We start from the raw sequence: 115,343 nt of genomic DNA on the forward strand, positions 1-115,343 counted from the left end.
ATGTGTTCGCGAGTCTGCGGCATCGGACCGTCTGCCGCGGAAACGACTAAGATCGCGCCGTCCATCTGGGCTGCGCCGGTGATCATGTTTTTGACGTAGTCGGCGTGCCCGGGGCAGTCAACATGGGCATAATGACGGGTCGGCGTTTCGTATTCAACGTGGGCGGTGGAGATGGTGATCCCGCGTTCTCTTTCTTCCGGTGCTTTATCGATGTTTTCGAACGCGACTTCTTCACCGGAACCGTACCGCCCGTGAAGCACTTTCGTGATCGCCGCTGTTAATGTGGTTTTTCCATGGTCGACATGCCCGATGGTCCCGATGTTTACATGCGGCTTCGATCTTTCAAATTTTTCTTTTGCCATTTTAAAATCTCCTTATTTTATGGTTTACAATCTTATGCCATTATATTAAATTCGGGCGTTTCTTTCAAGCCCTTTCTGAAAAATCGCCGGTTCCCGGCGTTTTTTTGCCTTTCCCTTAATCGGGCACACTCAAGGGGTTTAATAGGCTCTGGCGAAATAAGCCATCTTGTTGGCATGCTTGCCGCAGCATACACAGGTGCCGTCGCCAATGACCTCCTGTTCGCCGTCAAAGGGAATACAGCGCAGGGTTGCGCCGGTTTCGCCGTGAATTTTGTCTTCACAGGCCGGATCGCCGCACCAGTTAGCTTTGATAAAGCCGGGATTTTCCCTGAGACGTTCGGCAAATTCCTGCATATCCTTTGCCGTGGATGTCTTGGCTTCCCGAGCCCTTAAAGCTTTATCGTAAAGGTTTTGCTGGATCGCCACCAAAAGATCGGCCACATGGGCTTCAATATCGTCCAGCGAGACGGCCGTTTTTTTTCCGGTGTCCCGGCGCGCCAGCACACATTCGCCCCTCTCGAGATCCCTCGGTCCGATTTCAAGGCGAATCGGCACCCCTTTCATTTCCCACTGGTTGAACTTCCATCCGGGCGAATTGTCCGAATCGTCAAGTTCCACTCTAAAAGCCTTGTCCAATTGACCTGTCAGCTTCTCGGCAGCCTCCGCCACACCGGGCTTATGCGCTGCGACGGGAATGATCACCACCTGAATCGGCGCGATCTTCGGTGGCAGCACCAGTCCATTGTCGTCACCGTGCACCATGATCAGCCCGCCGATCAGCCGGGTGGACACCCCCCAGGAAGTATGGTAGGGATTTTCCTGTTGATTTTCGCGGCTCAGATAACTGATGTCAAAAGCTTTGGTGAAATGTTGACCCAGATAATGGGAGGTCCCGGACTGCAGCGCCTGGCCATCGTGCATCAAAGCTTCAATCGTATAGGTGGCTTCGGCGCCGGCGAACTTTTCCTTCTCGCTCTTTTGGCCCACCACCATGGGAATGGCCATGAAGTCCTCCGTCACCTCGCGATAAATATTTAGCATCTGCATGGTTTCCGCCTTGGCTTCTTCCTGCGTTTCGTGAAGGGTGTGCCCTTCCTGCCAGAGGAATTCCGACGTTCTTAAAAAAGGCCTCGTCGTTTTTTCCCAGCGGACCACATTGCACCACTGATTGTATTTAAAAGGCAGCTGCCGATAAGAATTGAGCCATTTGCTGTACATCGAGCAGATGACGGTTTCCGATGTCGGGCGGATAGCCAGCCGTTCGCCCAGCTCCTTGCCGCCGCCCTGGGTCACCCAGGCCACTTCCGGGGCAAAGCCCTCCACGTGCTCGGCCTCGGTCTGGAGCATGCTTTCCGGAATGAGCAGCGGGAAGTACATATTCTTGTGGCCCGTTTCTTTAAAGCGGTGGTCAAAGGCTTCCTTGATGTTTTCCCAAATGGCGTAGCCGTAGGGCCGGATAACCATGAATCCCTTGACCGGGGCATAATCGACCATTTCCGTCTTGGAAATCACATCCGTGTACCACCTTGCGAAGTCCACATCTCTGGGCGTGATGGCCTCGACCTGCTTCCCTTTATTTTTCCCCATTAATCTTTCGATCCTTTCAAACTTTGTTTATTTTTTGCCGTTTTATTATATCACACTCCGGCTATTGTTCAATCCTATTATTCCCCGGGAATTTGGGCATCGAGCCAGGCGAGCACCCGCATAAAAGAGCGCGGGATTCGGGTGACCGCCGTCGCCAGAATGCTGCCGCGAAGCGCGTTTTTAGATTTTTTGAGCTGTTCCAGCTGGCGCGGCCTAAGCCGGCGCATCCGTCTTCGCCCTTCGGCTGGTGTCAGGGTTTCGCACCTCTGATGAAAGGGAAAAGCGTCGATCTTCTGCAGCGTCTTCGCGCACCGGCAATAGTCTTCCCACTCGAAATGATCGTACACGTCGGCTTCAAAATCATCGCCGTCGGTAAAGAAGACATCTTTTTCGTCGCGGTAGGCCGGCCGCTTATCCCGATCGATAATGGCGACCGTCTGAATATCAAAGGCCTGATACAGCCGCATGCACCGGCGCAGACTGTCCGCCCCGTCAAGCTTTACCAGGCCGATCCCGCGGGCATCCAGATCCAGCCCGTAGCGCTCGGCGAAAACAGAGAAGGCCCCGAACTCCGTGTCTCCCTCCACAAAGACAATGCAGTGGCTGAACATCGCCTCTTTCAGATAAATAAAATTGTGGAGCATGTGTTTATAGAGGCGGTAATCCATTTTGAGCGCCGCCCCGCAGATCACAGCGATCTGCTGCGAACGACACGGCTGGTGGATGCGGATAAACTGATGGTAATCTCCCAGCAAAATGCTGGGCGAATGGGTCGCGATAAAAATCTGCCCCTTCAGCGCGCCGATGCCCGTCGCCGATTGAAAGCGATCGCGGAAGGCCGCATCGCTGCCGGCAACCATGGCCTCCAGCGTTTTGATCAATCGGCGCTGCCGATAGGGATGCAGGTGAATCTCCGGCTCGTCCAAAATCATCGCCAGCGGCAGATAACGCTGTCCTGTTTCGTCTGTGCGCGCCGCCGCAGCTTGTTTTTGCGCCACTGCCACAATGCGCCGCTCCAGATGGGCCGCATACCAAAGCGTTCCTGCTTCCGGCCCGTCCGTATCGCTGCGGGCATTGGTCAGCCGCGCCGCCGCATCGTAAATCACCGGGATTTTCGGCTTTTTGGCCTGGAAGGCGCCATCGCATTCCCAGGTGCAACTCGCCGCTGCCGCCGCATGGGCCTGCTGCACCGTCATTCGGCACACCGTTTCGCCGATGGCCAGCTCCGCCTGCACGCGCAGGGGCTTTTCGGGATCTTCAAAATCTTTGGCCTCAAAAGGCGCCCCCGCCAGCAGATGGTGCAGAAGCTCCAGCACGTTGGTTTTGCCGATATTGTTTTCACCGATTAAAAAGTTGACCGCCGGATCAAAGGTGAGCGCTTGATGCGAAAGGTTACGGTAATTCTCAATCAAGTTGATGGCGCGGATAAACACGAAAAAACTCCTTTCATTTGCTTTCAGGTCCTCATAATTGCTTTTATTGTATGCCTCGATTATTTAATTTATATTTATCTGTAGCCTTTTAGCTACTGCGCCGCCCTTATTTCGAGCAATAAAAAAAGCCTGTGCACAGGCTTTTCGTTGTCGTCTTAATCCGATCATTTGAGTTCGACGGTCGCGCCGACTTCTTCGATCTTGGATTTCATTTCTTCGGCTTCTTCTTTAGCCACGCCTTCCTTGAGGGGCTTCGGTGCGCCGTCGACCAGAGCTTTCGCTTCTTTCAGGCCCAAACCGGTCAGTTCGCGGACCACCTTGATGACTTTGATCTTCTGATCGCCAACGGAAGCCAGAACAACGTCGAAGTCGCTCTTTTCAGCAGCTGCTTCGCCGCCGGCAGCCGCCGGAGCAGCCGCAACCGCCACCGGAGCAGCCGCGCTGACGCCGAATTCTTCTTCTAAAGCAGAAACCAGTTCGGATAATTCCATCACAGACAGCGCTTTGACGTCTTCAATTAATTTTTCAACTTTTTCGCTCATGGGTATTCCTCCAAATTTTAATTTAATCACATGTGTTTCAAGCAGCGGTTAAGCTGCTTCTTCCTTTTTCTGATCGGCGATCTGACCTAAAGCGACAACCAAACCCTTGATGGTTCCGTTGAGCACATTGACCAGACCCGCAATCGGTGCATTCAAATCTCTCAAGGTCATGGCGACCAATTCGTCGCGGCTCGGCATCTTCGCCAATTGGTCAACGCCGGCGGCGTCGATCACCTTGCCTTCGACCACGCCGGCTTTGATTTCCAGCTTATCGTGATCTTTGGCAAAATCCGCCATCAGTTTAGCCGTTGCGACCGCATCGCGTTCGCAGAATGCAATCGCGTTCGGACCTGTCAGTGAAGGCAGCAAACCTTCCAGCCCCGATTCCTGAGCGGCAAAACGCATCATGGCGTTTTTGTAGACCTTATATTCGACTCCCTGTTCGCGAGCCTTGCTGCGCAGCTCTGTGACTTCCGCAACATTCAAGCCGCGATAGTCCACAACGACAGCGCCCTGCGCGTTTTTCATCTTTTCTGCGATTTCGGCGACAATCGCCTTTTTTGCTTCGAGATTGGGCATTGCAATTCCTCCTTTTTAGATTTTTACAAAAATCAGATTCAGAAGGTCACACTTCCGTCAGTGACGTTTGCTTTGCATAAAATAAGGCTTTCTCCACATAGGTGAAGAAAGCCTCTTGGTTCTTAAGCTTGCCACACCCTCGGCAGGATATTTGAACGCCGGCGCATGCCGTTGTCCCTGCTGTCTATGGATGACTTATTAAAGCTTGTTCAGTTTATCATCCCGTTTGGGGAATGTCAAGCCTTTTATCGAACCTTGGCGTTAGATTCTCGCGGTGTTGATTTTAACGCCCGGACTCATGGTCGAAGCCAGCGACACGCTGCGGAAATACTGACCCTTGGCAGCGGCCGGCTTCGCTTTTTTCAAGGCATCCAGCATGGCGCCGATGTTTTGCATCAGCTGTTCTTCGCTGAACGAGGCCTTGCCGACAATCACATGAATGATGTTCGCCTTGTCCAGACGATATTCCACTTTACCGGCTTTGGTATCGGCAACGGCTTTGCCGATATCCATGGTGACAGTGCCGGATTTCGGGTTTGGCATCAGACCCTTCGGCCCGAGCACACGACCCAAGCGACCGACTTTACCCATCATATCCGGCGTGGCAATGAGCACATCAAAGTCGAACCAGTTTTCTTCCTGGATCCGCTGGATATATTCATCTTCACCGAAATAATCGGCGCCGGCTTCCTCCGCTTCTTTGAGTTTGTCGCCTTTGGCTAAAACCAGAACTTTCACTTCGTTCCCGGTGCCGTTGGGCAACACGACGGAGCCGCGAACCTGCTGATCCGCATGGCGCGAGTCAACCCCTAACCGGGCGTGCAGTTCGATGGTTTCGTCAAAGTTGGCGGTCGCCATTTTCTTGACCTGAGCCACAGCGGCATCCAGATCAAACAGCTCAGACTTGTCATAAGTCTTCACGTTTGCTTGGTATTTTTTACCTTTTTTCATTTTTCCTCCTGTGGTCTTAACGGATAATCTCCTCCCACTTAAGGTTCTTCTTCAGATTCAATGACCTCGGCATGATGCCGATGATCGCGGTCTTATTCTTCGACGACAAAACCCATGGAACGCGCGGTCCCGGCAACCATCCGCGCTGCGGAATCAATATCCGCTGCGTTGAGGTCGGGCATTTTTGTCTGAGCGATTTCGCGAACCTGATCCATGGTCACCGTTGCGACCTTGTTCTTATTCGGTTCACCGGAAGCTTTATCAATACCGGCGGCTTTCTTGAGCAGAACGGCTGCCGGCGGCGTTTTTGTGATGAATGTGAAAGAATGATCCTGGAAGACAGTGATAACAACCGGAATGATCATTCCTGCGTCATTCGCCGTCTTCGCATTAAATTCCTTACAAAAACCCATGATGTTAACACCGTGCTGACCCAAAGCCGGGCCGACTGGCGGCGCCGGGGAAGCTTTCCCAGCCGGAATTTGCAATTTAATCAGTCCGATAACTTTTTTCGCCATAACGACACCTCCTCTATAGACTCGACGGCTGCACCCAGAAACAATTAAAACTGAGCCGCCCATCGGCGGTAAGGTTTGGATGCCAAAGGCATCCTGATTTGAAGAATATCTTGCCTTAAGTGTTTATTTAAAGGCCGTCTGGCGGCCAATAAATCATTGTGTTTTCTCAAGTGCCCATCCAATGCTTTATAGGGACTTGAGCTTTTCTGCCTGATCAAAATCAAGCTCAGTCAGCGTTTCTCGGCCAAACACCGACAGATTGACTTTAATCTTGGATTTTTCCAGGTTGATGACCTCCACTTCGCCGGCCATACCTTCAAAGGGGCCATCAATAATTTTAACTTGATCGCCGACCGCCAGGTCAATTTCGACCTGCTGTCTTCTGATTCCCATTTTCCGCAGTTCCTCTGGTGAAAGCGGAACGGGTTTCGATGCCGGCCCGACAAATCCGGTGACGCCTCGGGTATTTCGAACGACATACCAGGAATCGTCTGTCATGTACATCTGAACGATAACGTAGCCGGGAAAGAGCTTTTTCTCTTTGATGACTTTTTTGCCGTTTTTCGTTTCGACGACGTCCTGAGTCGGCACCTCCACCTGAAGGATCACATCCTCCATGCCTCGATGCTCAACCGTCGCTTCGATGCTGGCCTTCACTTTATTTTCGTACCCGGAATAAGTGTGAGCGACATACCATTGCGGTTTGTCATTATTTTCGTATTCCATTTGCGTTCCTTATTGATAAAGCTGAGACTATTTGCTTAAGAAAAGCGCCGCCAACGCGCCGAACCCGGTATCTGCAATCCAAGTCAGCAAGGTGAAAGCCACCACGATCCCCGCCACCACTGACGTACTTTTTACCAATTCGTCCGCCGTCAGCCAGTTGACTTTCTTCAGCTCGACGATCACTTCTTTAAAGAAGATGCCAATCCGCTGAAAGACACCCGGTTTACGGTTTTTCTTCGCGGCCGCTTTTTGAGCAGCCTTCTTTTCCTTGGATTTCTGAGCAGCGGCCTTTTCGTCAAATTTCGAATCTTTAACCGGTGCTTTCTTGGTTTTAGACGGCTCCGCCTTTTCTTTGGCCTCCGATTCGATTTTGGTTTTTTGTGAGGCGCGTTCCCGGGCTTCATCCATTTCAGCAGCAAACGCCTTCGCTTCCTTGCGCTTGGCTTTCTGTTCCAGTTCAGCCTGTCTCGCGGCTTCCGCTCGGCGTTCCTGTCTGTTTTTCTTTTTTTTCGCCATGTTTCTCCCTTCGTGCCCGCGGGCACAGGTTCACTGAAGCTTAGCGGGTTTCTTTATGCACCGTGTGCTTCTTGCAGAACGGGCAGTATTTTTTTAATTCGATACGATCCGGATTATTCTGTTTGTTCTTCATCGTATCGTAATTGCGCTGTTTGCATTCGGTACATGCCAATGTAACCTTCTGTCTCACGATTCTACCTCCTGTGTCCCGGTTTTCCCGGCCTATTTTCCCTTTGACGGGCTCGGATGGCGCAAAGCGCCATGAGGTGTGCTGCCCGCAATAAAAAAAGGCGACCCGCCTCATTTTTTTATTATAGCAGGCGGCCGCGGCCTTTTCAAGTTTTTTTTATGGTTTTTCACGTTCCGCGTTTAAATGGCGCGCCCCATTTGAAAGCAGTCTTTGGTGTGCCCGTCGATCTCGACAATGCCGGGAAAAAGGCCCCAGGGCTTGAAGCCGAACTTTCGCGCCAAGCTCAAAGACGGCAGATTGTCCTCAAAGATGATCAGCATCAGATGTCTATAGCCCAGCTCCCGGCAACGCGCGATCACCCGATCCATCAAAACCGTGCCGATGCCCCGATGCTGATAGGCCTTATCCAGATAATAGCTCAGCTCGCAAGCCTTGGAAAACCCTTCCCTGCCGGAACGATAGGCCGTGACCGCCATCCAGCCAACCACGCGGCCGTCCACCTCGGCCACAAAAATCGGATGATGCTCCGTGCGGTGTTCGGCAAACCAGGACACGCGCTTTTTTTGCGTGGCCGGCGTTAAAAGGGCGGTGACGCGCCTGTCGGCAATCGCCATATTCAAAATGTCCAGAATGCGCTGTTCGTCCTTTTCTTCAAAAAGCCGCACCCGTACCTGAGTGTTCTCACGCTGCCGTTTCACTCTCTGTCCTCTTTGTCGTCTCTTCCCATCCGATGCCCCTCTGGCACTCAGGGCTTGCGGTCAATGCCGTTCTTCCAGGCGATAATGATCGTCGCGATAAATAAAATCCCGATGAGCACCGCAACCGGCACCCATCGTGACAGCACCATCCCGATAAGCCAAAGCAAGGCCGGCAAAATGAGTGCCAGCGCAACCAGCAGGGCAATCGCCAGCCAGCCCCTTCGATGCGGATCCATCGACTCTATGCCTCGTCCAAATCATCTGCGGCATCCGCTTCCGCCTGATCGTAATAAGCGGCGATGGCCTGGGTCCCGCATTCGCCCATGCCGCGGCGGCGCAATGCTTTATACATCGCCCGCACCGTTTCAAGCACCAACAGATGGGTATCTTTCGCGTCGGATTCATTGCCGGCGATGGTCAAATCCTTAATCATGTGCTTCACATAAAACCCCGGATCGTAATCTCCGGCGGCCATCTTCGGGGCCAGGTTAGCCATCTGCCAGCTGCCGGCGGCCCCGGCGCCAATGCTGCCCAGCATCTTATCGATGTCGAGTCCCATCATCTGGCCGTACTTCACCGCTTCACAGACGCCGGCCACCGTGCCGGCAATGGCGATCTGATTGGCCATTTTTGTGTGCTGGCCGCTGCCTGGCCCGCCTTCGTAAACCACCTGACTGCCCATGATTTTCAAAAGGGGCCGCGCCTTTTCAAACGCCGCCGGATCGCCGCCCACCATGATGGACAAGGTGCCGGCCCGGGCGCCCACATCCCCGCCGGAAACCGGCGCGTCCAGCGCCAAAAGGCCTGCCAACGCCGCGTCTCTGGCGATCCGCTGGGACAAACTCGGACTCGTGGTCGTCATATCGATGAGCAGCGCTCCGGCCGGTGCCGCTTCGATGATCCCCGAATGAGCTTCCTCACCAAAGTAAACCGACTCGACGTCTTTGGGAAAGCCCACCATCGTGATCACCACTTCAGCGTCAGCTGCCGCTTCCTCGGCCGTTTTAGCCCAGCGCGCCCCCTTCTGAATGAGCGCCTCGGCTTTTGCCTTCGTCCGATTATAAACCGTCAGATCGTGGCCTGCCGCCATCAGACGACCAGCCATTGCCCCACCCATGACACCGGTGCCAATAAATGCTATTTTCATTTGTTTCACTTCCTTATTCTTCGTAGCCATCCTAATCGCCTCGGCGATTTTCATCTGGATTTCATTGTTTCATTATTTACATTTCGCCCATTATATCCCAGCTTTCCTTAAATTAAAAGCAATTCCTGGAGAGAAAACCCTCTCATTGCAAAAGTTTTTATCTTGTGCTAAAATACAAAAAGTTGTTCCCATAGCTCAATTGGATAGAGCGACCGCTTCCTAAGCGGGAGACCGAGCTCACGCCTAAATTGAAGATGTCCCTGTACCTCAGATGGATAGAGGGGTCGCCTCCTAAGCGAAACGCCGCGCGTTCGAATCGCGCCAGGGACGCCAGAAACAAAAAGAAGCTCCAAACGGAGCTTTTTTAATGCCTGTTCCGCATAGAACACGGGACAGGCTTTTTGATTGTTTTAAATCGATGGACCGTCCTATTTTTGACTGTACACCACCATCCCCATGGATGCTTTTCTTGATGAACGGCGTAAATATTTGAAAACCCCGCCGCCATACATGCCATTATCTGCGGTACCGTATAATTTTTCATGCCGTCGATCATTTGCTCGTATTTCAGGCTTTCGGCATCTGTCCCATCGGTTTCATTAACAACCGCCGGGTTTTAAAATCCGGTGCACTTGAACAAAACAGCCCCCAAGTCCGGCCAAAAATAAATGGTTTCAAAAGCTGTCGCCAGATCAAAAACCGCTTCTTTAAAATCCAGAGCCGATACATCTCCCTGCTAAACCGCACAACGCCTTTCCGCCACGGCCTGCCGATTATAGGCTTCCGTCTTGCCACCGCGGCGAATAATCCACGGCCATCACCTGCGCCTGAGGATAACGTTCTAGCAGTGCGGCGGCATTGCCATCCCAGGTCATCAATAACCGTTTCCGGCGTAACGGCCGGGAAACGCTGTATTCCCCCGTCTGCCACCTTGACATGCCCGACATTTATGCCTTTGATCACCATGCTGCCAAAAAATCTCGGGCTTTCGCGTATTGTTCATAAACCGCCCGAATAATCCCATTTTTTGTGCTCTCTCATAATTCAGAAGGTTTTCAGCCACCAAATGCGGCCGAAAGCCTTTGCGCTTTTCCAGCACGACAGGCTCAAGGCCCGCCTTCCGACAAAAATCAGCTGCCTGATCCAGCCGATAGACACGAACATCTCCATGTCCCAGCAAATTGGCCAGGGGCATCTCCGTATGATTTATCAGCCAAAGCAGGGGCCTTGCCGCGGTATAATCCCGCAAAACAAGGCAGCCGCCGCCTCGCAGCACCCGATAAACCCGTCAAAGAAGCGCTGCGGATTGGGATAATGGTGAAAACTATTGGCGCAGATCACCGCATCAAAGGAAGGCGTCCTAAAGGGCAGGTCCTCACTGTCCCCGACGACGAACTGTGTATTGGGCAACGCCTTTTCCTGCGCGATGGCAATCATCCGCTTCTACTCACACGCCTCTTGCGAGGCGTGACCGTCGATGCCGCAAATCATGCGTTTGAAATGCGGATTTCTACTCACACGCCTCTTGCGAGGCGTGACTAACACAATCTTGTGCTAGCTCGACCTGAACATACATTTCTACTCACACGCCTCTTGCGAGGCGTGACAACCACGCTTGTTATTTCTAAAGCCATTTATATATTTCTACTCACACGCCTCTTGCGAGGCGTGACTTGGCCGCTTTTCCCGCCGCTTTAAGGAGTCCTGCATTTCTACTCACACGCCTCTTGCGAGGCGTGACCCGTTTTAAAACGCACGACAATTTTTCTGCCGATATTTCTACTCACACGCCTCTTGCGAGGCGTGACTCCATATTGATAGTCTCCATCGTCAATCAAACGATTTCTACTCACACGCCTCTTGCGAGGCGTGACGAACACAAAACAAAATTGACAGCCGTCACGCCGAATTTCTACTCACACGCCTCTTGCGAGGCGTGACCTAAATCATTCAGGAAAAAATCATTATCAATAAATTTCTACTCACACGCCTCTTGCGAGGCGTGACGCTGCGTTCTATGCAAGGTTCTGTCAGTATCACAATTTCTACTCACACGCCTCTTGCGAGGCGTGACGATTCAGGCGGTTGCGGATGAAAAAGGCATTTTAAATTTCTACTCACACGCCTCTTGCGAGGCGTGACGGGCGGCGGTTGAGCATTTTCAGCCGTTGCCTCATTTCTACTCACACGCCTCTTGCGAGGCGTGACCGCCAACAGATTCAGCGCGATGCCGACGCCTTGATTTCTACTCACACGCCTCTTGCGAGGCGTGACGGATTCCAGATATTACCGTGCCCCTTCATCTTGTATTTCTACTCACACGCCTCTTGCGAGGCGTGACTGTAACGGCATCGGGAAAGATAGAAGCAATAAAATTTCTACTCACACGCCTCTTGCGAGGCGTGACATATGTTCAACAGGGGACATATGCCCATATCCAGAATTTCTACTCACACGCCTCTTGCGAGGCGTGACAAGAGTAAACTTTTCGCCGTCCTTTAAAACCATATTTCTACTCACACGCCTCTTGCGAGGCGTGACAAAATCAGAATGGGGATAGAAACGAACGTTAATATTTCTACTCACACGCCTCTTGCGAGGCGTGACAATTAACTTTTACCCCTTTTCTCATGGCTTTTGGATTTCTACTCACACGCCTCTTGCGAGGCGTGACTTGTTGGCGTTCATCAGGGAATGCCGATGAACAAAATTTCTACTCACACGCCTCTTGCGAGGCGTGACTTTGTGTTGGGGTTGGTTGGAAGTTGGCCGTTGGCATTTCTACTCACACGCCTCTTGCGAGGCGTGACTGCATTGGTTTACATTTAATCTATCCCGCCAAACATTTCTACTCACACGCCTCTTGCGAGGCGTGACACGCGCATATCGTTCCGGGTGACGGATAAAATCGCATTTCTACTCACACGCCTCTTGCGAGGCGTGACGGCGACAAATAGTAGTATTTTAACTATCTGCCTCCTATATATTGTGCTTTTATTCTTTGTTACTTCAATTTACAATCGATAATCAGACTTTTAGATCCCAAGAATCGGCGAACCTTCCGCTATTTTCCCATCATCAGGGGTTCGCCTGTTAAACAATCATCACCCCCTCTGGATCGTATGTCGCTTTTGCTCCAATATGTTCCACCCGCTTTTGCCAATGATTGCCCAAATAATAAAATCGCAAACTGTCCTGTTCCTGGTTGATGAGTCGAATAAGCTGATCTTTCAATTTCATAAATGCAGAATAATCCAAATCAGCTTCAAATACAGAATTTTGCACACGCTGTGCATGATCCTGACAGGTTTTTGCCACCTTGCGCAATCGTGTTTTACCACTGGCGTCCGCTGTTGCCACATCATAACTGATTAAAACCATCATCCCAATCACCTAATTTCTTATCAGCTTGTTGGCTATTTTGCCAAAAAACAAGGATAATCCCTCAAATCACCACGAATATATTTTGCCAATAAGTTCGCCTGAACATAGGGCAGCAATCCAAATTGAATTTTCTGCTTCAAGAAAGGATGCTGCATGGTGGTTCTTTTCTTTTCCTGCCATTTTGTCAAAACTTTTTTACGTCCGTCGTCGTTGAGCCAAACAGCTCCGGAAATTTGTCGTTCAAAATCTTTTTCTCCGACAATTTTCAAATTCACCATAGTCAGCACAAATCTCTCAACAATGCATCGTGCCTCTTCCACCAAATCACAGGCTAATGATGCCCTTCCGCTTCGCAAAGTATGATAATAGCCAATCGCACTGTCCAGGCCGACCGATTCTAATGCCGCCGCATATTCGGTTGTTGCCAGGGTATAAACAAAAGACAGCAATGCGTTGATTGGATCCAACGGCGGGCGCTTATTCCGGTATTGAAACACAAACGGAACGCTTTCGTTGGTAATCAGTTGCCCGAAAACCGAAAAATACGCATGCGCGCAATGGCCTTCCACTCCCAGCAACATCTCTGGACTGTTTGCCGCATAGGCCGAATCAATTCCCTCTTTTAAAATGGCCACTGTTTTTTGCAGTGCGTCGGATTGCCGCAAATGAGCATTATCATGCTGTGTCCGTTTAATGACTTTGATAGAATTGGCAAATTTAGCCGCCATCGCATGTTGAGCAAGCATCAGCGACCGAACGCGGAAGCAGTCGATTTGCGCGACCCGAAGAAAGACGTTGCCTTTCGTCTCTCCCGACAGTTTGGCCTGAAATTTCCCTCGCGGAGAAATGAAACTGATGGGAATTTTTCGCGATACACAAGCCCCCATTAAAGCCGGAGAACAACCGATATAAGCAAAAGACACAATCGCTTCGATATTGTCAAAGGGAACACGAAACACTTGTTTGCCCTTAATGCGGCAAACGATATTCCCGCCATCCAGTTCAAGATAGGCCTGTTCATTGGTGACATACAAGGTATTGAGCAGCTTTCTCATGCTTCCTCCTCAGCCGTCAATTGATGAATCTCCCGCCGAAGATCCCAACGCCGTTTCCGGGTGCCCGGCAGGCAAATATCTTTAATCGAGCACCCACTGCAAAATTGTTTATCGCGAATCGGCGGAATATCTCCCGTTGTCAAATGTTGACGGATCGCTGCCAGAATCTCCTGCATTTTTCGTTCATACGCATCATAGTGCTCCCGAATCGGCAATGAAACGCGTCGCTTGCTGTCCGCGTAATAAATCACCGCATCGCAATCCGTTTGGAAAATCGCATCCACGCAAACCTTTTGCGCGAACACCTGCATCATGTCCTCAGGATGGTAATCCTTGTCCTTCGGCTGATGCGGCTTGTATTCCACAATGGTTATTGGTTTGCCGATTAAATCCTCAAGATTTTTAGCGCAAGCAGAAATTTCCAAACAATCGGCATAACCATAAATTCCCCAGCCATCGTGATATAAGGGCACCGATGTGAACACGTGTTTATTTTTTGCCGTATAGCTGCTCTTGGCGTCATGCACCCGCTGGTGAATCAAATTAGCCCTGGTCACATAATAATTTTCCGACCAGACTTTATCAATTTCCAAAAGCCCCCAACGATGCGGACAATACAAATAGTGCTGCAGTGATCGAATTGAGATACTTTCCTCATTCATCGGTTTAATAAACGGTCATTCGGACTCCCTCCAGCATCGTTTCGTCTATGGTGATGGTATAATCCGAAAACTTTCTCGGCGGCTGATCGGTATTTTTTTCGATGGTTACTTTATCGAAAAGCTGCCACGACGGCGCATTGCCCAGCACTGAGTCATGTTCGAATACAATTAAACGCCGCATGCGCATCTCCTCGCGCGCCGCACTGTGATCAAGCTCAAACATATTCATCAGCGCCTCCCAAAGCAATGCAACATCCGCTTCGGAAAGATCTGTCACCTTATTGGCCAGCGCGGCAGAGATATGACCTTGTGCCATATAAAGGCCATAGGGGATGATGCTCTTATTGCCCATTTCGCCGCCGCCGGATTCCTGAAGCTTGGTCTCGTCGGTTCTGGCCTGTCTTGTGATGGTTAAATCCATCACCTGAACCGGCGACAGACTTTTAGCAAAGCTGATCTGAACCGGCCCTCGGACAATCCCGCAGGAGTTGTCCCCCGTTGACATCACCGCACCGAACGCGCGCACATCAAAATAATGCTTGCACATATAATCCCGAGCTTTCAGCACGTCCGGCGCCGTCTTGCTCTTTTTCTTTTTTCCGGTTTCTAATCCCAGCGTCTCATATGCCTCCGTAAAACGGGTATTGAGCGCCTTGTCCGGTTTAATCAAAATGTTATAGCCCGGCTCGCCTTCTTTCACGACATCCACATAATTCCGGATCTTGCGCTTCAAACAAACATCGGTGATAAAACCAATATTGGTTTCTGCATCAACCCGCGGACTGTTGCCGGCGTCCGGATCTCCGTTGGGGTTGCCGTTTTCCACGTCAAAAATCATCATAAAGTCATAGCGATGTTTTAAAGCCATTGTTCTTCTCTCCTTCGTGTTCTTAGAAATCTATTGCCGCTTTTCATACAATTTAGCGTTCTGATGATAATAACCGATCATAAATTTCCCCTGATCCTGCAGGCTTTGTGTCTTGGGAAATTCCCCGCTGATCAGCGCGATAATTTCTGTCATTATCCGCTGATAATAAATGCGTGAACCCTCACCGAGCTTTTTCAAATGACTTTGACTCAGCTTAATCAATTTTGGAAAAACCATCGCAGGATTTGACGATGCCGATGCAAAATACGCATCTTTAATGGTGCGGTTCAGTTTGCCGCCGCTGGCATCTTGCTGAATTTTTTCTAATACCGCAAAAAATCTGCCGCAGACATAAGCCGGACTGCTGTTGGTCACATCTAATGCCACTTGAAGTGCCTCCCCATTCTTCTCGTTATTCATACGCATCCGCCGATTAATGCAGGCTTTGATCATCGCTGCCCGCGTATGGCTCACTTGCCGTTCTGTCTTTACCCGCCGAACCATCGTTGCCAAAAGATTTTCCGGATAAGGCGTTCCCTTGACGATCGCATCAAAAAGTTTTGCGACCAAAGCCGGCGAAGGCTGAGCCTGTGTGCTCTTTTCCGGAACCATGGCCCGGGCAATTCGCCATAATGGAATCAATTGCCTTTCATGCCCTATTTGAAGATCTGCCTGATGCCTGGCCGCATACGCTAACATCTGCCCAGTGGCTTGCCGCTCAATAAATTTGATTGACAGCCGGCTGGCGTTCGGCTTGATCCCAACGATATAAAACAGAACACGTGGATCGATCCCCGCATTGTGGCTTAGCCTTTCGCCGGAAACAATCCCTTCCCGCAAATCCGCGAACAATTGATCGATCACAGCGTCTGCTTTTTCCGGGCTCATGCGCGCTGCCTCCGCGTTGATCAAAAGCGTCATCAGATCCACCGGGCGGTCATCTTCAGACATCGCCCAAAACAAAACCGATGTTTCACCGATGGTTATTTTGTGACTCGAATCCGCCGTCAGGTAATTCAGTGCCGCCGTGTAGCGTTTCATGGTTTGTTCGCCAATGTTGCTGTTAAAGGACTGCTTGTTGCCATAGGACTCTTCCGAGGCATTATTAAAACCGACTAGAACTGTTCCGGACATCTGGCCTCCGGCAATGTGCTTGATTTTGTCATGGATTCTCGCCAGCACCTGCTCCTCGCCGTCAACGGCATCTTTGCCCATCGTCGCATTCGTCTTTGGCGCTTGACGCATTTGTTCCCATTTTGCAATCATCAACGGATCCTTTTGCAGCGTGTGAATCGGGTCGCTGGCAAGACAAAAATCAAAACGCGATTGATTAAATGCTTTTGCAATCCCCAAAAGTGCCGGGTTTTGAATTTCCTTTTCGGGTTGCCAGCTTTGAAGAAACGCACGATAAGCATTAATCACCGGCGAATCCAGCCCGTCGATCATATCAAGATTCATCTTGACAAACGCATCGTGGGACTTTTGTTCTTTGTCCGAGATTTTGCCGTTTTTCTTTTGTGGCCTCGAGGTGAATTGCTCATTTGCTTTATCGTAGGCCAATCCAAAAATGTAAGCGGGTCGATAATCCAAAATAATGGCTTTAACAGCAGATGCCGTCGGCATATCGGGAAACGATCTGCCCGGAGTAACAACGCGCTTTTTCTTGCTATTCGCAATAACCTCCTCCCGACGGTTGTCGACAATCCGATCAATTTTGCCGTCCGGCGTCAAACAAATCGTATGTGTGATTTCAATTTCCGTGTATCCCGGTTTTGGCAATTTTCCCGCTTTGATGAGTAATTGATAATAATCACATAGCGCATTGATCAGCATCGTTGTTCACCTCTGTATTTCACCACATCGATCACCCCGTCAATCAAATGCGGCCGGTAATAAATGGTTTCTGCGGCATCTGAGAATTGGTCTTTCCGCCATTCTCCTTTTTTCGGGCGGCCGCCGTCTTGAAAGGCCACCCTATAAGTCATAAAACCCAGATCGTTGTCGCCGGCCAAAGAAGGATCGATCTGTTCCAAATCAAAGGCATCCACCCGTTCGACGCGCGAAGCCGGAAATTCACTGCAGCCTAAGCATGGCGTTCTAAAAAACTGACCGCGATCGAGACGCCGGGCAATTTCTGCCTGATGTTTTGCCGCCGGATTGCCTTCTTTATTCTCCCGCTCGCAGCAAATGCCCGTCAACTCAAAGTGAAAGGCCACGCCATAACACACATCCTTGAGGACCATCGACGCGCGCTGACTGATCGATTCCGTTGTGTAGATGCAGGGATCTGCGTCGGGCTGTCCTTTCATCTGCTGCTTCATTTTCGTCTGAGAAATTTTATCCTTCACTTCATTTCGGCGGATATTCACAAACTTGATCGGCGAAAACACCACAATCTGATCAATCACATACCGAATGGCCGGCTTCCAATAAATCGATTTCATCAGCCCCTCCAATGCGCCGGGTGTCGGCACGTCGTAGGATACGCGTTCAACTTTAAACTCCGGTCGCGTAAAACACGCATAGTCTCCTGAAATCACCACTTTAAAACCATAACCCATCTTTTTTCATCCCCTTCTCCTTCTGTCATCCAATAAAATAATCTTTGCCTTCAAATCGAATCCCCGTTTCGGCATCATAGTAATCCAAATTGGTCAGACACCAAATACCCGTACCATAATCATCCAAAACCCCTTGCTCACGCAAAACATTAAACTCATAAGAATACACCGAGAGGGCATAAGGCTGCAACCTTCTGGCAATCCCCAAAGATGATTTTGCAAAAGGTACCTGTGACACCCAGGATCGGCTTACCTCGTCGATCGGCACAACGATCGACACCGTCTTTGAATCGATCAATTGAAATTGCTCCCCATAGGTTTTAAACTGCAGCATGGAAAAATCCGGTGAAAACTGATGCATGGCATACTGTGTCAGCGCTTCCCGATTCGCCGTGTACCAATTTTGATAATAAGCCTCGATCGCCTCTGGCGTATCAATTTGCTCAAACCGATCGAAAATCCCCTTGGCTAAACTGCTCCCGACATCTTTATCCGGACTTTTCTCTGCTTCGTCTAATTCAAACACATGAACATCGGCCATGGCTTGTTTCCCTTCGCGATTGCAGCGGCCTCCAGCCTGCAAAATGCTGTCAAGGCCCGATAATTCACGATAGACCGCATCGAAATCGAGATCCACCCCTGCTTCGATCAAAGACGTGGCCGCAACTAAAATCGGCTTGTCATCGCGATGGGCCAATCGATCTTTAATTTTGTGGATCGTCCGCAGCCGATCCGATGCAATCATATAGGTCGACAAATGATATTTGTGGCAATCCTCCGGGAATATGGCGTAAATTTCCCGGGCGGTCCGCCGCTTATTCACCACAATTAACGCCGCCGACGCCGTGCTGGCATCGGCCACCAATGCTTCTTTTGATATCAGGCCGGCATCATGATAGCGGCATTTCTGAAAAGCAGTAAAATTCCGCCGATCGTCAATCAAATCCAGAATCTGCATATCCGGCAGCGTGTATCGGGTAAGCAATGCCTTGAAATCCGGCATGGTCGCCGTTAAAAACAAGGCCTCACTGTTTAAATAACGCGCGGTAAATGCAACGGCCTGCAGACAGGGTTGCAAGAAATTGGTGGGCATCAGATGGGCTTCGTCAAAAATGATGATGCTCTCTGCTACATTGTGCATCTTGCGCAGCTGTCGCTTTTTACTGCCGTTCATCGATTCGAAGAACTGAACGGCTGTCGTCACGATGATACTGGCATCCCAATTTTCAACGGCATGTTTTAATTCCATCCGCACTTCTTCGCGCGTATCGATATCATCATAAGAAAAGGTAGACTGATGCCTTAAAATCCGCGCATCCTCGCCAAAAATCGTTTCAAACGTGCTGACTGTTTGATCAATGATGCTATTGTAGGGAATCACATAGATAATATGCCGGTAGCCCTTGCGGATGGCCCGCAACAGTGCAAACCTCATGCTGCACAGGGTTTTGCCGGATCCCGTCGGCATATTCATCAGATAAATCTCGGCATCGCGATCTGCCTTCGAAAATGCCTGTTCCTGCAGACTCCGCCGCGCTTTTTGCAGCGCCGTTTTGCAGATAAAACCATCCAGCTGCCTGTCGATACGCTCCAGACAAGCCCGGAAATCAGAACGCACCGTCCGGCGAGGGGTGCCGGTATAAAAAGCCTCTGTATCCAGATAATCCGCATCCGTCAGACAGGAAAAGCAAAATCGCGTTAAAAACGCCAGTTTATCTGTCAGGCATTTCATGTCATTTTGACAATCGGACGCGATAAATTGCGCCAGGGCGTTCTCATCCAGACAAAGATCCGGCATCTCCTGACGAAAAACCGCGTAATCTTCAAGCTGATCCCGCCGATTGATCCGCCCGTAAAGGGTCGGTCCGTCATCCTGCTCATGACCGGTATCCGGCAAGCCGGAGTGGTGCCCCGCGATACAAAGGGCAAGCATCAACCGCGTCACCGGTGTCTGATAACGGTCCATGGCTTCGACGGCGCCGCAAGTTGAGTGGTCCACCCGAATATTTTTACCGCGGATGCGCCTTTGAAACCGCTCTTGATATTTTCCAATATCGTGAAGCATTCCCAAAACATAAGCCAGTGATTTCAACGCCGGAATCGCAAAATCAGCGCTTAATGCCGCCGTATTTTGGCTGTGCTCCAGAATAGACTGTTCTCTTTCCCCATCTAAATGCGCAAGATACGAACTCATTGCCATGCTATGACCTCTGTTTTTTAAATGTTTTTCAAACCGACTTTTTTTATTTTATCATATCAACAATGCCTTGTCACCTCAATGCTTTGACCCCTGAACTCCCACCAACAGCCGCGTCGGCAGCACCTTCGCCACCAGGCGCAGCAGCTTCATCGCCGTCCCATAAACCGACACCGCCCGGCCGGCCATCGCGTCACGGTAGGCCTTGGCGGCCACCTTCTCGGGGGCAGCCATGAAGCGATTTTTGAACGCCGCCCGCCGGTGCACCTTCTCCGCCGTTTTAAAGAAAGCGGTGCGCACCGGCCCCGGGCAGACCGCCGTCACCGAGGCATCCGGCAGTTCCGCATCCAGCGCCCGGGAGAAACTGAGCACATAGCTTTTGCTTGCGGCGTAAACCGCAAAATTCGGCTGGGGCAGAAAAGCCGCCGCCGAGGCAAACTGCACCACATGAGCGCCGGCCGAAAGATACGGCAGGCACAGCCGGGTAATCGCCGTGAGTGCGCGCACGTTCACATCGATCATCGCCATTTGCACTTCCGCCGATAGCTCCGCGATGCTGCCAATCATCCCGAAGCCCGCCGCATTCACTAAAAATCCGATTTTCAGATCGGCCACCTCCAGCTCCCGTTGGAGGGCAATCAGCGCTTCCGCTTCCCCAAGATCCATCACAAAACAGCGCGCGGGTTTGATGAGTTCCTGTTTAAGCGCTCGCAGCTGATCCTCCCGCCGGCCAATCAGCCAAAAAGCCGTCGTCTCCTGATTTTCCCGATCAACCATCTTCGCCAGTGCCCGCCCCATGCCGGACGTCGCCCCGGTGATCACTGCTATGCTCATGATCCGCTCCTTTCAAGGTTCATTTTCTTTACGCCTATTTTACCGAATACCCGCTGCTTTTGCGCCCTTTATTTCAAATTTTTGGCACAACAAAATACCAATAAAAAACACCCCGCAGGATGATATGTACCCAAAATCCTGGACACATCATTGGAACCTAGGTTAGCAATAGATGGATGTTCTCCTGTATTTTACAGGAGGCATCCATTTTGTTTTGCTCTGAATCCGTTCGTTATTGTAGTAGTTTATATAGTTCCTTTATTCTTCCGCATATATCAGCATTACGTTCTGCGGCTACGTCTGTTTTTCCAAGCTCGAAGCAATAAGCAGATCTGGACATTCCCATCGCTTTAATTAGAAGCCCCGGCGAGTACCTTTGAAACAAGCTCATATTTTTCTTCTGCGGTCCAAACACTGTATCGCATAAAAACACCCTCCTTACTGCTACATTTTCATGTCCGGTAAAGAGGGTACATATCAGGAATCAGCACCGTTTTTAATTTTGCGATTTTAGTTTTCCAACGACTTATTTTTTCCCTGCGTCAAGCCGCAAAATCTCCGCCGCCAGGGGCTTGTCGATATACAGATAATCGGCCATCCCGCCGCGCAGGCAGGCCAGCACCGCGGCAGCCTTCTCCGTTCCGGCTGCCACCACCAGCTTGCTCGGCACGCGCCGAATCGTCGCCAACGGAGTTGCGACCACCCGAGCATCCAGCGCCCGATCCGCCACTTGACCGGCCGCATCCACAAAATGGGAGCAAATATCGCCGACCGCCCGCCGGCGCAGACTGTCGTAGGCCGACGGTGCAAAATATCCCATCTGATAGAGCGCGGTGCCCTGTCCCATGGCCCCCACCGAATACACCGCCACGTCACAACGATCCGCCAGCGTCAGGATGCGATTCACCGACGAATCGCTTTTAATCGCGGCGGCGATGGCCGGGGTATCCACCAGCGCCGGCGCCGGCAGCAGGTAGCCCTCGGCGTTCAGGGCATCCACAAAATCCCGGACCACCGCCGCCGTTCCGGTTTCATAAAGCGCCTTCGACAGGCCGCCGTTGAGCTGGATCACCGAGACGCCCCGGCGGTCTATCTTGGACAGCACCTTTCCCAGAGTCGACATCGTGTTGCCCCAGGCGACCCCCACCACCGAGCCGTCCGCCACCACGCGGCCCAGATCCTCCGCGAGTGCCGCGCAGATATCCCGACGCAGAATATCCCGGTTGCCCACCACATCGGGAAGCACCGTCGCTTTTTTAAGCCCGAAACGCGTGGTCAGGGCATCCTCGATGGCCGTGAAGCTATGCTTCGGCTCCACAATCGCAATCTGCACCATCCCCATGTCCGACGCGGCCCGGATCAGCCGGCTCACCGTCGACTTGGACAGATGCTCCCGCTGAGCGATCTCAATCTGGCTCAAATGCAGTTCGTAATGCAGTTTGGCCACCCGCAGAATCTGGTTGATTCGGTATTGATCGTTTCCTGTCGGCATCTTCCACCCTCCATTTATCCCTGCAAAATAATCCGCGGCCATCGTGATTTCGCTGAACCGAAATTCATCGTTTTGGGATTTATCCCATAATATGAAATTTGTTTGACACTCTTCGCCGCGCCTTTTATAATACCATTAACGGCGATCGCAAACGATCGACAAACTGCTGTTCCACCTTATTCAATTTCAATTCCAAATGCTTTCAGGAGGCAAATTTATGGCAACCATCACTTTTATCGGCGCCGGCCAAATGGCATCCGCCCTCACGTTTCCCGTTTTCGAAAACGGTCATGAAGTCCGGCTTGTCGGCACGCCCCTCGACCGCGACATCATCGACGGCCTGCGGCGTAACAATTTCCACATCACCTTGAAGCGCACGCTGCACGACGGCATCAAATATTATCAGGTTGAAGAAATGCGCGACGCCATCGACGGCGCCGATGCGATTCTCGGCGGCGTCTCGAGCTTCGGCGTCGATTGGTTCGCCGAAGAAGTGCTCCCTAAAATCCCCCGGAACGTACCGCTGATCTCCGTGACGAAGGGCATGATCGACCGAGAAGACGGCACGATGCAGACCTATCCCGAATTCTGGGAAAGCACCGAAGCCGGCAGCAAACTGAACATCAACGCGATCGGCGGCCCCTGCACCAGCTACGAACTGGCCGACAAGGACGACTCCGCCGTGACCTTCTGCGGCCGCGACATCGAAACCCTGCGCACTTTAAAGGGTTGGTTCACCACCGATTATTATCACGTCAGTCTCTCCACTGACGTCGTCGGTGTGGAATGCGCCGTCGCTCTGAAAAACGCTTACGCGCTGGGCGTTTCCCTGGCCGTCGGGCTGGCCGAAAAGCGCGAAGGCATCGGCGCGCTGCACTACAACTCCCAGGCGGCTCTCTTTGGCCAGGGCGTTCGCGAAATGCGCCAACTCCTGAAACTGGTCGGCGGCGGCGGCGACAATATCGTTTTGGGAGCCGGCGACCTCTATGTCACCGTGTTCGGCGGGCGCACCCGCAAAATCGGCACCCTGCTCGGCCGGGGCCTGAGCTTTGACGACGCCATGGCGGAGCTGGCCGGGGTCACCCTCGAGTCCATCGTCATCTCCACCCGTATGGCCCGTGCCGTGAAAAAACGGGTGGCCGCCGGCAAGGTAGACGCGGCCGATTTCCCCCTGCTCCTTCACGTCGACGCCATCATCAACGGCGACGAACCCGTCAACATCCCGTGGAAGGCCTTCGAAACGGAAACCGTGCTTTAAGCCTGAAGTGCTTATAAAAAAGCAGCTCTCACGAGCTGCTTTTTTGCGCCCAATCGGCCATCACTGACCGATGGTAAAGCTGTCCACAGTTTTCATATCATAACCAAACCCCGAACCGACATCATCAACCGTACCCTTCACGGTAATGGTCTTCCCGACCTGACTTTTCGTAATCGCATCGCGGTCTTCCTGCTTGGTCAGCCAGCAGGTAATGTCCGCCCCATATTGAAAATCACTGGCCGTCACCTTGAAATTGGAGCCGTAGGGATCGATGGATTTGATCACCCCGGTAATCTCGAGAGGCTTTCCTTCGTATTGTTTTTCAGCAGCGGTCGCATCGTTCAGCCATTGTTTAAGCAAATCGCCGGCCGTCACCTTGGTGTAGGTCGTTTCCGTTTGAGTAACTTTCTTTTTCTTGGGCGCCGCCGCTTTTTTCTGCTCAAGAACACCGTCGAGCAAACCAATCTGCCAGGCCGCAAACGCGGCGGCTGCGATCACCACCAATACGATCAGCGGGTAGATCCAGTTATGAGAGCGTTTGGACTGATCGCCTGCACCCGACACCGGCTTTAGTTTTTCCGCCGTTACCCGGGCTTTATCGCCCACCACCACTTCTTTGGGTGGGGCTGCTGGAACCACCAGCGCATCGCATCTCGGCTGGGCAGATCCGTCTGGTGCCGTTTCATCCCAAGCGAACAGATCTGGCGAATCCTGTTCCATTGACACATTATCACCAGTATCCGTAGCAGGCACCTGTGAATCGGAGTCTCCCTGTCCTTCCGCCATCACCTGATCCAGCTCCGAAAGGCCCGCAGCGGAAAACTGTTTCGTCACCGGCTGCCCGGAAAAAACCCGGGCCACCGCTTTTTTATAAACAGCCATTCCCCGCTCGGAGCCCATCATTAGAATTTCTGTTCGATCGCCTGCGGCTGCAATGTGCATCTCGATAGGCTCTCCTTCGGCAGCTGCTGTGATTACCCCCCGGCTACGATCCGCCATGATCTCGTCAAAGCCCGCTGATTCCAGAGCAGCTAGACTATTGGTCATCCAGAGTTCTGCAGATCCTCTGGCCTTTAAACGTTTTTTCATGCGGTTCCCCTCTATTAATTTTATCTTTTTAATCATATCATCGATAATGTTTTCAAACAATAGTTTTAGCAACATTTCTTATCTCCGGTAGCCTTTTTACCCAAAAAACGCAAAAGATGCCGGCAGGTGAACCCCGACATCTTTTGCGCTTATTAGGATCCCGATCGCTCGGGATGGACCGTGTGCTTCAGCACGTCACCATTATACCCATTGGGGTATTGGTTGTCAATAAAATCTATATTCTTCCTCTGATAAACAGATGTAATTTTTGCATTCCAAACTCATCTTTATTTTTACAAAAATAAAAATATTTGTTGTTTATCGAAATATTTTACCTTTATTTCGATTATTTCTATTAGATTTAAGAATATTTGTAAAAATCAACTTGACATCTACTTACAGTCCTCCTATAATGAGATTGTCTTAAAATGTTTTCATCTATTATCTTTCCAAGCAAACAACAATTTTCAAATACGGAGAAATACATGAAAAAAATAGTCGATGACGAGCGTCTCATGATTAAAATCTGTGACATGTACTACAATCAAGATATGAATCAAAAGACCATTTCGTCCAAATTGGGCCTATCCCGTCCGACCATTTCCCGTATCATCAGCAATGCCAAGGATAACGGCATTGTAACTATTTCCATTAAAAATCTCGAATCGACCAATTATGTCGAGCTTGAACACGCCGTCGAAACCATCTACAACCTCAAAGAAGTGATCGTCGTCGATCACAAAAGCAATCCCGAGACCCAAAAGAAAGAGCTGGGCCGCGTGGCCGCCGATTATCTCACCCGCATCATCAAAGACCATAACGTCGTCGGTGTTTCGATGGGCTCTACCCTTTTTGAAGTCGCCGAGCATATTCACGATGCCACAGCCAAAAACGTTTTTTTCGTGCCGTTGATCGGCGGCATGGGACATCTGCGCAGCGAGCTCCACTCCAACTCCCTGGTCGAGGCGCTTGCCCGCAAGTTCAACGGCAAATTCATTCCCATGCACGCGCCGGCGCGCGTTGCCAATCGCACCATCCGCAGTGAATTTCAAAATGAAGCCAGCATTTCCCGGGTCATTCGGGAGTGCGACGACCTGGACGTGGCCATTGTCGGTATCGGCACCCCCAATAAAAGCTCTGCCATCATGGCGACGGGCTATTACACCGATGCCGAGATGAAACACATGCAATCCGTCGGCGTTATCGGCGACATCTGCATGCAGTTCTACGACGCGAGCGGCAGCACGACCCCCTTTAAAAAACAGAACACCGTCATCGGCATCGAAATCAAAAAACTGCGCAAAGTGCCCCACGCCATCGGCATCGCCACCGGCCTCGAAAAAGTCCCTGCCATCAAGGGGGCCATCAACGGACGTTATATCAACACCCTTATCACCGATATTGACTGCGCCAGAGAGCTGGCGCAGAACAATTAATATATTTTTCCCATTCGTCTTTTCAATTTTTAGTATTTTTAGCTCAAAGGAGAAACTCATGAACGAAATCCTGAATCTGCCCATTAACGACATGGCGCGCACCGAATTTGACTGCTCGTGCGGCAAGCACCACAATTTTTCCATCCACGATGTGGCCATCGGCAGCGGCGCCATCGAAAAATTGCCGGAAATTGCGGCCCCCTTCAAGGAAGGACAGATTCTGATGGTATATGACAACAACACCTACGCAGCCGCCGGTAAAAAGGCCCATCAGCTGATGGCCGATGCGGGATTTAACGTCAAGGAGCTCCTCTTCGACCGCGGTGACGACGTGCTCGTTCCCGATGAAGTTGTGGTCGGTCGCATCCTGCAGGAGCTCTCCGGCCCCACCCCGGAAGACACCAGGCTCATTGTCGGCGTCGGTTCCGGCTCGATCAACGACTCCTGCAAATACGTGTCTTTCCACTGTCACCTGCCTTACATCATCGTTGCCACCGCGCCCTCGATGGACGGCTATGTATCCGACGGCGCGCCGCTGATGGCTGCCGGCCGCAAAATTTCCTATCCGGCCCATCTGGCCTACGGCGTCATCGGCGACACCGACATCATGAAGGATGCCCCCCAGGAATTGATCGCCGCCGGCTTCGGCGACGTGGTGGGCAAGATCACCGCCATCGCCGACTGGGATCTGGCCGTGAAGGTCAAAGGGGATTATCGCTGCGACACCTGTGTCGAGCTGGTGAACCGCGCGCTGGAAAAATGCTTCTCTAAAGCGGATCTTTTACCTCAGCGCGACGAAGAAGCCACCAAATATCTGATTGAAGCCTTGACCTTAACCGGGGTGGCCATGGCGCTCATTAAAATCTCCCGCCCGGCTTCTGGCGCCGAACATATGCTCTCCCACTTCTGGGAAATGGACTACATCGCCCGCGGCCTCAACCCGATTCACCACGGCCTGCAGGTCGGCGTCGCCACGCCAGTCATCGCCCGCTTCTTTGAAGAACTCGCAGATATCCTACCGGAAGGCACCGGCGACCTCTGCCCATCCCACAAAGAAATTGAAAAGCTGCTGGCCGGCGGCGGCGCGCCGGTCACCCCTAAGGACATCGGTCTGTCCCGGGAACTCTTCCACGCCAGTCTCATCGGCGGCTACAAGGTGCGTCCGCGCTATTCCGTGATGGAATTCGCCGCAGAGCACGGCCGTCTCGAAGCCATCGCCGACAAAATCACCGCCGAATACTACGGCTAAGACTAAAATTCACAAGCCAATCGCCTAAATTTTCTGCCCACTGTGGCCAATTCGCCGCGGTGGGTGTATAACTACATTGAGCTGTAAACGTCATTCTTAATAACCAAAGGAGAAACCATGCTACCCAAAAGCCAAGCCCTTGACGGCGTCAAATTGTTCGTTTTGGATATGGACGGCACCGTTTATCTCGGCAACAACCTCATCGACGGCTCCCTGGACTTCATCCGCCAGGTCGATGCCGATCCGAAGCGCGATTTTATTTTCTTCACCAACAACGCATCCCGGGTTCCGGAAGTCTATGTCGACAAGCTGGCCAAGATGGGCCTGACAGTTACCAAGGATAAAATCGTCACCGCCGGGGATGTCTGCGCCGAATTCCTCGAAGAAAACTATCCCGGCGCGAAGATTTACCTCAACGGGACGCCGCTGCTCGAAGACAACTGGCGCAAACGCGGCCTCAACCTCGTCGACGACGACCCGGACGTGGCCGTGCAGAGTTTCGACACGACCCTGACCTACGACAAGCTGGACAAAATCTGCCGCTATGTGCGAAACGGGGTGCCTTTTATCGCCACCCATATGGATACCAACTGCCCAACCGAGGATGGCTATATGCCCGACTGCGGCGCCATGTGCACCCTGATCACCGACTCCACCGGCGTGCGCCCCCGCTTTCTCGGCAAACCGTGGAAGGAAACCGTCGACATGATCACCGCCATCACCGGCTACCCGAAGGAAACCATCGCCTTTGTGGGAGACCGGCTTTATACCGACGTGGCCACCGGCGTGAACAACGGCGCCAGGGGCTTCCTCGTGCTCACCGGCGAAGCCGATATGCAAACCGTCGCCGAATCCGACGTCGAGCCCACCTGCATCTACGAATCGCTGAAGGAAATGCGCGAATACCTTTAATCTGCAGGCCATCCCTGGGCTATCAATCATTTAAAACCGTATAAGGAGAGAGCAATGGCAAAATACATTATCGGTGTCGATTTCGGCACTTTATCCGCCCGGGCCATTCTGGTCGATGTCGCTACCGGCGAAGAACGCAAAAACAGCGCGGTGCACGAATACCGCCACGCCGTGATGGAAACGGCCCTGCCCGACGGCACCCCGCTGCCCGTGGACTACGCCCTGCAGGATCCCCGGGACTACCGCGAATCCCTCGGCGCCGTCATCCGGGATGTCATGGTGCGCAATAATGTCCGACCGGACGATGTCATCGGCCTGGGCATCGACTTCACCGCCTGCACGGTGCTGCCCGTCGACAAAAGCGGCGAACCCTTGTGCTACCGAGACAAATATAAAAGCGATCCCATGGCCTATGTGCAGTTATGGAAGCACCACGGCGCCCAGGAGTATGCCAACCGCCTGACGGAGGTGGCCGCCATCCGCGGCGAAACCTTCCTCGCGCGCTACGGCGGCAAGGCCTCCTCGGAAACCCTCTTCCCCCGGCTGTGGAAAATCTGCATGGAAGATCCGGACCTTTACGCCGATATGGACGAATACATTGAAGCCGGCGATTGGATTGCCGGCCAGATCACCGGCCGCTATCTGCGCAATTCCTGCGCGGCGGGATACAAGGCGCTTTACAGCGAAACCGAAGGTTACCCCGGCAAGAAATTTCTCGCCGCCCTCGACCCGAAATTTGAAAATGTGGTCGCCGAAAAACTCAAGACGCCAGTGGCGCCCATCGGCAGCAAGGCCGGCGAAATTAACGCAGCCGGCGCCAAACTCACCGGCCTGAACGTCGGCACCGCCGTAGCGGTGCCCATCATCGACGCTCACTCCGGCGTGCCCGGCACCCTGAAGGAAGCCGCCGAAAATCAAATGGTGATGATCATGGGAACCTCCGGCTGCCACATGCTGATCAGCAAGGAGGAACACGTGGTGCCCGGCTGCTTCGGCGTGGTAAAAGACGGGATGCTCCCCGGCTTTTACGGCTACGAATGCGGCCAAAGCGGCTTCGGCGATCATATGGACTGGTTTGTAAAAAACGGCGTGCCCGAGACCTACACCCGAGCTGCCCGCGACGCCGACATGGATATCCAGCAATACCTGACCGCCAAAGCCGAAAAGTTAGTCCCCGGGGAAAGCGGCCTGCTCGCCCTCGACTGGTGGAACGGCAACCGCTCCATCCTTGTGGATAACGACCTCACCGGCCTGATGCTCGGCCTGCGGTTGACCACCAAACCGGAAGAAATTTACCGCGCGCTAATCGAAGCCATCGCCTTCGGCTCCCGGGTCATCATCGACAACTTCGAAAAATCCGGCGTCGCCGTCGAAAAGGTCTTTGCCACCGGCGGCATCAGCCAGAAAAACCCGATGCTCATGCAGATTTTCGCCGACATCACGAACCGGCCCTACCGCATCGCCGGCAGTGAGTACGGCGGGGCTTTGGGTGCGGCGGTGCTCGGCTCTCTGGCGGCCGGCTCCGAACGCGGCGGCTACGACAATATCTTCGACGCGACCCGGGTCATGGCCAACCTTGCCGATGTGGAATACACGCCGATTCCGGAAAACGCCGCGGTCTACGACAAGCTCTATCAGGAATTTATCCAGCTCCACGACACTTTCGGCCGAGGCGACAACGACGTGATGAAACGCCTGAAGAAAATCCAGCTCGACGTGATCGCCGGGAAATGATGTCTTAAGAAATAAAAGCCCGGCACTTTAAATGGCACTGGGCTTTCACTTCCAACTCTCCTCTTGCAGGAGAGTTTTTTTTATTCCCCCGAACAATCCCCAAAAAACTTTTTAAACCATTTGACTCTCCGGCCGCTGGAGCTGTTACTTTAAATTTAACGGACTAAAACGCGCGTGCATCCGCCGTTACGGGCATCAGCAAAACCAAAGGAGAGTGGAAAACAATGAGTGTAATTCTGACGGAAGACCAGAAAATGATTGTGGAATTAGCTGCGGACTTCGCCAAACAGGCCATCGCTCCCATCGCCGACGAGATGGAAGCGGCCGGCAAGATTCCGGCGGCTGTCATCGCGCAGATGGCGGAGCTCGGCTTTATGGGCATCAACATCCCGGAGGCCTACGGCGGCACCGGCATGGGCGAAGAAGTGAAGGCACTGGTGATCGAAGAGATCGCCAAGGCGGACGCCAGTGTGGCCGAGCTGCTTTCGGTGCACACCCTGAGCTCCGACATCATTTTAAAGCACGGCACCGAAGAACAAAAGAAAAAATATCTGACCAGGGCCTGCAGCGGTTGTGTGGGTGCTTTCGCATTGACTGAGCCCGGAGCCGGATCCGATGCGGCCGCCGCCAGAACCAAGGCCGTCCCCGACGGCGACGATTACGTGATCAACGGCGCGAAATGCTTTATCAGCAACATGGGTAAAGACGAAGGGGATTACGTGATCCTCATCGCGCTGACCGATCCGGAAAAGAAAACCCGCGGCATGTCCGCCGTCATCGTGGACCGGGGCACGCCGGGCTTTAGCGTCGGCAAAGCCGAGGACAAAATGGGTCTGCGCGCCGCGCCGGTTTCTGAGCTCATCTTCGAAGACTGCCGCGTGCCCAAAACGCAGCTGCTCGGCAAAGAAGGCAAGGGCTTCGGTCTTGCCATGGCCGGCCTTGACGGCGGGCGAATCGGAATGGCCGCCCAAGCCGTCGGCCTCGCGGAAGGCGCCCTGGCTGCCGCCGTTCAATACGCCGGCGAGCGGGTGCAGTTCGGCAAGCCCATCAGCGCGAACCAGGGCATCCAGTGGTATCTGGCCGATATGGCCACCAAGACCGAGGCCGCCAAGCTCCTCACGCTCAACGCGGCCAAATTGCGGGAATCCGGCCTGCCGGTGAGCAAGGAAGCCGCCATGGCCAAATATTACGCATCGGAAGCGGCGGTTTACGTGGCTGACAAAGCGCTTCAGATCCACGGCGGCTATGGTTACATGAAGGATTATGCCATCGAGCGGGTTTATCGCGACGCGCGCATCATTCCCCTTTATGAGGGCACTTCCGAAGTACAGAAGATGGTCATCTCCCGCGCGGTGATCGCCGGCAAATAAGCCGCAAAACCTCCCTTCGGCCGACATTTAAAAATTCGTAAATCGTGTTCCTGAGGGCGCCGTTCTTAATCCTCATGGCTCTGACTTTCAATTTCCTGATACTTACAGCCTTCCTGCCGCTCACAGTCACACGCCTGTGTGGCCGTTTCACATGCGCGGGAAGGCTTCTGGCAATCCTCCTGGCTTTTGTATATCATGGATGCGGGGAAAAGCGCCGGTGCGCATTCCAAAGCAGGGGGATCTGATGAAAAAAGGGGTTATTTGGATCGCGGGAATCATGGCCGGCTTGCGCATTGATCGCTACGGCTGCAATCCTGATCGATATTCGGCAATACGGGGATGAAAAAGTCCGTCTCTGGCAGGTAATGGAAGTTAACCTGCGCCATAACACGGTTCAGCTTGAAAGGCACGGCCGGGAAGAACTGTTCCTGACAGATCACGACCAGACCGGCGATGAGGTTCTGAAGCTCGGATGCAAAGCAAAAGATCGCCTTGGGACAGTCGGATATTATACTGCCCCGGACGGGACAGCATTCAGTGTGGAAGACATGAATGAATGGAGTGTCTGGTTTCGCCTGCATCGCATCAAAGGCATTTCATTGAAACAGCCTGGGCTCGGGTCATGATGAGAAATACCGGACCGAATAATCCGCGATCATGCGTGTTCTTGTAAAACCATCATCGAGAGATGTCTTTTATAAAATAATTTTCGATCGTTAATTTCAGGCGCTAAAAGAGGCATTGCCGAATGGCAATGCCTCTTAAAATGGGGGTTTTATCAGTCTTCTTTTTCAATTGCTTTGGCGTTGGTGTGATCCACCGTCTTGTGGACAATTTCGCGCATCTGCGGCCAGGTTTCCATGTAACGTTCCATATAGAACTGATATTCTTTGTGGTTTTCCATGTTCGGGCGATAGGTCTTATCAATGCGAACCATGGTCTTCGCCGCTTCTTCAAAGGAGTCGAAGAGGCCTGCACCCACGCCGGCGATGATGGCATCACCCAGGCAACCGGCACTCTGGTTTTCCACGGTGGTGTGCATCGGCACGCCGATAATATCCGCATGCATCTGCATCCAGAAATCCGAGGTTGCGATGCCCCCGCAGGCATAAATTTCGTTCACGTCGTAGCCGGCTTCATTCATACTGACGATGCAATGGTTGGCCCCATAGGCCACCCCTTCATACACGGCACGGGCTATGTCCGACGTGGATGTCCCGATGGACAGCCCCCAGAACATGCCGCGGGCTTTGGAGTCCGAATACGGAGCGCGGTTTCCCTGGAAATAATCCATCATCACGACGCCGCCGGAACCGATGGGCGATTCCTTGGCCTTTTCGGTGATATAGTCATAAATATTCATGTCGCGGCTCACTGCTTTTTCCATCCAGGAGCCCGGCACCAGGTTGTTTTTAAACCAGGTTAAAATCGCGCCGGCCGCCGTCTGGCCGCCTTCGAGCAGGCTCGTGCCGTCGTACATGCAGTCGGGATACGTCCCGTTGACGCCATCCACGTGGAAATCTTCCTTCGAGAGGCCGAGCAGACAGGTGGATGTCCCGCCGATGAGGGTCATGCCGTTGGGCAGCACCCCGCCGACACCGAACATGCAGGCGTTGCAGTCCGCCGTCCCTTCGACGACGATGGTATCGGTGGACAGGCCAAAGGCCTTAGCCGCTTTTTCCGAAACGTGGCCGACGATATCCCCGACCTTGAGGATTTCTTTCGGCACTTTTTCGAGCACGTCATCCAGGCCGACCGCGTTGAGCAGATCCGCCGGGAAGCCGCCGTTCTTATCGTCGTAGTTCCAGCGGAATGACGCGACGGACATCGAAAGGGTCTTTTTGCCGGTGAGGATCCAGTTAAGCCAGTCTTCAAATTCGAACATGGTTTTGGTCTTTTGCCAATTTTCCGGCTCATTCTTTTTGACCCACATGTTCTTCGGAATCATGGTGTCGGCACGAAAGCTCGGTTTATAGAATTTGGTCGCATCGTACTGGTCGCGGATTTCGTCGATTTCCGCCGCTTCGCCGGCCGCACGCACATCCATCCACAAAATCGGTTTGCGCACGGAATGGTCGTTTTCATCCAAATAGACCAATGTATTGGTGGTGGCATCACAAGTGATGGCAACAATCTCTTCCGGTGCAACGCCGGCCTTGCGGACACAGGCAGGAATCGCTTCCCCCAAAGCCATCAGCCATTCCTGATCGTCCTGTTCAGCCCAGCCATTGTTCGGATAAGTTGTGCCGTATTCCTGGATATCGTAGGCGCGGTTGCGGCCCTGCAGATCAAACAGCGCAACGCGAACGCTCCCGGTCCCGGCATCAATCCCCATTAAATACTTAGACATAATCTCTCCCTTTCTCCTTTTGGATTTAATTGGTAACCATCCTTGTTTGGCGGCTCCACGCCGCCGTGTTTTATTGCGCTTCGCTTTCGAAATCGACGATGCGCTGCACCTTGTTTTTGGAACGACTTTCCGGATCAAAGGTGCAAGACAGATATTCTTTAACCATGCATTTGGCCAGCTCAATGCCGACTACCTGGGCGCCCATCGTGATGATATTGGCATGATTGGAGAGCTCGGCCCGCTGTGCCTGATACACATCGTGGATACAGGCCGCATAAGCGCCTTTGACCTTATTGGCCGCAATGGACACGCCGATCCCCGTGCCGCAGACCACGATACCGCGATCGAATTCGCCGGCCGCCACAGCCTTGGCGCATTTAATGGCCACATTGGCATAGATCGGATCGTCCGAGCCAAAGTCGGTCACTTCGTGGCCCAATTCCTTCACATAAGTCATCAGCTGTTCTTTAAAATCCGATGCATTCGGATCGCATCCAAAAACAATTTTCATTCGTAGCCTCCTGTTTTGTTATCGCGATTGATAATCCTTTACATCGTCTATTCTACCTTCGTGCTGAAATTGTGTCAATTTAATCCGATTTCTTTTTCATAATTTCAAAATCACCGGGCAAATATCTTATTTTACATTTTTTTACAAAAATAATCTCCAAATCCCGCCCGCTCTTAATTTGGAGCATAGCAAAAAGACCATCGGCATCTCAATGGTCTTTTTAATTGATTTTACTGCCAATCCGCCTATGCTGCGTGATTGCTCCGCGCACCTTGTTTTAGCGTTGAGCTTTTTAATCTCTGACTGCATCTGCAGCCATATGATTTTTGATGATGCCGGGGCGATGTCTCGCCGGTCAAAGCAAGCGGCTCCAAAGAACCGCTTGCTAAAAATCACCGCGTTCTTCGTCACTTACCCCAGCTTCCACCCCACGGCCTGTTCTCTTGCCGCCACAAAGCGGCGGTAGATGCCGTCCTCTTGCATCAGGGTCTCGTGACGGCCGCGCTGCACAATACGCCCCTGATCCACCACCAGAATCTGGTCTGCATGGCGCACGGTCTTCAGGCGATGGGCGATCATCAGGATCGTCTTTTCCCGGGTAAGCGCCGCGATGGCGGCCATCAGTTCCTTCTCGTTTTCCGGATCGACATTGGCCGTGGCCTCGTCGAGAATAATAACGGGCGCATCCTTCATGATGGCCCGGGCGATGGCAATGCGCTGACGCTCCCCGCCGGAAAGGCTGGCGCCGCCCTCTCCGACGACGGTCTCATAGCCGTCGGGCAATGCCACAATAAAATCGTGACAGCAGGCCGCCTTCGCCGCGGCGATCACCTGATCCATCGGCGCGTCAGGCTGGCCGAAGCGAATGTTGTTGGCAATGGTGTCCCGGAACAGATAAACGCCTTGAAACACGAAGCTGAAATTTTCCATCAGACTGTCCATGCTGTAATCGCGCACATCCACGCGGTCGAGCGTAACGCTGCCGCTGTCGACGTCCCAAAAGCGGGCGATGAGATGGCACAGCGTCGTCTTGCCGCCGCCGGAGGGACCGACGATGGCCGTCGTGGTCTTTTCGGGAATCGTCATGCTGATCCCGTCGATGATGGTCTGCTTGTCGTAGGCGAAGCGGATATCGTTCACCGCGATGTCGTGAGTTGCCGGCGTGCGGGCCGCCCCGTCGATATCCATGGGTTCAAGGTCCAAAATCGCCTGAGCCTTGTCCACACAGATATCCACATTGCGCAGCAGCGACGAATAATTGCCGGCACTTTCCAGACTCGCGTAAATCATGAAAGCGCAGATGAGCATCACGATGCAGACGAGCAGATCCATGGTGCCGCCCAGGTAAAAACGAATGGCCAGCACGCTCATGGCGACACCGGTGAGCTTGGCGATGGCACTCTGCAGGGTCATATAGGGAATAAAGCGAAACTCGCAGGCCGCGTTGACCGCGACGTTGTCGTCGATGGCGGCGTTGAGCTTGCGGCTCGCGCTACCGGTCAGCTGATAGCTTTTAACCTCCGCCATCCCCTGAATATATTCGAGAACCTTGGTCACAAGCTCGGTGTCCGACGCGTTCTTCTTTGGCGCCATAACCTTGCCCTGACGCTGCAGCAGTGCATTGGCGCCAAAGAATACGGCGATGCCTGCCAGCGTCACCAGGCCGATGCGCCAGTCGTAAAACAGGAGCATGAGCGCGATGAGCAGCGTTGTCAGAACGCCCTGGGTCGTCATCATCACCACGCGGGTCGCGATATTGGCCAAGGCTTCCATGGTGTTGGTCGTCACCGAGGTGATGGTGCCCAGGCTGTTGTCATTAAAATAACCCATGGGCAGATAGCGCAGATGCTCGGCGATTTCGATGCGCTTGTTGGCGCAGGTTTCATAGCCCGCCTCCGTCTGGAGCATGGTGGCCTTGTTTTTAATGAGCACCTGGCCGGCGATGCTCACCACCATGATGCCGAAGCCCGCAGCTACCGTCATAAGGCTCACCCGGCCTTCAAGCACCGCGCCGAGCATCACCGCCACCGCCGGAATCTTGAGTGCTTCAAAGAACGCCTGAATCACCCCGCAAGCAATGGACCTATGAAACTTGCGGCGATTCTTCTCGCCGCAGAATGCGAAGAACTTGCGAAAAATTTTAAGCATGGGCTTCGTCTCCTTCCTGATCGTCCCCGGCATCCAGCCGATCGCGCACCGAAATATGCGCCTCCCACATCTGACGGTACAGGCCGTTCTCGGCAAGCAGAGTCTTGTGGGTGCCGCAGCTGTCGAGGCGGCCGTCTTTAATGACGAAAATCTGATCGCTGTCGGCAATGGTGCTCAGTCGATGGGCAATCACGATGAGGGTCTTGCCTTTCACGAGCCTTCCCACCGCCGCCTGAATCACCGCTTCGTTTTCCGGATCGGTGTAGGCTGTGGCCTCGTCGAGGATCACGATGGGCGCGTCCTTGAGCATGGCCCGGGCGATGGCGATGCGCTGGCGTTCTCCGCCGGAAAGCGCGCCGCCCGCATCGCCGACCACGGTGTCGTAGCCGTGCTCAAGCCCCGTGATAAAGTCGTGACAGCCGCTGGCCTTTGCCACGGCGATCACCTCGTCATCCGTCGCACCGGCGCGTCCCATGCGGATATTCTCGCGGATGGTGTCGTCAAAAAGGAAATTGTCCTGCGACACATAGGCCACAAGCCGATGATAATCTGCCGGGGGAATGGCGCGGATATCCACCCCGCCGATGGTGATGCGCCCGCCGTCCGCGTCCCAAAGAGACGCGATGAGCTTGGCCAGCGTGGACTTGCCGGAGCCGGACGGCCCGACGATCGCATTGACCGTGCCCGCAGCCATGGTCATGCTGATGCCATGAAGCACTTCCGCGTCGTGATAGCCGAAGGTTACATCGGTGAGCACCACGTCCCGCCCGTCGAGCGGCGTGGTCAGCACCGCCGGCCGATGCTGCTCATCCTGCTCGAGAATGGCGCTGACCTCGCCGACGATGGTGCCCATCTGGGCCAAATCGTCACTGTAGGACATCACAGTGATCAGCGGCGTCAACGTGCCGAAGGACAGAATAATGATCAGAATAAAATCCGCCGCCGAAAGGCTCCCCGCGCGAAAGAGCAGTCCGCCGACGGGCAGAATCGCCACCAAAGACGCCGGCATAATGGCCATCGCTGCGGTGAAATAGCCGTTGCAGCGGCGCATCCAGTCAACAAAGCAGCTGGCCCCTTCCCGGGCAGCCACCACAAAACGATCGTAGGATTGCTCAGCCTTGCCAAAGGCCTTGATCACCTCGATGCCTCCGATGTATTCCACCGCCGTATCGTTGAGCGCCTTGGTTTTATCCACCGTGTTTTTAAAATCGGCCTCGTAGCCGCGCATCATCCCGGCGTAACAAATCAGTCCGACCGGGATCGTCAGCAGCGACGTCAGCCCCATGCGCCAGTCGATCACAAAGATCGCGACGGCCAGCACCAGCGGCGACACCAGATTCGCCGTGAATTCCGGCACGATGTGCGCCAGCACGGTTTCGATGCTGTCGATGCGCTCGACCACCGTATTCTTCAGGCTGCCCGACGAAAGATCTTGCACCGTGCCCAGGGGCAGGCGCGCCAACTTGTCGCACACCCGCTTGCGCACTTCTCCCAGCACGGCAAAGGTCGTCTTATGAGACAGCGTGGTGGACAGCGCGTGACAAAGCACCCGCCCGATCCAAAACAGCGCCATGATGCCGCAAATTCGGCCGTACACCGCGAAATCGCGATTGCCGTCAATCAAAAGCTGCACGATGCGCGCGATGCACACGTAGGGCGCCAGCCCCAAAAGCACGCCCAAAACCGCCGCAAGCACACTGGCGAGATAATTCCCGCGATGTCCCGCGGCAAATTCCCCAAGCCACTGCAAGGTGCTTTTTCTCCGTTTGGCCGTTGCCTGTCGTTCATTCTTCAAGTGAATGTCCCCCTTTCTTTTCAGAGCCTTCTGCCGTCACGCTCTGCTTCATCAGGCGCAGCCGCTCCTGCTTGCGATAGGTCAGCGGACTCACGCCATAAACTTTTTTAAACATACTGCCGAATTTTGTCTGACTGGCATAGCCCACGGATGCCGCGATATCCGCCACCTTTTCCCGGGTGCCCGACAACAGTTTGGCCGCCCGCTTCATCCGCTGCGTTCGTTGATAGACCGCATAGCCGCAGCCGTAAACATTGCAGAAATAATTTTTCAGACTTGACGCACTGATGCCAAAGCGCGCTGCCAGCTCTGCCGCTGGGTGGCGCACCTGCAGATCCGACACGATGATTTGCTGCACGGCCTTGGCGATTTCCACCTGGGTTTTGGGATAGTAAATCTTCCCCGCCTCCACCAGCGCCGTCTCACGCTCGGCCAAGAGCAGCAGCCACTCCATGATCTTCACCGCGATGAGCTGCCGGCTTTTCCTCTGCGCCAGATAGTCCCGCAGCGCCTTTGCCGTCCGGGCGAGCGGCACATCGGCCAGATAAATACGCGGCGCATCAACCGCCTCACAGCGTTCAAACAATTGCCGGGGCACCGCGAAGGATTCCCCCAACACTGAAAAGGCCGTTTGCCAATCGCCGTCCAGCCGAACCGCCAGCTCAATCCCTTCGTAATCCGCTTCGGGATAATAGAAACTCCCTGTCGATTTGCCGTTATCCACCACCAGCTCCCCGCCCGATAAATAGGTTGTCTCGCCGCTGTGCAGCGTCACTTCGCAGCGGCCGCAAAAACAGTGGTTCACAGTGAGCGAAGGCGCGTCTGCCGCCTTGAATGTGAATCTGGGGATGCGCGTGCTGTGAATATCAATATCAAAAAACCAGAAACCCGGCGCCAACGCCAATACCCGAAGCAGGCCGGCCTCGCCGCCATCCCCCGGCAGCGGGATGAGCGCGGCTCCGGTCCGCCTGTCCTCGCGCACCCCGGGAAGCCGCAAAAGGGTACGCGGATTTAAATCAATAACCGCAGTCATCCATCGTCACCTTTCTGTCGCAGCAAACCTGCATCCACTCGGCATCATGAGTCGCCACGATAACGGTCTTCCCCATCGCCTTAAGCCGCGTCATCAAAGCCGCCATCTGGCGCATATGCCGATCGTCCAAACCACTGGTGGGTTCATCAAAGAGCAAAATCTCCCGCTCGGAAGCGACGGCACAGGCCACTGCAAGACGCTGCTTTTGCCCGCCGGACAACGACATGGGATGCTTGTCGCGATACGGCAGGAGATCCACCGATTCCAGAATAGCCGCCGCGCGCTCATGCGGTGCAGACGTGCGCGCCGGCAGTCCGAGGCACACTTCCTCCAGCACGCTTTCCGAAAAAAGCTGATGATCCGCGTCCTGCATGACCAGAAAAGTCATCTGCTGGCGCTGACGCCGGCCGAAGGATCGTCCGCGGTAGTGCATGACACCCTTGCATCGCCGCTCCAGGCCGCACAAACAGTGCAGAAAGGTGGTCTTGCCCGCGCCATTGGCGCCAACCAGCGCCGTGATCTGCCCGGCCGCAATGTGCAACTCATTCATCGCCAGCACCGGCTTGCGGGCACTGTGGCGCCGCTCAAAAAATCCGCTTCGATAATCGAAATGAAAATTTTGGAGCATCAGGCAGTCCTCTTCCGGCAGGACCGCCGGCAGCGCAACGGCCCGGGGCGAAATCAGCCGCGTGGTCCGCAGACCGGCCGCCCCATCGTCGCAAGCCGCCAGACGGTCGCAGGCCGCCCGGTCGAGCACCCGCACGATGCGCCCCGCCTCGAGCACCGCCGCCCGGTCGATCAAATCCCAAAGATAAGCCAGGCGATGTTCCGCCGCCACAATGGTTTTGCCGGCGTCCCGCCAGATTTGAATCAAAGCGCGCAACTGCATCGTCGCCCCGAAATCCAAATTCGCCGAGGGCTCATCCAGCAGGATGACCGCCGGCCGGGCCACGTCCACCGAAGCGCAGGCAATCTTCTGCTTTTCGCCCCCGGACAAATGAAAGATGTTGCGGTCGATCAGCCTCTCGATATGAAAGCGGGCGGTCGTCTCTTCGATGCGCTTTAAAATCTCGGCTTCAGCCATGCCCCGATTCTCGCAGGCAAACGCCAGCTCGCTGGTGGTGTCCACATTAAAAAACTGCGTCCGGGGATTTTGAAAGACCGTCCCCGACGACGACGCAATCTCGTCCAAGCTCCTGCCGGCGAGAGATTCGCCGTTTACACGGATTGTTCCGGTCAATCGCCCCGGATAATAATGGGGGATCAGCCCGTTGATCAGCCGCAAAAGCGTCGTCTTGCCGCAGCCCGACGGGCCGGTCAACAGTACGAACTCCCCCGGCTGAATCCTCAGGCTCACATGATCAAGCCGTCCGTCGTCGTCTCTTTCCGGGATCGGCGCCTCGAGCAGCGCCGCGCTTTCCGAAGCATATTCAAAACAAACATCCTCCAGCACTACCATAAAGCCACCCCCAGCGCGCTGAGCAGCCAGCAGCCGAAGGCCGCCGCACAGATGGCCAACAGGATCCCATCCTACAGACGAAAGCCAATGCGGCAGATGTTCGTCCGCGGAGCGCCGGAGCCCAGGCCGCGGATCAGCGCCGAGGCCGAAAGCTCGTCGCCAATGCGCAGGCAGCACATCAGCACGGGGATGATACGATATTCCAGCATCTTCGCCGGACCGGTATTTCCCAGGCGAAGGCCCCGCATGCGCATGGCGTTATTCACTGCGGTCACCTCTTCGCCGACGGTCGGAAAGAAGCGAAACATCACCGAGAGCGGGATGGTGATGAGATCGGGAATGTGCAGCCTCGAAAGCGCAGCAATAAACGCGCTGACCGTGGTTGTCGTCACGACATAAACCGCCATCAGCACGCATGGAATGAGCCCCATCACAATACCGTATAAAATGAAACACAGCAGATAAACACTGCCGGAAAGATACAGCTCTGCCAAACGCCACAGACCCCAAACGCCAAAAAACACCACGACGCCGAAAAGCGCCTGGCGGATGCGGCGGGCCTGTAGCAAAAGCACCAGCGGAATGAGCGGTAGGATCACCAAAAACGGACCGGCCGATGCGCCGCCGGCTCCGCCCATCAGAAAGGTGGGCAGAGTAATCAGCAGCGCAAGCTTGGTTCTTGGATCTAAAAAGTGATTCATCAAACAATGCCCGCTTTAACAAAATGTTTCTTCATCAGTTTGACCCCGATCCATCCGCCGAGCAAGCCGAAAACAAAACAGCAAATCAAAAGCGCCGGCGCTGTCCACAGCTGAAAAATGCTTTTTGCCGCGGCGATATAATCCGCCCCATAAGACGATTTCTCCCAGTACTGATCCGCCTTAAAGATCAACGGGATAAAGCTGCCAAATACCCAGCAGCTGAAAAAGCCGTAACCGATGATATCTTTTTTGATGCTTTGGTATCCCCCGCTTCTCACCACCCACTCGGCGATAAGGCCGACCACGATATTAAGCGGCATCGCGTACCACCCCATGCCCGTAAGCATCAGGATGATCCCGAGCAAAATCTCCATGATAAGAATCATCCCGAATTTTTGTACTTTCGTAACAAAAAGCATCCACGGAATGCCGATGCAAAGCGGCATCAGAACGCAATACAGCGGCATGAGAAAGGGAATAAACCCGATAAACGAAATTGCCATTTCAATCACAAAAATAATGGCTGTAAAAAGGCCGATATTGATAAGATCTTTTCCCCCGATGCGGGTCGCTTTCCTTGATTCCATAAATCCTCCTGTCAGGCGTTATCATGCGCATTTCATATTCGTTAACGGCTTCATGTTAGCATCTTCTAACTTAAATGTCTATGCCTTTTTGCCTTTTTTAGTCCTTTTGACAATCAATTTCCGCCGAAAAACGACGCCTTTTGCAGGGCACCCTAATATCCTTTGATCACCCAAATGCGACAGACTCAAAAAAAGCCCCCCCTTTCGGAGCCCGGCATTCAGATATTTAGACAGAGCACAGTGATGTCGACACCGCTATTATTTTTTAAACAGGCTCAATATTCTCAAATTAAATCATTATTTGCCTTCCGCGGGAACAACACGCACTTGACACGACAACCACTTTGTCCCTTCACTTTTAATTAGAGAAGCTCTTCAAAATAAAATAATCCATCTCCGATTATCACAGGATCTTTGATCCATACCGCTAACGTTTCATTCTTTATTTAATTGACGCCGATTGCACGTTGTTATATAAAGTTGTTATATAATTATATCAGGATATCCTAATCAATAATAATAGAGAAACGTTCCTTAACAATAACGGTGACAGCGTTTATTCGGGAGCTTCTCGCGACCATCAAATCGATTTCCCATTTCTGGAGAGCAAAATGAATTGGAACAAATTTTTCAAAATAATTGGCATCGCCATCCCCAGGAAAAATTGAACTGTGATGCGTCTGTGGTCCATTTCTGAAGCGGTGCGGAAGCTTTAAAATCACGCTTGATCACGTTAGGAGCGACCCTGCCGACTTCGCTTTGTATGAATGGTATTTCTCCTTTGGACGTTTCCCTGCCAGCCCCATGCAGTGCATGAGGCGCCGGGTTCGTTTATGGTTCACCTTATATCCCTGGTTCAGCAATTCATGAAGGACCCTTCTGACACCATAGCGGCTATGGTTGCGGTCAAATATCTCCTTTATTCTTCCGCATATATATCAGCATTACGTTCTGCGGCTACGTCTGTTTTTCCAAGCTCGAAGCAATAAGCAGATCTGGACATTCCCATCGCTTTAAGCAGATGCTTCAGTTGGAATCCTTTTTCACGAAGTTCTTTGATGATGACTGCTTTTTCGCCTTGAGCAGCGCAGCTTCCTTTTCTTCTCTCAAGGCGATCTCTTTTTTATTACTTCATTCTCCGCTTTAATATATGCGTTTTCAGCCCTCAAGCGTATCAGCTCTTCACGTTCAGATTCGTTGAGAGGCCTGGGGTTATTAATGTTGAGATTCTTTTTCATAGTCTGGTCCTTGGAACTCCGTCCTCGTTTTTTATTTACCAATCCATTATAACCCTCAGTCTTATATCTGCGCACCCATTGGTACAGTAGTCCACCGTTAATGCCAGCATTGAGTGCTGCTGAATTATTAGAAGCCCCGGCGAGTACCTTTGAAACAAGCTCATATTTTTCTTCTGCGGTCCAAACTTTGTCTTGATTTTTGTGTTTTAAAACACTGGGACCATTAGCATCTTCCAGTCTTGCCCACTTGCGGACAGTATTATGAAAGTTCTCTGTCTTGATGTTATCCGGGGTGCCCGGCCATTTCCCCTGACGATATACTTCTACACATTTCCCCTTGAATTCATAACTGTATCGCATAAAAACACCCTCCTTACTGCTGCATTTTCATGTCCGGTAAAGAGGGTACATATCAAGCCCGAGAATCGTCTTTTTATTTGCTTTTAATCCTAATCGTCATCCGATTCCGGCGCGTCATCGTCCGCCGTTTGATTTCTCATGTTTTTAAGCGCCTCGACAAAGCCCACGTCGTAGCTCACACAGTTGCTCCAATCGGAATAAAACCGCTGGCCGCCCACCGTCACATAAGCCCGGACCTGGGCCGCAACCCTATAGCCCCCGCCACTGAGCCGATCGGTATAGCGCGTCTCGCCCACCTCGACGTATTGGGTCGCGTCTGCAGACATCGGATAGGAAACCACTTCCCGAATCTGATAACCCTCGGCGCCGTCCACCTGCTTCCAGGAAAAGGAGCGGCCGTCGGCACCGTTCTCCCAGGCCGAAGCCGTCGGGGCAGGCAACGCTTTAATTTTATAGTTCACCGTCATCACCGCGCTGAGATAGCCCCGCTCGGAGATCTCGACAGCACGCACCTGGGTGGTTTGGCCCGGCGGCAGCACGATGGGTCCCTTGTAGGGCGTGGATGCCGCCGTCGGCGCACTGCCATCCGCGGTGTAATAAATCCGGTCGCCGGTCCGGCCTTTTTTGAGCTTCGCGGTAAATCCGATGTCATAAGTCCCACTGACTTTGACAAATCGCGGCGTCCCCACGCACACCGTGTCCTGCATCTTCCGGTATTTGGGCGCCCGCGTCGCTCGGTATGCCTCCCGCACCAGCGCCTTCACCCTGGATTCGCTGTGGTGGGCGTCCAGCGACAAGGTGATGGCCCGGTCGTAGAGCGCGATCTTGTCTTCCTTCAGGCTGGAGCCGGCGATGCCTTTGCGCAGGGCCGCAATCCCCGCTTCCCGGTCCTCCAGCATCACATCGGCCCGGGCGTGATAAAACGCCGTGGGGCAATCAAACGTCTTCCGGCGGTTCAGTCGTTTGAGTTTCGCCTGGGCCGCGACCTTTTGATCGCGGGCAAGGTCGAGATTCGCGGCAATCGCCAGCTGATAGGGCGTGCGCTCGATTTTTGCCGCTTTTTTCAAATACTGCCGGGCCTGATCCAGCCGTTTCTCCGCCACCAGAGCGGCCGCTCCGCCTTCGTAACCCTCCACCCGCTTTTTATCAATTTCGATCAGGTTGTCATAGGCCCCCTCGGCATCGGCCGTCTTCCCGGCGTAAAGCAGGGCATTGGCCTCCTTCAGCTGCCGGCGGTACATCTGTCTTTGTTTGCCGTAATGCCGGCCCATCCCGAAAACGACGAGACAAACCAACACCACGCCCAGAGCGATCAATCGGGTCGGCGTCAGCCAGCGGCGCAGCGAAACCGCCTCGCTTTCCTCCAGATCCGCCAAATCTTCCCCTTCTTCGGAAACGGCCGACACTTCATTTTCCAATACCGCGGATGCCGAACCGGTATCCAAAGCCTCCGCCACGGCTACCGCCATGCCATCCTTCGGCAAATTTTCCGTCGACTCCGCCGATTCGCCTGGCGCGTCAGCCGCCGACACCGTTGCCGGCCGATTGTCGTAATGGAGGGCCTGCACCGGCGCGCCGCAGTGAGGACAAAAACGCACTTCGGCCGGCAGCTCGCCTCCGCAGGTCGGACATTTCACAACGGTTTTCCTCCCTTGCACTTGTAATCCTTTTTATTGTACCACGGCGGCCTGCCTTTCGCCACGATTTTATTGCGCGACGCCCTGCATGCGCCGCCAAAAAACCGCCTCACCCGCTTTGGACCTTATCCTGCCGCCGGGCCTTCACCCGCTGCTTCAGGCTCTGCGCTTTGACGGATCTCCCGCACGCCGTAAACCGCCATGACCGCCGCCGTGACCGGGATGGACAACTCCACTCCGATGCCGCCCACCAGCACCGGCATCGCCGCCTGAAACAGCGATTTCGCGTTGAGAAGCGCGCCCAGCGAATAATGACAGTCAAAATACAGCTGCACCAGCAGGAGCGATTCGCCGATCGCCGCGAAAAACAAGGTGTTGATGGTGATGCCCAAAACATCCCGGCCGATGGCCATGCCCGAGCGGACAATCGCCGCCCGAGACATTCCGGGATGGCAACGCATCACCTCAGAGGTGCCGCTGGCCACCGCCATCGCGCTGTCCTTCGCGGCGCCCAAAAGCCCCATGAGCATCACAAAAACGCCGACGGCCAGCATGTCGATGCGCAAATGAAGATTCATCATCAGGATTTCGTCTTCTTCCCAGGTACGCTCGTTGAGGCCGTAAATGCCCGCCCGGCGGCAAACCCACCAAACGCATACCGTCATTACCGCGATCACCACGAGCATCGCGATAAAAACCGCCTTGGTTTTCACATTCACGCCGTTCTGGTAAAACAGCGTCAGCAGCAGCATAGCCATCATGCTCGCCGCGCTGACGGCCATCACACTGGCTCCCAGCAGCAGCGCGGCGGCAGCCGCAATGATCACCAGCGCGTTCAACGCCAGCGTCGCCGCAATTTTTTCCGTCTGACCCCGGGTCGTGATCGCGAGACAAACGATGAGCACAATGCCCAGTCCTACAACCATTTGGCAATGCCCTCCCTTCGCCAGGCCCGCGCCGCCAGCGCGGCGGACACGGGAATACACAGCACGATGCCGAGCGCTCCCGCCATGAAGCGAATCACCTCGTAAAGCGCGTAATAACGAAAAATGATGATGGGGCCCATCCCATTGGCGAGCATCACCAAATAAGTGGGGATCTTCGCCGTTAAATAAGTATAAAACAGCACGTTGATCATCGTGCCCGCCACGTCGTTGCCGATTTGCCGGATCGAATGCACGAGCTCAATCTTCGGGGTGTCCGGCGCCACCCGCAGAATTTCCGTCACGCCGCTGATCACCGAGATTGCCGTATCCATCACCGCGCCGCAACTGCCGAGCAAAATGCCCCAGGTAAAAATCGTCTGCAAGGGCAGGCTGCCGTTGCGGATATAGTTCTCCAACGTGTAATCCATATGAGGGGACAGCCGGCTTGTCACCGCGTAAACCACGGCGAGCAGGCCCATGCAAATCACCGTGCACAAAAGCGTCAGGCGCATCTGCCGGCTCCACCCTAAACTCAGCAGGAGCGAGCACACACAGAAGAAAATCAGCAACATCAGCGCCATTGGCATAAAGCGCAGTCCCATCTGGGCACAGACAAAGGCCAAGATCAGTGCCGCCAGGTTCGCCATCAGCGCCAGAGCGAAGGTCGCCCCCCGTCGGCCGGCAACAGCCACTGCTCCAAAGACGAGCACGCTGAACAGCAGCGACAGAAAATAATCCCGTTTCTGCCCGGCAACCGAGGTGCGCAGACGACCGTTCGGCCCCTCGATCACCTTGTCGAGCAGAACGATGTCGCCCCGATGATAGGTCACACTGTCCATCCGGGTCTGGGAATAAAGATTGACCGCGCGAGCCTTTCGGCCCCGATATCTGCCGTTGAGCAGCCGCAGAGTCATGGCTTGCCGGTATTTGGCTTCCCGATTGCCGGCGGCCGTCGACACGGTGCCGTCATCGGTCTGTCGGATTTTTTCGATCCTGGCAATCGGCGTCCGGTAATGATCCCAGTCAAAGTAGACACAAAGATTTAAAGCCACCAGCAGCAAGGCCAGGCCGCCCAGAAGCAGCATCCGTCGATGGTTTTTAATCTTGTCCCGCATGGCCTTCCTCTCCGTTCTTCGTCTTTTGCATGGCGCCAAAAGTTTAGCATGCCACAAATTATACCAAATAAAAGAGCCGGGAGCACCTTTACGGTCTTCCCGGCCCGAAAACGGCAGTTTTCTTTAAGACTCCCGTTTAAACCACGTCTTCAATCGCGGCCCACTGGCTGTTGTAAAGATCGGCATAAAAACCGTTTTGCGCAAGCAAGGCCTCATGGCTGCCCTGCTCGACGATGTCGCCGTCCCGCAGCACCAGAATGACATCCGCGTTTTGAATCGTCGACAGCCGGTGCGCGATGATAAAGCTCGTGCGCCCCGCCATCAAATTGTCCATGGCCCTTTGGATCATCACCTCGGTGCGGGTATCCACGGAGCTGGTCGCCTCGTCGAGAATGAGCACCTTCGGACCGGCCAGAATCGCCCGAGCGATGGTCAACAGTTGCTTTTGTCCCTGGGAGATGCTGCCGCCCTCTTCGCCCAGCACCGTGTCGTAGCCGTCGACCTGCGTGCGCACAAAGTGATCGACCTGGGCCGTCTTTGCCGCGCGCACCACCGCGTCGTGGTCCGCCGCAAAATTGCCGTAGCGAATATTGTCTTCGATGGTGCCGCTGGTCAGCCAGGTGTCCTGCAGCACCATGCCGAAGATCCGGCGCAAATCGCTCCGGGCGAAGTCGCGGCTGTCGTGCCCATCAATCAGGATCCGGCCGCGGTCAATATCGTAAAAACGCATCAGCAGCTTGACGATGGTCGTCTTGCCGGCGCCCGTCGGCCCGACGATGGCCACCTTCTGCCCCGGCTGCACGTCCACCGAAAAATCCCGGATGACGGGCTTGCCCGGCAGATAGCCGAAGCCCACGTGCTCGAAGGTGATCCGCCCGCGCACCGCATCCGTGGGCACCGCCCGTTCGGGATCGGCGCTTTCCTCCGGTTCGTCCAGAAAAGCAAAGATGCGCTCGGAGGCGGCCATGGTCATCTGCAGCACGTTGGAGATATTGGCCACCTGCGTGATGGGCTGGTTAAACTGGCGCATATAGGTAATGAACGCCTGAATATCGCCGACCTGCACCCGACCGTGCACCGCCAGATAGCCACCGAGGATGCACTCGCCCACATAACCCAAATTGGTCACAAAGGTCATGATCGGCATCATCATCCCCGACATGAACTGGGATTTCCACGCCGTGGTATAAAGCTTGTCGTTGTATTTTTCGAAGGTCGCCGTGGCATCGGCCTCTTTGTTATAGGCCTGGATCACTGTGTGCCCGCCGTACACCTCCTCGATATGGCCGTTGATGTGGCCGAGGTATTCCTGCTGGCCGGCAAACTCTCTTTGCGAACGACGGATCATCAGCATGGCAAGCCCCCCGGACACCGGCACGATACACAACGCAATCAGCGTCATCTGCCAGCTGATGGAAAACATCATCGCCAAAATGCCGACGATTGTCGTCACCGCCGTCACGATCTGGGTCAGACTCTGGGTCAGGCTTTGGTTGATGGTTTCAATATCGTTGGTCATGTAGGAGAGCACCTCGCCATAGGACGTCTGATCGTAATAGGCGAAGGGCAGCCGGTTCATTTTGGCAAAGACATCCCGGCGCATGCGATAGGTCACTTTCACCGCCACCTGGGTCATAATCAGGCTTTGCACTGCCTGAAAGGCTGTCGACGTGAAATAGAGCATCACCAGTTTGAAAATGATGCCGCCGATCTTAGAGAAGTTGATTCCGCCGCCGGTATTCGCGATGGAGGCCATCAGTCCCTTGAAGATTTCCGTGGTGGCCCGGCCCAAAATCTTCGGCCCGACGATGGTAAACACCGTCGAGGCCACGGCAAAAGCCGCCACCAAGAGAATTGCCATTTTATACGTGCCGAGATAATCTATCAGCTTGTGCAGGGTCCCTTTAAAATCCTTGGCGCGCTCGGTGTTGGTCATTCCTCGAGGGCCAGGGCCGCCCGGGCCGCGCTGGCGCTTGGGCGCGTTGTCCCTGGTTATTTTTTCTGCCATCACGCTTCCCCCTTTCCAAGCTGTGAAGCCACGATGTCGCGATAGGTCTCGCAGGTTTCAATCAGCGCGTCGTGACGGCCGATGCCTGCCACGCGGCCTTCGTCGAGCACGACAATCTGGTCGGCATCCATGATGGTGTTCACCCGCTGCGCCACGATGAGCACTGCCGCCTTTTGCGTATAAGGCCTGAGCGCCCTGCGCAAAACCGCGTCGGTTTTAAAATCCAGCGCTGAAAAGCTGTCGTCAAAGATATAAAGATCCGGCTGTTTGGCCAAGGCCCTTGCGATGGCCAGCCGCTGCTTTTGTCCACCGGACACGTTGCTGCCGCCCTGGGCGATGGCGCGGTCGTAGCCCTCCGGCGACGCGTCGATAAATTCCGTCGCCTGGGCGATTTCCGCCGCAATGCGAATCGCCTCGTCACTGGCGTCCGCCCTGCCAAAGCGCAGGTTGCTCGCCACCGTCCCGGAAAAGAGCGTCGCTCGCTGGGGCACAAAGCCGATGTGATCCCGCAGCTCGTGAAGCGAAACCGCGCGGATATCCGTGTTGTCGATGGTGATGCGTCCGGCCGTCACGTCGGCAAAGCGCGGAATCAAATTGACGAGCGTCGATTTGCCGGATCCCGTCGAGCCGATAAAGGCTACCGTCTGTCCCGGCTCCGCGACGAAGCTGATGTCGTGGAGCACATCCTCGTCGGCGCCGGCATAGCGAAAAGACACATGGTCGAAGATCACCCGCCCCGGATGCGCACCGGGAAAATGTGCCGGCGCCGTCGGATCCTGAACCGCCGGCTCGGTTTCGATCACTTCCGCAATGCGCTCCGCCGAGACCTGGGCCCGGGGAATCATGATGAACATTACCGCCACCATCACAAAAGCGATGATGATCTGCATCGAATACTGCATGAAGGCCATCATATCGCCGACCTGCATCGCCGAGTCCGCAATCTGATGCGCCCCGACCCAAACGATCAGCAGGGTCACGCCGTTCATCATGAGCATCATGACGGGCATCATCAGCGCGATCACCCGGTTCACAAAAAGATTGTTTTGGGTCACTGCGGTGTTTTCGCCGTCGAAGCGCTCCGCCTCGTGGCTCTGATTGCTGAATGCCCGGACGACCTCCATCCCGTTGAGGTTTTCCCGCATCACCAGATTCAGCCGGTCGATGAGTTTTTGCATAATTTTAAACTTCGGCATCACCAGCGCCGCCACCACGGCAATGAGCCCGAGCAGCACGATTACCGCCAGGGCAATCACCCAGGCCATCGACACATCCCGGCGCAGCGCCATGATGATGCCGCCGGTCCCGATGATCGGCGCATAGCACACCATGCGAATGGCCATGATGATAAAGGTCTGCAGCTGGGTGATGTCGTTGGTGCTGCGGGTGATCAGCGACGCCGTGCCGAAACGGCTAAACTCCGGCGACGAAAACGTCGTGACCTTTTGAAACAAATCCTCCCGGAGGTTTCGGGCCATGCCCGCCGCGATGCGCGATGCCAGAAAGCCCACGCTGATGGCCGCTAGCGCGCTGAGCACTGTTAAGCCGATCATCTTCAGACCGGTACGGACAATATAACTCTGTTGCCTCGCCCCGATATCGACGCCCAGTTCTTTTCCAAAAAGCTTGACGAACACCGCCCCGGTCTGGCTTTGCATGCTCGTGTCAATCTTCATCGCCTTATCCCGAGCTCGCTGCATCGCCGAGCCGCCGACAGCGCGGATCGCCGGCGTAAGCGGATACACCTCTGTCATATCGATCTTGTTCAAATTACTGCTGGTGGTTTTGCCGCCCATTTTAAAATCGGCGCTGCCGCCGGTCGATCCCTGGTTCATCGCCTGAATCTGCTTGGCGTTCAGTCCGAGTTTGGCTGCCTGGGCCGGATCCGACAGCATGGCCAGAAGTGTCTTATCGCTCACAGCGGATAAATTCATCCCTCTGGCCGCCGCTCTGGCGCGCGCCTGGGCGATCAGCTTTGCCCGGGCCTGAGCGGCTGCCGCTTTTTTGATCTGCGCGAGGTTATCCTTATCCTGAATAAACTCGATAAAGGTCCAGCCGGCCCGTGAAAAAATCGGATCCAGCGTATCGTAGGCTGTATCCGTTTTGGTTTTGAGCTGATACAGCCCTTCGCCTTTTGCCAATTTATCATAAGTCCTGCGGTCGACCGCCGCCGCCGGAACGTGTCGATAGTACCGGTCGAGCCGCGCCCGTTCCTTTTTCGTCATAAAACTGCGCATAAAGGCGTAGCCCCTGTCGCCGATCACCTCCGGCGCCGCGTGTTTAATCCCGTTTTGCTGAATCCCCACGTTGATGATATTGCTCATCATATTGGGCAGATTGAGCTCGCTTACCGCCTGCACAAACAAAAAAGCCACGGCCACCAAAAAAAGCAGACCGTAGGGCTTTAAATATTTTCTTAATTTTCGCATCTGTTTCCCTTCATCATTCGATACGGTCAAAACTGGGAATCGCCCGCTCCGGCCTGCGCCTGCCGCAGAGCTCCGTGCTCAGCAGCAAACTCCTTGAGCAGCGCCAGCATCTGTTGGGCTTTCTCTTCGCCCATGCGCCTGGCCGTTTCGTCCAGCAGGGTCTTGCCGAAGACGGATGCGCTGTTCATCTTGGTCAGCGCCTCTTCGGTGGGCACCAGATGAATCACCCGACGATCCTTCACATCCGGCACCCGCAGGATGTATTTTTTTTCTTCCAGTTCTTTGACGACCTGCGACATATTGGACTTGGTGCAGTGATTCATCTGGCTGAGGAGTGACACCGTCATCCGGGGTTCGTCTTCGTTGCGCGCCCCCCGCAAAATTTGCAGCAAGGTGCTGAATTCCCCCGGACGCAGATGCATCCCGGACGCTGCATCCCGCAGATATTGGCTCACACTGCCGCGCTGCAGGTTCATCATTTCCCGCATAAATTCGTAACTGAATGTTCTTTCCATCTTCGATCTCCTTCTTGTCGCATCTTTAAAATGCCCATGTTCAGAACAAATGCTGCATCTCGTCGGTGTCGCAACCGCTCGACAATGCCCATTTAGCCATATTCACTTTTATACCCGTCAACTATAGCTTTGTCCCCGGCTTTTGTCAAGATAGCCCTTTGCCCAATTACAGTGATTTAAGTTTATCCCTGCATCGGCATATCGCTTTTGTATTTAAATCATTCTCATTTTTAAATTTTAGAATATCGATAGCCAATCATATTTTTTTCTTCTATAATAATTTAACTGTCTTTATCCCTTGATAAAAAATTTTTAAGGAGGATTTGCATGATTAAAACACTCATGGCGAGTCTGCGCGAATACAAAAAGGCATCGCTGTTCTCGCCGCTTTTCGTGACCCTCGAAGTCGTCATGGAAGTCATCATCCCATTGCTCATGGCCCGCCTGATCGACCAGGGGCTCAACAAGGGCGATATGCGCGCCACCGTGACCTATGGTCTTGTGATGCTCGCCGTCGCCGCCGTCGCCCTGCTCTTTGGGGCCCTGGCCGGCAAATACTGCGCCACCGCGTCTACCGGCCTCGCCAAGAACCTGCGCCACGATATCTTTGCCAGGGTGCAGGATTTTTCTTTCAGCAACATCGATCATTTTTCCACCGGGGGGCTTGTCACCCGGATGACCACGGACATCACCAACGTTCAAATGGCCTATATGCTCATCGTCCGGGTGGCCGTCCGCGCGCCGCTGATGCTCATCTTCTCGCTCGTCATGAGCCTGACCATCAACCCGCAGCTGGCGAGCACTTTTTTAATCGCCATTCCGGTGATGGGCGTCGGCCTGCTGCTCATCGTCCGCGCTTCCCATCCGGTCTTCCAGAAGGTCTTCCGGGTTTATGACAGGCTCAACAATATCGTTCAGGAAAATTTGCGGGGCATCCGCGTGGTGAAATCCTTTGTGCGCGAGGACTACGAGGTTAAAAAATTCAACAACGTCTCCAACGACATCTACGAAAAATTCAGCCGTGCCGAAAAGCTCGTCGCCTTCAACAGCCCGCTGATGCAAATTGTGATGTATGCCTGCATGATCACGCTGGCCTGGTTTGGCGCGCGCTTTATCGTCGGCGGCACCTTGACCACCGGCGAGCTCACCAGCCTGATCACCTACGTGATGCAAATCCTGATGAGCCTGATGATGCTCTCGATGATCTTTGTGATGATGACCATCGCCCAGGCTTCGGGCGAGCGCATCGTTGAAGTCCTTAATACCAAAAGCAATCTGACGAACGCTGTCCGTCCGGTGATGGCCCTCAAGGACGGGTCGGTGGTTTTCGACAACGTCAGTTTTTCCTATCAGAACAACCCGGACAAGCTCTCCCTTAAAAATGTGAACCTGGCCATTGCCTCCGGCGAAACCATCGGCATCATCGGCGGGACGGGATCGGCCAAAAGTTCGCTGGTGCAGCTGATCCCCCGGCTTTACGACGCAACCGTCGGCACGGTTTACGTCGGCGGGGTGGATGTGCGCGAAATCGATCTGAAAACCCTCCGGGCCGACGTGGCCATGGTGCTTCAGAAAAACGTGCTTTTCTCCGGAACCATCGCCGACAACCTGCGCTGGGGAGATCCGGACGCCACCGACGAGGAACTTTGGCATGTCTGCGAAATCGCCTGCGCCGACGAATTCATCAAAGACATGCCGGACGGGCTTGCCACGATGATCGAGCAGGGCGGCTCCAACGTCTCCGGCGGGCAAAAGCAGCGCCTGTGCATCGCCCGGGCCCTCCTCGCCCGGCCGAAGATCCTCATCATGGACGACTCCACCTCGGCGGTGGACACCAAAACCGATGCGAAAATCCGCACCGCCCTGAAAGAGATCATCCCCGGCACCACCACCTTTATCATCGCCCAGCGCATCGGCTCGGTGCAGGAGGCCGACCGCATCATCGTGATGGACGGCGGAACCGTGTCCGATTTCGGCACCCACGACGAGCTGCTCACACGCTCGCCGATTTACCGCGAAGTGTATGAATCGCAAACCAAAACCTCGCCTGACGCGGCGAAGAAAGGAGACGAAGCCCATGTCTAAAGAAAAACACAAACTCAAGGGCATCCACTACGTGGACGAAAACGGTCAGCGCGTGGGACACAAGATCCCCAAGGCCGAGCCCTCCCGCGCCGACCAGATCGACGGGGCGACAGTGCGCCGGCTGGCGGCCTATATCGACAGAAACTACAAGCTGCGGTTTAGCGCCGTCATCGTCTTCATCATCGCCAGCGCCGTGGTGGGCGCCGTGGGATCGCTGTTCATCGGGAGTGTCATCGACGACTACATCACGCCGATGCTCCGCCAGGCTCATCCCAATTTCGCCCCGCTTTTGCACGCGGTGATCGTCATGGCCTGCATCTTTGCCGGCGGCGCCCTGTGCACCCTGCTGTACAACCGCATCATGGTCACCATTTCCCAGGGCATCCAGAAGGATATCCGCGACGAAATGTTCGCCAATATGCAGCGGCTGCCGATCCGCTATTTCGATCAGAACGCCCACGGCGACATCATGAGCCATTTCACCAACGACACCGACACCCTGCGCCAGATGCTTTCCATCGCGCTGCCCCAGAGCATCAGCGCCCTGGTGACCGTCATCGCGGTATTTATCGCCATGCTGACCACCAGCCTGGTGCTGACCCTCCTCGTCGTGGTGACCATCGCTGCGATGATCTGGATTTCCGGCAAGGTCACCGGCGCGAGCTCCCGGTATTTTATCCGCCAGCAGAATGCCCTCGGCGTCGTCAACGGCAATATCGAAGAAATCATGGCCGGGCAGAAGGTCGTCAAAGTGTTTAACCACGAGGCGGCGGCCCAGGCCGATTTCGACGCGAAAAACGAAACCCTGTTCCAAAACGCGGAAAGCGCCAACACCTTCGCCAACATTTTGATGCCCATCATGGGCAACCTCGGCAACGTGCAGTACGTGCTGGTCGCCCTGGTGGGCGCCGTGATGATGCTCTCCGGCCACACGGCGCTGACCCTCGGCGGCCTGGTCGCCTTCCTGAATCTGACCAAGAGCTTCTCGATGCCCATCAGTCAGATGTCCCAGCAACTTAACGCCATCATCATGGCGCTGGCCGGCGCCAAGCGCATCTTCACCCTGATGGACGAAATGCCCGAAGCCGACGGCGGCGACGTGACCCTGGTGAACGCCATCGTGAAAAACGGCCAGCTCCTCGAGGCGGACCACCGCACCGAAACCTGGGCCTGGCGCGCGCCGGATACCGACGGCGCAGTGCACTACCGGGCGATGCGCGGCGAAGTGCGCCTCGATCACGTCGACTTTGAATACGAAGCGAACAAACCCATTCTCCACGACATCACCATCCACGGCAAGCCCGGCCAGAAAATCGCCCTGGTCGGGGCCACCGGCGCCGGCAAAACCACCATCACCAACCTGATCAACCGATTTTACGACATCGGCGGCGGCGAGATCCAATACGACGGCATCGACATCCGCCGCATCACCAAGCCGGCTCTGCGCCGCTCCCTGGGGATTGTGCTGCAGGAAACCAACCTCTTTACCGGCACGGTGATGGAAAACATCCGCTACGGCAATCTGGACGCCTCCGACGCGGAGGTGATCGCCGCGGCGCGCCTGGCCAATGCCGACGAGTTTATTCGTCTTTTGCCCGACGGCTACGACACGACGATCGACGGCAGCGGCGGAAACCTCTCCCAGGGGCAGTGCCAGCTTTTGGCCATCGCCCGGGCGGCCGTCGCCAACCCGCCGGCCATGATTTTGGACGAAGCCACCTCCTCCATCGACACCCGCACCGAAGCCCTGGTGCAGGCGGGCATGGACAAGCTGATGATCGGGCGCACGGTGTTCATCATCGCCCATCGCCTTTCGACGGTGCGCAATGCCGACGCCATCATGGTGATGGATCACGGCCGCATCATCGAGCGGGGCAGCCACGACGAACTGATCGCCAGGGGTGGCGTGTATTATCAGCTTTACACCGGCAACGCCGAGCTCGAATAAATGCACAGCAAAAAAGCGATTCACAGGATGTGAATCGCTTTTTTATGTTGAAGGGCCGGCTGCCGGTCAGCGCCCTTCGGCCGAATCGGCGAACGCCTGCCTCCAGGCCGCTTCGTGAAAGCCGGCCAGCAGCCGGTCCGGCCAGACGAGCATCGGCGTTTTGATCAGATCCGGCGCCGCTGTCATCGCGTTCGCCAAGGCCCGAAGGGAGAGGCCCGCGGCCCGCGTCTTCAAACGGGCCGCACGATAGGCCGCTGCCTTCGTGTCGAGCAGCCGGCGATAGCGCGGCCCGGCCCGCTCGAGCAGCGCAAGGCTTTCCTCCCGGCGCAGCGGATCCGCCGCCACATCCCGGCGCAGCACCTCGCGCTCCCGGCAAAAGGCCCGTGCCCGGGCATCCTTTGCTCCGCCGCGACCGACGATGAGCAGCGGCCGCATTTTGGTCAGATCTTCCCAATCGAAGCGGTACTGTAATGCCGGCACGAGATGGCGCGCATCCCCCACATAATCAACAGTAACGTTTAAATCCTTGTCGAAGGTAAACTTTGAAACCGCCACATTGGCGAGCACCCATTCCCGCATGGCCTCCGCCGGGATGCCCGCCGCATAGTTGAGCCAGGTTTGAATGGCAAATCCGTGGGAGGCGATGGCGATGGTCTTGCCGTGATAACGCCGCACGATGCCCAGCACCGCGTCCCGCACCCGGTTATACACCTGGGCGCCGCCTTCGCCGCCGGGGGACACAAGTTTTCCGGGCGCATTTTTGGCCGCCGCTGCAAAGTTCGGAAAAATCACACTCACTTCCTGCATGGGCCGCCCTTCGACGATGCCGAAGTCAATCTCCTTCAGGCCGGGATCCACCACCACCGGCACATCATGGTCCTGGCCGGTTAGCACATAGGCCAGCGTCTGACGCGCCCGCTTCAGCGGGCTGGTCGCCGCCACGTCGATGGGAATCGCCTTAAAATAATCCGTCAGCAGGGCACCCTGCTTTTCGCCCAGGGCGTTCAGCGGAGCGTCGATCACGCCCTGCCACCGACAAGCCACATTATAATCCGTCGTGCCGTGACGCACGAGATAAACGGTCGTTGGCATCCTTCTCCTCCTTCACTGCTTATTTTAACCTCACTATAGCGAATCCCCGCGGGTTTCGCAAGAAAATTATCCTTCCGCGGTTGCCGCTGCCACGTAAAAAAGACCCGATCGCGAACGTTCAGGTCTTTGGGATAGGCGATGGCGCTTCTGAATTTACACCCGCATAACCGACAGCTTCACAGCGTGGCCGTTAAGATCGAAGGCTTCTTCGCCGTCGCCGGCCGTCAGGCGTTCTGCCAGCGTTTCCTTTTTAATGAAGGCGTCGTGGGTTTCAAGGGCCGCGGCGACCTCCGTGTCCGCCGTGTAGGTGATCGCGATGTGATCTGTCACGTTAAAATCGTGGTTCTTGCGCATCTGCTGCACCTTGGAGACGCATTCCCGGGCGATGCCCTCAGCGATGAGCGCCGGCGTGAGGGCCATGTCGAGGATCACGAAGTGCCCGCCGTCGGTCTGCACGTCAAAGCCGTCCTTGGCCGCAATGCGCACGTCCACCATTTCCGGGGTGACGGCGATGGTGTCGTCGCCGACGGTGACTTCATAGGCTTCGCCGGCTGCCGTCGCCGCCACCAGCGCCGCCGCATCCACTGTGGCCATGGCCTTGCCGAGGAGCTTGACCTTGGGCCCGAGGATGGGCCCGGCCACCTTGAAGTTGGGCTTGACTGTGTAGTTGATGAATTTACCAAGGTCGTCCTCGAAGTCGACGGTCTTGATGTTGAGCTCTTCCTTCAGCAGATCCGTCAAATCGCCGAGCACCGCCTGGTATTTGCCGTCGACGATGACCTTGGACAGCGGCTGGCGCACCTTGATGCCTCCGTCTTCCCGGGCCGAGCGGCCGAGGGAGACCAGATCCCGCACCAGATCCATCGGCGCTTCCACATCGGCGTCAATGAGGGCATCATCCGCCGCCGGATAAGCGGCCAGATGCACCGATTCCGCTCCCGTGAGATCGCAGTACATCTCTTCGGTGATAAAGGGCGCAAAAGGCGCGCAAAGCCGACACAGCCCCTCGAGCACCTCATAGGTCGTGCGGTAAACGGCCTTTTTGTCCGCGTTCATTGCCGACGCCCAGAAGCGGCGGCGATTGCGGCGGATATACCAGTTGGACAAATCCTCGTTCACAAAGTTCTGGATCAAGTGCACCACGGCGTTGTGGTTGTAGGCATCCATTGCGGCGGTCACCTCCCGCACCAGTCGATGGTATTTGCTGAGAATCCAGCGGTCGATCACCGGGCGCTCGGCCACCGGCGCTTCAAAGGCGTCCCCGGCCAGGGCGTCGGCGTCGATGCCGTCGGTGTTAGCGTAAAGCGCGAAGAAGGCATAGATGTTCTTGAACGTATTGAAGAACTTGGAACGCACTTCTTTCAGGCCCTCTTCGTCGAAGCGGGTGGGCGTCCAGGCCGGACTGACATACATCAGATACCAGCGCAGCGCGTCGGCGCCGTATTGGTCGAAGAGCGCGAAGGGATTGACCGTGTTGCCCTTGCTCTTGGACATCTTCTGCCCTTCGGCGTCGAGCACCAAATCATTGACCAACACATTTTGATAGGGCGATTTTCCGGTGATAAAGGTGGAAATCGCGAGCAGCGAATAAAACCACCCCCGGGTCTGGTCGATGCCTTCACAGATGAAGTCCGCCGGGAACTGATCGGCCCAGACATCCTTGTTCTCGAAGGGATAATGCTGCTGGGCAAAGGGCATCGAGCCGGAATCAAACCACACGTCGACGACGTCCGGCACGCGGCTCATGCGCCCGCCGCAGTCCGGGCAGGTCAGGTGCACGTCGTCCACGTAGGGACGGTGCAGCTCGATATCGGCACTGATATCCTCAATGGCGCGGTCGGCCAGCTCCCGGCGGCTTCCCACCGAGGTGGTGCAGCCGCAGTCCGGATCGTCACAGCGCCAGATGTTAAGCGGTGTTCCCCAATAACGGCTGCGGGAAAGGGCCCAGTCGTTGAGGTTTTCCAGCCAATTGCCGAAGCGCTTTTCGCCGACAAATGGCGGGAACCACTTGACGCCGTTGTTATTTGCGATCAGCTTGTCCTTGAGCTTGGTGATTTCGATGTACCAGCTGGGCTTCGCGTAATACACCAGCGGCGTTTTGCAGCGCCAGCAATGGGGATAGTTGTGTTCGACCTTTTCCTTCTTGAAGAGCGCGCCCTGATCCTTCAGCCATTTGATGATCTCGATATCGAGGCCCTCTTCCATCACGAAATGCCCCTGCCACGGCGTCGCCGTGTATTTGCCGTCGAGGCCCACGGGCTGGAGCACCGGCAGTTTGTAGCGGCGGCCGACCTGATAGTCGTCTTCCCCGAAGGCCGGCGCGATGTGGACGATGCCCGTACCGTCGTCGGTGGTGACATAATCGGCGCAGGTCACAAAATAACCCTTGCCGCGCGTCGGTTTCACAAAAGGCATGAGCGGTTCGTATTCGAGGTATTCAAGATCTTTGCCTTTCATTTCGGCCAGCACCTCGTAATCCTCTCCAAAGAGCTTATCCGCCAGCACCTTCGCGCAGTAAAACACCGTGCCCCGGCTGTTCACTTTCACATAATCCGCTTCCGGATTGACGCAAAGGGCGACGTTTGCCGCGAGGGTCCAAGGGGTTGTCGTCCAGACGAGGAAGTATTCGTCGGCGTCCCTGCGCTTGAAGGCGACGATGACCGTGTTGGTCTTGATCATCTGGTAGCCCTGGGCCACTTCGTGGGAGGCCAGCCCCGTGCCGCAACGCGGGCAATAGGGCAAAATCTTGTGCCCTTCGTAGAGGTAGCCCTCTTCAAAAAACTCGTTGAGGATCCACCATTCGGACTCGATATAGTCGTTATCGAGGGTGATATAAGGGTGGTCGAGATCGATGAAATAACCCATGCGGCGGGTGAGCTCGCGCCACTGCGCTTCGTAGGTGAACACTGACTCCCGGCATTTTTTGTTGAAGGCCGCGATGCCGTAATCCTCGATTTCCGGCTTGCTGTAGATGCCGAGCTGCTTTTCCACCTCGATTTCCACCGGCAGACCGTGGGTGTCCCAGCCGGCCTTGCGCAGCACGCGGTGACCGCGCATGGTCTGGTATTTGCAAACCGAGTCCTTCAGGGTTCTGGCCAGCACGTGGTGAATGCCCGGCTTACCGTTGGCCGTCGGCGGCCCTTCAAAAAAGACAAAATTCTCGTCGTCCGCGTGGACGTCGATGGTTCTGTTCAAAATATCCATGGATTCCCATGCCGCCGCAATCGCGGTTTCCACCGCCTTCACCGGTTCCTTGGATAAATCCGAAAATGCTCGTGTCATAATGCCTCCTCAAGTGACTGTGATGATCGCGCTCCTGCGCGCTGCCAAAATAAAAAATCCCTTCTGCCAATCCAAAAGGATTGCGCAAAGGGACGATAATGACAATTGCCTTACCGCGGTGCCACCCGCATTGGTGTTTAAACACCCGCTTCATTTAAAAGATTAACGGCTTCCCGGACCGCCCTGTCCCATTCGCAATGCGTTCAGGCGATCAGCTCCGGAGTGATCCGAGCCTTCTGCGTTTTAGCTGTCTTACACCGCGAGGACAGCCTCTCTAAAAAACGCGGATGAAGGTTCCGTCTCCTTCTCTGCTTTTGATGGTTACGCTGTATTGTAACATTTTTCAAAAAAATTGCAAGCAGCAAATGATTATTTCATCAAGTTTCATGTTACGCTCCGTTTCATTGGTTTTTCTAAATCCTTTGAACAAGATTTTATCTGCCGCCGCCGGCAAATCGTGTTATAATAAAAATATCATTCTGTAACCATAATGCACAAAAAGAAGGAGGTCCACACATGGGAAGACTCAAGGGAACCCAGACCCTGAAAAATTTAATGCAGGCTTATGTCGGCGAATCGCAGGCGCGCAACCGCTACACCTTCTGGGCGTCTAAAGCGAAAAAGGAAGGCTTCGTCCAGATCCAAAACATCTTTTTGGAAACCGCCGCCAACGAAAAAGAACACGGCGAAGTGTTCTACAAATACATCGCCGAAAGCGAGCTGACCGGCGGCGAAGCGCTCACTGTTCCGGTGGACGCCGAATTTCCGGTGGCCATGTCCGCCTCGACCTATGACAATCTGATGAATGCCGCGGCCGGCGAGAAGGAAGAATGGTCGGAGCTCTACCCAACCTTTGCCGCCGTCGCCAAGAAGGAAGGCTTCGACGATATTGCCGAAAGCTTTATCCGCATCTCTGTGGCCGAACTCGCCCACGAAACCCGCTACAAAAAACTGGCCGCCAACCTGAAGACCGGCAAAGTGTTTAAACGCGAGGGCGACGACATCAAATGGAAGTGCGGCAACTGCGGCTACATCTTTGAAGGGCCGGAAGCCCCGGAAACCTGCCCCGCCTGCAAGCATCCCCGGTCTTATTTCGAACTCTTTGTCGAAGCTTATTAAAGCGTTGAAACGTCTCATCACGGGGCGTTTTTTATCAGCCATCCCCTTTGCCGATACCGCTTATCCAAGCGTAACCGTCCAACCGAAAGGAGACGTCCATGCATTTGAATATCCACACCGACGATCAGGCCAAGCAGAAAAGCTTTCGCTACGAACTGGAGCTTTCGACCGCGGCCATCGTCACGACCACCGCGCTGACCTGCGCCGCCTTCACCGCGGTGATGATTATCCACCTGCTGACCCGTGATTGACGTGATTGAACCTTCTCATAGCGCAAAAAAGAACGCCTCATGCGAGACGTTCTTTTTTAATCGGCAAACCTCAAAACAACCATTGGGCCGATGAACCCCATCGGCGCCCGCCGTTTTGCAAGCCTTCAAAACAATAATGACAATAGCAGACGACCTTCTCGCGTCCGAAAACTTTGCAGTAATCCTGCATGATCGCCCGCTGCTCTTCCAGGGTGTAAGGTTCGAATTTGCCGGCAGTATCTCGGGCGTAGTGTGCGGGTGCGAGTCTGGGATTGCAGGGCGGCTGCAGCCGGCAAAGGGAATTGCCGCAAAAATCCGCCTGCTCCCGGCCTTCGGCGCCTCGGCCCACCGCAGGTGCAGCTTGCCTAAAATGGTCCGGACGGCTTCCTGCTCAGCCACATGCTTGCGGGAGCGCCCGCTTCGGCCGATTCACCGTCAGATAAAAATTATGCTCGGCCACACGCTTGCGGGAGCGCCAGCAATCCTGAAGCACCGCCTGTCTGCCGTGAAAATCCGGGAAATCAAAATCAGGATCGGCCGCAATGGCTTCCCAAATTGAAAACACACCCACCGCCGGTTTGGTCTCTTCGATGATGTTCAGGCAATTGTGACAGCTGGAATAAACCGCATCTCCCGGCTCAAAATCGGCGCTGTGCGGCAGCACCTGCCAATCCCCGCGATAAGCCGGATGCATGCGCGTTTCAAGTTCGCGGATTTTATACCCCGGAACGCAACAGCGCATTACCGACATGCCCAGACTCCTGGCATAGGCCTGGACTTTGGCGCTCAGCGCCGGGTGCTTTTCCGTGAAGACACAGCAGTATTTCATGACTTCTTCGCCTCCTTTGGGACTTCAGCGGCTGCGACTTGTGAGGCCCCTCCTCATAAAATTTTAACCACCGCCTCCCGGGCTTTGCGCTCGCTGTGGCGCGGCGACGGGACTGCATCTTTCGCGGGGACGCCCACCGGGAAAATGGCCACCAATTCATATTCCGCCATCTCCGGACATAATGTTTTGAGCTTGGGCGCATCAAAATTGCCCACCCAGGTAGTGCCCAGGCCGGCACTGGCCACCGCCAGCATCAAATGAGTGGCCACAATGGTCGCATCCACCTGCGCGAAGTTAAAGCCATCCTCTTTTGTCCAGGCGTCCGACGGCTTGCCCCCCACCACAAAGAACAGGCCGGCGCCAAACGTGCACTTCGTCACTTCGTGAATTTGGGCCTGGGCCGCTTCACTCTGCATCACCCAGATGCGATAGGGCTGGTTGTTTTTAGCCGTCGGTGCGGCTGTTGCCGCGACGAGCAGCGCTTCAATCTGTTCTGCCGGAATCGGCGTGTCAGTCAGCTGCCGACAGGAATAACGCTTTTTTGATAAATCTAAGAAATTCATCATAAACCTCCTCATAGCTATTTGATTTTAGTTTGATTATACCACCTTTTCTTTAATCTTTAATGCAATCAAAAAGTCGGGCATATTTGCCCGACACCTCCGCATGGATAACCCATTATTATGCTGCTCGGTTTTTAATCAGGGCGACGATGGCCATCACCGCGCAAATCGCGCACCAGCCGGCCCAGATATAAAGATCGCCGTAGCTGCCGGCCCCCGCGAAGCCGGTTAACGCCGCGATGCCGAAGAGCACGATCAAGGCGATGCCGCCGCCTTTTTTAACGCTGCTCCGCGTCGCGATGGACACGATGCCGCCGGTCAGCATCATGATGGCCAGGAGCACGCCGGCCGATCCGCCGACTTCGCCATTGGCCTCCAACGCGTTGCTCATGCCCGCGGCGCAGGACTGAAACAAAACGAATAAGACCAACACAATCGATAAAATTCCCGATACCAATTTCCAAGTTTTCATAAAATCACCTTTCTCTTTTCTATTTCAAACCAATTTGTGCTTTCGAAATCACTTTGTCATTCTGGAATGAGACGGTCATATTAGCGCCTAAATCTTCCCCTTCCCAATCATAGATTTTAACTTCCATTGTGATGCCTCCTGCCGACACATTAGACGATCCTTGCTCCGTGCCGTCAAATCCCATAATGGCCTTCACTTGGGCATAGCTCATATTGTTTTGAATTTTATTGTATTTATCCATCGTCGCGACGGCTTTTTTCTTCGGTTTTGTCGATGCCGCTTGCGTCTGGCCGCTCTCAGAGGCCGTGCTTTTCGATGCGCTGCTCTTTTTAGAAGACGATGAGCCGCCGTCGCCCCCGCCGCCTGCAAGCCCGATGATTAAAAACAGCGCCACAACCCCGAGGATGATCCACTTGGCCCTGCCCTTTTGCTTGGCGCCGCAGCGCGGGCACACCTTAGCCCCCCTGACCATCACCTCACCGCAGTGCCTGCAGGTTTTGGTCTTGCCCGATGGCTTCACCCGCGGCGCCTTTGCCGGATCATCCGGCTGTTTTTTAGGCCCTGCCTGCGAGTCCCCTGCCAGAGCCTCCAAATCAAACACCACTTCCGCGCTTTTTGCCATGGCGTCCAGGCGCTTCTTTGCATAAGCCGCTTCTTGGGTTTCCGGCATGCGGTCGATCACCGCCTGATAAAACCGCCGGGCCTTATCATCCCGCCCCGATGCCTCATACTGCTTGGCGCGCTCCAAAACATCTTTCGCTGTTGCCATTTTCGCCTCCTGGTGTAATAGATTACTTCCATTATATATATATATATATAATCAAGTATTTTTTAAGATACTTTTTCGACGCTTTCGATTCTTAGGATAAAAGATTTTTCCCCAGTGATGGTGTGCGCGCTGCACACAAATGCCGGCTGCCGTCATCCGCACGCAAAAAAACAGCGGCCGAAGCCGCTGCGCCCATTATTTTATAAAACGACCGTTCATCAGTCCGATTTGATTAAACGCCGCACCGACATTGAAATGCAGCTCGTCGTGATGCTTCACCGCAACGCCGTTCCGATCAAATCCTCCGACTTGATTGTCTGCACGCCTTCGCCAATAGCTTAGCCGCGCACAACTAAAAAATCGCCGCCTCCAGAATCACGAACCCGAGGATCCCAGCCAATGGCAGGACCGCGCTGTAACCCAAAACGGCCAGAAGCCGCTGCCACCAAACGGTGCTGCTGCGCCAGGGCAGTCGGCGGGTCCCCGGCAGCCAGGCAAAAATTATTTCGAGCATCCCGAGCAAAATGATTGTTCCGCCGATGCGGTTAAACCACAAATGCCCTGCCGTTTTAGCCCCTTCAAACGTCGAAGTCAAACCGCCCGCAATGGCCAGCGCATAATAGGGCAGGGCAGCCGCCATTTTCATCGGTGTGACCGCGGGCATCGGCAGCGACCGCCACCACAGACGCCTGCGAATCGCTGTCTGCAGGGCCGCCACATCCGGATAACGATCTTTCGGATCCATCTGTGTGGCTTTGTCGGCGATTTTCTGCCAAATGGGCGCCTCGGGAAAGAGGGCGCGGATCAACATCCCCACACCAAACACATCGGTGCGCGTATCCGATGCGCCAAAGCCGTATTGCTCCGGCGCCGCCGCCCCTTCGGTGCCCAGAAGCACCGTGTCCCGCGCTTTACCTGCGCGCACCTGCTTGGCCGCGTCATAATCCACCAGCACAGCCCGGCCCTCCGGCGTCACAATGATATTGGCCGGCTTCACATCCCGATGAACAATGGCCGGGCTGGCTTCGTGCAGAAAAATAAGCCCGGCGCAGACATCCGCAATCACCTGCGCTTTCGTCTGCGGATCCAGCTCCGGCAGGCAATCGGCCAAACTGCGACCGGCCGCATAAGTCTCAATCACCGTCAGGCTACCGTCTTCCTCCTGCCAGTAACTTTTGACCCGGGCCAGATTCGGATGCGGATGGGCCTTTAAATAAGCATAAACTTTTTCATTATAGATCCGGAGCCGCTTCTGCAGCAAAAGCGCGTCCGTCGTCTCGTCGATGAGCAGGATTTGCCCCGTCGCCTCAAAATGATATAATGGTTTATAGAAAGATTGTTCGCAGCGCGTTCGTCTGTCCATTACAGTCCCCCGTTTTCCTTTGTCATTACCGGCTGCTTCTCTGCCGTGCAGCCGTCTGAATGCTTTTTATTGTAGCACCAGGAGATGCCCTTGTCCAAATCACCTTTATCCAAGCCCACCGCAGAACTGCTTAATATTTTAAATTCGGCCCAAAGCGCCGATACCCTCGAGACCTATCTGGACGATCTGGCGGATGGGCACGGCTCCTTTGCCGATTACTACACCGCACTGCCGGCCGTGCGCGCGCTAAGCCCCCGCACGCTGATCGAGCGCAGCGGCATCGAACGCACCTATTTTTACCAATTGTTGAACGGTCGGCGCAGACCCGGCCGGGACAAAATCATTGCGCTTTGTCTCGCGGCCCATCTCGATTTGACCGCCACCCAGCGCGGTCTTGAAATCGCTCAGGCCGGTGTGCTTTATCCCAAAAACCGTCGGGATGCCATTTTGATTTTTGCCGTTAAAAACCGCCTGAGCCCTCTTGAAGCCAACGAACTGCTCGATCAGTTTGGCGAGATTCTGCTCAATTGAAAAACTATTCACGCGTCTAACGTGTGATTTTTGGCATACAAAAACAGGCGGCGCTACCGTTGGTAGCGCCGCCTGTTTTTATTTTGGCTTTCTCTCATTCATCTTCAGAAATCAAGCCGGCTGCTTTCGCTTCTTTCGTCAACTGTTCTCTGAAATCCGGATGGGCGATCGCGATCGATGCCTTGGCCCGCTCCTTGATGGACTTGTGGTACAAATCGGCCACACCGTATTCCGTCACCGCATACATTACGCAGGAACGCGGCGTTGTAATCGCCTGTTCCTCGGGCAGAGTATCGAATAAAAAATAAGCGTGCGCGTGGTAAGTTTGGAAATGGTCTCAGCCCTTTCAAAAATTGTGAAACGGCTGAGACCATTTTATTTTTTTGCAAAAAGGCAGAAATGCTCTTGACTGTTTTTATGGCTCATAACCTGCTAAGATAAAATCACAAAAGAAAAACAATCGAAAACGGCTGAAAGAAAAAATAAAAATCGGAGGAGCGATCATTTATGATTTGGGAAAATTTAAAAAAAGATTTAATTCTGACAGATCTGGACGCGAAAACGCCCGACGACGTCTTTGACAAAATGGGCGGCCTGCTAACCGAAAAAGGTTATACCAAAGCGACTTATGTGCAGGCGCTTAAAGACCGGGAACGGGACTACCCGACCGGACTCAACATCGAAGGCATCGGCGTGGCGATTCCGCACACCCCTGTCGAGCACGTCAACAAAGCCGCGACGTGCATCGCCGTTTTAAAAAATCCGGTGACCTTCATCGAAATGGGGATGGACGACGAAGTTCCAGTGAAGCTGGTCTTCATGTTGGCGGTTGTCGATCCGAATGCCCATATCGACGATTTGACCCAGATCGTCGCGATCATTCAAGACAAAAACGTAATGGATGCTCTGACATCCAGTCAAAATACGGAAGAAATGATTGATATCATTCGGCAAAAAGAGAACGATCTGGCAGCAGAGAAAGCCAGTGCCTGAACGCTCGTGACGGGGAGGAGATAACAATGTTAAAAGCATGCGCATTTGTGATTAATTATATTGTCGATATGGGCGCGTCCGTGATGCTGCCCGTCGTCATCGCGATTTTAAGCATCGTCGTCGGGGTTAAAGTCGGCAAGGCCATTCGGTCGGGGCTGATGATCGGCGTTGGTTTCGTCGGATTAAGCTTGATTGTTAATTTGATGAATGACAATCTTGGCCCGGCGGCTAAGGCCATGAGTAAGAACTTTGGGTTAACGCTGTCCGTCGTCGATATCGGCTGGCCGGGCGCGTCGCCGATGACCTGGGCCTCCAATATCGCCACCGTCGCGATTCCGGTGGCCATCGGCGTCAACATCTTAATGCTGATTTTAAAATTAACCCGCACCGTCAACGTCGATATCTGGAATATTTGGCACATGGCCTTCACGGGCGCCATTTGCTACACTGTGACCGGAAGCTTTGGACTTGGGATTCTCGGGGTCGTCGTTCACGCGGTGCTGGCCTATAAACTCGGGGATTTGTTTGCGCCGATCGCAACGGATTATTTTGAAATTGAAGGTCTGACCGTGCCCCACGGAACGTCCGTGGTGATGATGCCCTACGCTTCGTTTGCCGACTGGGTATTCGACAAAATTCCGAAGGTGCGTGACATCGACGTGTCTGCAAACACATTACAGGAAAAAGTCGGCGTGTTTGCCGAACCGGTCGTCATCGGCTTTATTCTCGGAACCGCGATTGGTTTTCTCGCGGGCTATCCCGTCAACAAGGCGCTGCCGCTCGGCGTTAATATGTCAGCGGTCATGGTTTTAATGCCGAAAATCGTCAAGTGCATCATGGATGGCTTAATGCCGCTATCCGAACGCGCCAAGGAAATCATGAACGAAAGGTTCCAGGGCGAACAGTATTACATCGGTCTTGATCCGGCCATCTTACTCGGCGATCCGACCGTTGTCACCGCGGGGCTGATCTTCATTCCGTTAACTTTGCTCATCGCCGTCATCGTGCCGGGCAACCAGGTCCTGCCCTTCGGCGATTTGGCAACGATCGGTTTCTTTATCGCCGGCGCGGTCGGGATGCACAAGGGCAATTTGTTCAGAACGCTGTTCTCCGGTTCGCTGATCATGTTTGTAACGATTTGGATTGCCAATCAAACCGTGGGCTGGATGACCAAAATGGCGCACATGACCGGAACGTTAACGGGTAAAGGCTTTGTTGCTGCGCTAGACCAGGGCGGCAACCCGATCTCTTATGTTTATACGAATCTCGTCAGCGGACAGAATTTAATTCCGACACTCGTCATCGGCGCGACGTATATCGGCTGCTGGCTCTTCACGATCCATCAATCCAAACAGCGCGCGGCGGCAATTAAGCTTGCGGAAGAAGCGGAATACGAAGAATACGAATAAAAGCGATACAAATTAAGGAGCGATATCATGTGCAAAACAATGAAAGCGAGCGTTGTTCACGCCAGAGAAGATTTGCGTTACGAATCGATTGAAAAGCCGGACCCGAAAGCGGATGAAGTTCGCATCAAAGTTAAATACACGGGGATTTGCGGCAGCGACGTCCCCCGGGTGAATGCAGACGCCTGCCACTTCTTCCCGAATGTGCTGGGTCATGAATTTTCAGGAATTGTCGATGCGGTCGGCGACGGCGTTAAAGATTTAACGCCCGGCGACCGCGTGGCCGGGGTGCCGCTGGTGCCGTGCATGGAATGTGAAGACTGCCAGCAGGGGAATTACTCCTTGTGCAAACACTATAGCTTTATCGGCTCGAGGCAGTTCGGCAGCTTTGCAGAATACGTGGTGGTTCCGGCCATCAATGCGGTTAAGTTCGACGATAACGTCAGCTTTGAGCAGGGGGCCTTCTTTGAACCGGCAACGGTCGCGCTTCACGGCCTGAAGCGGGTGCCCTATGCCGGCGGCAAGACCGTCGCAATCTTAGGCGGCGGCACCGTCGGGATGTTCACCATGCAGTTCGCCAAGATTTACGGCGCGAAGGAAGTCGTCGTGCTGGACATTATCGACGAGCGGCTGGAACTGGGCAAACGCCTCGGCGCGACAGCAGGCATCAATACGACAGACGAAGACTTTATGGATCAGGTGATGGCGTTAACCGGCGGCCGCGGCTTCGACTATGTTTTCGAAACGGCCGGCAACACGGTTACCATGAAGATGGCCTTTGCTTTGGCGGCCAATCGCGCCAATATTTGCTTTATCGGGACGCCGAAAAAAGAATTGACCTTCACAGTGGATGAATGGGAACAAATGAATCGGAAAGAATTCACGCTCACGGGTTCGTGGATGTCCTATAGTGCCCCTTTCCCCGGTTACGAATGGGAAAATGTCGCCCATTTCTTTACGACCGGCCAGCTTAAATTTGACGATTCGTTTATTTATAAAAAAGTGCCGCTGTCGGAATTGGCACAAGCCTTCGAGTGGTTCAAGACGCCGGGACTGGTTAAAGGGAAAGTTCTGGTCGACAGCGAAAAGTAAGAAAAGCATTTCCAAAAAAGTGAAAAGTTCTTGACTGTTAAAAAATTGAAAACGTGATACACTAAGATTAAAGAAAGACAGCGTATCATAAAAATAAAATGAATGAAAGAGAAGGAGTTTAAGACCATGAAGAAAAAAGTGATTGTTGCTTGCGGCGGCGCAGTGGCCACATCGACCATTGCAGCGAATAAAGTTTTAGAACTCGGTAAGAAAAACGGCATCGATATTGAGATCTGCCAATGCCGAATTTCTGAAATCCCATCGAATTTAGATGGCGCTTGCCTGATCGTGCCGACATCAAAGGTCAAACGAGACTATGGGATTCCGCTGATCACTGGGATGCCGTTTATCTCCGGTGTCGGTGTCGACAAAACCGAAAAGAAAATTTTGAAAATATTAAAAGAAGCATAATTCAAAATCATATTCATTCAGCCTTTTGAGAGGGAATGCTCTCAAGAGGCCTTTTGTTGTATATGAAGATGGGGATGACGCATGAACAAAAGAACGATCACGATGATTTACAAGCTCAATCAGTCCAAAAATGAAACTTTAAAATCTTTAGCCGAGACCTTTGCCGTCTCGGAACGTACCATTCGCAACGACATTAAAACCATCAATGATTTGCTGGATGAAAATCATTTATCGCCGGTCAAAATCAAGAAAGGTCAGATTGAATTAAGCAACAATTTTTCGGAGATTATCCCGTTTCTATCGCCCAAAGACTACTATTCATACAAGCTATCAAAGGATGAGCGCAAAATGATCGCGGCTGCAATGCTGATTCATTCGGCTGGGTTTATCACGTTGGCACAGATTGCCGATCAATTATTTGCCAGCCGCGCGACGATCATCAGCGATTTGGATGACATCAAGGCGATGATTCACGACAACGGCTTGGAGGTCACCTCCCATCCCAATAAAGGCCTGCTGGTCGAAGGGGCAGAAAGCGTTAAAAGGCAGTGTTTATTCAAGCTGGGCGAGTACGAATTTTCCGAAGCGGTAACCGGCCAAAGGGTATCGCCGATGATTCAATTGCAGGCTGGAGACGCCATTACGATTCGCAAAATTTTAAACGAGCAATGCAAGGCAAGCCGTTTGTTTTTATCCGATAACTCGTTTATGCGGATTCAAAAATATCTTGGCATCATGATCAGCCGAAATTTACAGGGAGAATATATTGAACCACAGCATCATGGTAACGAAGACTTTGAAACCTTCGCGCGGGATATTTTAAGAAATATCGCACAATATTGTCATATTCGCACGACCGAAGACGAAGCCCATTTTTTATCAGACCTGCTGGGGCGCTGCCGCTATGTGCATAAGGCCGACTTTAATACGGAAGATGTTCGCATTCAGATCATTACACGGGAATTTATTCATAGTCTTTCTGAAGTGTTGGAGGTGCCGCTGGAAAATGACTATGATTTTTTCGAAAATTTATCAAATCATCTGCAATCCATGTATGCATCCGATTCATCGCAGTTTCCGGAAAACGCAGATCTCGAAACAATAGCGGCAAACCATCGAGACGTTGAAGAAGCTGTACTTGATTGTTTGGATATTTTAAAAAATTTTAATCCGCGACAATTAACGCGCGGCGAAATCACATATATCATTGTGCATGTTTGCGCGGCATTGGAGCGCAAGAAAAATCGTGAAATTGCGTTTCATGTGATTTTGGTTTGTCATGCGGGCATCGGTACGTCGCAGTTGCTTCTCGAAAAGCTCAAAAAGCATTTTAATTTTCAAATCGTTGACATCGTTTCGGCCCATGAAGCGCAGGATCTTGGTCAAAACAGGGCTGATTTTGTGATTTCGACGGTGCCGCTGCCCCATTGCCCGCTCGATTATGTTGTGGTTTCGCCGCTCTTTACCGACGAAGATTATCTGCGCGTCGGCAATAAGATCGACACCTTGCGCAACAGCCGGAATCTGCCGTCGCGGATTGAAAGCCAAACGGTCACCGCGAAAGGCGTTTTAGAAGAAATTCGACCGGTTTTGTACGACCACCTTGACCAGGACACGGCGCATCGTTTAATGCGGGACATCCGCAGGAGAGTGCGCAGTTATTTTGATCAGGTTAAGCGCCCGGAAGAAGATATCGTCGCGCCGTATCTGCATCAGCTTCTGCCGAAGGATCACATCCAGCTTGATGTTGAAGCGAGCGACTGGCGCGATGCGATTCAAAAATCGGCCGTTCCGCTGGTCAAAAACGGTTATATCGAACCGCGCTATATCGATGCGATGATTGCCAATGTTGAAGAAAACGGACCGTATATTGTTGTTTCTAAAGGCTTTGCCGTCCCGCACGAGGGGCTCGAAATGGGCAGTGTGCGCGTAGGCATGAATCTGATCCGACTTAAAACACCGGTGCCCTTTGGCGCAGACGAGCTCGACCCCGTGGAATTTGTCTGCACGATGAGCGCGGTGGATCACAAGACACATCTCAAAGCGTTTTTTAATTTAGTCAATATGCTCGGCGACGATCGCTTTCATCAGGCATTATTTGAGGCGAAAACGCCGGCTGCGGTGAACCGCATCATCGAACAATACGAACGGCAAACCTTGCAATAGCATCTTAAAAAAAACGACTCAAATCTTTTCACAGATTGTGAAAGAATTTGGGCCGTTTTATTTTTTTGCAAAAACGCCGTAAATCTCTTGACTGTTTTTAGACATTGCAGCGTGCTAAGCTTAAATCAGCAAGAAAGCTAAGGCAAAAAATCAGAACTGACAAAAGGAGGCAGATTGATGATCACGACTGTAACGTTGAACGCGTCGATTGATAAAGCGTATCACATGGATAGCGCCATCGTGGGCGGCACCGTGATGCGGGTTGCTCGGTGCCAAAACTCCGCCGGCGGCAAGGGGCTCAATGTGGCGCGGGTTGTGAAACGCTGCGGAGAGGCCGTGCAGGCGACGGGGCTTGTCGGGGGCTTTAATGGCCAGTATTTAGAATCGCTGTTAGACCTTGACGGCATCACCCATGATTTCGGGCGCGTCGCCGGGGAAACCAGAAGCTGCATTAATATTTTAGATCCAAAGTTTTCTTCGACGGAATTATTGGAACCGGGCTGTACCGTTTCAGAAGAAGCATTCAATTGCTATCTAAAAAAATTTAAAACGATCATTGACCATTCGCAAATCATTACCTTATCCGGCAGTGCACCGGCCGGGATGCCAAAAGATATCTACGCACGATTCATTAAAATCATCAAGGATGCCGGCAAAACCGCTTTCCTCGATGCCAGCGGCGAGCTGTTAAAGCAGGGAATCGCCGGCCAGGCTAAGCCGGATTTCGTGAAGCCCAATCGGGACGAAATACAGGCGCTGTTCAATGTGACACTCCGCAGTTTTGACGATGTTGTCTTCTATGCCAAAAAGATTTACGAGATGGGCATCGCTTACGTCGTGGTCTCCCTCGGCGGCGACGGGTCCCTCCTGGTTTGCAGCGACGGCGTTTATCAAGCTGTCCCGCCGAAGATCGACGTGGTCAATACCGTTGGCTGCGGCGATTCGATGGTCGCAGGCTTTGCCGTCGCCCTTAAAAATAAATGGGCCCCGCAAGAGGCACTTCGGTATGCGTCGGCCGTCGCCTCGGCCAACGCGTTATCGCCAAATACCGGCGATTTTAAACCGGAAGAGCAAAAGCAGATGATCAAAAATACAATGGTAAAGGTTTTATAAATTTAAAAAGGAGAACGATGATGTCATTGGTTACAACGAAAGAAATGTTAAAAAAAGCGCAGGTGGGCCGCTATGCGGTGGGTGCGTTCAATGTCGAAAACATGGAAATGGTGATGGCCGTGTTGGCGGCGGCAGAAGAAGCGCAGTCGCCGGTCATCATGCAGACGACACCGGGAACGGTTAATTACGCGGGTTTTGATTTTTATTATGCCAATGTGGCGGCCGCGGCCGCTCGAACGCATGTCCCCGTCGTGATGCATCTCGACCACGGGGACAGCTTCGAACGAGCCATGCTGGCCTATCGCGTAGGCTATACGTCGATCATGATCGACGGATCCAAACGTCCCTTTGAAGAAAATATCGCGCTGACCAAATCCGTCACGGACGCTTGCCACCCGGGCGGCGTGCCGATCGAAGGAGAACTGGGCCACGTCGGCGGAAAAGAAGACGATTTGGAAGGCGGCGATGCTCAAAATCCCTACACCGACCCGCAGGAAGCCAAAACCTTTGTCGAACGCACACAGGTCGATTCGCTGGCGATTGGCGTCGGCACATCCCACGGCGTTTATAAAGGAACACCGCAGGTGAAGGTTGAACGCGTCAGTGAAATCGCAGCGGTCATCGACACGCCGCTGGTGCTCCACGGCACATCCGGCGTTCCGAACGATCAGGTTGCGGAGTGCGTTAAGCGCGGGATCTGCAAGGTGAATTACGCCACCGATTTGCGGATCGCTTTCACAAAAGGGATCAAGACCTATATGCAAGAAGATCCGGAGGCCTTCGACCCGAAAAAATATGCCAAACGGGGCATGGAAGAAGTCAAAAAATACGTCCTGCAGAAGATGCAAGTCGTCGGTTCCGTTGGGCAGGCAAAATAAAATCAGACAAAAAACAGGCGGCGTTACCAGTGATAACGCCGCCTGTTTTTATTTTGGCTTTCTTTTATTCGTCCTCAGGAATCAAACCGACCGTTTTCGCTTCCTTCGTCAATTGTTCCCTGAAATCCGGGTGCGCAATCGCGATCAGTGCTTTGGCCCGCTCTTTGATAGGCTTGTTGTGCAAATCGGCCACCCCGTACTCCGTCACCACATACATTACGCAAGAGCGCGGCGTCGTGACGGCCTGTCCCGGGGGCAGTGTGAGACTGATCGTCGAGCTCACGGCGCCGTCTTTGTTTTCATTGGTCGATTTCAGGCACAGAAAACTTTGCCCGCCCTTGGAGATAGAGGCTGCCAGCACATAATCGAGCTGTCCGCCGGTGCACGAAAATTATCTGTGCCCGATGGACTCCGACCCCACTTGACCGGTCAGATCGACCATCAAACAGGAATTAATGGAGACAAAGTTATCCTTTGCCCCGGCCACCGAGGGAATGTTGATATAGCTGATGTCGCCCAATTCCGGCACCCCGGATTTGCACCAATCGTAGACCTCATTAGAGCCCAGACCGAAGCCGCCGAGCACGCGGTCGCCGTCGATGACGCCTTTTTTATAAAGGTACGCCATGGAGTCTGTCAGCATTTCCGTGTGGACGCCAATGTGTTTGCGATCGACCAGCGAATAGGCGATCGCGTTGGCAATGCCCCCCAGTCCCACCTGCAGCGTACAGCCATCCTTGATGTGCGGTACGATGTAAGACGCGATTTTTTCATCGATCTCGGTAACCGGCGGCTGTTTTAATTCTGCCAGCGGATGGTCACAGCGGCAGATGGCGTCCACATCCCTGACATTGATGCAACTATCCTTGCCACGGACTTTCCCTTGGTACTTATTGATCTGAACAATTTTTTTCGTCGCGTATTCTGCTACCATTCCGTCCCAAGCCACATCGATGGGCCCATAATACATATTGCCGTCTTCATCCGGTTCGGACACTTCGACAAAAAGCGTGTTGACATGATACTCGTCGCGCAAGGCCGGTCCGGACTGGGAGAAATGAACGGAGTTAACCGCCGTATTGCCTTCCTTAAACATTTTTCGTTCCACAGGGCCAAAGAAGAAAGAATGTCCGTTAAGATGGCCTTTAAATTCACCCGACATGTATCGGTGTGGCTGACAGGCCAAACAATTGACCACTTCGACATTTTCTAATTCATCTTTGCGATCCGCCAGGGCATCCAGCATTTGAATCGGGTTGTTGCAGAAAGTGCCGACCCACAACACATCACCGCTTTCAATTAATCCGGCGGCATCCTTGACGCTCATGAATTTGGCTTCGTAAGCGGCTTTCCAATTGTCCGGCGCCGGCGCCTCCCCTTTAAACTGCGCTTTCCGTTTTTCCATAAAGGCCCGAACGCCCTCTTTAAAATCAGCTGAAGCCGCACATTCACGCTGCGCCGGCACCTCTGCTTCCTCCAAAAAACGTTGATAATCGCCAAAACTTGCTGCATAAATTTCACGCTTAATATTTTTATACGACAGCAGCGGCCCCTTTGCCAATTGACGGGCGAATGCCATTGTTTCTGCTTCCAGAGCGTCCTTGGGAACGACCTTATAGACAATCCCCAAGTATTTGGCTTCTTCCGCCGATAAAGGTCTGCCAGTCGCACAAAGCGTCATCGCACGTTTTTCACCCAATTGCCTTGCCAGCAGATACGCGCCGCCCGTATCAGGCACCAATCCAAGATTGACAAAAGCCATGATAAATTTGGCGTTATCCGCGCACACAATAAAATCAGCCGCCAGAGCCAAACTGGCACCGGCCCCGGCCGCGGCGCCGCTGACCGAGGCAATCATCATTTTACTGGATTTCTTGATCGCCACTGCGATTTGATCGACCTTAGTAATTAAATCATCAAGATTGACTGATCCCCCCGCTTCCATCAATTTGTAAAAATAGCCAATGTCGCCACCGGCGGAAAAAGCTTTTGGCAATCCCTTTAAAACGATCACTTTAACAGCGGCATCATTTTCGGCTTTGTCGAGCAAAAAAATCAGTTCATCTGCCATTTGCTCATCAATGGCATTAATGTTTTCGGCATAACCCATTGAAATGACTGCAATGCCATCGACAATATCGTAAGAAATTTTCCGCAGTTCCATTTGATCCTCCCCGTTCTCTCATCAAATTGCCAAAATTTTATTCTACCCTCCCTTCGTACTTAGATATAATTTTACTTTACTTATATAATAATCTTTTTGCACCTCATTGCCCTTAATTTTCGCAGTTTATTAAGTCTAAATTTATTTATTATTTTTTAAGGTTGCCTCGCTGCCGACTAAAGTTTCCGGACGTACATCCCATCAAACCATCGGATGCAGCCCTACGCCAGCCATGATTGATCGCAGCTTCAAAAACATCTAAAATACACGATCTAAAACTGCCGAACCCCATTTTAATTTTCTTATTTTATCCGTTTAAACTATTGAAAAATCTTTCGATATTTCAACTAAAAGCGTTCACGATTACAATATGAGTTAACAAAATTTTATATAAAGGGAGGTGCGTGCACCATGTTGGATATCGTCATCATCGGTGCCGGCGTCACCGGCTGCTGTATCGCCAGAGAATTATCCCGATACCATGCAAAAATCTGCGTTCTTGAAAAGGGCGATGATGTCGCCTCCGGCACATCCAAAGCCAATAGCGGTGTTATTCACTCGGGCTTTGATGCAAGGCCCGGAACCTTGATGGCTAAACTCAATGTCGAAGGCAATCATCTCATGTGGCAAAGAGCCAAAGCACTCGACTTCCCCGTTAAACAAAACGGCGCTCTGGTGGTTTGTACCGAGCCGACAGAGCGCGGTCATTTGGATGTGCTGCTGGATCAGGCGCATCAGAACGGCGTTCCCGATGTGCGCATTCTCGAACGGCGCGAAGTTCTCGCCATGGAGCCCAATCTGACCGATAAGACCGTGGCCGCCCTTTACGCGCCCACCGGCGGCGTCATCAGTCCCTTTGGTCTCGCCATTGCCATGGGCGAAAACGCCAACGTCAACGGTGTCGATTTTCGATTTGAAACCGAAGTCACCAAAATCATACCGACGGCAGGCGGTTACCATTTGGAAACCACCCAGGGACCCATCGAAGCCAAGGCCGTCGTCAACGCGGCCGGCGTCTATGCCGACGTTTTTCACAACATGGTCAGCCGAAAAAAAATCCATATCACCGCGCGCAAAGGAGAATATTTGCTTTTCGATAAAGCGCTCGGCCATATTTTCACCGCTTCCGTCTTTCCATTGCCCGGCAAAATGGGCAAGGGCATCCTGACGGCGCCGACCATCGACGGCAATCTTTATGTCGGGCCGACAGCCGACGACGTCGACGACAAGGAAGGCGTTAACACCACCCAGGAAATTCTTGAGCTTTTGGTTGACAAGGCCGAGACCGCCCATCTGTGCAGGCTGGATCTGCCGCTTAATAAAATCATCACCTCCTTCGCCGGCTTGCGCGCCCATGAAGACCATCACGAATTTATTGTCGAAGAGGTGCCCGACGCACCGTTTTTCTTCGATGCCGCCGGTATCGAATCGCCGGGGCTCACCAGCTCGCCCGCCATCGGGGTCATGTTGGCCGGGATGATCCGGGATCGCATGCACCTGAGCGCGAAGAAAAACTTCATCGCCACCCGAAAGGGCATCACGGACTTCGGCGCATTAAACGGCGACGAAAAGCGCGCCAAAATTGCCGAGGATCCATCCTTTGGTCAGATCGTCTGCCGCTGCGAAATGATCACGGAAGGGCAGATTAAAGAAGCCATCCACCGGCCGCTGGGCGCCCGCTCGATGGATGCTGTCAAACGCCGCACCCGCGCCGGCATGGGTCGTTGCCAAGCAGGATTCTGCACGCCGAAAACCATGGCGTTGCTGGCCCGGGAATGGGGCATCCCCATCACAGATATTACCAAAAAGGGCGGCCATTCCCAGATGCTCGTCGGCCACAGCAAAACATTTGCGGAGGCATAAAAATGAAGGCAAAACAGATCGTGATTATCGGCGGCGGTCCGGCGGGTCTCGCCGCGGCGGACGCCGCCTGGCAGGCCGGCGCCAAAGAGATTCTCATCGTCGAACGGGATGAACGCCTCGGCGGCATCCTCAATCAATGCATCCACAACGGCTTCGGCCTCCACACCTTCAAGGAAGAGCTTACCGGTCCGGAATATGCCAAACGCTTTGAAAAGCGCATCCATGAAGAACCGGGCATCGAGATCTTGCTGAACACGATGGTCATCGATATCAGCGCCGGCCACCGGGTCACCTGCATGAATCGGACGGGTGGCCTGTTCACCGTCGATGCCGGCGCGGTGATTTTAGCCATGGGCTGTCGGGAACGGCCGCGCGGTGCCCTCAATATCCCGGGCTATCGCCCGGCGGGCATTTATACCGCCGGCACGGCCCAGCGCCTGGTGAACATGGAAGGGCTGATGCCCGGCCGCAAAGTGGTCATCCTCGGGTCCGGCGATATCGGGCTCATCATGGCCAGACGCCTGACCCTCGAAGGCGCTGACGTTCAGGTTGTCGCGGAGCTCATGCCTTTTTCCGGCGGTCTCAAGCGCAACATCGTTCAATGCCTGGATGATTACGGCATCCCGCTAAAACTCAGCCATACCGTCATCGATATCCGCGGACGCGAACGGGTGGAAGGCGTCACCCTGGCGCAGGTGGATACTCACCTCAAACCCATCCCGGGCACCGAAATCGACTATGCCTGCGACACGCTCCTGCTCTCCTGCGGGCTCATTCCCGAAAATGAGCTCTCGGAAAAAATCGGCGTCACCCTGGGCGCCGGCAACCACGGTCCCGTTGTGGACGAAAGCTTTGAAACCAGTGTCTCCGGCGTCTTTGCCTGCGGCAATGTGCTTCACGTTCACGATCTGGTGGATTACGTCTCGGAGGAAGCGGCCGCCGCCGGGCGCCATGCTGCCGCCTTTGCATCTGGGCAGCTCGCCTCCGGCGAGTCTCAAATCGCGGTGATTCCCGGCGAGGGCATAGGCTACACCGTGCCCATGCACATCGACCCCGCCCGCGTTCAGGATCACCTGGCCATTCGCTTCCGCGTGCGCGATGTTTATCAAGACTGCGCCGTCTGCCTGTATTTTGACGATACGTGCGTCCAGCGGCGCAAAAAACGCATTGTGGCTCCCGGCGAGATGGAACAGATCCGGATCAAAGCAGACGCGCGCTCGGATAAACTGAAAAGCATTCGCATCGCCATCGAAAAAGCATCAGGAGGTTCGCGGTGACAACGACAGAAAAAACCGTTACCTGCATCGGCTGCCCCTTGGGCTGTCCGGTTACGGCCACGATTGAACGCGGCATCGTTACCGCCGTCCGCGGCAACACCTGCCCCCGAGGCGAAGCCTATGCGCGCACGGAAGTCACTCATCCGATGCGCGTCGTAACGAGCACGGTTCGCGTGCGAAGCGGCGATCTACCGGTGGTCTCTGTGAAAACCGCCGACGAAATCCCCAAGGAAAAAATTCGCGCCTGCATGGCAGCCCTGCAGCCCATTTGTGTGAACGCCCCGGTTCGCGAAGGTCAAATCATTCTGCGAAACATCGCCGGCACTTCAGTCGATATCGTCGCCACCAAAGATATCGCCGCAGTATAAAATCGCCCGGCTCAATGCATTCAAGTCATTGGAGACAAAGGAGAAAAAAATGGCTGAAAAAAGATACGTTGTCGGTGTCGACATGGGCACCACCAGCACCAAAACCGTCGTGTTTAATTTTGAAGGCGAGGCCATGGGCTATGGTCAAAAGCTGAACCCGCTGATTTATCCCGGTGTCGGGCGCGTGGAATGCGACGGCCCCTCGATGATTCAAACGCTTTATGACACCTGCAAAGAGGCCGTCACGAGCAGCGGTGTCGATCCGAAAGCAATCGCAGCGGTCAGCTTTGATATGTTCCGCTGCACCATGGTCACCCGCGACAAGAACGGCGGCTTCACCACGCCGATCATCATCTGGCAGGATCTTCGCGGCGCCGAAATGATGCCGGCCATGGAGCGCATGCTCGCCGATCACGGCATGACCACCGACGATCTTTACGACCTCTGCGGCATGCCCCTCGGCGGCGTGAACCCGTCTACCAAGCTGCAGTGGGTCAAAAAGCACCTGCCCGAAGCCTACGGCAACGCCGTCCGCATTCACACCATGATGGGCCTCATGACCAAAGCCTTCGGCGCCGAAGATTATTACGACGATATCGACGATACGCCCTGGCTGCAGCTCAACGGACAGGATTTTCAGTACAGCAACAAACTCTGCGACGCCTTTGAGGTGGATAAAGGCAGGCTCGCCCCTTTAAGACGCTGTGGCGAAATCATCGGCGAGGTTTCCGCCGATGTGGCCGAAAAAACCGGGCTGGCCGTGGGCACGCCATTGGTCATGGGCAGCGGCGATCAGCAGATCGGCTGTCTGGCCAACGGCTGCATTCCGGAAGGCATCGGTTATTATTGCGGCGGCACGGCCGGGATCGCCGCCGGCAAATCCATGAAGTTTCTGCGCGATCCCAACCGCAAATGTTACGTTCTCGGCACGCCGGACGGCGGCTATGTGATGGAAGGCCAGGCCAACGCCGCTGGGTCCGCGTTCAAATGGTTTCGCACCGAAATCTGCAAGTCCGAAGATGTGGCCGCCCAGACCATCGGCTTAAGCGTCTACGATTTTCTCACCCACGAAGCCAAGAAATCGTTGCCCGGCTCCAACGGTCTCTTCTTCCTGCCTTATCTGCAGGGCGCCAACACCCCGCATTATGAAGCCAATGCCCGCGGCACGCTCACCGGCATGACCTTTGCCCATACCCGTGCCGATATCGTTCGCGCCGTGATGGAAGGCATTTGCTTTGACGCCCGGGATATGCTTGACGCCATGGTGGCCGGCAATGTGCCGGACTATCAAACGGTGCGGCTCTCCGGCGGCATCGCCCGTTCCGATTATTGGTGCCAGATGCAGGCGGATATTTACAACCGTCCCTGCGAAACCGTTGCCGAAGAAGAGGCCACGGCACTGGGATGCGCCATGGTCGCGGCCGTCGGCGCCGGCATTTATCGCGACTTTAATGAAGCCGCCGACCATATGGTCAAAGTTACCAGACACTATGAACCAAATCCCAACGCGACTCAACGCTACGAGGATGCTTATCAAACTTGGCATCAGGTTTATCACGGTCTTTCCGGACAGGCTTTCAATGCCGTTAAGGATTATCAGGAAAAATATCGCGATTAAAACCAACAATCCACATAAAAAACAGGTATTTCGTGCTGGAAATACCTGTTTTTTCTTCCTATGCTCATGCAATGAACTGATTCAGCAGTCCCTTGGCCAAAAATTGATCGATGATTAACACATCAACCAGCTGACCGTTAAGCAGTGCCTGAATCGAAGTTACTTTTTCTGTTCCTGAAGCAACCACAATTTTTGTCGGAATCCGGCGATAGGCGCCCAAAGGGATCGAGTATGTCCGGTCTTTTAAATCCGTATCGCATTCGCGCCCGCTGTAATTAATAAAACGCAGTAAGATGTCACAATACGCCTGACTTTGAATTAGCGTTCGGAGTTCATCTTCTTTCAGATATTGGGTGGTCGCCAAAAGCGAACGCACTTCCGGATAGAAAGAGCCGACGCCGCTGACAGAAATCGTGATGCGGCCAAAAATATCCTGAATTTTCTGATAATGGTCTGTTTTGCGAAGAGCATCCATTTCTTCTTGTGTTAACAATCCGCTGCGCTTAATCGAAATATTCTGCCCGCCAAAGGCCATCGCTGCCCGTTTGACCAGCGTCTGCACCGCCAATTTGGGATCACAATCCGCGATGCTGCCGTGCAGGGTCACGATTTTGGCTCCCTTGCGCCGGCACGGATTAAGGTATTGAATCAAATGATACATCGTTCCGCCCCAGGCCAGACCGGCAATATCCTCGTCTGTGATCATCCGCTGCAGATAGCGCGCGCCTTCCAAAGCCACTTGTTTTTTGACCGCGGCTAAATCCGGCACCTGGCCCTTCTCCGTATCAATCGGCGACACCAGCACATCCACCAATTGGTATTTTTGCTGAATGGTTCGTGCGAGTTGGATGCATTCCAGCGACGGCTGTGCCATTTGAAAAGTAATGATCTGCTCTTTTTCCGCGCGCTTTAACAATCGCGACACAGTTGATTGCGAAATGTTGAGTTTTTGAGCAATGCATGCCACCGCTTCCCTTTCGTAATAATATCGATAGGCCACCTCATTAACCAGACAAGTCGATTGGTTATACACTTCGCTTTTCATAAAACATTCCCCCATCTGATTCTATTTGCTTTATTATAAACCATCACCTTTAATTTATAACGCAAAAAAATAAAGCGCAGCCCCGTTAAGCTGCACTTTATGCCTCATCTTAAATTATCTGATGCACACGGATTTATCCTTTCAGATCAAAGATCCCGCCTTTGGCTTCTTCATAAATTCCCCAGGCATCAATCGCCGCCTTCAGTTCTTTATTTTCCGGCTTTCCGGCGGCATCTTTCAAGGCAACGCCGTTCATCACCTCATCAATGCCCTGGCGGAAGGCTCTGGCCCCGGCGGCCGGTCCCATCGGGTGACCGTGGATGGCGCCGCCGGCCGCAATCATCACATCGTTGCCGAACTTTTTAATCATATCTTCCAGATGACCTTGGGTGGTGCCGCCGCCGGGCATCGGGAAGACCGGCTTGATGCCGCCGAGGGGCTGCAGCATTTTGTAGCCCACCGAGATAAAGGTATCCATCTGCATCGGGAACTTGCCATAGGGCGTGAGGGCGATGATCATGTCGGTCCCGGCAATTCTCGGCAAAACCGCCCCGATCAAATTGGCGCTCATGCCGGACCACGGCGATTCATAAACCGCACCGGTATAATCCGAGTGCCCTAAAATCGGCACGTTGATGCGATCGTCTTCGGCCAGCATCCGCGTCGCGTCGAGCCCGATGGTATTATAGTTGACCAGCAGGCAATTGGCGCCGTTTTTAATCGCCGTCAGCGCATTGTCGATCAGATTTTCGGTCCGATCGGTGATATTAAAGGCATAGAGGGTTTTTTCGCCTTTTTTCTGGTCTGCCCGGGTGATGGCTTCCATCACCGCCTGAACCCGATCTTCCAGCGGGCAGAAATCCGGATTAGAGCACAGCTCGTCGTCTTTGATGATGTCGACGCCGCCGACGGCCGCTTCATAGGCCAGTTTAGCTGTTTCCTTCGGGCTCAGGCCGATGCAGGGTTTAATCATATTGTTGAGCAGCGGCCGATCCTGAACGCCTAAGAGATCGCGGATCCCTTGAACGCCGAATTTCGGCCCTTTAAATTGGCCCAAGAACGTTTTCGGAAATTCCAGATCCAGGAGTTTAACCTTGCCGGAGCTGGAAATATTCCCAATGACCGTCGAAAGCATCATGGCAAACGAAGGGCCGAAGTTGGTCGCCGGGAACGCCACCCTTAAAATAAAATGCCGTTCTGTCACCTCTTCCGGAATCCCACACTGATAAGCCGGCGCTTCATAAACGCCGATGATGCGCGCCATCGCCCGATTTCGCACTTCTTCCGTTTCGCCGGGAACCTTCAGCCAGGTGCCGCAGCTTTGTTCGACCGCCATGGCCGCCCCGAATTTTAACGCATTGGTGCTGCGGCCGGTCGCGCAATAATACGTTGCGATAACATAATGATCATCTCTCAAATTTTCCGGATACTGAACAGCAATTGGATCGATATACATACTTTGTCTCCTTTTTAATTTCCGCACACAATTGCGCTTTTTTCTGCTTATCTTTAATTATAAAAGCTTCAACGGCAACATCAATATCGAAAGTATTTTCGATAGAGCTATAGAAATTTTATTCAATATGGGCGGGTATCCGCCCTCGTGATAAAATACATTAATTAATTAAGGAGGATTATCTGCGCATGAATGTACAAGATTTACTCCAGAAAGATGCCTTCCTATGCAACTGTGGCCGTGAACACCACAGCGACACGAAGACCCTGCAAGTGGGCGACGCCGCCATCTACGACCGGATTCCCGGAATGCTCGGGGGCATTCACCGGGCGCTCGTCATTTCCGATGGCAATACCCGCCCGCTGTGCGGCGAAAAGGTGGCCGCGGAGCTGACCGGCGCCGGCATCACAGTGGATGAAGCCTTTTTCGATCAAAGGGACGTTTTAATCCCCGACGAGACTGCCATTGCAAAGGCTGAGGCCTGTTTTTGCGAGGGCGCCGGGGCCGTTATCGGCGTCGGCTCCGGGGTGATCAACGATCTGAGCAAGTACATCGCTTTTAATCATCAGGTGCCGAGCATGATCGTCGCGACTGCCCCGTCGATGGACGGCTTCGCTTCCAGCGGTGCCGTGATGATGCTCAAGGGGCTCAAGGTCACCTGTTCCAGACGGGCTCCGCGATGGATCGTCGCCGATATGAACGTCCTGGCCAGCGCTCCCATCGATATGATCCGTTCCGGCATCGGCGATCTGCTGGGCAAATTTTCAGCGCTCAGCGACTGGCGACTGGCCACCTTGATGGGCAACGAACCCGCATGCCAGATGATTTATGATCTGGTCGAAACCGAAACCAAGGCCTGCATCGATAATATCGACGCCATCATGCGGCGCGACCCCGCCGCTATCGGCCGCCTGATGGAAAGTCTGGCCATCGTCGGCATTACCCTCGCCTACCAGGGCAGCTCCCGCCCGGCCTCGGGATCCGAGCATCTCATTTCCCATTTCTTTGAATTGACCTGCATTAAAAATCACCTGCCTTATTTTCCCCACGGCATTGACGTTGCCTATTCAGCTGTCGTTTCAGAAATGCTTCGCAAGCGGCTGGCCGAAGAAGATCCGGCGACTTTTGCCTTCCATTTCGATCGGTCCGCCTGGCATCAGGAACTCGTGCGGTGTTTCGACGATATGGCACCGGAAATTGAAGCCATGCAGGAAAAAAACGGCACTTATACGACCGATCGCACCGACTTTATCCGCGAAAACTGGCCCACCATCCGCGCTTATTTGAAGCAGACGCCCGGTGTCGCCTTCACAAAAAAAATTCTGAGCGAGGCCGGCTACGATCTCGACGATTTTAAAGCGATGTACGGCCTCGATAAAATAAGAGACGCCGTGCGCTATGCCAGCGACATCAAGACCCGCTACACCTTGCTTGCGCTTTTAAGCGATACTGGAAAACTTATGACCTATGCAAAAGAACTGACGCTATAATATCCGGGCCATGGCCCGATAGATATCAACCGTCCTTTGGCAGCCTTCATTGATAGAGAAGAGGAGAAAAAATGAAATACTTTTTAGGATTGGATCTCGGCACCGGCGGCATTAAGTCGGTTTTATTCGATCAAGACGGCAAGGAGGTCACTTTCGCCCTGCAGGAATATCCCTTGTATCAACCCCATAACGGCTGGGCCGAACAAGCGCCTGAAGATTGGTACAACGCCGCCGTCGCGACGATTCGAAAAGTGGTTAAACAGGCTGATGTTCCGTCCGAAGCCATCGTCGGCATCGGCATTGCCGGCCAGATGATGGGTGCCGTTCTGCTCGACGGCAACGGCGAACCGCTGCGCAAGGCCATCCTCTGGAACGACCAGCGCACCGGCGAAGCCACCAAGGCCATGGCCGAACGCGTCGGCGCGGACCGCATGCTCAAAGTCACCTGCAACCCGCCGCGGGAAGGGCTCACCGCCGCCAAAATTTTCTGGGTCGAACAAAACGAACCGGAAGTTTTTGCGCAAACAGCGCATATTCTTTTGCCCAAGGATTATGTTCGCTATCGTCTGACCGGCGAGTTTGCCACGGAGGTCTCCGACGCGTCAGCTACCCAGCTATTGGATACCCCGGGACGCTGCTGGTCAGACGAGATGATGGCCGCCCTCGACATCACGCCGAGCATGTTGCCCAAGGTTTATGAATCCTATCAGATCACCGGCACCCTCAGACCCGAAGTAGCCCGCGCCGTCGGCCTGTCGGAGAAAGTGGTCGTTGTCGGCGGCGCCGGGGACAACGCCGCGGCTTCGGTGGGAACCGGTGTGGTGGCCGCCGGCCGCGCGATGACTACCATCGGCACCTCCGGCGTGGTCTTCGCCTTTACCAACCGCCCGGCCCTCGACCCCAAAGGCCGGGTTTATACCTTCTGCACCGCGGTGCCCGATGCCTGGCACATGATGGGCCTGGTCAACTCGGCGGGCCTTTCTCTCAAATGGTGGCGAAACGGCTTTTATCCGGACGACGAAGAATACCTTAAAATCGACGAGGAAATCGCCAAGTCCCCCATCGGCGCGCACCATCTGATCTATAATCCCTATCTGATGGGCGAAGCTTCTCCCTATTGGGACGTCAACGCCCGGGGATCCTTTATCGGCCTGTCCGCCATTCAGACCAAGAAAGACCTCACGCGCGCCGTGATGGAAGGGATCACCTTTGCGCTGAAAGAATCGATGGATATTTATCGGGAAATCGGCGTTGATCCCAGGGTGATGCGTATGTGCGGCGGCGGCTCCAAAGCGCCGATCTGGCGCCAGATGATGGCCGATATCTACAATATTCCGGTGGCGCTGCCGGCCGGCGTTTCCGAAAATTCCGCGGCACTTGGCGCCGCGATTCTCGCGATGGTCGGCACCGAAACCTATCCCGACGTGCCCACAGCCTGCGACCAGATTGTCTCCCTTCGGGACGAACAATACCTGCCGAATCCCAATGCGTCGGCCAAATACGAAAAGCTTGCGGAGATTTACCGCAAGGTTTATCCGGCCCTTCAGGATATTTACCGCGACCTCCAAACCCTCGCGCTCTGATTTTTTGCAATACCATCACGGAGAGACCTTATGACCACCACGTTATACCTTATCCGACACGGCGAAACCTATGAAAACCAAAACCACATCTTTCAGGGCGTTCTCGACACCAAGCTCACGCCGCTGGGCCTGCGCCAGGCCGATGTCCTCGGCGAGTATTTTAAGCAGATTGCCTTCGATGCCGCCTATACCAGCCCGCTGAGCCGGGCGCGCGATACCCTGACCGGTGTCTTAAAATATCACTCGGATATCGCGCCCGTCTTGCGAGATGATCTGCACGAAATCGCAGGCGGCGCGCTCCAAGGCTTATCTTTTGCCGAGTGCAACGCCCGATTTAACAACATTCTCGACACCTTCCGCGAGGAACCTTCGGCTTTTGCCCCGCCGGGCGGCGAAAGCATTCCGGACGTTTATGTCCGCTTCACCACAGAGATCCTCGCCCTGCTGAGGGCCAACCCCGGGCGCACCATCGTCGTCGTCTCCCACGGCACCGCCATTCAAACCTGGCTGGCCTATGCCAAAGGCCTGCCCGCCGACCGCATCGCCTTCGATTTTCTGCCCAACGGCTCGGTCAGCCGATTTGCCTATCATGATGACCACCGAATCGAGACGGTTTATATCGGCCGCCTGCCGGAATCGGATGTAGGCGCCAAATAGAATGCACATAAAGAAAGCCTGAAACAAAATCTCAGGCTTTCTTTATTTTTTGTGTGTCAAAAATTTATTTTGAACTCAAAATCCTCGGATCCTCTTCGTGCTTAAAGAAGGAGCGGGTTTCGGCCGCCACCACGCCGGACAGCGCCATCAGCGCGATCAGGTTCGGGAAGGCCATCAGCGCGTTAAAGATATCCGCGATGGTCCACACCGCTTCCACCGTCATAAACGGCCCGATAAAAATCGCCAGCACATACAGCACGCGATAGGTCATCACCGCCTTGTAGTTGCGATTCGACAGGTATTCCAAGCAGCGTTCGCCATAATAATTCCAACCGAGGATCGTCGTAAAGGCGAAGAACACCAGGCAGATCATCAACAGGAAGCTCGCCACCTGCGCCGGGAAGGGCAGCCCGTGCTGGAAGGCGCAGATCGTCACGTCCACCCCTTCGAGGCCCTTATTCCAGGAGCCGGTAAGGACGATGGAAAGCCCCGTCATCGTGCAGATCACGATGGTGTCGATGAAGGTGCCCGTCATCGAAACGAGCCCCTGGCGCACACAGGATTTGGTCTGGGCCGCCGCGGCTGCGATCGGCGCCGAGCCCAGTCCCGATTCGTTGGAGAAAATCCCCCGGGCGATCCCCTTTTGCATCGCCACGATCATCGCGCCCAGTGCGCCGCCGGCCATCGCCCGCAGGCCAAAGGCCCCCTGGACCACTTCTGCCACGGCCCCCGGAATACCGCTGAGATGTGTAAACAGGATCATCACCGTACTGGCCACATAAGCCACCGCCATAAAGGGAACCACCACTTCCGACACCTAGGCGATGCGCTTGAGCCCGCCGATCACCACCAGCCCGACCGCAATGGTCAGAATGATTCCGCCGATCACAATCGACCAGGAATAATTGGCGCCAAACAAATGCACCGTGTGCAGATTCTTCGGATCGAAAAAGGTGTTGATCGCCGAGGTGATCCCATTGACCTGGGTAAACGTTCCGATGCCGAACAGGCCGACGCCCATGCCGAAGAAAGCAAAAATCTTCGCAAGCCAGGTCCATTTCTTGCCCATGCCGTTTTCGATATAATAAAAAGGGCCGCCGAGTACGTGTCCGCGATCGTCGATAGTGCGGAAGCGAATGGCCAAAAGCCCTTCCGCGTATTTGGTCGCCATGCCGAGAAAAGCCGCGATTTCCATCCAGAAAAGCGCGCCCGGGCCGCCGGCCACAATGGCGGTTGCCACCCCGACGATATTCCCCGTGCCGATAGTGGCAGAAAGGGCGGTGCAGAGCGCGCCAAAGCTGGTGACTTCCCCCTCGCCGTCCGCTTCGTTTTTAAACATGAAGCGCAGGGCTTTCGGCAGATGTTTGACTTGAAGAAAACCGAGTCGAAGGGTGAGCAAAATGCCGACCGCCAAAATGAAAATAATCAGCGGCAGGCCCCAGACGACCCCGTCAAACCATAAAAGAAAAGCGTTAAATTGATGAAACATTTGTTCCTCCTCACCATGATATGAGAGTCGGGACGAAGTAAAAATGGATTCACTCTGTCCGTTTGCCTGAGAGATCACGCGATCACTTCAACCCGCGTCGCGCTTACACCTTCGGCGCCCATTTAAGGGACTCTCCAGAGCCTGTCAATCTTTAGGAAATTTAACAGTGCTTCTAAAGCTTAGCATAAGCTTAATAGGCACGCAAGAGATGAATGGATCGTTTTTTGTTCTAAATCAAATGCAGTTATCGCCCGCCGAAAAGCCGACATCAAAAAAGCTCAGGGAAAATTCCCCCCTGAGCCCTTTAGAATCGTTTGTCATTCGATTTTAATCACCATCCGCTTTGTCAGAAGCATAATAGCGAACGCTCGACAATGTTTGGTGACCGGACATCCGGACGATCAAGCCGTTGCTCCGACTGTCATAAAAAGTTTCGATTATTTTGTCCGTGCCGTTGCCGGCAATCATCAGATTGTTCTGCTTCTGGCTCAGTTTCGCAGCGCTCACCGCGTCGGCCGTTGTGTAGCTGGCGAGATAAGTCACTTTTTTGCCCGCTTCGTTTATTCTGAAGGTTGTCACTTTATTCGCCTGAGTTACCACCAGCGTCCGATCGGCCGCAAGCGATATATCCGTCACGTTCGCAAATTGCTGGCGCGCCTTCAGGCCGAAGGTATCGGCCTTGCCGCCAAGCACCCAAAGAATTTTCCCCGTTTCCCGATCAACTTTGATAATGGCGTCGGCGTTTCGCAGAGAAAGAATCGGATTGTTATCCGCCGGATCCAAAATCATCGCATTCACATGCAGATAATCCTGCGGGGTATCCGAGCCATAGGCATTGCCGCGGCGAGACAGGGCATAAAGTTTGTCAAAAGCTGTGCTCCGCCATTCCCAAACAACCTTGTTGCCGTGCACCTCCTGCAGCACGGCCGCCACCACCGTCGTGTTTTTTGACGGATTCAGATTCGCCGGGATATTGCTGACCCGTTCCGTTTGATAGGACAAGGTAAGAGTGTCGTTTTTATTCAGCAGCTCAAAGCCGTGCCCGTCCACCGATCGCCCGGCTTCTTCTTTATTCACCGTCTTTTCGGGATGATAATAGCCCAGACCGACATCTTCGGTGATGACATTAAAATTTTCATCCATCACGATCCGCATCCCCGGCTGGTAATCAGCAATGCCCCCATTATCAGCGTCGGGATCCGTTCGGTGATAGGAATAATAAATATTGCCGTTGGTAGTCGCATGCCGCCTGAAATCCGTAAAACGCACCTTCGCCTTATCGGCGTCCAGCGCCTGATACCAAATCAAGTCACCGTTGGTATTCAGCGCATAAATCACCGGCTTGTCCTTTTCGGTGATCAAATATTCTCCTTTGGCGGCCGATTCTCCGGTCACCCGCAGCGACGGCAGCTGCGAGGAATAGGTCCGCAGATATACCGTTCTCGTGTCTTTGTCGTTGGCGATCACCACTTTGAGCTTGTTTTCCGGCGTAAGCGCCGTCACTGCAACATTCACCGATTTTCCAACTTTTAAAGCTTTGCCGTCAACCGTTATCTTGCCGTTGATATACCCCAGCAGCTTGAAAGCATTGTCGCTGCCGGTCATCAGACAGGGCACGTCCACCGTGATGCCGTCTTTTTTAAGCGGCACTTCCATCTCGCAGCCATTCACCGACAAATGCAATGTTCGATCTTTAATCTGGGTTTTGTCCCGGCCGGCATAAGCCAGGGCAAAGCCAACCGCTAAAATCAGAATCAACGCGATTACCACCGCGCCGATTAAAATTTTCTTATTGCGCTCCATCCAACTCCTCCTGCTGATGTCTCTTTTTATTTTGCAGGGCAATCCATGGGATCACCTGCTTAAGATCGTTGAACACGGCCGCTGCCATCCTCCGGGTCTCGGCATCCGGCTGCCACAAATCCGGTATCATCACAGGGATCATGCCGCCGGCGGCCGCCGCCCGAATACCGTTGATGGAATCTTCAAGCACCAGGCAATTGCCCGGCGGCACCGCCATCGCAGCCGCCGCCCCCAAAAACACATCCGGTGCAGGTTTGGCCCGCGCCACCTGTTCCGAACTGAAAATCTGTTCGAAATAGCCGTCAATATGCGTGGCCTTCAGATTCCGTTCGATCTGCCAGCGCGGCGACGAGGAGGCCACAATGTGCGGCAGGTCTTCCGCCCTCAAATAGTCAAGCAGGGCAACCAATCCGGGCTTTTGATTGAAAAAACCGCCGGCCAGCGCCTGCTCTATATAGCGTTCCCGTTCGGCCGTAATGCGTTCTGCCGCGGCATGATCATGGGTTGCGGTCTCAAAAAAGGCAACGACCTCCGATAATTTTCGACCGGACAAATGGGCAAAGGCATGATCCGGCAGCGGATCCAATCCCTCTTTGAGCATGCCTCGCTGAAAAGCCGCCACAGTCAGACTTTCCGTGTCGAACATCAGCCCATCCATATCAAAAATGACCCCTTTGATCATGGTATCTCCTTTATCATTACCATCATGTTTCCGCTTTATTTTATCAAATCTCCTGGGAAATGACAATCATCCCCGCGATGATGCATCCGTGCCGGAACACGCAGGCTACTTCTCAGCTGAAGGCATGAAAAAACAGCCGGCGCCGTGCCGGCTCTCCGTATTGCTTGTTTATTTTAACTAAACGCGTATCGCTTTCAGCGCATTCAGGTGCCCGTTTTGCAAAAACAACTGCACACGACGGAACAGAGAAGCACGGCATGCGCGCAGAACGGGGAAACTGCAATCGAGAAACCAAGGTGACAAATCAGCGTTTGCGGCAGCTGAAAGCGCGCATATCGAAATTGCAAAGCTGGCCGAAAGAAGAAGCCGCTAACGCCGGGCCGTCCACCCTTGCCCATGTGCTGCACGGTATCTTATCGCGGCGGGAACAGGCGGGAAAACAAAGCCGGTATGCTGCCGTCAACAATCTGAAAGCGACCGCGCATATGCTTAACTTTTTATCTGCCGACGACATAAAGGATATGGCGGAACTGAAAGAAAAGATAACGAATATGTTCAGCAGCACAACACATCTGGAAAACTGAAGCCCATCGACAGGCGGCTGAAAGTTCTGGACGAGCATATATTGAATGCTGAAAGAATATTTACAATAACATGCTGGGAAGAAAGCGGCAGGGAATCGCCTACACGCAGGCAAGACATGAAACGACAAAAGAAAGACGGCGGGACAACAGAACTATCCCGCCGCACCTGCATACGCTCTAATTAAATCTTTTTATAAACTGGAATTTGCTTATCTAAAATTATTGTTAAAACAAAACCGAATAAAATGGAATCAGTATATGAAGTGGAATCATCCACAATCCGTAAAGACCACCCATCCCCATATGCACAAATTAAAATTATCGCTAAATTCAAAATTATAACTACATCCTTAAAAATCTTTGCTTTAGATAAAAGACAAACTATAACGCAACCATAAAATCCACATCACAACCAATTATATAGATAAATATCATAACCGGTAAAATACACCAGTAAACTAACTATTGGTAAAATTATGCTGAGAAGTATTCCAATATATTTACATATGTTCTTCATCCTACTCCTCTTTGTCAAATTCAAATTTGATACTTTATCATAATTATCCAACTGCCAAAAGAAGAATTTTTTGGACTTTTATTCCGCCAAGAGAAAAAGTGTCAATAAACCAGAAAAAGCACTTGATAAAACGCTTCATGGTGTGTCGGATGATGGGTATCAAGAATCTGGACTGACACGCCAATAAGCAAAACTTGCCGGTGATCAGCGAATCGTGATGCCGTTCCGGGCAACGATATAGCACATTGTTCTTCGCCCAGGCCCGGGGATCGTTGATCCAGTCGTGACGATCGCTTAACCGACGCTAAATTTTACCGAAAGATGATAAGATTCTTTTTATTGTAGCACGTATTCTCACCTTTCTCGGCCCGCGTTTATCCGCAATTTCTGATCATCTCTCCAACCTTCTGTGGATAAATTTGTGGATAATACGTCCAGACTTGTGCATATTTTACGGTCAGATGGTCCACAATTCTGTGGATTATCCGCAAATATCGAAAAATCCCCGATTAAAACTGTGCATAACCTGTGAATACCGGGGATAAATGCCGTCATTAATCTTTTTTAATGGACTTTGCCTCGAGCGCCAGCTTTGCCGCGCCGACGATGCCAGCGTCATTGCCCAGCTGTGCCAGTTGAATGGGCGTGTCGCGCGAAGCCGCAAAGGCCAGCCGCCGATACGCGCGCTCGATGCGCCCGCGTAAAAATTCCCCGGCATTGGCCATGCCCCCGCCGATAACAAATACCTCGGGATCCAGCACTCCGGCGACGGCTGCAAGCCCTTGGCCGAGCAGCGCGGCAACGCGGTCCACCAGCGCCAGAGCCAGGGCGTCGCCCGCCCTGGCCGCCTCGAAAATGGTTACCGCGGAAAGCGCTTCCTTCCGCAGCCGCGTCGGCCGATGGGGATCGGCGGTCAGTGCTCGCCTGGCCAGTCGCACAATCCCCGTGGCGGAAGCGTATTGCTCCAGGCATCCGTGTTTTCCGCAGCCGCAGGCTTCCGTCTCGTCCGGATTCACCGGGAAGTGACCGATCTCCCCGGCTGCCCCGTGGCAGCCGGCCACCAGTTGCCCGTTCACCACCACACCGCCGCCGATACCTGTTCCCAGGGTGAGCATTACCAAGCTTTTGCTGCCTTTGCCGGCCCCCTGCCAACATTCACCCAGTGCAGCCACGTTGGCGTCGTTGCCCACCGCCGCCGGTATGCCCGTTCCTTTGGTAAAGGCCGCTCCGGGATCGCAGCGCCCCCAGCCGAGGTTCACAGCGCCGTCGACGATCCCCTCGGCATCCACCGGTCCCGGCACGCCGATGCCCGCACCGATCATCGCCGATCGCGCAAGATCATGCTGCCGGCAATAGGCCTCAATACTCGCCACAATGTCCGGCAGAATCCGGTTGTCGGCTGCCGCCGTTCGCGTCGGAATCGCCCATTCGTCCAAGCGCTCGCCCCCCGTCGTGAAGCATCCCATTTTAACGCTGGTGCCGCCGATATCAATCCCAAAAACCTTTTGCATCTTCCCGCGTCCCTCCTTTATTTTTAAAACCGCACGCCGTGCCTGCTATGCTATAATGATGCCATGAAACCTTTAAACTTGCCATCTTATTTTAAGCTGTCGGCCGCCGCATCGGCACCGCTCCAATTTTACGGCACCTTCGGGCCGAGCTGCTGCGACGAAGAAACGTTCTGCACGCTGCTCGAGGCCGGTATGACGGGGATGCGGCTCAATCTTTCCCACGGCGATCTCGACCGCTGCGGCAATTGGCTCGCGGCCTTCCGCGCGGCACAAGCGCGCTGCGACGTCACGGCCGATCTGATGATCGATCTCCACGGGCCGGAGCTGCGCATCGGAAAACTGCCAAAGCCCCTCGCGCTGTCCTGCGATGGGCGCGTGCGCCTAGCCGCCGCGCCCGCTTCCGATGCCATCCCGGTCCCTGCCGCCGTGCTGGATGCGCTCGTGCCCGGTCAGCCGCTGCTGCTGGACGACGGCCGAATCGAACTGCGCGCCATCTCACGCATCGCCGACAGCGTTTGTTGCCGAGTGATCCGCGGCGGCCGTTTGGAAAGCTGCAAAAGCCTCGCCCTGCCAGGCATATCCCTGGATCTGCCCCTGCTCACCGAATCCGATCGCCACAATCTGACTCTGGCCCGGGCTTGCGGGGTCACCCAGGTCATGATGCCCTTCGTGCAAAGCGGTGACGATATCCAAAAGCTGCGCAAAAGCCTCGCCGAATCCCGGATTGAAGATCTTACGATTTTCGCCAAAATCGAAAACCTCGCCGGCCTCGACCATCTAGACCGCGTCATTCATGAAACGGATTGGCTGGTAATTGCCCGGGGCGACCTCAGAAGCGCTCTGCCGCTCTGGCAACTGCCCGCCGCGCAGAAGGCCATTGCCGCCCGCTGCCGCGCTCAAAATTGCCCCTTTATGGTGGTCACCCAGATGCTCGACAGCATGCGCCGCCATCCCGTGCCCACCCGGGCTGAGGTCAGCGATGTTTATAACGCCGTCTGCGACGGCGCCGATGCGCTGATGCTCACCGGGGAAACCGCCGCCGGCGACTATCCCGCCGAGGCCATGCGTTACCTGGTGCGCACGGCGACCGCCGCGCCGGTGACGCTATGATCGCCCTTATCGCCGCCTACGACCGCTGCCGCCTCATCGGCGACCATGGCCGCATCCCCTGGCAGATTCCCGGCGAGCAGGCGCGGTTTCAAAAACTGACCACCGGCCATGTGGTGATCATGGGCCGCCGGACCTATGCCGAAATCGGCCGGCCGCTCCCCCGCCGCCAAACCATCGTCCTGTCGCGGGACAAAACCTTTCGGGCTCCCGGCTGCCAGACCGCTGCCAGTCTGGCCGAGGCCCTTCGCCTGGGGGCCGCTTGCTCCGATCAGCTCTTCATCGCCGGCGGCGCGGCGGTTTATGCCGAAGCGCTGCCCCTGGCCGATGTGCTCTATCTCACCGAGATCGATGCGGCTTATGTCGGCGATACCTATTTTCCCGCCTTTAATCCGGCGCTTTTCACAAAGACCCTTGACGCCCACATTTCCGGCGATCCGAGCTACGACTATTATACCTATTGGCGAAAACCATAGCGATTTTTAAATCCAAACAAAAAAGCCCGGAAGGGCTTTTTTTGATTATAAATAATATTCCAAGGGATACTCTGGCTTCATGTGCATGGCCGCAAACACGCGGTCGCGCATCAAAATAAAATCGTCGGACGTGCACTCCCGCACCCAAGGCATCTGCACCGGAAGCACCTCGTGGATCCGGCGGGGATTCGCCGCCATAACCGCGATGCGGTCGGCCAGATGCACCGCCTCTTCGATATCATGGGTCACAAAGACGATGGTGGTGCCCGTCTCCTGGCTCAGCCGCTTCACGTCTTCGTGCAGCCGCATCCGGGTGATGGCGTCCAGCGCGCCGAAGGGCCCGTCCATAAACAAGACCTCCGGCTCGACGGCCAACGCCCTGGCAATAGCCACCCGCTGCTGCATGCCCCTGGAAGGCTGCGCCGGATGTTTGTCTTTGGCCCCGCCAAGGCCCACCAGCTCGAGATAATGCGCCGCCTTGGCCTCGCGCTCCGCGCGCGGCACGCCCCGGATCTCGAGGCCGAGGCCGCGTTGGCCGCCACGGTGCGCCAGAGCAAAAGGCCGTAGTGCTGAAAGATCATCACCCGAGACGGCGACGGCCCGGTGACCGGTTCCCCGTCGATGCGCACTTCGCCGGTATCCGGCGCGATAAAGCCGACCAGGATGCCCAGCAGCGTGCTCTCGCCGCAGCCCGAAGGTCCGAGCAGGCAAAACAGTTCGCCTGGCGCCACGGATGACGACACCCGGTCGAGCGCCGTAAAGCGCGCGTTTCGCTTTTGCTCCGGAAAACCTTTTGAAACTTTTTCGATTTCGATCATTCCGCGCCTCCCGCCCCAGTGCGCCTGCACCCGTTTTTCAATCGCCGCAACCGCCTTGTTCAAAATTAGCCCGATGATCCCGATGACAATCATCACCGCGAGCAGCGCGTCGGAACGGATGGCGTTCTTGCAGTCCATGATAAGAAAGCCCGGCTCCGACTGGGCGCCGACCATCTCCCCAGATGCCAGAAAGATCCACGCGGTGCCGATGGCCGCCTGCAGGCTCGCCATGATCTGGGGAAAGGCCGCCGAGAAGGCGACCTTCGTGATCTTCCGACAGCCGCTCATCCCGAAGTTATCCGCCGCCCTGCCAATAAATCGGCGGAGTCTGTCCCACGGCCCGGGCCGCGGCAAGCAGCACCGGAAAAAAGCCCGCGATAAAAATGATGGCGACGGCCGGGGCATCGCCAATGCCAAACCACAGCACGATAAAAGACATCCAAACCACCGGCGCGATGGGCCTCAGCAGCCGCAGCACGGGATTGGCATCATCAAAGGCTCTTGGGAAATAGCCGAGCGCAGCATGGTCGGCCCGCCGCGAAGCGCCCGAGGCTCACGCCGATATGCGCCGGCAAGGGCAGTGCCGAAGAACCGCCGGCCAGGCCGGTGGTCCATAATTCGCCGAAGGCCCGGGCTGCCTGTGCCAGCGACGGGAAGAGCGCCGGATTGACGTTTAACCGCCGCGCGGCTGCCGCCCAAACCGCGATGAGCACCGCAAATTTCAGTTTTACCAATTGCTGCATCGATTACTTCCTTCCTTCGAGCGCGTACACAAAATCATCGGAGGCCGGCGTTCGCCTGGCGATGCCGCCGTCGATCATTTTCCGCAAAGCGCCGCGTAATCTTTGCGCGTCAGCGTGAGATGCGAACCGTCGATCCACTTCAGCGACTGCTTAAGCGCGCTGCGTTCCTGATTCAGGTATCGATCCGAAAGCGCGGCCGCCTCGCGATCGTTTAAAGCCGAGCCGGTCCCCCGATAGGTCGTCGCGATGCGCTGCGCCGCCCTGGGATGCGCATCGATAAAATCGCCCCGCAGCACAAAAGCGCAGCAGATGGCATCCGGCCAAAGCGCGTCCGAGGTGGCCAGCACATGCCCGAAGTGCTTTGCCACGACCACAGCGCCGTAGGGCTCCGCCACGCAATAGGCGTCGATGGCGCCGTCGGCCAGCGGAGAGGGCATTTCCGCCGGCCGCCCGTTTTTGGCCCGGCTGGCTGCTCGCGGCGGCGATGATGCTCTGTGCCGGCTGCAGCCAGGTGTCGGGCGGCACGAAGGCAGCCGAGCCATCGTTTTGCTCCACTCCGGCGAGGAAAAGGCAAAGGGCATGTCCGGCAGTTTGATGCCAAGCTCCGCCGCGATCCCGGCAAAAATGCCGGAGGAGCGGCTATTATCGATGCATTCGCCCACGTGCCACACCGGCGGCAGACCCGGCGCGAGAAAGCCGCACAGCGTCTCGTCGGCCGTTTCCCGCCCCGCCTTGCTGCAATAGCTCAGCTTCATCAGCGGATAAGAGGCGCAGCCGTTGGAGAGAATGAGCACGTTGTTTTTCACCAGCACCCGGCGATGCAGCGCTCGTAGGGCACCCGGGGGTTGTTGCAGCCCACCATGTTCACCACGCCGAGGATGCGCCCGTCGCGAATGGCCTCGGCCGGCGGCGCCATGCTGCCGAAACGCTTGTGCACATATTCCTCCGAAAAGCCCACCTCCGCCTCGACTTCGTAGGGCGGGATATAAACCGGCACCCCCGGCGGTCGGCAAATCTTTGAATGCCGCGTATCACGATTTTTTCCGCCAGCGCTTTGGTTTCGCCGATGTTGCTGTGGTGACGGTCGTATTCGAAGCGCTCCGCCCCGGGCAGTCTTGCCGAGGCGCTGGTGGTGACCACCGTGGTCTTATAGCAGCGCGCCACATCCATGATCGCCGGGGACACATCCTGCACATCCGCCCCCCATGAATCGAGGGCACCGGTGCCCAGCACCAATTCCGCCGATACCGCGTTAGACGGCGGAATCACCCCGGCATAGCGATACATTACCGAGAGGCCGGAACAGCAAATGTCGTAAAAGCGGATGCCCTTCGCCCCTTGGCGCTTTGCCGGCTCGACAAATTTCTCACTTTGGCCCGCCTTCACGATTTCCTTCACCAAAAGCGGCAGATGCCCGTGCCCCGCGATGTTCGCATAGCCCTTCTTCAGCGCGCCGATGTTGACCTTCAAGGTTACCCGGTCGCCGACGCCAAAGAGCCCGTCCGTCGCAATGGAGGTCCCCACCACCCCGGAGAAGGTAAAGGCCAGGCCGCAGCGCGGCATCTGCTGCAAAATGCTCTTCCAGTCGCCGTCGGTGCCGACACCGGTCTTGTGGTAGGCCTCGAACACCTCGTGATAGGCACGGATGGGCACGAGTTCCAGATCCTTCCACACCGCCACCCGTTCCGGCGGCGCGCAGGCTTCAACGGTTCGATAGGGCTTTGCCGGATCCGGATTCGACAGATCGGCAAGCAGCGCGTTCGCCAGATCGGCGGCGATATGTTTGAGCCGGCGATGGGCTGTCGGGATGCCAAAGGCCTTTGCCGTGTCCTTGATTTTTTGCTCGCCGAGCAGCGGCACATCCAGCTTGCCCTCCGCCGCCCACTTGAGCTCGAGCATGAGCTCCCGGCCGTACATGCCGTGCTGGGCCGCGCCGGCCGCCGTCGAGCGCAGCAGATTGCGCGCGACGATCAGATCCGCATCCGCCCCGCAGATACCGCGCTTGGCCTTCGCCGTGATGCGGCAGGGACCCCTATTGCAATTTTTGCAGCAGATGCCGGCCAACCCGTAGCTGCACTGAGGCTTTTGCCTGTCAAACCGATCAAAGGTCGTGTCAATGTCCAGCTGCTTCTGCCGGCTCAGCATTTCCCACACCGCCGGGTCCGGCGTCTGTTCAATCTGCTCATCCCGATCCGGGAAAGTCTTCTTAATAGGCATTAACCGCCGCCATATAATCGCGGATAAAAGCGTCGTCGTCCGAACTGTCGTGATGATGGACCCTCGCCGGATGGGTTACCGTGGGAATGCCGTTTTCATCAAAGCCGATCAAATTGCGATGGCCGCGGATTTTTTCGATCATGGCCTCTTCCTTTTCTAATGTTTCTGAAGTATGTTGTTTTAATGCAACTGCATAAAACGACTATACATAAGGCTATTGTTTGTGGCCTGTCAATCCTATTTATTTCATATATATTCTATATTTTTAGTGTTGCTTGTCGATCCTGCTATTTTTCATCCCCGAGTGTACCGTTGCCGACATAAAAAATAGGCCCCGCGCATCGGCAGAGCCTGCAAACAAATAACGGATCCGCGTGAGCAAATCCGTTATTTGTGAAACACAGTATTCTTTTACAAGGATGGTGATCCCTACTGGGCTTGAACCAGCGACCTCTACCGTGTGAAGGTAGCGCTCTTCCAGCTGAGCTAAGGGATCATCGTTTATTATGATACCACAATTCACCGCGTTGTCAAGCATCATTCCCGCCCGCCGCCGTTTATTTTTTATTCATTATCATCTTTAATTATCCTTCGAGCATCTGAACGCCCTTGAGCAGAATTTCTTCTACAATATCGGCCATCTGCTCCGGCGTTTCCCTGGCGCCGCCGCTCAGCCAGCGCTGAAAAAGGCCAATGCAGCCGGACACCGCATAGGCATAAAAATATTCAAAGGTCTCGTCCGGATTCTTTTGATAATTCCGAAAAAAATCGTCAATGCAGCGGCGGCGCACCATCTGCCGGATTTTATCCACAAACACCGGATCGCCGTTGGGCCCCATCAGCACGATCGCCAAATCCGCATTGGCCGCCAGCAGGGTGAAAATCTGCACAAACACCGCCTTGATGTCTTCGTTGGTCATCACCGGATCCCGATGCGCCTTGAAAATAACGTTGAACTGCTCGAAAAGTTCCGCCTCCAGCTGGGCCAGCATATCGTAGACATCCCGATAATATTGATAGAAGGTCCCGCGGTTAATGTCAATCTTGTCGGCGATCTCCCGCACGCGAATTTCCTGGATCGGCTTCTCCCGCAAAAAATCAGTCAGCGCTTTCCGCAGCGCCGCCTTGGTCTTGCGCACCCGGCGGTCTTCCCTGCGTCCTTTCTTTTCCTTCTCTATCACTTTTCATGCCCCCTTCTTTTGCAATGCGCCAAACGCTTCTTCACCCGTATCGCTTTCTGCTTAGCATATCTCCCCAACGTCTCAAGCATCAAAAGCATGCGTACATTCTTTTTGATATTTCTAAACATTTTTTATTTTTTTGTTGAATAAAGAACAGTTGATAAACATCTGATTATTGATTTTCATTCCATTACCAGTATAATAAACCATGGTTAGAAATTCAACAACTGTTTATTTTTTATCTCTTGTTGAAAACTAATCGAATGATCGTTTTAACCGCGGCTTTATTTTTATCTTATTTATATCTTTAGAAAGGAATGACACTATGGCTGCATTCGGCAAAAGCATTGTCCGCCTTCGAATTCCCATTCTGATCGTCGGGCTGTTGCTCCTAATTCCCTCAGCATTCGGCTACTTCAACACGCGCATCAATTACGACGTGCTGACCTATCTGCCCGATTCCATCGACACCATCAAAGGCCAGGATATCCTGATGAAGGATTTCGGCAAGGGCGGCTTCTCGCTGGTGATCTTTGAAGGCATGAGCGACAAGCGGGTGGCCGCCATCGAAAAAAAGTTCAAGAAAATCGATCACGTGGATTCGGTGATCTGGTACGACAGCGTCGCCGACCTGACCATCCCGAAAAAAATGATCCCTTCGGATGTTTACAAAGCCTTCAACAAGGGCGACGAGACGATGATGGCCGTCTTTTTCGACACGTCGACCTCGGCGGACGAGACCATGCAGGCCATCACCCAGATGCGCCGCATCGCCGGCAAACAATGCTTTGTCTCCGGAATGTCGGCCATGGTCACCGACCTTAAAAACCTGAGCGAACAGGAAGAGCCGGTGTATATCGCCATCGCGGTGGCGCTGTCCTGCCTGGTGATGATGATCTTCATGGATTCTTACATCGTGCCCTTTATTTTCCTGGCGAGCATCGGCATCGCCATCCTCTGGAATCTGGGCTCGAATATTTTCCTCGGCGAGATTTCCTACATCACCAAGGCCCTGGCCGCCGTGCTGCAGCTGGCCGTGACGATGGACTATTCTATCTTTCTTTGGCACAGCTACGAGGAGCAGCTCAACCTGAACAACGGCGACCGCAAGACCGCCATGGCCCGGGCCATCAACGCGACCATCGTCTCGGTGACTGGCTCCTCCGTCACCACGGTGGCCGGCTTCATCGCCCTGTGCTTCATGACGTTTAGGCTCGGCATGAACCTGGGCATCGTGATGGCCAAGGGCGTGATCCTCGGGGTCATCAGCTGCGTGACCATGCTCCCGGCGCTGATCCTCACCTTCGATTCTCTGATCGAACGCACCCGCCACCGCTCCGTCCTGCCGGACATGAAGCGGCTGGCCCGCGGCATCGTCGGCCGGCGCCGCCTGGTGCTCATCCTCTTTTTAATCATCTGGATCCCGGCGACCATCGGCTACACCCACACCCAGTCGTATTACGATATGGGCGCCAAGCTGCCGAAGACCCTCGGCTACACCATCGCCCGACACAAGCTCGAAAATGATTTTAAAACCGGCTCGACCCATATGATCCTCGCGGACAAAAACCTCTCCGCCAAAAAGACCTATCAAATGGTAAACGCGGTGAAGGGTGTCAAAGGGGTGAAGGCCGTGCTCGGCGCCGACAGCCTCCTCGGGCCCACCGTTCCCGAAAGTATGATCCCCGATCGGGTCCGGGACATCATGGAAAGCAAGCACTATAAACTTCTGATCGTCACCAGCCGCTACACTACCGGCACCAATGCGGTCAACGCCCAGGTGACGCGCATCAACCGCGTGATGCACCGCTACGACCGCAAGGGCATGCTCATCGGCGAGGCGCCGGCCACCAAGGATTTGGTCACCATCGCCGACCACGACTTCAGCGTCGTCAACATCGTATCCATGGCGATGATCTTCATCATCATCGCACTGGTGCTGCAGTCCTTCTCCCTGCCCTTTATCCTGGTCGCCGTCATCGAGTTTGCGATCTTCATCAATCTGGGCATCCCGTTTTACACCGGCACCTCGCTGGTATTTATCGCGCCGATCTGCATCTCGACCATCCAACTCGGCGCCACGGTGGACTACGCCATTTTAATGACGACGCGCTACAAGCGGGAGCGCTTTGAAGGCAAGGCCAAGGGCCGGGCGGTTGAAAACGCTCTGGCCTTTGCCATCCCGTCGATCATCGTCTCGGCCGCGGGCTTCTTCGCCGCGACCTTCGGCGTCGGCATTTACTCCAATGTCGACATCATCAGCTCCCTGTGCATGCTGATGGCCCGCGGGGCATTGGTTTCGATGGCGGCTGTCGTCTTTGTGCTGCCGTCGCTTTTGATGCTCTTCGACCATTTGATTCTTAAAACCTCCAGGGGCTTCGTCGATCCCGACCGCGCGCTTTTAAATGCCGACGCGGCCTTCGACTGAGTCAAACTTCAGAAAGGACAATCCCATGAAACAGCATTTTCCTTCATTTCGAACATTGCGGCAATCCCGAGCAGCCAAAACGCTGACGGCCGCCGCCCTCGCCCTCGCGCTGACCGGCGGCACCATGGCCGCGGCGCTGACGCCGCAGCCGGCGAACGCCGCTACCGTCTCCAAACAATCTTTGACCCGTCAGGCTGAAAAAGTATCCGGCACCGGCACCGTGTCCGGCGCCGGCATCACCAAAGAAGAAACGGTCTATGTCAAGACCGATGCCACCGGGGGTAGCCCTTCCGTCACCGTGTCGGACTGGCTGAAAAACGTGGACGGCTCCGGCCGTCTTGCCGACCGCTCCGATCTCGCCGGCATCACCAACCTCAAGGGCAATGAAAAGTTTGAACAAAACGGCAGCAGCCTGACCTGGCAGACCAAAAATAAGGATATTTATTATCAGGGCAAGACCGACAAGTCCCTGCCGCTCTCGGTTCATATCAGCTATAAGCTCAACGGCAAAAACGTCACGGCCAAGGATATTGCCGGCAAAAGCGGCCAGCTCGAAATGACGATCTTCTATAACAACACAAGCACCACCGACGGCATCCACACACCCTTTGCCGTGGCCACGGCGCTGAACCTGCCGGCCAAAAAGTTCACCGACGTGCAGATCGATCACGGCACCGTCGTCGCCGACGGCACCAATAACATTGTTGTCGGCCTCGCCTTCCCCGGCCTGACCGAAAACCTTGGCCTGTCCGGACAAACCAAGGTTCAGATTCCCGAAACGGTGACCATCACCGCCTCGGTGAAACATTTTGCGATGGGGCCGACCATCACCTCCGCTTCGACCGATGTCCTCGAAAAGGCCGGCCTCGACAAGATCGACAGCTTCTCCGATCTCGACAAGGCGGTCAATCGGCTGGAAAACGCTTCGGCCCAGCTCGTCGCCGGATCCCTCTCCGCGAAAAACGGCTCCGCCAAGCTCACGGCCGGCGCCGGCACCCTGGCCAACGGGCTCACCACCTACACCGGCGGCGTGGCCACCGCAGCGAACGGCAGCGCGAGCCTGACCACTGGGGCGAACACTCTGGCGGGAGGCCTCGCGACCCTCCATCGTCAAACGCCGGCGCTCTCTCAGGGTGTCGCCCGGCTCTACGGCGGCAGTCAGCAGCTCGTCGCCGGTTATCGAGGCGACGGCACCTCAGCAAATCCCGGCGCCGTGAAGGGCGCCGCGAATTTAACTAAAGGTGCCGCCGATATGCAATCACAATTAAGCCAAAGTCTTAACGGAACAGACGGAACGAATGGCCTAAACAGCAAGCTCGCCGCCATTCAAAAAAATATCACCAATTTAAACGCGCAAAAACAATCCTACGAAAATTCATATGGTAGCATTAACGCCGTTAATACGAAAATCACAACCTTAAAACAACAACGCACGACGGTAACAAATCAACTTATTCAATCCGCCGAAAACAACGATAATTCCGCTATTTCTCAGCAACGAGGGGCACTCAATAGCATTAATGAGTCTCTTGATAAACTCAATCAGCTTTCTGCCGGATGGAAAACGCTGAACCAAGTATCGGCTGAACTACCATCGACTGAAGAAATCTCAGCAATTCAAAAACGATTGACTGCCCTTTCTAATGGCACCACCTCGCTCGCACAAGGTTCTGCTAACCTTCAAAAGGGCATCGAAGTGCTCGCCGCCGGCACCGACCAACTCAACACCGGCCTGAAAAAACTCAACGACAGCACCGGAAACCTCTCCGCCGGCGTCGGTCAGCTGGCAGACGGCAGCAAAACCCTGGCTCGCGGAAGCAAAACCCTCTCCGACGGGCTCGCAACCCTTAAGGCCAACAACACCAAGCTTAACAACGGCGCTTCCCAGCTCACCAGTGGCTCCGCCACGCTGACGAGCGGCCTCGGCACCCTTTATTCGGGCATGAGCCAGTTTAAAACCGCCGGCATCGACAAACTGGCCGGCTACTACAATCACGACTTCAAAGGCGCCCTCAGCAAACTCAAAACCATCAAGCAGGCCGGCAAGGACTACAACAATTTTTCCGGCAAAACAGACGCCATGAGTGGCTCGGTGCACTTTGTCATCGAAACGTCGGAAATAAAATAAATCAGCAACTGGACGCCCGCGGGCGTCCTTTTTTGTGCGCATCAAAAACGGCCGACGCGCGATCCGCATGTCGGCCGTTTGGTAAACCGTGTGAGGTGAAATCCTTCGCCTTACTGTTTTGGATAGAAGCCCGAGGGCGCTTCTGAAAGATTGATGAGAATATTCTTGGTTTGGGTGTAATGCTGGAGCATAACCTTGTGGGTTTCGCGGCCGATTCCGGATTCCTTATAGCCGCCGAAGGGCGCCCCTTCCGGAATCGCATTATAGGTATTGACCCACATCCGGCCGGTTTCGATCGCTCTGGCCACGCGGATCGCCCGGTTGATATCCCGGGTCCAGACGGCGCCGCCGAGACCGTAAGCCGAATCGTTGGCCATGCGGACAACCTCCGCCTCGTCCTTGAACGGGATGATCACCGCCACCGGCCCGAAGATTTCTTCCCGGGACACGCGCATGTCGTTGGTCACGCCGGTGAGCAGCGTCGGCTTCATAAAGCAACCCTTTGCCAATTCGCCTTCCGTGGCGCGTTCGCCGCCGCAAACCACCGTTGCGCCCTCCTGCTTGCCAATTTCGATGTAGCTTAAGATCTTCTGCACCTGCTTCTCGTTAATCTGGGCGCCCATCTGGGTGCTTTCGTCCAGTGGCATCCCGACTTTCACCGCGCTAAAACGTTTTACCGCCTCTTCGACAAAGCGGTCGTAGATCCCCTCCTGCACGAAAACCCGGGACCCGGCGCAGCACACTTGCCCCTGATTGAAGAGGATGCCCAGCTGCACGCCGTCCATGGCCATTTCCCAATCGCAGTCATCAAAGAAGATATTCGCGGATTTTCCCCCCAGTTCCAAAGTGGCCGGGATCAGTTTCTCCGCCGCGGCGCGGGCCACGTCACGGCCGACTTCCGTCGAGCCGGTGAAGGCCAGTTTGCGGATGTCTGGATGATCCAAAATATACTGCCCGGATTTCGAGCCGGAGCCGGTGATCACGTTAAACACCCCGGCCGGGATCACGTCCTGGGTCAGCTTTGCCAATTCCAAAACGCTCAACGGCGTGGAACTCGAGGATTTAAAAACGGTGCAGTCGCCCGCCGCCAATACCGGCGCGAGCTTCCAGGCCGCCATTAAAAACGGAAAGTTCCAGGGCACGATCTGACCGACTACGCCGATGGGCTCGCGCAGGATCAGGCTCATCGTGTTGCCGTCGAGCATATTGGCGCTGCCCTCTTCCGCTTGAATGCAGCCGGCGAAATAGCGGAAGTGCTGCGCGCTCATTGGAATATCGATGGCCAGGCATTCTCGGATCGGCTTGCCGTTATCTACCGATTCAACGGCGGCCAGAAATGCTTTGTTTTCGTCGATGATATCCGCCACCTGATTGAGGATTGCCGCACGTTCGGCTACCGTGGTGTTCTTCCAAGTACCAAAGGCCCGCCACGCCGCTTTCACCGCCTCGTCCACATCTTCCTTGGTTGCTTGGGCGCAGGTCGCAAGCGCCGCGCCGGTCGCCGGACAGCTGGTCGTGAAGGTCGCGCCGTCGGAGGCGTCCTGCCACTTCCCGCCGATATAAAGCTGATACGTTTCTTGTAATGTCGGTTTGTTCATTTTTTCTCCTCCCATTTGTCGAAAAATTTTCTCATCAATATTGTATACCGACATTAAAAAGATTGGCAATCATCGTTTGCAATTTGTCAAGATATCGTTAGATAATAGATTGTTAATACTATATCTTGTTCTTTTTGAAAAACACACACCCTCCATCAGCCGGTAATATCAAGGTTCTTCAAACGACATCCATTTGCGTATTTTTTATCAAATGAAACCCGTTTATTCATTTTTCAACGGTTTGTCTTTTCGTGTCAATCATTTCACAAATTTTCGCGCGTCTTTTTAAGCTTGCTTGCGGTTTGAATGGGCGTCGGGTATAATATTCATCGTTTAATTTTGTTTTATATGATTGTCAGCACATTTTAATTTTAGGAATCGGGAACTCCATGGACATCATCAAACGCTACGGCGATCTCATCAAAAAAAAGATAGCCGACAGCCCGGCCGCTGGCCGCCGCCTGATCGATATCGGCCTGCACTACGAAACTTTTATGAAAAAGCATTTTGCCGACAAGGCGCTCCCCCGCCCTTATGCGGATCTTAACGTGCTCGCGCTGAAGAGCATGCTCGACGCGCTGGAGCATCCGGAGAACACGGCCTGGGTGAATCTCTTCACCCCGGTGGAGATCCTGCAGAATTTCGACATCAATTGTCTGTCCATCGAGATGATGGCTTCTTTTCTCGGGGGCTTCGGCATCGAAGATTGGTTCATTGGCCAAAGCGAAGCCGACGGCATGGCGCCGACGCTGTGCTCCTATCACAAATGCTTTATCGGCGCGGTGGACAGCGGCCTGATGCCGCCGCCCGCCGCCGCGGTGACCACCTCCACCGTCTGCGACGGCAACGTGCAGACCTTTCGCCGAGCTGCAACTGCCTGCCGCGTCCCCCTGACGATTCTCGACATTCCCAACGAAACCTCGCCGATGGCCATCGCCTATGTGGTCGAGCAGTTGCGTCATTTCATCGTCGAGCTGGAAGAGATTTGCCATCGCCCCTTTAACAAGACGGCGCTGCAGGCGGCCCTCGACCGGGAAAACCGCTCCTTCGCGGCCTATGATCGCTTTCTCGCTGCCCAGCGCGGCCGCTATTATCCTTCGACATTGACGATCCAGATGTTTAATCTCTTTGCGAGCCATCTGGCCATCGGCACCCCCGAGATCCTGCGCTTTTACGAGGACCTCGAGCGGGATGTGGCTAACCGGCCGGCCTTTAGCGGCAAGACCATCTTCTGGATCCACCTGCTGCCCTTTTATCAGGAAACCCTCAAAGGTTATTTCAACCTCAGCCGGGATTACCAGATCCAGGCCTGCGACATGAATCTGGATTATAACCGCCCGCTGGATCCGGCCCATCCGCTGGAATCCCTGGCTCAAAAAATGCTCGGCAACATCTTCGTCGGGCCCATCGAGCGGCGCATCGCGGCGGAAAAGGCGCTCATCGCCAAGACTGGCGCCGACGGCGTGATCGAATTCTGCCACTGGGGCTGCAAGCAAATGGCCGGCGGCGCGGGCCTGATGAAGGAGGCGTTTAAAGCCGGAGGCATCCCCACCCTGGTGATCGACGGCGACGGCATCGATCGGCGCAACAGCCACGACGGCCAGATCAAGACCCGGCTCGAAGCCTTTTTCGAAATGTTGTAAACCGCGATCGCGATGCGATCGCCGTTCAGAATCGAGGCAACCATGTTAGGTTATCTTTGCAAATATACTCCTGTAGAGCTTTTTGAAGCGATGGGCGCGCCTATGCAGCGCGTCGATCCCGACGTCGCTCATTTCAACCGAGCCGACAGCCTGATGCACCCCAATGTCTGCTCCTATGTGAAGGGCGTGCTCGAAACCTTTGCCGACGCGGTAACGGTCACCCCCGAGCTCGAAGGCCTGGTGCTCACCGCCTGCTGCGACTCCGTCCGGCGTCTGGCTGATGCCCTGCGCGCCCAATACCCGGATAAATTCTTTTACCTTCTCGATGTTCCCCGAAAAGTCAACAACTTTGCCGTCGGCCTTTACGAAGAGCACGTGCTTGACCTGATGCATGCCTATGCCGCCTTTACCGGCCGTCCCTTCGACAAGACCGAAACCGAGGCGGCCCTGCGCCGTTATCTTGAGGCCCAGCCCGAAACGCCGGCAGCAGCCCCCACCTCCAATGCTGATCCGAATCGCATTCGCGTCGGCCTCATCGGGGCCCGGGCCAATGACGCCGTCGCAGAACTCCTCAAGGCGGGCGGCGCCGAGGTGCTGTTCAACGTGACCTGCAACGGTCTCGACCGCCGTTTTGCCCCGGCGGATCTGCGCGGCTATCTCGAGCAGATCCTTTGCCAGTTTCCCTGCATGCGCATGGTCAGCGCCGCCAATCGCTTTGACTATCTCGATGGCTTCTCGGACCGGCTCGACGGCCTGGTCTATCACACCGTGCAGTTTTGCGATCAATACGCCTATGAATTCGCCGAACTCAAGGCCCGGGGCGATCTGCCGGTGCTGCGGGTCGAAACGGATCTGACCCGCCAAAGCTTCGGTCAGATCAAAACCCGCATCGAAGCCTTTATCGAAGAGCTTCGCGCCAAAAAGGGGCTGATGCGCGCGGCGCACCGGCGTCCCGCATTCAGAAAGGACAAACCCATGATGATCGTCGGCATCGACAGCGGCTCCACCTCCACCAACGCCGTCGTCCTGAACCAAAACAAGCAGTGCATCGCTTTTGATGTGGTGCGCACCGGCGCCAAATCCATCGCCTCTGCCGAGCGCGCCCTCGGCAATGTGCTGGCCAAGGCGAACCTTGCTCGGGAAGACCTCGCGCTGATCGTCGCCACGGGCTACGGCCGGGTCAGTCTTCCCTTTGCCGATCAAAACGTCACCGAGATCAGCTGCCACGGCAAGGGCGCGCATTATGTGAATCCGGCCGTTCGCACCATTCTCGACATCGGCGGTCAGGACAGCAAGGCCATTCACCTAAGCGCTGCCGGCGAGGTGATCGATTTCGCAATGAACGACAAATGCGCCGCCGGCACCGGGCGCTTTCTCGAAATGATGGCCCGCACCCTGGAGGTCAGCCTGGACGAGCTCGGCGCTATCTCCCGGCACTGGCGCGAGGATATCCGCATCGCGTCCATGTGCTCGGTCTTTGCCGAATCGGAGGTGATCTCGCTGATCGCCCAAAACAAAGAGAAGGCCGACATCGCCCACGGGGTGCACGCGGCGATTGCCGGCAAGGCCCTCGGCCTGATGAAGAAGGTCGGCATCGAGCCCACCATCATGATGACCGGCGGCGTCGCCAAAAACCCCGGCATGGTGGCCGTGCTGGAGAAAAAACTGGGCGAGCCGCTCTTCATCGCCGACGAGCCGGAAATCATCGGCGCGCTGGGCGCCGCCCTCTTCGGATGGGAGAGCCTGCAGTAACGACCGCGCTTTTCTCCCTGAAAATGCACGCGCGCCGGCGTCGACGCTTGAAAATCTATCGGACGCCCAAACCGATCAGAGACCGATGCCATCGGCTGCCTTTGGCATCGCGGTTTTGCAGTCCCGCGGCCATCGACCTTGCCGATACGCCCTGATCTCGACTGCTTTCATTATGAACATGGTTTTTATTAACCGCCCCGGCGACATCCTCAAGGTGGACCGCTTTTTAAATCACCTGGTGGATCCCGCCCCGGGTGCTCACCCTCGGAGTGTCCGGCATCGTGACGGCGCTCACCACAGCCCAGCCCCTCTGCGTGCCGATGGTTTTCGCCAAGAAGACAACTTCCGTCGCCTTGACCAGCGATGCTTATACCCGTCGAATTTTTTCCTTCACAAAGAAAAAATTTTACGACATTCGCATTGACCGCCGTTTTTTAAACGCCGATGACCGCGTGCTCATCATCGACGATTTTCTCGCGGTGGGCCAGGCCCTTTCCGGCATGCTGGATTTATGCGCTCAGGCCGACGCCGCTGCGGCGTCGCCATCGCCATCGAAAAGGCTTTCCAGGGCGGGGGCGAGCGCTTCCGCAGTCTGGGCTACGACGTGTATTCTCTGGCCAGAATCGACCACTTCACCAATGACGGCGTCGTCTTTTTAGAAGAATAAGATTATCCACAGCGAATATCAATTATTGCAACCATATTAAAAATAATTTCTGTATGTCCTTTTGAAAACCTTTTACTTCAGCTTGAAGTTATGGTATTCTTTTTTCAATATTTATAATTTTATGGGAGAAACCATTATGATTGACAACGCTACTCAAAAATTTATTCAAGCTTCAGCCGAAGTTACCTATGTGCCTGATATTCCAGCGGATACAAAACTTCATTATCAAAAAATTCCACTGACACAAATCGCTGCTCTCGGCACCGCTTTTTCGCCACTCATCACTTCTTTCCAAGCAGCACGGCAGGCAGTCGGCAATGCCGCAATTGGTGGAGAAGGGCTTTATCGTGTCACTTTTAATGGGAAAGCCGGTGCCTTGGCTCGTGCAAAAGACGGCAGTGGCTTTTTGGGTAACGTAATCAATCCCGGCCATGGTGTCAATGGGTTGGCCAGGTTAAAACCTGCCGCCACTTCAAACGTATTTCCGATGGTTTATAATCCTACCATGCTTTTTATGGGACTTGCACTTATCAGCATTGATCAAAAATTAAATGCTATTCAGGAAACACAACGAGAAATCTTGGATTATTTGCGCGGACTTCAAGTCGCACAAATTCAAACAGACTTAGATAATCTCAACAGCATATTAACCGGCTATCGCTACAATTGGCAAAGTGAAAAATTCATCACCACCAAATTGATTGTCGTCCAAGACGTCAAAAGAGATGCCAAGAAAAATATAGCTTTTTATCGCAATCAAATCCAAACGCTTAATGACAAAAAACAATGGTTGCATTTCAATCGGGATTTAGATGAACGATCCTCAAAATTGCAGGAATGCTTCAAATACTACCGCATGGTCATGTATCTTTATGCCTTTTCCGCTTTTGTCGAAACGCTCTTATTAGAAAATTTTGATGCAGGCTATTTGAATCATATTGTTGACAATATTCAATCGTATGAAAAACAATACGGTGAAGATTATGAAAAATGTTACACTAAACTGGAATCTTATGCCAATTCTTCCGTTGAATCCTCTTTCCTTTCTGGCGCAGCCCACTTCAATAAAAAAGCAGCTAAAATGATTGCTAAAAATACTTTTTTCAATCAAGGTCCCATAGACGAAATGTTGGCTTCTGTCGGTGAACAACTCGATCAATTAGGGAAGGATAATACAATAAAAACCATGACTTCTTTTCAAAATAATCATAATAAAGATGTCGAAATATTTGTCGATAAACTCCAAACCCTCAATGTCCTACATAATCAACCAACAACTTTACTTTTTGATGATAAGAATGTTTATATCGATGATTCACAAAAATGAAAAAAATTAAATATCTGTCAAATCATTTCAAGCAATATGTTTTATATCTTATACAAAAAAGCCGGACATAATGTCCGGCTTTTTTACGCGCTTCCCCGTTCAAACCATCGCTATCCTTCTTTTCTCATCGACTTAGGGATTCTCCTTGAAATATGCATCCAGCCCGTCGGCAATTCCTTTCACCATCTTGGCTTGATAGGCGCTTGTCTGCATGAGCCGATCCTCTCGGAGATTGGTCATGTAGCCCACTTCAATGAGGGTCGTTGGCACCTTGGCCCAATTATTGCCCGTCATATTATCTTCCTCGGTAACCCCGCCATTCTTCGCCCCCGTCGTCCGGCAATAAGCATTCAGTAATATTTGCGACAACGCCCTCGATCGTTGGTAGGTTGCCGCCGTATAGGGATTGCGCCGTGTGATGCAAATGGTCATCGCCCCGCTGGGCGAAGAACTGAACGAGCCATTGGCATGCAGGCGGATAAAGGCTGCCGCATGGGCATTATTCGCAATCTGTGCTCTCTGCGCGCAGCTGATCGCCACCCGATTGTTGTCCCGCGTCAGAATCACACGATAGCCGCGATTTTCCAGTTCCGGTTTGAGTTTATTGGCCAAATTCATCATGAACGCGTATTCCATGACGCCGGTGGCTCTCCCCCGAGTCCCAATGGTATCTTTGGCTTTGCGCGTTTTAGAGCCGGGGCCAATCGGCTCCGTTCCCGACGGCATCACGGCCGAATGTCCCGGATCAAGCACAACAATTTTTTTCGCTTTTCTAAAAGCGCCGGTACTGCTCCCCGGTGCGGGACTGTTCTTGGGCAAAAACTTAATCTGGATAGCCTCCAGTCTAAAGGCAAAACCCTCGGTGCCTGCGCTGCCGCCGTTTTTGGCCCAGCCCATCCAGCCAAAATGCTGGGCGTGCACGCGGTAATACACATCATATTTCGCCGCCATCTCTCCACGCAAATGAACGGCGATCGCCTCAAGCTGCAGACCGCGGCCGCTGGTTCCGGCCATGGCCCCGTCCGATTGCAGCCCCTGCCAGCCAATATTCTGAACATGCACCCGGTACCCAATGCCCGTTCCCAAACGCGACTTGATCCGGATGGCCTCCATGCGTTTGGCTTGTCCGGAAGTCCCGGCCGTGGCCCCGTCGATCTGCCAGCCCTGCCAGCCGATATTTTGCACATGCGTTTGATATGACACCAGAGGTTCGCGGAAGGCATTCGCCGTGTCTCCCGGCGCCGGTTCTCCACTGGAAACCATCCTGATCTGAATCGCCTCCAAACGATAACTGTAGCCTGCCGTCCCTGCACTCTCTCCATTTTTCGCCCAGCCGAGCCACCCGAAATTTTGAGCGTGAACGCGATAATAGATATTGTATTTCTGCTGCAAACCACCGGTCAGCCTGATCTGAATCGCTTCGAGCCGCAGGGCACGCCCGCTTGTACCGCTCATGCTGCCCGCCGGTGTCCAGCCGGATTCCCATCCCATGTTTTGAATATGGGTGCGGTATTCGACCCTGCCGGCCGCCTCTCCCGTCGTCTCGATCCAAATGCCTTCAAGGCGTTTGCTTTCTCCGACAGTTCCCGACGTCTCGCCGTCCTGCCGCCATCCCTGGTCGCCCGTATTTTGAATATGCGTGCGGTAGCGCACGCCAACCGGACCGCCGGCCGCAAAAGCCGAAGGCATCACAACCCCAAACACGCTGAGCATCATCAAAAACAATGTTCCCATCAGCACCTTTGCCCATTGTTGTTTCATCTTCAACCTCCCGGAAATCGTTCCATCTCCTTCTCTAATTATTATAAAAAATCGGCGCCGCATTCTCAAGACGTTTTCATTTTTAATTTAAATCGTCGGCCGCCGTTCGCTCTGAAGCTGCCGAATCCCCATCGCCGCTCCGCCGAGAAGGGCAAACCCCGCCGCCACCTCGAGCGGATAAAGCCGCAGAACAGATGCGGGAAGCAAAAACGGCAGCAAGGCCACGGCCCCCGCCGGAGGAAAATAAAGCCGCGCCCGGCGGGCAACCATGAGCACTAAAAACAGCGCCGCTCCGGCGGCTACCCACCCCGGCAGACCGCCAGCAATCATAAAAACCGTACGGCAGCCGGCGCCCAGCACAGCGCAAATCGCCACGACCGCCCAACACACGGCCATCCGCGCGCCTGCCGGGCTCTCCGGATCGGCAATTTCGGCCGCGCCCACGATAAGCGGCGGCGCGATGAGCATCGACGCGTGCAGCCGTCGGCCGATGATGCCCAAAAGGATCACGGCCATCAAAATGCCCCCGAAACGCGGCCATTGACGCCGCGCATCATAATGCCACAGCCTCTGCATCAGCGGTCTGCGCATCCCCGCTTTTTCAAAACACCATTGCCCCAACGCCACCAGTAAGACCAGCGCCGTCACCGAAAGCGGATACACCCAGGTGCGCACGCCCAGCAATATCGGCAGGATCCCCGCCGAAAACGCCGGATAAAAGGTAACGTGCAGGGCGAGCAGCAGCCCGGCGATCGCCCCGAAGGCCAAAGCGACATTCGCCAGCATCGGCAGCGGTGAAAACCGCACCAACAGAATCCCCAGGATGCTCACCACCGCCATCAGGGCGCATTGTTTTTTGCGTCCG

The 115,343-nt window shown here is 54.3% G+C and carries 103 protein-coding genes, 2 tRNA genes, 3 pseudogenes, 1 CRISPR repeat array, 1 riboswitch and 1 other annotated feature (1 of these 111 running past the window's edge); of the genes and pseudogenes, 37 read left to right on the forward strand and 71 right to left on the reverse strand.

The window, feature by feature from the left end; all coding sequences use genetic code 11:
* The 13 genes from V3C63_RS04665 to V3C63_RS04725 form a co-directional block, all read right to left on the reverse strand.
* The coding region (locus V3C63_RS04665; protein ID WP_329886653.1) for a GTP-binding protein at nucleotides 1-362 on the reverse strand (362 nt) is incomplete at its 3' end.
* 138 nt (nucleotides 363-500) lie between these two features.
* The gene (gene proS, locus V3C63_RS04670) at nucleotides 501-1,949 is read right to left on the reverse strand and encodes a proline--tRNA ligase (RefSeq protein ID WP_329886654.1); all 1,449 of its coding nucleotides are present in this window, start codon (nucleotides 1,947-1,949) and stop codon (nucleotides 501-503) included.
* A gap of 77 nt (nucleotides 1,950-2,026) precedes the next feature.
* A complete protein-coding gene (locus tag V3C63_RS04675) occupies nucleotides 2,027-3,382 on the reverse strand; it encodes an ATP-dependent nuclease (protein WP_329886655.1) in 1,356 nt (451 codons plus the stop codon).
* A gap of 164 nt (nucleotides 3,383-3,546) precedes the next feature.
* Nucleotides 3,547-3,924: a 50S ribosomal protein L7/L12 gene (rplL, locus tag V3C63_RS04680; RefSeq protein WP_329886656.1), complete on the reverse strand. Its 378-nt coding sequence runs from the start codon at nucleotides 3,922-3,924 to the stop codon at nucleotides 3,547-3,549.
* A 48-nt stretch (nucleotides 3,925-3,972) separates the two neighbouring features.
* A complete protein-coding gene (rplJ, locus tag V3C63_RS04685) occupies nucleotides 3,973-4,503 on the reverse strand; it encodes a 50S ribosomal protein L10 (protein ID WP_329886657.1) in 531 nt (176 codons plus the stop codon).
* 71 nt (nucleotides 4,504-4,574) lie between these two features.
* Nucleotides 4,575-4,711, reverse strand: a sequence feature (ribosomal protein L10 leader region).
* Between the two features lie 53 nt (nucleotides 4,712-4,764).
* A complete protein-coding gene (gene rplA / locus V3C63_RS04690; protein WP_329886658.1) occupies nucleotides 4,765-5,454 on the reverse strand; it encodes a 50S ribosomal protein L1 in 690 nt (229 codons plus the stop codon).
* A gap of 92 nt (nucleotides 5,455-5,546) precedes the next feature.
* Nucleotides 5,547-5,972, reverse strand: coding sequence for a 50S ribosomal protein L11 (rplK, locus tag V3C63_RS04695; protein ID WP_329886659.1), 426 nt, complete (start codon nucleotides 5,970-5,972; stop codon nucleotides 5,547-5,549).
* 186 nt (nucleotides 5,973-6,158) lie between these two features.
* Nucleotides 6,159-6,698 (reverse strand): transcription termination/antitermination protein NusG, encoded by a 540-nt coding sequence (nusG, locus tag V3C63_RS04700; RefSeq protein ID WP_006598990.1) that lies wholly within the window; start codon nucleotides 6,696-6,698, stop codon nucleotides 6,159-6,161.
* 27 nt (nucleotides 6,699-6,725) lie between these two features.
* A complete protein-coding gene (gene secE, locus V3C63_RS04705; protein ID WP_329886660.1) occupies nucleotides 6,726-7,214 on the reverse strand; it encodes a preprotein translocase subunit SecE in 489 nt (162 codons plus the stop codon).
* Between the two features lie 40 nt (nucleotides 7,215-7,254).
* Complete coding sequence (gene rpmG / locus V3C63_RS04710) at nucleotides 7,255-7,404, reverse strand: 50S ribosomal protein L33 (RefSeq protein ID WP_006598992.1); 150 nt, start codon at nucleotides 7,402-7,404, stop codon at nucleotides 7,255-7,257.
* Between the two features lie 179 nt (nucleotides 7,405-7,583).
* Nucleotides 7,584-8,153, reverse strand: coding sequence for a GNAT family N-acetyltransferase (locus tag V3C63_RS04715; protein WP_329886754.1), 570 nt, complete (start codon nucleotides 8,151-8,153; stop codon nucleotides 7,584-7,586).
* Entirely contained in the window at nucleotides 8,150-8,338 is a 189-nt protein-coding gene (locus V3C63_RS04720; protein WP_329886661.1) for a hypothetical protein, read from the reverse strand. The genes V3C63_RS04715 and V3C63_RS04720 overlap by 4 nt, the downstream gene beginning before the upstream one ends.
* Before the next feature lie 5 nt (nucleotides 8,339-8,343).
* Nucleotides 8,344-9,279, reverse strand: a complete 936-nt coding sequence (locus tag V3C63_RS04725) for an NAD(P)-dependent oxidoreductase (protein ID WP_329886662.1) — start codon at nucleotides 9,277-9,279, stop codon at nucleotides 8,344-8,346.
* Nucleotides 9,280-9,505: 226 nt separating this feature from the next.
* Here V3C63_RS04725 and V3C63_RS04730 point away from each other — a divergent pair.
* A tRNA-Arg gene (locus V3C63_RS04730) sits at nucleotides 9,506-9,582 on the forward strand.
* A gap of 234 nt (nucleotides 9,583-9,816) precedes the next feature.
* Here V3C63_RS04730 and V3C63_RS04735 read toward each other — a convergent pair.
* The 12 genes from V3C63_RS04735 to V3C63_RS04785 all read right to left on the reverse strand — a co-directional run bounded on the left by V3C63_RS04735 (nucleotide 9,817) and on the right by V3C63_RS04785 (nucleotide 22,302).
* Nucleotides 9,817-10,215, reverse strand: coding sequence for a hypothetical protein (locus V3C63_RS04735; RefSeq protein ID WP_329886663.1), 399 nt, complete (start codon nucleotides 10,213-10,215; stop codon nucleotides 9,817-9,819).
* A 243-nt stretch (nucleotides 10,216-10,458) separates the two neighbouring features.
* Nucleotides 10,459-10,686 carry a class I SAM-dependent methyltransferase gene (locus V3C63_RS04740; protein WP_329886664.1) on the reverse strand — a complete coding sequence of 76 codons (228 nt, stop codon included), beginning with the start codon at nucleotides 10,684-10,686 and terminating at the stop codon, nucleotides 10,459-10,461.
* Nucleotides 10,687-10,688: 2 nt separating this feature from the next.
* Nucleotides 10,689-12,194: a CRISPR direct-repeat array (repeat unit 33 nt; unit sequence ATTTCTACTCACACGCCTCTTGCGAGGCGTGAC).
* A gap of 148 nt (nucleotides 12,195-12,342) precedes the next feature.
* Complete coding sequence (cas2, locus tag V3C63_RS04745; RefSeq protein ID WP_329886665.1) at nucleotides 12,343-12,633, reverse strand: CRISPR-associated endonuclease Cas2; 291 nt, start codon at nucleotides 12,631-12,633, stop codon at nucleotides 12,343-12,345.
* Nucleotides 12,634-12,665: 32 nt separating this feature from the next.
* Entirely contained in the window at nucleotides 12,666-13,688 is a 1,023-nt protein-coding gene (cas1c, locus tag V3C63_RS04750; RefSeq protein ID WP_329886666.1) for a type I-C CRISPR-associated endonuclease Cas1c, read from the reverse strand.
* Complete coding sequence (cas4, locus tag V3C63_RS04755; protein WP_329886667.1) at nucleotides 13,685-14,350, reverse strand: CRISPR-associated protein Cas4; 666 nt, start codon at nucleotides 14,348-14,350, stop codon at nucleotides 13,685-13,687. The genes cas1c and cas4 overlap by 4 nt, the downstream gene beginning before the upstream one ends.
* Before the next feature lie 4 nt (nucleotides 14,351-14,354).
* On the reverse strand, nucleotides 14,355-15,218 hold the full coding sequence (gene cas7c / locus V3C63_RS04760) for a type I-C CRISPR-associated protein Cas7/Csd2 (RefSeq protein WP_329886668.1): 864 nt from the start codon (nucleotides 15,216-15,218) through the stop codon (nucleotides 14,355-14,357).
* 30 nt (nucleotides 15,219-15,248) lie between these two features.
* Complete coding sequence (gene cas8c / locus V3C63_RS04765) at nucleotides 15,249-17,051, reverse strand: type I-C CRISPR-associated protein Cas8c/Csd1 (RefSeq protein WP_329886669.1); 1,803 nt, start codon at nucleotides 17,049-17,051, stop codon at nucleotides 15,249-15,251.
* Nucleotides 17,045-17,779 carry a type I-C CRISPR-associated protein Cas5c gene (gene cas5c / locus V3C63_RS04770; protein ID WP_329886670.1) on the reverse strand — a complete coding sequence of 245 codons (735 nt, stop codon included), beginning with the start codon at nucleotides 17,777-17,779 and terminating at the stop codon, nucleotides 17,045-17,047. Before cas5c ends, cas8c begins: the two co-directional genes overlap by 7 nt.
* Before the next feature lie 25 nt (nucleotides 17,780-17,804).
* On the reverse strand, nucleotides 17,805-19,979 hold the full coding sequence (gene cas3 / locus V3C63_RS04775) for a CRISPR-associated helicase Cas3' (protein WP_329886671.1): 2,175 nt from the start codon (nucleotides 19,977-19,979) through the stop codon (nucleotides 17,805-17,807).
* 75 nt (nucleotides 19,980-20,054) lie between these two features.
* Nucleotides 20,055-20,810, reverse strand: a complete 756-nt coding sequence (locus V3C63_RS04780; protein WP_329886672.1) for an SDR family NAD(P)-dependent oxidoreductase — start codon at nucleotides 20,808-20,810, stop codon at nucleotides 20,055-20,057.
* Between the two features lie 162 nt (nucleotides 20,811-20,972).
* Complete coding sequence (locus V3C63_RS11770) at nucleotides 20,973-21,059, reverse strand: IS3 family transposase (protein ID WP_425355352.1); 87 nt, start codon at nucleotides 21,057-21,059, stop codon at nucleotides 20,973-20,975.
* 277 nt (nucleotides 21,060-21,336) lie between these two features.
* Complete coding sequence (locus tag V3C63_RS04785) at nucleotides 21,337-22,302, reverse strand: sugar-binding transcriptional regulator (protein WP_329886673.1); 966 nt, start codon at nucleotides 22,300-22,302, stop codon at nucleotides 21,337-21,339.
* 217 nt (nucleotides 22,303-22,519) lie between these two features.
* Here V3C63_RS04785 and V3C63_RS04790 point away from each other — a divergent pair, with 217 nt between their 5' ends.
* The gene (locus V3C63_RS04790) at nucleotides 22,520-23,560 is read left to right on the forward strand and encodes a glycerol-3-phosphate dehydrogenase (protein ID WP_329886674.1); all 1,041 of its coding nucleotides are present in this window, start codon (nucleotides 22,520-22,522) and stop codon (nucleotides 23,558-23,560) included.
* 60 nt (nucleotides 23,561-23,620) lie between these two features.
* Here the strand turns inward: V3C63_RS04790 and V3C63_RS04795 are convergent, their stop codons facing one another.
* Entirely contained in the window at nucleotides 23,621-24,649 is a 1,029-nt protein-coding gene (locus V3C63_RS04795; RefSeq protein ID WP_329886675.1) for an OB-fold protein, read from the reverse strand.
* A gap of 485 nt (nucleotides 24,650-25,134) precedes the next feature.
* Between V3C63_RS04795 and V3C63_RS04800 the strand changes: the two genes are divergently transcribed.
* The 6 genes from V3C63_RS04800 to V3C63_RS04825 all read left to right on the forward strand — a co-directional run bounded on the left by V3C63_RS04800 (nucleotide 25,135) and on the right by V3C63_RS04825 (nucleotide 31,976).
* Entirely contained in the window at nucleotides 25,135-26,085 is a 951-nt protein-coding gene (locus V3C63_RS04800) for a sugar-binding transcriptional regulator (protein ID WP_329886676.1), read from the forward strand.
* Between the two features lie 58 nt (nucleotides 26,086-26,143).
* Entirely contained in the window at nucleotides 26,144-27,334 is a 1,191-nt protein-coding gene (locus V3C63_RS04805; protein WP_329886677.1) for a sn-glycerol-1-phosphate dehydrogenase, read from the forward strand.
* Nucleotides 27,335-27,451: 117 nt separating this feature from the next.
* A complete protein-coding gene (locus tag V3C63_RS04810) occupies nucleotides 27,452-28,246 on the forward strand; it encodes an HAD-IIA family hydrolase (RefSeq protein WP_329886678.1) in 795 nt (264 codons plus the stop codon).
* Between the two features lie 54 nt (nucleotides 28,247-28,300).
* Complete coding sequence (locus V3C63_RS04815) at nucleotides 28,301-29,980, forward strand: ribulokinase (RefSeq protein ID WP_329886679.1); 1,680 nt, start codon at nucleotides 28,301-28,303, stop codon at nucleotides 29,978-29,980.
* Between the two features lie 224 nt (nucleotides 29,981-30,204).
* Nucleotides 30,205-31,350, forward strand: coding sequence for an acyl-CoA dehydrogenase family protein (locus tag V3C63_RS04820; protein WP_329886680.1), 1,146 nt, complete (start codon nucleotides 30,205-30,207; stop codon nucleotides 31,348-31,350).
* Nucleotides 31,351-31,643: 293 nt separating this feature from the next.
* A complete protein-coding gene (locus V3C63_RS04825; protein WP_329886681.1) occupies nucleotides 31,644-31,976 on the forward strand; it encodes a hypothetical protein in 333 nt (110 codons plus the stop codon).
* Between the two features lie 152 nt (nucleotides 31,977-32,128).
* Here V3C63_RS04825 and V3C63_RS04830 read toward each other — a convergent pair whose 3' ends face one another.
* From V3C63_RS04830 to V3C63_RS04905, 17 genes are all read right to left on the reverse strand, one after another.
* Nucleotides 32,129-33,700, reverse strand: coding sequence for an FGGY-family carbohydrate kinase (locus tag V3C63_RS04830; protein ID WP_329886682.1), 1,572 nt, complete (start codon nucleotides 33,698-33,700; stop codon nucleotides 32,129-32,131).
* A gap of 70 nt (nucleotides 33,701-33,770) precedes the next feature.
* On the reverse strand, nucleotides 33,771-34,211 hold the full coding sequence (locus V3C63_RS04835; RefSeq protein WP_329886683.1) for an RpiB/LacA/LacB family sugar-phosphate isomerase: 441 nt from the start codon (nucleotides 34,209-34,211) through the stop codon (nucleotides 33,771-33,773).
* A gap of 141 nt (nucleotides 34,212-34,352) precedes the next feature.
* Nucleotides 34,353-34,622 (reverse strand): hypothetical protein, encoded by a 270-nt coding sequence (locus tag V3C63_RS04840; RefSeq protein WP_329886684.1) that lies wholly within the window; start codon nucleotides 34,620-34,622, stop codon nucleotides 34,353-34,355.
* Nucleotides 34,623-36,359, reverse strand: a complete 1,737-nt coding sequence (locus tag V3C63_RS04845) for an ABC transporter ATP-binding protein (protein WP_329886685.1) — start codon at nucleotides 36,357-36,359, stop codon at nucleotides 34,623-34,625.
* Entirely contained in the window at nucleotides 36,352-38,154 is a 1,803-nt protein-coding gene (locus V3C63_RS04850) for an ABC transporter ATP-binding protein (protein ID WP_329886686.1), read from the reverse strand. Before V3C63_RS04850 ends, V3C63_RS04845 begins: the two co-directional genes overlap by 8 nt.
* Nucleotides 38,144-39,187, reverse strand: a complete 1,044-nt coding sequence (locus tag V3C63_RS04855) for a helix-turn-helix domain-containing protein (RefSeq protein WP_329886687.1) — start codon at nucleotides 39,185-39,187, stop codon at nucleotides 38,144-38,146. The genes V3C63_RS04850 and V3C63_RS04855 overlap by 11 nt, the downstream gene beginning before the upstream one ends.
* Nucleotides 39,171-40,646: an ABC transporter ATP-binding protein gene (locus tag V3C63_RS04860; protein ID WP_329886688.1), complete on the reverse strand. Its 1,476-nt coding sequence runs from the start codon at nucleotides 40,644-40,646 to the stop codon at nucleotides 39,171-39,173. Before V3C63_RS04860 ends, V3C63_RS04855 begins: the two co-directional genes overlap by 17 nt.
* A gap of 71 nt (nucleotides 40,647-40,717) precedes the next feature.
* Nucleotides 40,718-41,347 carry an energy-coupling factor transporter transmembrane component T gene (locus V3C63_RS04865; protein WP_329886689.1) on the reverse strand — a complete coding sequence of 210 codons (630 nt, stop codon included), beginning with the start codon at nucleotides 41,345-41,347 and terminating at the stop codon, nucleotides 40,718-40,720.
* Nucleotides 41,347-41,934: an MptD family putative ECF transporter S component gene (locus V3C63_RS04870; protein ID WP_329886690.1), complete on the reverse strand. Its 588-nt coding sequence runs from the start codon at nucleotides 41,932-41,934 to the stop codon at nucleotides 41,347-41,349. The genes V3C63_RS04865 and V3C63_RS04870 overlap by 1 nt, the downstream gene beginning before the upstream one ends.
* A gap of 728 nt (nucleotides 41,935-42,662) precedes the next feature.
* A complete protein-coding gene (locus tag V3C63_RS11775; RefSeq protein WP_425355353.1) occupies nucleotides 42,663-42,869 on the reverse strand; it encodes an IS3 family transposase in 207 nt (68 codons plus the stop codon).
* Between the two features lie 171 nt (nucleotides 42,870-43,040).
* Nucleotides 43,041-43,532: a helix-turn-helix domain-containing protein gene (locus V3C63_RS04875; RefSeq protein ID WP_329886691.1), complete on the reverse strand. Its 492-nt coding sequence runs from the start codon at nucleotides 43,530-43,532 to the stop codon at nucleotides 43,041-43,043.
* 89 nt (nucleotides 43,533-43,621) lie between these two features.
* Entirely contained in the window at nucleotides 43,622-45,169 is a 1,548-nt protein-coding gene (locus V3C63_RS04880; protein WP_329886692.1) for a chitobiase/beta-hexosaminidase C-terminal domain-containing protein, read from the reverse strand.
* A gap of 125 nt (nucleotides 45,170-45,294) precedes the next feature.
* Nucleotides 45,295-46,095: a YibE/F family protein gene (locus V3C63_RS04885; protein WP_329886693.1), complete on the reverse strand. Its 801-nt coding sequence runs from the start codon at nucleotides 46,093-46,095 to the stop codon at nucleotides 45,295-45,297.
* Nucleotides 46,086-47,210 carry a YibE/F family protein gene (locus V3C63_RS04890; protein ID WP_329886695.1) on the reverse strand — a complete coding sequence of 375 codons (1,125 nt, stop codon included), beginning with the start codon at nucleotides 47,208-47,210 and terminating at the stop codon, nucleotides 46,086-46,088. Before V3C63_RS04890 ends, V3C63_RS04885 begins: the two co-directional genes overlap by 10 nt.
* A gap of 136 nt (nucleotides 47,211-47,346) precedes the next feature.
* Entirely contained in the window at nucleotides 47,347-49,218 is a 1,872-nt protein-coding gene (locus V3C63_RS04895; protein ID WP_329886696.1) for an ABC transporter ATP-binding protein, read from the reverse strand.
* Entirely contained in the window at nucleotides 49,218-51,647 is a 2,430-nt protein-coding gene (locus tag V3C63_RS04900) for an ABC transporter ATP-binding protein (protein WP_329886697.1), read from the reverse strand. The genes V3C63_RS04895 and V3C63_RS04900 overlap by 1 nt, the downstream gene beginning before the upstream one ends.
* 26 nt (nucleotides 51,648-51,673) lie before the next feature.
* Nucleotides 51,674-52,162 carry a MarR family winged helix-turn-helix transcriptional regulator gene (locus tag V3C63_RS04905; RefSeq protein ID WP_329886698.1) on the reverse strand — a complete coding sequence of 163 codons (489 nt, stop codon included), beginning with the start codon at nucleotides 52,160-52,162 and terminating at the stop codon, nucleotides 51,674-51,676.
* Between the two features lie 327 nt (nucleotides 52,163-52,489).
* Here V3C63_RS04905 and V3C63_RS04910 point away from each other — a divergent pair, with 327 nt between their 5' ends.
* The gene (locus V3C63_RS04910) at nucleotides 52,490-54,247 is read left to right on the forward strand and encodes an ABC transporter ATP-binding protein (protein WP_329886700.1); all 1,758 of its coding nucleotides are present in this window, start codon (nucleotides 52,490-52,492) and stop codon (nucleotides 54,245-54,247) included.
* A complete protein-coding gene (locus V3C63_RS04915) occupies nucleotides 54,240-56,195 on the forward strand; it encodes an ABC transporter ATP-binding protein (RefSeq protein ID WP_329886701.1) in 1,956 nt (651 codons plus the stop codon). The genes V3C63_RS04910 and V3C63_RS04915 overlap by 8 nt, the downstream gene beginning before the upstream one ends.
* A 66-nt stretch (nucleotides 56,196-56,261) precedes the next feature.
* On the opposite strand, the gene V3C63_RS04920 is transcribed toward V3C63_RS04915, so the two are convergent.
* Both V3C63_RS04920 and ileS read right to left on the reverse strand, forming a co-directional pair.
* Nucleotides 56,262-57,287: a histidine phosphatase family protein gene (locus V3C63_RS04920; protein ID WP_329886702.1), complete on the reverse strand. Its 1,026-nt coding sequence runs from the start codon at nucleotides 57,285-57,287 to the stop codon at nucleotides 56,262-56,264.
* Nucleotides 57,288-57,440: 153 nt separating this feature from the next.
* Complete coding sequence (gene ileS / locus V3C63_RS04925) at nucleotides 57,441-60,569, reverse strand: isoleucine--tRNA ligase (RefSeq protein ID WP_329886703.1); 3,129 nt, start codon at nucleotides 60,567-60,569, stop codon at nucleotides 57,441-57,443.
* A 516-nt stretch (nucleotides 60,570-61,085) separates the two neighbouring features.
* Between ileS and rbr the strand changes: the two genes are divergently transcribed.
* Both rbr and V3C63_RS04935 read left to right on the forward strand, forming a co-directional pair.
* Nucleotides 61,086-61,688: a rubrerythrin gene (gene rbr / locus V3C63_RS04930; protein ID WP_329886704.1), complete on the forward strand. Its 603-nt coding sequence runs from the start codon at nucleotides 61,086-61,088 to the stop codon at nucleotides 61,686-61,688.
* Nucleotides 61,689-61,786: 98 nt separating this feature from the next.
* Entirely contained in the window at nucleotides 61,787-61,939 is a 153-nt protein-coding gene (locus tag V3C63_RS04935; RefSeq protein WP_329886705.1) for a hypothetical protein, read from the forward strand.
* A 70-nt stretch (nucleotides 61,940-62,009) separates the two neighbouring features.
* On the opposite strand, the gene V3C63_RS04940 is transcribed toward V3C63_RS04935, so the two are convergent.
* The 5 genes from V3C63_RS04940 to V3C63_RS04960 form a co-directional block, all read right to left on the reverse strand.
* Nucleotides 62,010-62,288 carry a hypothetical protein gene (locus V3C63_RS04940; RefSeq protein ID WP_329886706.1) on the reverse strand — a complete coding sequence of 93 codons (279 nt, stop codon included), beginning with the start codon at nucleotides 62,286-62,288 and terminating at the stop codon, nucleotides 62,010-62,012.
* A 42-nt stretch (nucleotides 62,289-62,330) separates the two neighbouring features.
* The gene (locus tag V3C63_RS04945) at nucleotides 62,331-62,768 is read right to left on the reverse strand and encodes a hypothetical protein (protein WP_329886707.1); all 438 of its coding nucleotides are present in this window, start codon (nucleotides 62,766-62,768) and stop codon (nucleotides 62,331-62,333) included.
* 53 nt (nucleotides 62,769-62,821) lie between these two features.
* Complete coding sequence (locus V3C63_RS04950; RefSeq protein WP_329886708.1) at nucleotides 62,822-63,331, reverse strand: nitroreductase family protein; 510 nt, start codon at nucleotides 63,329-63,331, stop codon at nucleotides 62,822-62,824.
* Nucleotides 63,332-63,449: 118 nt separating this feature from the next.
* On the reverse strand, nucleotides 63,450-63,803 hold the full coding sequence (locus V3C63_RS04955; protein WP_329886709.1) for a hypothetical protein: 354 nt from the start codon (nucleotides 63,801-63,803) through the stop codon (nucleotides 63,450-63,452).
* A gap of 19 nt (nucleotides 63,804-63,822) precedes the next feature.
* The gene (locus V3C63_RS04960) at nucleotides 63,823-64,572 is read right to left on the reverse strand and encodes a hypothetical protein (RefSeq protein ID WP_329886710.1); all 750 of its coding nucleotides are present in this window, start codon (nucleotides 64,570-64,572) and stop codon (nucleotides 63,823-63,825) included.
* A 114-nt stretch (nucleotides 64,573-64,686) separates the two neighbouring features.
* Here V3C63_RS04960 and V3C63_RS04965 point away from each other — a divergent pair, with 114 nt between their 5' ends.
* Nucleotides 64,687-64,914 carry a hypothetical protein gene (locus V3C63_RS04965; protein ID WP_329886711.1) on the forward strand — a complete coding sequence of 76 codons (228 nt, stop codon included), beginning with the start codon at nucleotides 64,687-64,689 and terminating at the stop codon, nucleotides 64,912-64,914.
* Between the two features lie 10 nt (nucleotides 64,915-64,924).
* Here V3C63_RS04965 and V3C63_RS04970 read toward each other — a convergent pair whose 3' ends face one another.
* Nucleotides 64,925-65,935 carry a serine/threonine protein kinase gene (locus V3C63_RS04970; protein ID WP_329886712.1) on the reverse strand — a complete coding sequence of 337 codons (1,011 nt, stop codon included), beginning with the start codon at nucleotides 65,933-65,935 and terminating at the stop codon, nucleotides 64,925-64,927.
* A gap of 90 nt (nucleotides 65,936-66,025) precedes the next feature.
* On the opposite strand from V3C63_RS04970, the gene V3C63_RS04975 reads away from it, so the two are divergent.
* On the forward strand, nucleotides 66,026-66,466 hold the full coding sequence (locus tag V3C63_RS04975) for an XRE family transcriptional regulator (protein WP_329886713.1): 441 nt from the start codon (nucleotides 66,026-66,028) through the stop codon (nucleotides 66,464-66,466).
* A gap of 94 nt (nucleotides 66,467-66,560) precedes the next feature.
* Here V3C63_RS04975 and V3C63_RS04980 read toward each other — a convergent pair whose 3' ends face one another.
* Entirely contained in the window at nucleotides 66,561-66,755 is a 195-nt protein-coding gene (locus V3C63_RS04980; RefSeq protein ID WP_329886755.1) for an acetyl-CoA hydrolase/transferase C-terminal domain-containing protein, read from the reverse strand.
* Nucleotides 66,756-66,973: 218 nt separating this feature from the next.
* Here V3C63_RS04980 and V3C63_RS04985 point away from each other — a divergent pair, with 218 nt between their 5' ends.
* From V3C63_RS04985 to V3C63_RS05015, 7 genes are all read left to right on the forward strand, one after another.
* Nucleotides 66,974-67,459: a PTS sugar transporter subunit IIA gene (locus V3C63_RS04985; protein WP_329886714.1), complete on the forward strand. Its 486-nt coding sequence runs from the start codon at nucleotides 66,974-66,976 to the stop codon at nucleotides 67,457-67,459.
* 26 nt (nucleotides 67,460-67,485) lie between these two features.
* A complete protein-coding gene (locus V3C63_RS04990) occupies nucleotides 67,486-68,868 on the forward strand; it encodes a PTS galactitol transporter subunit IIC (RefSeq protein ID WP_329886715.1) in 1,383 nt (460 codons plus the stop codon).
* 39 nt (nucleotides 68,869-68,907) lie between these two features.
* Nucleotides 68,908-69,957 carry a galactitol-1-phosphate 5-dehydrogenase gene (locus tag V3C63_RS04995; protein ID WP_329886756.1) on the forward strand — a complete coding sequence of 350 codons (1,050 nt, stop codon included), beginning with the start codon at nucleotides 68,908-68,910 and terminating at the stop codon, nucleotides 69,955-69,957.
* A 126-nt stretch (nucleotides 69,958-70,083) separates the two neighbouring features.
* On the forward strand, nucleotides 70,084-70,368 hold the full coding sequence (gatB, locus tag V3C63_RS05000; protein ID WP_329886716.1) for a PTS galactitol transporter subunit IIB: 285 nt from the start codon (nucleotides 70,084-70,086) through the stop codon (nucleotides 70,366-70,368).
* Nucleotides 70,369-70,449: 81 nt separating this feature from the next.
* A complete protein-coding gene (locus V3C63_RS05005; protein ID WP_329886717.1) occupies nucleotides 70,450-72,534 on the forward strand; it encodes a BglG family transcription antiterminator in 2,085 nt (694 codons plus the stop codon).
* 177 nt (nucleotides 72,535-72,711) lie between these two features.
* Nucleotides 72,712-73,647 carry a 1-phosphofructokinase gene (gene pfkB, locus V3C63_RS05010; RefSeq protein WP_329886718.1) on the forward strand — a complete coding sequence of 312 codons (936 nt, stop codon included), beginning with the start codon at nucleotides 72,712-72,714 and terminating at the stop codon, nucleotides 73,645-73,647.
* A gap of 20 nt (nucleotides 73,648-73,667) precedes the next feature.
* Entirely contained in the window at nucleotides 73,668-74,525 is an 858-nt protein-coding gene (locus V3C63_RS05015) for a class II fructose-bisphosphate aldolase (RefSeq protein WP_329886719.1), read from the forward strand.
* A gap of 64 nt (nucleotides 74,526-74,589) precedes the next feature.
* On the opposite strand, the pseudogene V3C63_RS05020 reads toward V3C63_RS05015, so the two are convergent.
* Nucleotides 74,590-76,689: pseudogene (locus V3C63_RS05020) on the reverse strand (enoyl-CoA hydratase-related protein).
* A gap of 411 nt (nucleotides 76,690-77,100) precedes the next feature.
* Here V3C63_RS05020 and V3C63_RS05025 point away from each other — a divergent pair.
* From V3C63_RS05025 to V3C63_RS05040, 4 genes are read left to right on the forward strand one after another with little or no spacing between them, the layout of a single operon-like run.
* Entirely contained in the window at nucleotides 77,101-78,552 is a 1,452-nt protein-coding gene (locus tag V3C63_RS05025; RefSeq protein ID WP_329886720.1) for an NAD(P)/FAD-dependent oxidoreductase, read from the forward strand.
* A 2-nt stretch (nucleotides 78,553-78,554) separates the two neighbouring features.
* Nucleotides 78,555-79,829 (forward strand): NAD(P)/FAD-dependent oxidoreductase, encoded by a 1,275-nt coding sequence (locus V3C63_RS05030; RefSeq protein ID WP_329886721.1) that lies wholly within the window; start codon nucleotides 78,555-78,557, stop codon nucleotides 79,827-79,829.
* On the forward strand, nucleotides 79,826-80,197 hold the full coding sequence (locus V3C63_RS05035; protein ID WP_329886722.1) for a DUF1667 domain-containing protein: 372 nt from the start codon (nucleotides 79,826-79,828) through the stop codon (nucleotides 80,195-80,197). The genes V3C63_RS05030 and V3C63_RS05035 overlap by 4 nt, the downstream gene beginning before the upstream one ends.
* A gap of 49 nt (nucleotides 80,198-80,246) precedes the next feature.
* Nucleotides 80,247-81,815 carry an FGGY-family carbohydrate kinase gene (locus tag V3C63_RS05040; RefSeq protein WP_329886723.1) on the forward strand — a complete coding sequence of 523 codons (1,569 nt, stop codon included), beginning with the start codon at nucleotides 80,247-80,249 and terminating at the stop codon, nucleotides 81,813-81,815.
* 64 nt (nucleotides 81,816-81,879) lie between these two features.
* Here the strand turns inward: V3C63_RS05040 and V3C63_RS05045 are convergent, their stop codons facing one another.
* Both V3C63_RS05045 and V3C63_RS05050 read right to left on the reverse strand, forming a co-directional pair.
* Complete coding sequence (locus tag V3C63_RS05045) at nucleotides 81,880-82,860, reverse strand: sugar-binding transcriptional regulator (RefSeq protein WP_329886724.1); 981 nt, start codon at nucleotides 82,858-82,860, stop codon at nucleotides 81,880-81,882.
* A 133-nt stretch (nucleotides 82,861-82,993) separates the two neighbouring features.
* Nucleotides 82,994-84,316, reverse strand: coding sequence for a RuBisCO large subunit C-terminal-like domain-containing protein (locus V3C63_RS05050; RefSeq protein ID WP_329886725.1), 1,323 nt, complete (start codon nucleotides 84,314-84,316; stop codon nucleotides 82,994-82,996).
* A gap of 188 nt (nucleotides 84,317-84,504) precedes the next feature.
* On the opposite strand from V3C63_RS05050, the gene V3C63_RS05055 reads away from it, so the two are divergent.
* From V3C63_RS05055 to V3C63_RS05065, 3 genes are all read left to right on the forward strand, one after another.
* Nucleotides 84,505-85,806: a sn-glycerol-1-phosphate dehydrogenase gene (locus V3C63_RS05055; RefSeq protein WP_329886726.1), complete on the forward strand. Its 1,302-nt coding sequence runs from the start codon at nucleotides 84,505-84,507 to the stop codon at nucleotides 85,804-85,806.
* A gap of 71 nt (nucleotides 85,807-85,877) precedes the next feature.
* Complete coding sequence (xylB, locus tag V3C63_RS05060) at nucleotides 85,878-87,389, forward strand: xylulokinase (RefSeq protein WP_329886727.1); 1,512 nt, start codon at nucleotides 85,878-85,880, stop codon at nucleotides 87,387-87,389.
* Nucleotides 87,390-87,419: 30 nt separating this feature from the next.
* Complete coding sequence (locus V3C63_RS05065) at nucleotides 87,420-88,046, forward strand: histidine phosphatase family protein (RefSeq protein WP_329886728.1); 627 nt, start codon at nucleotides 87,420-87,422, stop codon at nucleotides 88,044-88,046.
* A 64-nt stretch (nucleotides 88,047-88,110) separates the two neighbouring features.
* Here the strand turns inward: V3C63_RS05065 and V3C63_RS05070 are convergent.
* The 3 genes and pseudogenes from V3C63_RS05070 to V3C63_RS05080 all read right to left on the reverse strand — a co-directional run bounded on the left by V3C63_RS05070 (nucleotide 88,111) and on the right by V3C63_RS05080 (nucleotide 92,020).
* A pseudogene (locus tag V3C63_RS05070) lies at nucleotides 88,111-89,535 on the reverse strand (alanine/glycine:cation symporter family protein).
* Between the two features lie 44 nt (nucleotides 89,536-89,579).
* A riboswitch (glycine riboswitch) is annotated at nucleotides 89,580-89,683 on the reverse strand.
* Nucleotides 89,684-89,862: 179 nt separating this feature from the next.
* Nucleotides 89,863-91,338 carry an aryl-sulfate sulfotransferase gene (locus V3C63_RS05075; RefSeq protein WP_329886729.1) on the reverse strand — a complete coding sequence of 492 codons (1,476 nt, stop codon included), beginning with the start codon at nucleotides 91,336-91,338 and terminating at the stop codon, nucleotides 89,863-89,865.
* Nucleotides 91,325-92,020, reverse strand: coding sequence for an HAD family hydrolase (locus V3C63_RS05080; RefSeq protein ID WP_329886730.1), 696 nt, complete (start codon nucleotides 92,018-92,020; stop codon nucleotides 91,325-91,327). Before V3C63_RS05080 ends, V3C63_RS05075 begins: the two co-directional genes overlap by 14 nt.
* Before the next feature lie 257 nt (nucleotides 92,021-92,277).
* Between V3C63_RS05080 and V3C63_RS05085 the strand changes: the two genes are divergently transcribed.
* Nucleotides 92,278-92,604: a hypothetical protein gene (locus V3C63_RS05085; RefSeq protein WP_329886731.1), complete on the forward strand. Its 327-nt coding sequence runs from the start codon at nucleotides 92,278-92,280 to the stop codon at nucleotides 92,602-92,604.
* A 1,071-nt stretch (nucleotides 92,605-93,675) separates the two neighbouring features.
* Here V3C63_RS05085 and V3C63_RS05090 read toward each other — a convergent pair.
* The gene (locus tag V3C63_RS05090) at nucleotides 93,676-94,632 is read right to left on the reverse strand and encodes an ROK family glucokinase (RefSeq protein ID WP_329886732.1); all 957 of its coding nucleotides are present in this window, start codon (nucleotides 94,630-94,632) and stop codon (nucleotides 93,676-93,678) included.
* Between the two features lie 63 nt (nucleotides 94,633-94,695).
* Here V3C63_RS05090 and pyk point away from each other — a divergent pair, with 63 nt between their 5' ends.
* A complete protein-coding gene (pyk, locus tag V3C63_RS05095) occupies nucleotides 94,696-95,742 on the forward strand; it encodes a pyruvate kinase (protein WP_329886733.1) in 1,047 nt (348 codons plus the stop codon).
* A complete protein-coding gene (locus V3C63_RS05100; protein ID WP_329886734.1) occupies nucleotides 95,739-96,215 on the forward strand; it encodes a dihydrofolate reductase in 477 nt (158 codons plus the stop codon). The genes pyk and V3C63_RS05100 overlap by 4 nt, the downstream gene beginning before the upstream one ends.
* 45 nt (nucleotides 96,216-96,260) lie before the next feature.
* On the opposite strand, the gene V3C63_RS05105 is transcribed toward V3C63_RS05100, so the two are convergent.
* The 9 genes and pseudogenes from V3C63_RS05105 to V3C63_RS05145 form a co-directional block, all read right to left on the reverse strand.
* Nucleotides 96,261-96,563, reverse strand: a complete 303-nt coding sequence (locus V3C63_RS05105) for a hypothetical protein (RefSeq protein WP_329886759.1) — start codon at nucleotides 96,561-96,563, stop codon at nucleotides 96,261-96,263.
* Nucleotides 96,564-96,608: 45 nt separating this feature from the next.
* Nucleotides 96,609-97,321: pseudogene (locus V3C63_RS05115) on the reverse strand (ATP-binding cassette domain-containing protein); the annotation flags it as partial.
* A gap of 7 nt (nucleotides 97,322-97,328) precedes the next feature.
* Nucleotides 97,329-97,511, reverse strand: a complete 183-nt coding sequence (locus V3C63_RS05120; protein WP_329886735.1) for a hypothetical protein — start codon at nucleotides 97,509-97,511, stop codon at nucleotides 97,329-97,331.
* 13 nt (nucleotides 97,512-97,524) lie between these two features.
* Entirely contained in the window at nucleotides 97,525-97,776 is a 252-nt protein-coding gene (locus tag V3C63_RS05125) for a hypothetical protein (RefSeq protein WP_329886736.1), read from the reverse strand.
* A 74-nt stretch (nucleotides 97,777-97,850) separates the two neighbouring features.
* The gene (locus tag V3C63_RS11915; protein ID WP_483434124.1) at nucleotides 97,851-98,582 is read right to left on the reverse strand and encodes an ABC transporter substrate-binding protein; all 732 of its coding nucleotides are present in this window, start codon (nucleotides 98,580-98,582) and stop codon (nucleotides 97,851-97,853) included.
* A 58-nt stretch (nucleotides 98,583-98,640) separates the two neighbouring features.
* Entirely contained in the window at nucleotides 98,641-99,993 is a 1,353-nt protein-coding gene (locus tag V3C63_RS05135; RefSeq protein ID WP_483434125.1) for an anaerobic carbon-monoxide dehydrogenase catalytic subunit, read from the reverse strand.
* Nucleotides 99,983-100,135: a hypothetical protein gene (locus V3C63_RS11920; protein WP_483434126.1), complete on the reverse strand. Its 153-nt coding sequence runs from the start codon at nucleotides 100,133-100,135 to the stop codon at nucleotides 99,983-99,985. The genes V3C63_RS05135 and V3C63_RS11920 overlap by 11 nt, the downstream gene beginning before the upstream one ends.
* A gap of 278 nt (nucleotides 100,136-100,413) precedes the next feature.
* A tRNA-Val gene (locus tag V3C63_RS05140) sits at nucleotides 100,414-100,489 on the reverse strand.
* Between the two features lie 88 nt (nucleotides 100,490-100,577).
* Nucleotides 100,578-101,174, reverse strand: coding sequence for a TetR/AcrR family transcriptional regulator (locus tag V3C63_RS05145; protein WP_329886737.1), 597 nt, complete (start codon nucleotides 101,172-101,174; stop codon nucleotides 100,578-100,580).
* Between the two features lie 325 nt (nucleotides 101,175-101,499).
* Between V3C63_RS05145 and V3C63_RS05150 the strand changes: the two genes are divergently transcribed.
* Both V3C63_RS05150 and V3C63_RS05155 read left to right on the forward strand, forming a co-directional pair.
* Nucleotides 101,500-103,602 (forward strand): efflux RND transporter permease subunit, encoded by a 2,103-nt coding sequence (locus V3C63_RS05150; RefSeq protein ID WP_329886738.1) that lies wholly within the window; start codon nucleotides 101,500-101,502, stop codon nucleotides 103,600-103,602.
* A gap of 25 nt (nucleotides 103,603-103,627) precedes the next feature.
* Nucleotides 103,628-105,730 (forward strand): hypothetical protein, encoded by a 2,103-nt coding sequence (locus tag V3C63_RS05155; RefSeq protein WP_329886739.1) that lies wholly within the window; start codon nucleotides 103,628-103,630, stop codon nucleotides 105,728-105,730.
* A 110-nt stretch (nucleotides 105,731-105,840) separates the two neighbouring features.
* On the opposite strand, the gene V3C63_RS05160 is transcribed toward V3C63_RS05155, so the two are convergent.
* Nucleotides 105,841-107,328 (reverse strand): aldehyde dehydrogenase family protein, encoded by a 1,488-nt coding sequence (locus V3C63_RS05160; protein WP_329886740.1) that lies wholly within the window; start codon nucleotides 107,326-107,328, stop codon nucleotides 105,841-105,843.
* Between the two features lie 389 nt (nucleotides 107,329-107,717).
* On the opposite strand from V3C63_RS05160, the gene V3C63_RS05165 reads away from it, so the two are divergent.
* The 4 genes from V3C63_RS05165 (at nucleotide 107,718) to V3C63_RS05180 (ending at nucleotide 112,717) form a co-directional block, all read left to right on the forward strand.
* A complete protein-coding gene (locus tag V3C63_RS05165) occupies nucleotides 107,718-108,971 on the forward strand; it encodes a 2-hydroxyacyl-CoA dehydratase subunit D (RefSeq protein ID WP_329886741.1) in 1,254 nt (417 codons plus the stop codon).
* 42 nt (nucleotides 108,972-109,013) lie between these two features.
* Nucleotides 109,014-110,723: an acyl-CoA dehydratase activase gene (locus V3C63_RS05170; protein ID WP_329886742.1), complete on the forward strand. Its 1,710-nt coding sequence runs from the start codon at nucleotides 109,014-109,016 to the stop codon at nucleotides 110,721-110,723.
* Between the two features lie 254 nt (nucleotides 110,724-110,977).
* Entirely contained in the window at nucleotides 110,978-111,382 is a 405-nt protein-coding gene (locus V3C63_RS05175; protein ID WP_329886743.1) for a type I phosphoribosyltransferase, read from the forward strand.
* A 144-nt stretch (nucleotides 111,383-111,526) separates the two neighbouring features.
* Nucleotides 111,527-112,717, forward strand: coding sequence for a hypothetical protein (locus V3C63_RS05180; protein ID WP_329886744.1), 1,191 nt, complete (start codon nucleotides 111,527-111,529; stop codon nucleotides 112,715-112,717).
* A gap of 132 nt (nucleotides 112,718-112,849) precedes the next feature.
* Here V3C63_RS05180 and V3C63_RS05185 read toward each other — a convergent pair whose 3' ends face one another.
* Both V3C63_RS05185 and V3C63_RS05190 read right to left on the reverse strand, forming a co-directional pair.
* On the reverse strand, nucleotides 112,850-114,478 hold the full coding sequence (locus V3C63_RS05185; protein WP_329886745.1) for an N-acetylmuramoyl-L-alanine amidase: 1,629 nt from the start codon (nucleotides 114,476-114,478) through the stop codon (nucleotides 112,850-112,852).
* An 87-nt stretch (nucleotides 114,479-114,565) separates the two neighbouring features.
* Nucleotides 114,566-115,343: the 3' portion of an HPP family protein gene (locus V3C63_RS05190; protein ID WP_329886746.1), read on the reverse strand. 185 nt of this gene lie beyond the right edge of the window; 778 of the gene's 963 nt are visible here — the last part of the coding sequence; its start codon lies off the right edge, out of view — the gene reads right to left on this strand; it ends in the stop codon at nucleotides 114,566-114,568.

Source organism: Pseudoramibacter faecis (genome assembly GCF_036289405.1).
GTDB classification, from domain to species: Bacteria; Bacillota; Clostridia; order Eubacteriales; family Eubacteriaceae; genus Pseudoramibacter; species Pseudoramibacter faecis.

Bases quoted from the DNA above. Each gene is read 5' to 3' on its own strand.
- cas5c (WP_329886670.1), bottom strand. From the start codon at position 17,779: ATGGGTTATGGTTTTAAAGTGGTGATTTCAGGAGACTATGCGTGTTTT.
- V3C63_RS04800 (WP_329886676.1), top strand. From the start codon at position 25,135: ATGAAAAAAATAGTCGATGACGAGCGTCTCATGATTAAAATCTGTGAC.
- V3C63_RS05185 (WP_329886745.1), bottom strand. From the start codon at position 114,478: ATGAAACAACAATGGGCAAAGGTGCTGATGGGAACATTGTTTTTGATG.
- V3C63_RS05050 (WP_329886725.1), bottom strand. From the start codon at position 84,316: ATGTATATCGATCCAATTGCTGTTCAGTATCCGGAAAATTTGAGAGAT.
- gatB (WP_329886716.1), top strand. From the start codon at position 70,084: ATGAAGAAAAAAGTGATTGTTGCTTGCGGCGGCGCAGTGGCCACATCG.
- V3C63_RS04950 (WP_329886708.1), bottom strand. From the start codon at position 63,331: ATGAATTTCTTAGATTTATCAAAAAAGCGTTATTCCTGTCGGCAGCTG.
- V3C63_RS05080 (WP_329886730.1), bottom strand. From the start codon at position 92,020: ATGATCAAAGGGGTCATTTTTGATATGGATGGGCTGATGTTCGACACG.
- proS (WP_329886654.1), bottom strand. From the start codon at position 1,949: ATGGGGAAAAATAAAGGGAAGCAGGTCGAGGCCATCACGCCCAGAGAT.
- V3C63_RS04945 (WP_329886707.1), bottom strand. From the start codon at position 62,768: ATGAAATACTGCTGTGTCTTCACGGAAAAGCACCCGGCGCTGAGCGCC.
- V3C63_RS05075 (WP_329886729.1), bottom strand. From the start codon at position 91,338: ATGGAGCGCAATAAGAAAATTTTAATCGGCGCGGTGGTAATCGCGTTG.
- xylB (WP_329886727.1), top strand. From the start codon at position 85,878: ATGAAATACTTTTTAGGATTGGATCTCGGCACCGGCGGCATTAAGTCG.
- V3C63_RS05005 (WP_329886717.1), top strand. From the start codon at position 70,450: ATGAACAAAAGAACGATCACGATGATTTACAAGCTCAATCAGTCCAAA.
- V3C63_RS04870 (WP_329886690.1), bottom strand. From the start codon at position 41,934: ATGGAATCAAGGAAAGCGACCCGCATCGGGGGAAAAGATCTTATCAAT.
- pfkB (WP_329886718.1), top strand. From the start codon at position 72,712: ATGATCACGACTGTAACGTTGAACGCGTCGATTGATAAAGCGTATCAC.
- V3C63_RS04725 (WP_329886662.1), bottom strand. From the start codon at position 9,279: ATGGCTACGAAGAATAAGGAAGTGAAACAAATGAAAATAGCATTTATT.
- V3C63_RS04985 (WP_329886714.1), top strand. From the start codon at position 66,974: ATGATTTGGGAAAATTTAAAAAAAGATTTAATTCTGACAGATCTGGAC.
- V3C63_RS04795 (WP_329886675.1), bottom strand. From the start codon at position 24,649: ATGAAAAAACGTTTAAAGGCCAGAGGATCTGCAGAACTCTGGATGACC.
- rplJ (WP_329886657.1), bottom strand. From the start codon at position 4,503: ATGCCCAATCTCGAAGCAAAAAAGGCGATTGTCGCCGAAATCGCAGAA.
- V3C63_RS05065 (WP_329886728.1), top strand. From the start codon at position 87,420: ATGACCACCACGTTATACCTTATCCGACACGGCGAAACCTATGAAAAC.
- V3C63_RS04970 (WP_329886712.1), bottom strand. From the start codon at position 65,935: ATGGACAGACGAACGCGCTGCGAACAATCTTTCTATAAACCATTATAT.
- cas2 (WP_329886665.1), bottom strand. From the start codon at position 12,633: ATGATGGTTTTAATCAGTTATGATGTGGCAACAGCGGACGCCAGTGGT.
- V3C63_RS04895 (WP_329886696.1), bottom strand. From the start codon at position 49,218: ATGGCAGAAAAAATAACCAGGGACAACGCGCCCAAGCGCCAGCGCGGC.
- rplL (WP_329886656.1), bottom strand. From the start codon at position 3,924: ATGAGCGAAAAAGTTGAAAAATTAATTGAAGACGTCAAAGCGCTGTCT.
- cas3 (WP_329886671.1), bottom strand. From the start codon at position 19,979: ATGGCAATGAGTTCGTATCTTGCGCATTTAGATGGGGAAAGAGAACAG.
- V3C63_RS04915 (WP_329886701.1), top strand. From the start codon at position 54,240: ATGTCTAAAGAAAAACACAAACTCAAGGGCATCCACTACGTGGACGAA.
- V3C63_RS04890 (WP_329886695.1), bottom strand. From the start codon at position 47,210: ATGCGGGACAAGATTAAAAACCATCGACGGATGCTGCTTCTGGGCGGC.
- V3C63_RS04740 (WP_329886664.1), bottom strand. From the start codon at position 10,686: ATGATTGCCATCGCGCAGGAAAAGGCGTTGCCCAATACACAGTTCGTC.
- V3C63_RS04885 (WP_329886693.1), bottom strand. From the start codon at position 46,095: ATGGTTGTAGGACTGGGCATTGTGCTCATCGTTTGTCTCGCGATCACG.
- V3C63_RS05045 (WP_329886724.1), bottom strand. From the start codon at position 82,860: ATGAAAAGCGAAGTGTATAACCAATCGACTTGTCTGGTTAATGAGGTG.
- V3C63_RS05025 (WP_329886720.1), top strand. From the start codon at position 77,101: ATGTTGGATATCGTCATCATCGGTGCCGGCGTCACCGGCTGCTGTATC.
- V3C63_RS05055 (WP_329886726.1), top strand. From the start codon at position 84,505: ATGAATGTACAAGATTTACTCCAGAAAGATGCCTTCCTATGCAACTGT.
- cas4 (WP_329886667.1), bottom strand. From the start codon at position 14,350: ATGAATGAGGAAAGTATCTCAATTCGATCACTGCAGCACTATTTGTAT.
- V3C63_RS04995 (WP_329886756.1), top strand. From the start codon at position 68,908: ATGAAAGCGAGCGTTGTTCACGCCAGAGAAGATTTGCGTTACGAATCG.
- V3C63_RS04790 (WP_329886674.1), top strand. From the start codon at position 22,520: ATGGCAACCATCACTTTTATCGGCGCCGGCCAAATGGCATCCGCCCTC.
- V3C63_RS05165 (WP_329886741.1), top strand. From the start codon at position 107,718: ATGGACATCATCAAACGCTACGGCGATCTCATCAAAAAAAAGATAGCC.
- V3C63_RS04815 (WP_329886679.1), top strand. From the start codon at position 28,301: ATGGCAAAATACATTATCGGTGTCGATTTCGGCACTTTATCCGCCCGG.
- V3C63_RS04865 (WP_329886689.1), bottom strand. From the start codon at position 41,347: ATGAATCACTTTTTAGATCCAAGAACCAAGCTTGCGCTGCTGATTACT.
- V3C63_RS04855 (WP_329886687.1), bottom strand. From the start codon at position 39,187: ATGACTGCGGTTATTGATTTAAATCCGCGTACCCTTTTGCGGCTTCCC.
- V3C63_RS04875 (WP_329886691.1), bottom strand. From the start codon at position 43,532: ATGCGATACAGTTATGAATTCAAGGGGAAATGTGTAGAAGTATATCGT.
- V3C63_RS11920 (WP_483434126.1), bottom strand. From the start codon at position 100,135: ATGATCGAAAAAATCCGCGGCCATCGCAATTTGATCGGCTTTGATGAA.
- V3C63_RS04780 (WP_329886672.1), bottom strand. From the start codon at position 20,810: ATGAGCATAGCAGTGATCACCGGGGCGACGTCCGGCATGGGGCGGGCA.
- V3C63_RS05040 (WP_329886723.1), top strand. From the start codon at position 80,247: ATGGCTGAAAAAAGATACGTTGTCGGTGTCGACATGGGCACCACCAGC.
- V3C63_RS04910 (WP_329886700.1), top strand. From the start codon at position 52,490: ATGATTAAAACACTCATGGCGAGTCTGCGCGAATACAAAAAGGCATCG.
- V3C63_RS04960 (WP_329886710.1), bottom strand. From the start codon at position 64,572: ATGGCAACAGCGAAAGATGTTTTGGAGCGCGCCAAGCAGTATGAGGCA.
- rplA (WP_329886658.1), bottom strand. From the start codon at position 5,454: ATGAAAAAAGGTAAAAAATACCAAGCAAACGTGAAGACTTATGACAAG.
- nusG (WP_006598990.1), bottom strand. From the start codon at position 6,698: ATGGAATACGAAAATAATGACAAACCGCAATGGTATGTCGCTCACACT.
- V3C63_RS05015 (WP_329886719.1), top strand. From the start codon at position 73,668: ATGTCATTGGTTACAACGAAAGAAATGTTAAAAAAAGCGCAGGTGGGC.
- cas8c (WP_329886669.1), bottom strand. From the start codon at position 17,051: ATGCTGATCAATGCGCTATGTGATTATTATCAATTACTCATCAAAGCG.
- V3C63_RS04990 (WP_329886715.1), top strand. From the start codon at position 67,486: ATGTTAAAAGCATGCGCATTTGTGATTAATTATATTGTCGATATGGGC.
- V3C63_RS05125 (WP_329886736.1), bottom strand. From the start codon at position 97,776: ATGCAGCAATTGGTAAAACTGAAATTTGCGGTGCTCATCGCGGTTTGG.
- V3C63_RS05090 (WP_329886732.1), bottom strand. From the start codon at position 94,632: ATGCAAAAGGTTTTTGGGATTGATATCGGCGGCACCAGCGTTAAAATG.
- V3C63_RS04830 (WP_329886682.1), bottom strand. From the start codon at position 33,700: ATGTCTAAGTATTTAATGGGGATTGATGCCGGGACCGGGAGCGTTCGC.
- V3C63_RS04735 (WP_329886663.1), bottom strand. From the start codon at position 10,215: ATGGTGATCAAAGGCATAAATGTCGGGCATGTCAAGGTGGCAGACGGG.
- V3C63_RS04810 (WP_329886678.1), top strand. From the start codon at position 27,452: ATGCTACCCAAAAGCCAAGCCCTTGACGGCGTCAAATTGTTCGTTTTG.
- V3C63_RS04805 (WP_329886677.1), top strand. From the start codon at position 26,144: ATGAACGAAATCCTGAATCTGCCCATTAACGACATGGCGCGCACCGAA.
- cas1c (WP_329886666.1), bottom strand. From the start codon at position 13,688: ATGAGAAAGCTGCTCAATACCTTGTATGTCACCAATGAACAGGCCTAT.
- V3C63_RS04845 (WP_329886685.1), bottom strand. From the start codon at position 36,359: ATGCTTAAAATTTTTCGCAAGTTCTTCGCATTCTGCGGCGAGAAGAAT.
- V3C63_RS04785 (WP_329886673.1), bottom strand. From the start codon at position 22,302: ATGCCGACAGGAAACGATCAATACCGAATCAACCAGATTCTGCGGGTG.
- V3C63_RS05170 (WP_329886742.1), top strand. From the start codon at position 109,014: ATGTTAGGTTATCTTTGCAAATATACTCCTGTAGAGCTTTTTGAAGCG.
- secE (WP_329886660.1), bottom strand. From the start codon at position 7,214: ATGGCGAAAAAAAAGAAAAACAGACAGGAACGCCGAGCGGAAGCCGCG.
- V3C63_RS04835 (WP_329886683.1), bottom strand. From the start codon at position 34,211: ATGAAAATTGTTTTTGGATGCGATCCGAATGCATCGGATTTTAAAGAA.
- V3C63_RS05085 (WP_329886731.1), top strand. From the start codon at position 92,278: ATGCGCGCAGAACGGGGAAACTGCAATCGAGAAACCAAGGTGACAAAT.
- V3C63_RS05105 (WP_329886759.1), bottom strand. From the start codon at position 96,563: ATGGACGGGCCCTTCGGCGCGCTGGACGCCATCACCCGGATGCGGCTG.
- V3C63_RS05030 (WP_329886721.1), top strand. From the start codon at position 78,555: ATGAAGGCAAAACAGATCGTGATTATCGGCGGCGGTCCGGCGGGTCTC.
- V3C63_RS05135 (WP_483434125.1), bottom strand. From the start codon at position 99,993: ATGCCTATTAAGAAGACTTTCCCGGATCGGGATGAGCAGATTGAACAG.
- V3C63_RS04720 (WP_329886661.1), bottom strand. From the start codon at position 8,338: ATGGATCCGCATCGAAGGGGCTGGCTGGCGATTGCCCTGCTGGTTGCG.
- rplK (WP_329886659.1), bottom strand. From the start codon at position 5,972: ATGGCGAAAAAAGTTATCGGACTGATTAAATTGCAAATTCCGGCTGGG.
- pyk (WP_329886733.1), top strand. From the start codon at position 94,696: ATGAAACCTTTAAACTTGCCATCTTATTTTAAGCTGTCGGCCGCCGCA.
- V3C63_RS04905 (WP_329886698.1), bottom strand. From the start codon at position 52,162: ATGGAAAGAACATTCAGTTACGAATTTATGCGGGAAATGATGAACCTG.
- V3C63_RS04820 (WP_329886680.1), top strand. From the start codon at position 30,205: ATGAGTGTAATTCTGACGGAAGACCAGAAAATGATTGTGGAATTAGCT.
- ileS (WP_329886703.1), bottom strand. From the start codon at position 60,569: ATGACACGAGCATTTTCGGATTTATCCAAGGAACCGGTGAAGGCGGTG.
- cas7c (WP_329886668.1), bottom strand. From the start codon at position 15,218: ATGGCTTTAAAACATCGCTATGACTTTATGATGATTTTTGACGTGGAA.
- V3C63_RS05160 (WP_329886740.1), bottom strand. From the start codon at position 107,328: ATGAACAAACCGACATTACAAGAAACGTATCAGCTTTATATCGGCGGG.
- V3C63_RS04955 (WP_329886709.1), bottom strand. From the start codon at position 63,803: ATGAAAACTTGGAAATTGGTATCGGGAATTTTATCGATTGTGTTGGTC.
- V3C63_RS05180 (WP_329886744.1), top strand. From the start codon at position 111,527: ATGATTGACAACGCTACTCAAAAATTTATTCAAGCTTCAGCCGAAGTT.
- V3C63_RS05150 (WP_329886738.1), top strand. From the start codon at position 101,500: ATGGCTGCATTCGGCAAAAGCATTGTCCGCCTTCGAATTCCCATTCTG.
- V3C63_RS04860 (WP_329886688.1), bottom strand. From the start codon at position 40,646: ATGGTAGTGCTGGAGGATGTTTGTTTTGAATATGCTTCGGAAAGCGCG.
- V3C63_RS05100 (WP_329886734.1), top strand. From the start codon at position 95,739: ATGATCGCCCTTATCGCCGCCTACGACCGCTGCCGCCTCATCGGCGAC.
- V3C63_RS04920 (WP_329886702.1), bottom strand. From the start codon at position 57,287: ATGCCAACGACCGTTTATCTCGTGCGTCACGGCACGACGGATTATAAT.
- rbr (WP_329886704.1), top strand. From the start codon at position 61,086: ATGGGAAGACTCAAGGGAACCCAGACCCTGAAAAATTTAATGCAGGCT.
- V3C63_RS04935 (WP_329886705.1), top strand. From the start codon at position 61,787: ATGCATTTGAATATCCACACCGACGATCAGGCCAAGCAGAAAAGCTTT.
- V3C63_RS05155 (WP_329886739.1), top strand. From the start codon at position 103,628: ATGAAACAGCATTTTCCTTCATTTCGAACATTGCGGCAATCCCGAGCA.
- V3C63_RS04900 (WP_329886697.1), bottom strand. From the start codon at position 51,647: ATGCGAAAATTAAGAAAATATTTAAAGCCCTACGGTCTGCTTTTTTTG.